This window comes from Muriicola sp. SD30 (genome assembly GCF_041205185.1).
Taxonomy (GTDB): domain Bacteria; phylum Bacteroidota; class Bacteroidia; order Flavobacteriales; family Flavobacteriaceae; genus Muriicola.
Map to the genome: position 1 here is coordinate 346,029 of NZ_JBGEWB010000002.1, position 115,343 is coordinate 461,371.

The 115,343-nt window shown below is 42.7% G+C and carries 113 protein-coding genes and 1 tRNA gene (2 of these 114 cut by a window edge); 51 read left to right on the forward strand and 63 right to left on the reverse strand.

The window, feature by feature from the left end:
* Both AB8P51_RS06600 and AB8P51_RS06605 read left to right on the forward strand, forming a co-directional pair.
* On the forward strand, positions 1-1,526 hold the 3' portion of the coding sequence (locus AB8P51_RS06600) for a sodium:solute symporter family protein (RefSeq protein WP_369747998.1). The gene continues 286 nt to the left of window position 1, outside the view; only the last 1,526 of its 1,812 coding nucleotides appear in the window; the start codon falls outside the window, past its left edge; the stop codon is at positions 1,524-1,526.
* A 5-nt stretch (positions 1,527-1,531) separates the two neighbouring features.
* Entirely contained in the window at positions 1,532-2,620 is a 1,089-nt protein-coding gene (locus tag AB8P51_RS06605; RefSeq protein WP_369747999.1) for an acyltransferase family protein, read from the forward strand.
* A 13-nt stretch (positions 2,621-2,633) separates the two neighbouring features.
* Here the strand turns inward: AB8P51_RS06605 and AB8P51_RS06610 are convergent, their stop codons facing one another.
* Positions 2,634-3,464: an alpha/beta hydrolase gene (locus tag AB8P51_RS06610; RefSeq protein ID WP_369748000.1), complete on the reverse strand. Its 831-nt coding sequence runs from the start codon at positions 3,462-3,464 to the stop codon at positions 2,634-2,636.
* 126 nt (positions 3,465-3,590) lie between these two features.
* On the opposite strand from AB8P51_RS06610, the gene AB8P51_RS06615 reads away from it, so the two are divergent.
* The 5 genes from AB8P51_RS06615 (at position 3,591) to AB8P51_RS06635 (ending at position 8,643) form a co-directional block, all read left to right on the forward strand.
* Positions 3,591-4,301: an alpha/beta hydrolase-fold protein gene (locus AB8P51_RS06615; protein WP_369748001.1), complete on the forward strand. Its 711-nt coding sequence runs from the start codon at positions 3,591-3,593 to the stop codon at positions 4,299-4,301.
* A gap of 18 nt (positions 4,302-4,319) precedes the next feature.
* Positions 4,320-5,432 (forward strand): RimK family alpha-L-glutamate ligase, encoded by a 1,113-nt coding sequence (locus AB8P51_RS06620; protein ID WP_369748002.1) that lies wholly within the window; start codon positions 4,320-4,322, stop codon positions 5,430-5,432.
* Positions 5,433-5,453: 21 nt separating this feature from the next.
* Complete coding sequence (locus AB8P51_RS06625) at positions 5,454-6,551, forward strand: carboxylate-amine ligase (RefSeq protein WP_369748003.1); 1,098 nt, start codon at positions 5,454-5,456, stop codon at positions 6,549-6,551.
* Between the two features lie 62 nt (positions 6,552-6,613).
* The gene (locus AB8P51_RS06630) at positions 6,614-7,450 is read left to right on the forward strand and encodes a type 1 glutamine amidotransferase (protein ID WP_369748004.1); all 837 of its coding nucleotides are present in this window, start codon (positions 6,614-6,616) and stop codon (positions 7,448-7,450) included.
* On the forward strand, positions 7,447-8,643 hold the full coding sequence (locus AB8P51_RS06635; RefSeq protein ID WP_369748005.1) for a hypothetical protein: 1,197 nt from the start codon (positions 7,447-7,449) through the stop codon (positions 8,641-8,643). Before AB8P51_RS06630 ends, AB8P51_RS06635 begins: the two co-directional genes overlap by 4 nt.
* A gap of 17 nt (positions 8,644-8,660) precedes the next feature.
* On the opposite strand, the gene AB8P51_RS06640 is transcribed toward AB8P51_RS06635, so the two are convergent.
* Positions 8,661-9,248: a riboflavin synthase gene (locus tag AB8P51_RS06640; protein ID WP_369748006.1), complete on the reverse strand. Its 588-nt coding sequence runs from the start codon at positions 9,246-9,248 to the stop codon at positions 8,661-8,663.
* 128 nt (positions 9,249-9,376) lie between these two features.
* Here AB8P51_RS06640 and pdxA point away from each other — a divergent pair, with 128 nt between their 5' ends.
* The 8 genes from pdxA (at position 9,377) to AB8P51_RS06680 (ending at position 16,959) form a co-directional block, all read left to right on the forward strand.
* A complete protein-coding gene (pdxA, locus tag AB8P51_RS06645; protein WP_369748007.1) occupies positions 9,377-10,429 on the forward strand; it encodes a 4-hydroxythreonine-4-phosphate dehydrogenase PdxA in 1,053 nt (350 codons plus the stop codon).
* Positions 10,430-10,542: 113 nt separating this feature from the next.
* Complete coding sequence (locus AB8P51_RS06650) at positions 10,543-11,076, forward strand: DUF177 domain-containing protein (RefSeq protein ID WP_369748008.1); 534 nt, start codon at positions 10,543-10,545, stop codon at positions 11,074-11,076.
* Positions 11,077-11,084: 8 nt separating this feature from the next.
* Complete coding sequence (rpmF, locus tag AB8P51_RS06655; RefSeq protein ID WP_369748009.1) at positions 11,085-11,279, forward strand: 50S ribosomal protein L32; 195 nt, start codon at positions 11,085-11,087, stop codon at positions 11,277-11,279.
* A gap of 169 nt (positions 11,280-11,448) precedes the next feature.
* Entirely contained in the window at positions 11,449-12,441 is a 993-nt protein-coding gene (locus tag AB8P51_RS06660; RefSeq protein ID WP_369748010.1) for a beta-ketoacyl-ACP synthase III, read from the forward strand.
* Between the two features lie 26 nt (positions 12,442-12,467).
* On the forward strand, positions 12,468-12,950 hold the full coding sequence (accB, locus tag AB8P51_RS06665) for an acetyl-CoA carboxylase biotin carboxyl carrier protein (protein WP_369748011.1): 483 nt from the start codon (positions 12,468-12,470) through the stop codon (positions 12,948-12,950).
* Positions 12,951-13,028: 78 nt separating this feature from the next.
* The gene (accC, locus tag AB8P51_RS06670; RefSeq protein WP_369748012.1) at positions 13,029-14,384 is read left to right on the forward strand and encodes an acetyl-CoA carboxylase biotin carboxylase subunit; all 1,356 of its coding nucleotides are present in this window, start codon (positions 13,029-13,031) and stop codon (positions 14,382-14,384) included.
* 35 nt (positions 14,385-14,419) lie between these two features.
* A complete protein-coding gene (locus AB8P51_RS06675) occupies positions 14,420-15,532 on the forward strand; it encodes an NAD(P)/FAD-dependent oxidoreductase (protein ID WP_369748013.1) in 1,113 nt (370 codons plus the stop codon).
* A gap of 92 nt (positions 15,533-15,624) precedes the next feature.
* Complete coding sequence (locus tag AB8P51_RS06680; RefSeq protein ID WP_369748014.1) at positions 15,625-16,959, forward strand: GntP family permease; 1,335 nt, start codon at positions 15,625-15,627, stop codon at positions 16,957-16,959.
* Here AB8P51_RS06680 and AB8P51_RS06685 read toward each other — a convergent pair.
* The 6 genes from AB8P51_RS06685 to AB8P51_RS06710 form a co-directional block, all read right to left on the reverse strand.
* A complete protein-coding gene (locus tag AB8P51_RS06685) occupies positions 16,956-17,936 on the reverse strand; it encodes a sulfate/molybdate ABC transporter ATP-binding protein (RefSeq protein WP_369748015.1) in 981 nt (326 codons plus the stop codon). The genes AB8P51_RS06680 and AB8P51_RS06685 overlap by 4 nt on opposite strands.
* Before the next feature lie 72 nt (positions 17,937-18,008).
* Positions 18,009-20,165: a prolyl oligopeptidase family protein gene (locus AB8P51_RS06690; protein WP_369748016.1), complete on the reverse strand. Its 2,157-nt coding sequence runs from the start codon at positions 20,163-20,165 to the stop codon at positions 18,009-18,011.
* A 92-nt stretch (positions 20,166-20,257) separates the two neighbouring features.
* Entirely contained in the window at positions 20,258-21,247 is a 990-nt protein-coding gene (locus tag AB8P51_RS06695) for an aspartate-semialdehyde dehydrogenase (protein ID WP_369748017.1), read from the reverse strand.
* Positions 21,248-21,448: 201 nt separating this feature from the next.
* On the reverse strand, positions 21,449-21,847 hold the full coding sequence (gene mscL / locus AB8P51_RS06700) for a large conductance mechanosensitive channel protein MscL (protein ID WP_369748018.1): 399 nt from the start codon (positions 21,845-21,847) through the stop codon (positions 21,449-21,451).
* A gap of 86 nt (positions 21,848-21,933) precedes the next feature.
* Positions 21,934-23,043, reverse strand: a complete 1,110-nt coding sequence (gene alr, locus AB8P51_RS06705; RefSeq protein WP_369748019.1) for an alanine racemase — start codon at positions 23,041-23,043, stop codon at positions 21,934-21,936.
* An 89-nt stretch (positions 23,044-23,132) separates the two neighbouring features.
* Positions 23,133-23,774, reverse strand: a complete 642-nt coding sequence (locus AB8P51_RS06710) for a thymidine kinase (RefSeq protein ID WP_369748020.1) — start codon at positions 23,772-23,774, stop codon at positions 23,133-23,135.
* 103 nt (positions 23,775-23,877) lie between these two features.
* On the opposite strand from AB8P51_RS06710, the gene AB8P51_RS06715 reads away from it, so the two are divergent.
* The 3 genes from AB8P51_RS06715 to AB8P51_RS06725 all read left to right on the forward strand — a co-directional run bounded on the left by AB8P51_RS06715 (position 23,878) and on the right by AB8P51_RS06725 (position 26,486).
* Complete coding sequence (locus AB8P51_RS06715; RefSeq protein WP_369748021.1) at positions 23,878-24,564, forward strand: hypothetical protein; 687 nt, start codon at positions 23,878-23,880, stop codon at positions 24,562-24,564.
* An 84-nt stretch (positions 24,565-24,648) separates the two neighbouring features.
* Complete coding sequence (rsmI, locus tag AB8P51_RS06720; RefSeq protein WP_369748022.1) at positions 24,649-25,320, forward strand: 16S rRNA (cytidine(1402)-2'-O)-methyltransferase; 672 nt, start codon at positions 24,649-24,651, stop codon at positions 25,318-25,320.
* A gap of 38 nt (positions 25,321-25,358) precedes the next feature.
* Complete coding sequence (locus AB8P51_RS06725; protein ID WP_369748023.1) at positions 25,359-26,486, forward strand: DUF819 family protein; 1,128 nt, start codon at positions 25,359-25,361, stop codon at positions 26,484-26,486.
* 12 nt (positions 26,487-26,498) lie between these two features.
* Here AB8P51_RS06725 and AB8P51_RS06730 read toward each other — a convergent pair whose 3' ends face one another.
* A complete protein-coding gene (locus AB8P51_RS06730) occupies positions 26,499-27,089 on the reverse strand; it encodes a carboxymuconolactone decarboxylase family protein (RefSeq protein ID WP_369748024.1) in 591 nt (196 codons plus the stop codon).
* 60 nt (positions 27,090-27,149) lie between these two features.
* On the opposite strand from AB8P51_RS06730, the gene AB8P51_RS06735 reads away from it, so the two are divergent.
* A complete protein-coding gene (locus tag AB8P51_RS06735) occupies positions 27,150-27,572 on the forward strand; it encodes an OsmC family protein (RefSeq protein WP_369748025.1) in 423 nt (140 codons plus the stop codon).
* A gap of 104 nt (positions 27,573-27,676) precedes the next feature.
* Positions 27,677-29,368: a single-stranded-DNA-specific exonuclease RecJ gene (recJ, locus tag AB8P51_RS06740; protein WP_369748483.1), complete on the forward strand. Its 1,692-nt coding sequence runs from the start codon at positions 27,677-27,679 to the stop codon at positions 29,366-29,368.
* Here the strand turns inward: recJ and AB8P51_RS06745 are convergent.
* The 7 genes from AB8P51_RS06745 to AB8P51_RS06775 form a co-directional block, all read right to left on the reverse strand.
* Positions 29,365-30,132: a UDP-2,3-diacylglucosamine diphosphatase gene (locus AB8P51_RS06745; protein WP_369748026.1), complete on the reverse strand. Its 768-nt coding sequence runs from the start codon at positions 30,130-30,132 to the stop codon at positions 29,365-29,367. The two genes, recJ and AB8P51_RS06745, sit on opposite strands and share 4 nt — an antisense overlap.
* Positions 30,133-30,165: 33 nt before the next feature.
* Positions 30,166-30,618 carry a 6-pyruvoyl tetrahydropterin synthase family protein gene (locus AB8P51_RS06750; RefSeq protein ID WP_369748027.1) on the reverse strand — a complete coding sequence of 151 codons (453 nt, stop codon included), beginning with the start codon at positions 30,616-30,618 and terminating at the stop codon, positions 30,166-30,168.
* A 35-nt stretch (positions 30,619-30,653) separates the two neighbouring features.
* Positions 30,654-31,829: an acyltransferase family protein gene (locus tag AB8P51_RS06755; RefSeq protein WP_369748028.1), complete on the reverse strand. Its 1,176-nt coding sequence runs from the start codon at positions 31,827-31,829 to the stop codon at positions 30,654-30,656.
* A 97-nt stretch (positions 31,830-31,926) separates the two neighbouring features.
* Entirely contained in the window at positions 31,927-32,796 is an 870-nt protein-coding gene (locus tag AB8P51_RS06760; protein ID WP_369748029.1) for a LytTR family transcriptional regulator DNA-binding domain-containing protein, read from the reverse strand.
* A 35-nt stretch (positions 32,797-32,831) separates the two neighbouring features.
* Entirely contained in the window at positions 32,832-33,599 is a 768-nt protein-coding gene (locus AB8P51_RS06765) for an enoyl-CoA hydratase/isomerase family protein (protein ID WP_369748030.1), read from the reverse strand.
* A 21-nt stretch (positions 33,600-33,620) separates the two neighbouring features.
* The gene (locus tag AB8P51_RS06770) at positions 33,621-34,955 is read right to left on the reverse strand and encodes an MATE family efflux transporter (protein WP_369748031.1); all 1,335 of its coding nucleotides are present in this window, start codon (positions 34,953-34,955) and stop codon (positions 33,621-33,623) included.
* Positions 34,956-34,977: 22 nt separating this feature from the next.
* Positions 34,978-35,478, reverse strand: coding sequence for a GNAT family N-acetyltransferase (locus AB8P51_RS06775; protein WP_369748032.1), 501 nt, complete (start codon positions 35,476-35,478; stop codon positions 34,978-34,980).
* A 50-nt stretch (positions 35,479-35,528) separates the two neighbouring features.
* On the opposite strand from AB8P51_RS06775, the gene AB8P51_RS06780 reads away from it, so the two are divergent.
* Positions 35,529-36,326, forward strand: a complete 798-nt coding sequence (locus tag AB8P51_RS06780; protein WP_369748033.1) for a universal stress protein — start codon at positions 35,529-35,531, stop codon at positions 36,324-36,326.
* Between the two features lie 331 nt (positions 36,327-36,657).
* Here the strand turns inward: AB8P51_RS06780 and AB8P51_RS06785 are convergent.
* A tRNA-Ala gene (locus AB8P51_RS06785) sits at positions 36,658-36,731 on the reverse strand.
* A gap of 131 nt (positions 36,732-36,862) precedes the next feature.
* On the opposite strand from AB8P51_RS06785, the gene AB8P51_RS06790 reads away from it, so the two are divergent.
* Positions 36,863-37,582, forward strand: coding sequence for an SDR family oxidoreductase (locus tag AB8P51_RS06790; protein WP_369748034.1), 720 nt, complete (start codon positions 36,863-36,865; stop codon positions 37,580-37,582).
* On the opposite strand, the gene AB8P51_RS06795 is transcribed toward AB8P51_RS06790, so the two are convergent.
* From AB8P51_RS06795 to AB8P51_RS06810, 4 genes are all read right to left on the reverse strand, one after another.
* A complete protein-coding gene (locus AB8P51_RS06795; RefSeq protein ID WP_369748035.1) occupies positions 37,579-40,332 on the reverse strand; it encodes a PD-(D/E)XK nuclease family protein in 2,754 nt (917 codons plus the stop codon). The genes AB8P51_RS06790 and AB8P51_RS06795 overlap by 4 nt on opposite strands.
* Positions 40,333-40,392: 60 nt before the next feature.
* Positions 40,393-41,751 carry an OmpA family protein gene (locus tag AB8P51_RS06800; protein WP_369748036.1) on the reverse strand — a complete coding sequence of 453 codons (1,359 nt, stop codon included), beginning with the start codon at positions 41,749-41,751 and terminating at the stop codon, positions 40,393-40,395.
* Positions 41,752-41,862: 111 nt separating this feature from the next.
* Positions 41,863-43,056, reverse strand: a complete 1,194-nt coding sequence (kbl, locus tag AB8P51_RS06805) for a glycine C-acetyltransferase (RefSeq protein WP_369748037.1) — start codon at positions 43,054-43,056, stop codon at positions 41,863-41,865.
* Between the two features lie 2 nt (positions 43,057-43,058).
* Entirely contained in the window at positions 43,059-46,193 is a 3,135-nt protein-coding gene (locus AB8P51_RS06810; protein ID WP_369748038.1) for a UvrD-helicase domain-containing protein, read from the reverse strand.
* 95 nt (positions 46,194-46,288) lie between these two features.
* Here AB8P51_RS06810 and AB8P51_RS06815 point away from each other — a divergent pair, with 95 nt between their 5' ends.
* Positions 46,289-46,897, forward strand: coding sequence for a superoxide dismutase (locus AB8P51_RS06815; protein ID WP_369748039.1), 609 nt, complete (start codon positions 46,289-46,291; stop codon positions 46,895-46,897).
* 692 nt (positions 46,898-47,589) lie between these two features.
* On the opposite strand, the gene AB8P51_RS06820 is transcribed toward AB8P51_RS06815, so the two are convergent.
* From AB8P51_RS06820 to AB8P51_RS06835, 4 genes are all read right to left on the reverse strand, one after another.
* On the reverse strand, positions 47,590-49,488 hold the full coding sequence (locus AB8P51_RS06820) for an amidophosphoribosyltransferase (RefSeq protein WP_369748040.1): 1,899 nt from the start codon (positions 49,486-49,488) through the stop codon (positions 47,590-47,592).
* Positions 49,489-49,526: 38 nt separating this feature from the next.
* On the reverse strand, positions 49,527-50,453 hold the full coding sequence (locus AB8P51_RS06825) for a PfkB family carbohydrate kinase (protein ID WP_369748041.1): 927 nt from the start codon (positions 50,451-50,453) through the stop codon (positions 49,527-49,529).
* 78 nt (positions 50,454-50,531) lie between these two features.
* Positions 50,532-51,167, reverse strand: a complete 636-nt coding sequence (locus AB8P51_RS06830; protein ID WP_369748042.1) for a viroplasmin family protein — start codon at positions 51,165-51,167, stop codon at positions 50,532-50,534.
* Positions 51,167-51,736, reverse strand: coding sequence for a phosphoribosylglycinamide formyltransferase (locus AB8P51_RS06835; RefSeq protein WP_369748043.1), 570 nt, complete (start codon positions 51,734-51,736; stop codon positions 51,167-51,169). Before AB8P51_RS06835 ends, AB8P51_RS06830 begins: the two co-directional genes overlap by 1 nt.
* Before the next feature lie 240 nt (positions 51,737-51,976).
* Between AB8P51_RS06835 and AB8P51_RS06840 the strand changes: the two genes are divergently transcribed.
* From AB8P51_RS06840 to pyk, 5 genes are all read left to right on the forward strand, one after another.
* Complete coding sequence (locus AB8P51_RS06840) at positions 51,977-52,210, forward strand: acyl carrier protein (RefSeq protein ID WP_009778413.1); 234 nt, start codon at positions 51,977-51,979, stop codon at positions 52,208-52,210.
* Between the two features lie 110 nt (positions 52,211-52,320).
* Positions 52,321-53,571, forward strand: a complete 1,251-nt coding sequence (gene fabF / locus AB8P51_RS06845) for a beta-ketoacyl-ACP synthase II (protein WP_369748044.1) — start codon at positions 52,321-52,323, stop codon at positions 53,569-53,571.
* A 7-nt stretch (positions 53,572-53,578) separates the two neighbouring features.
* Positions 53,579-54,319, forward strand: coding sequence for a ribonuclease III (rnc, locus tag AB8P51_RS06850; RefSeq protein WP_369748045.1), 741 nt, complete (start codon positions 53,579-53,581; stop codon positions 54,317-54,319).
* A gap of 110 nt (positions 54,320-54,429) precedes the next feature.
* A complete protein-coding gene (locus tag AB8P51_RS06855) occupies positions 54,430-54,876 on the forward strand; it encodes an IPExxxVDY family protein (protein ID WP_369748046.1) in 447 nt (148 codons plus the stop codon).
* A gap of 4 nt (positions 54,877-54,880) precedes the next feature.
* Positions 54,881-56,323 (forward strand): pyruvate kinase, encoded by a 1,443-nt coding sequence (gene pyk, locus AB8P51_RS06860; RefSeq protein WP_369748047.1) that lies wholly within the window; start codon positions 54,881-54,883, stop codon positions 56,321-56,323.
* On the opposite strand, the gene dinB is transcribed toward pyk, so the two are convergent.
* Complete coding sequence (dinB, locus tag AB8P51_RS06865) at positions 56,320-57,417, reverse strand: DNA polymerase IV (protein ID WP_369748048.1); 1,098 nt, start codon at positions 57,415-57,417, stop codon at positions 56,320-56,322. The two genes, pyk and dinB, sit on opposite strands and share 4 nt — an antisense overlap.
* Positions 57,418-57,445: 28 nt before the next feature.
* Between dinB and AB8P51_RS06870 the strand changes: the two genes are divergently transcribed.
* Genes AB8P51_RS06870 through AB8P51_RS06880 form a run of 3 tightly spaced genes read left to right on the forward strand, consistent with a single transcriptional unit; the run spans position 57,446 to position 59,074 of the window.
* Positions 57,446-58,114, forward strand: coding sequence for an NAD-dependent epimerase/dehydratase family protein (locus AB8P51_RS06870; RefSeq protein ID WP_369748049.1), 669 nt, complete (start codon positions 57,446-57,448; stop codon positions 58,112-58,114).
* Complete coding sequence (locus AB8P51_RS06875; RefSeq protein ID WP_369748050.1) at positions 58,107-58,583, forward strand: CYTH domain-containing protein; 477 nt, start codon at positions 58,107-58,109, stop codon at positions 58,581-58,583. The genes AB8P51_RS06870 and AB8P51_RS06875 overlap by 8 nt, the downstream gene beginning before the upstream one ends.
* Positions 58,568-59,074, forward strand: coding sequence for a YciI family protein (locus AB8P51_RS06880; RefSeq protein ID WP_369748051.1), 507 nt, complete (start codon positions 58,568-58,570; stop codon positions 59,072-59,074). Before AB8P51_RS06875 ends, AB8P51_RS06880 begins: the two co-directional genes overlap by 16 nt.
* A 3-nt stretch (positions 59,075-59,077) precedes the next feature.
* Here AB8P51_RS06880 and pheS read toward each other — a convergent pair whose 3' ends face one another.
* From pheS to AB8P51_RS06945, 13 genes are all read right to left on the reverse strand, one after another.
* Positions 59,078-60,097: a phenylalanine--tRNA ligase subunit alpha gene (gene pheS / locus AB8P51_RS06885; protein WP_369748052.1), complete on the reverse strand. Its 1,020-nt coding sequence runs from the start codon at positions 60,095-60,097 to the stop codon at positions 59,078-59,080.
* 107 nt (positions 60,098-60,204) lie between these two features.
* Positions 60,205-62,085, reverse strand: a complete 1,881-nt coding sequence (locus AB8P51_RS06890; protein ID WP_369748053.1) for a SulP family inorganic anion transporter — start codon at positions 62,083-62,085, stop codon at positions 60,205-60,207.
* 101 nt (positions 62,086-62,186) lie between these two features.
* The gene (locus tag AB8P51_RS06895; protein ID WP_369748054.1) at positions 62,187-62,813 is read right to left on the reverse strand and encodes a carbonic anhydrase; all 627 of its coding nucleotides are present in this window, start codon (positions 62,811-62,813) and stop codon (positions 62,187-62,189) included.
* Positions 62,814-62,834: 21 nt separating this feature from the next.
* Positions 62,835-64,415 (reverse strand): SulP family inorganic anion transporter, encoded by a 1,581-nt coding sequence (locus AB8P51_RS06900; RefSeq protein ID WP_369748055.1) that lies wholly within the window; start codon positions 64,413-64,415, stop codon positions 62,835-62,837.
* Between the two features lie 71 nt (positions 64,416-64,486).
* Entirely contained in the window at positions 64,487-64,798 is a 312-nt protein-coding gene (locus AB8P51_RS06905) for a hypothetical protein (protein ID WP_369748056.1), read from the reverse strand.
* Positions 64,799-64,846: 48 nt separating this feature from the next.
* Positions 64,847-65,605 carry a tetratricopeptide repeat protein gene (locus AB8P51_RS06910; RefSeq protein WP_369748057.1) on the reverse strand — a complete coding sequence of 253 codons (759 nt, stop codon included), beginning with the start codon at positions 65,603-65,605 and terminating at the stop codon, positions 64,847-64,849.
* Position 65,606: 1 nt separating this feature from the next.
* Entirely contained in the window at positions 65,607-67,391 is a 1,785-nt protein-coding gene (locus AB8P51_RS06915) for a BatD family protein (RefSeq protein ID WP_369748058.1), read from the reverse strand.
* Positions 67,391-68,212: a tetratricopeptide repeat protein gene (locus AB8P51_RS06920; protein WP_369748059.1), complete on the reverse strand. Its 822-nt coding sequence runs from the start codon at positions 68,210-68,212 to the stop codon at positions 67,391-67,393. The genes AB8P51_RS06915 and AB8P51_RS06920 overlap by 1 nt, the downstream gene beginning before the upstream one ends.
* Positions 68,193-69,239: a VWA domain-containing protein gene (locus AB8P51_RS06925; protein WP_369748060.1), complete on the reverse strand. Its 1,047-nt coding sequence runs from the start codon at positions 69,237-69,239 to the stop codon at positions 68,193-68,195. The genes AB8P51_RS06920 and AB8P51_RS06925 overlap by 20 nt, the downstream gene beginning before the upstream one ends.
* A gap of 3 nt (positions 69,240-69,242) precedes the next feature.
* Complete coding sequence (locus AB8P51_RS06930) at positions 69,243-70,241, reverse strand: VWA domain-containing protein (protein ID WP_369748061.1); 999 nt, start codon at positions 70,239-70,241, stop codon at positions 69,243-69,245.
* Between the two features lie 3 nt (positions 70,242-70,244).
* Entirely contained in the window at positions 70,245-71,900 is a 1,656-nt protein-coding gene (locus AB8P51_RS06935) for a hypothetical protein (protein ID WP_369748062.1), read from the reverse strand.
* A gap of 4 nt (positions 71,901-71,904) precedes the next feature.
* Positions 71,905-72,771, reverse strand: coding sequence for a DUF58 domain-containing protein (locus AB8P51_RS06940; protein ID WP_369748063.1), 867 nt, complete (start codon positions 72,769-72,771; stop codon positions 71,905-71,907).
* A 65-nt stretch (positions 72,772-72,836) separates the two neighbouring features.
* On the reverse strand, positions 72,837-73,838 hold the full coding sequence (locus AB8P51_RS06945) for an AAA family ATPase (RefSeq protein WP_369748064.1): 1,002 nt from the start codon (positions 73,836-73,838) through the stop codon (positions 72,837-72,839).
* A gap of 156 nt (positions 73,839-73,994) precedes the next feature.
* On the opposite strand from AB8P51_RS06945, the gene AB8P51_RS06950 reads away from it, so the two are divergent.
* The 3 genes from AB8P51_RS06950 to AB8P51_RS06960 are packed head-to-tail and all read left to right on the forward strand — an operon-like array spanning position 73,995 to position 76,780.
* Entirely contained in the window at positions 73,995-74,870 is an 876-nt protein-coding gene (locus tag AB8P51_RS06950) for an aldo/keto reductase family oxidoreductase (protein WP_369748065.1), read from the forward strand.
* A gap of 9 nt (positions 74,871-74,879) precedes the next feature.
* Positions 74,880-75,647: an SDR family NAD(P)-dependent oxidoreductase gene (locus tag AB8P51_RS06955; protein WP_369748066.1), complete on the forward strand. Its 768-nt coding sequence runs from the start codon at positions 74,880-74,882 to the stop codon at positions 75,645-75,647.
* Positions 75,644-76,780: an ATP-binding protein gene (locus tag AB8P51_RS06960; protein WP_369748067.1), complete on the forward strand. Its 1,137-nt coding sequence runs from the start codon at positions 75,644-75,646 to the stop codon at positions 76,778-76,780. The genes AB8P51_RS06955 and AB8P51_RS06960 overlap by 4 nt, the downstream gene beginning before the upstream one ends.
* Here the strand turns inward: AB8P51_RS06960 and AB8P51_RS06965 are convergent.
* Both AB8P51_RS06965 and AB8P51_RS06970 read right to left on the reverse strand, forming a co-directional pair.
* A complete protein-coding gene (locus AB8P51_RS06965; protein WP_369748068.1) occupies positions 76,777-78,717 on the reverse strand; it encodes an alpha-amylase family protein in 1,941 nt (646 codons plus the stop codon). The two genes, AB8P51_RS06960 and AB8P51_RS06965, sit on opposite strands and share 4 nt — an antisense overlap.
* Entirely contained in the window at positions 78,714-79,670 is a 957-nt protein-coding gene (locus AB8P51_RS06970; protein WP_369748069.1) for a carbohydrate kinase, read from the reverse strand. The genes AB8P51_RS06965 and AB8P51_RS06970 overlap by 4 nt, the downstream gene beginning before the upstream one ends.
* A gap of 157 nt (positions 79,671-79,827) precedes the next feature.
* Here AB8P51_RS06970 and AB8P51_RS06975 point away from each other — a divergent pair, with 157 nt between their 5' ends.
* Together AB8P51_RS06975 and AB8P51_RS06980 are read left to right on the forward strand one after the other, a co-directional pair.
* A complete protein-coding gene (locus tag AB8P51_RS06975) occupies positions 79,828-80,553 on the forward strand; it encodes a metallophosphoesterase family protein (RefSeq protein ID WP_369748070.1) in 726 nt (241 codons plus the stop codon).
* Positions 80,554-80,619: 66 nt separating this feature from the next.
* The gene (locus tag AB8P51_RS06980) at positions 80,620-81,609 is read left to right on the forward strand and encodes an acyl-ACP desaturase (RefSeq protein WP_369748071.1); all 990 of its coding nucleotides are present in this window, start codon (positions 80,620-80,622) and stop codon (positions 81,607-81,609) included.
* A 28-nt stretch (positions 81,610-81,637) separates the two neighbouring features.
* Here the strand turns inward: AB8P51_RS06980 and AB8P51_RS06985 are convergent, their stop codons facing one another.
* From AB8P51_RS06985 to AB8P51_RS07010, 6 genes are all read right to left on the reverse strand, one after another.
* Entirely contained in the window at positions 81,638-82,162 is a 525-nt protein-coding gene (locus AB8P51_RS06985; RefSeq protein WP_369748072.1) for a hypothetical protein, read from the reverse strand.
* A gap of 301 nt (positions 82,163-82,463) precedes the next feature.
* Complete coding sequence (locus tag AB8P51_RS06990) at positions 82,464-84,017, reverse strand: aldehyde dehydrogenase family protein (RefSeq protein ID WP_369748073.1); 1,554 nt, start codon at positions 84,015-84,017, stop codon at positions 82,464-82,466.
* Between the two features lie 100 nt (positions 84,018-84,117).
* A complete protein-coding gene (locus tag AB8P51_RS06995; RefSeq protein WP_369748074.1) occupies positions 84,118-84,480 on the reverse strand; it encodes a DUF1304 domain-containing protein in 363 nt (120 codons plus the stop codon).
* Between the two features lie 8 nt (positions 84,481-84,488).
* Positions 84,489-85,034, reverse strand: a complete 546-nt coding sequence (locus tag AB8P51_RS07000; RefSeq protein WP_369748075.1) for a 3-hydroxyanthranilate 3,4-dioxygenase — start codon at positions 85,032-85,034, stop codon at positions 84,489-84,491.
* A 70-nt stretch (positions 85,035-85,104) separates the two neighbouring features.
* Positions 85,105-85,581, reverse strand: coding sequence for a CAP domain-containing protein (locus AB8P51_RS07005; protein ID WP_369748076.1), 477 nt, complete (start codon positions 85,579-85,581; stop codon positions 85,105-85,107).
* Between the two features lie 189 nt (positions 85,582-85,770).
* The gene (locus AB8P51_RS07010) at positions 85,771-86,280 is read right to left on the reverse strand and encodes a CvpA family protein (RefSeq protein WP_369748077.1); all 510 of its coding nucleotides are present in this window, start codon (positions 86,278-86,280) and stop codon (positions 85,771-85,773) included.
* 92 nt (positions 86,281-86,372) lie between these two features.
* Between AB8P51_RS07010 and AB8P51_RS07015 the strand changes: the two genes are divergently transcribed.
* The 3 genes from AB8P51_RS07015 to AB8P51_RS07025 all read left to right on the forward strand — a co-directional run bounded on the left by AB8P51_RS07015 (position 86,373) and on the right by AB8P51_RS07025 (position 88,790).
* Positions 86,373-86,729: a hypothetical protein gene (locus AB8P51_RS07015; protein WP_369748078.1), complete on the forward strand. Its 357-nt coding sequence runs from the start codon at positions 86,373-86,375 to the stop codon at positions 86,727-86,729.
* The gene (locus AB8P51_RS07020; RefSeq protein ID WP_369748079.1) at positions 86,726-87,040 is read left to right on the forward strand and encodes an antibiotic biosynthesis monooxygenase; all 315 of its coding nucleotides are present in this window, start codon (positions 86,726-86,728) and stop codon (positions 87,038-87,040) included. Before AB8P51_RS07015 ends, AB8P51_RS07020 begins: the two co-directional genes overlap by 4 nt.
* Positions 87,041-87,122: 82 nt before the next feature.
* Positions 87,123-88,790: a glycerol-3-phosphate dehydrogenase/oxidase gene (locus AB8P51_RS07025; RefSeq protein WP_369748080.1), complete on the forward strand. Its 1,668-nt coding sequence runs from the start codon at positions 87,123-87,125 to the stop codon at positions 88,788-88,790.
* A gap of 9 nt (positions 88,791-88,799) precedes the next feature.
* Here the strand turns inward: AB8P51_RS07025 and AB8P51_RS07030 are convergent, their stop codons facing one another.
* Complete coding sequence (locus AB8P51_RS07030; RefSeq protein ID WP_369748081.1) at positions 88,800-89,801, reverse strand: NAD(P)H-dependent glycerol-3-phosphate dehydrogenase; 1,002 nt, start codon at positions 89,799-89,801, stop codon at positions 88,800-88,802.
* 125 nt (positions 89,802-89,926) lie between these two features.
* On the opposite strand from AB8P51_RS07030, the gene AB8P51_RS07035 reads away from it, so the two are divergent.
* The 3 genes from AB8P51_RS07035 (at position 89,927) to AB8P51_RS07045 (ending at position 93,587) form a co-directional block, all read left to right on the forward strand.
* Positions 89,927-90,850 (forward strand): nicotinic acid mononucleotide adenyltransferase, encoded by a 924-nt coding sequence (locus AB8P51_RS07035; RefSeq protein WP_369748082.1) that lies wholly within the window; start codon positions 89,927-89,929, stop codon positions 90,848-90,850.
* Positions 90,851-91,003: 153 nt separating this feature from the next.
* A complete protein-coding gene (locus AB8P51_RS07040; protein WP_369748083.1) occupies positions 91,004-91,975 on the forward strand; it encodes a phytanoyl-CoA dioxygenase family protein in 972 nt (323 codons plus the stop codon).
* An 82-nt stretch (positions 91,976-92,057) separates the two neighbouring features.
* Positions 92,058-93,587: a SulP family inorganic anion transporter gene (locus tag AB8P51_RS07045; RefSeq protein WP_369748084.1), complete on the forward strand. Its 1,530-nt coding sequence runs from the start codon at positions 92,058-92,060 to the stop codon at positions 93,585-93,587.
* 53 nt (positions 93,588-93,640) lie between these two features.
* On the opposite strand, the gene AB8P51_RS07050 is transcribed toward AB8P51_RS07045, so the two are convergent.
* The 5 genes from AB8P51_RS07050 to AB8P51_RS07070 all read right to left on the reverse strand — a co-directional run bounded on the left by AB8P51_RS07050 (position 93,641) and on the right by AB8P51_RS07070 (position 99,475).
* The gene (locus AB8P51_RS07050; RefSeq protein WP_369748085.1) at positions 93,641-95,161 is read right to left on the reverse strand and encodes a M20/M25/M40 family metallo-hydrolase; all 1,521 of its coding nucleotides are present in this window, start codon (positions 95,159-95,161) and stop codon (positions 93,641-93,643) included.
* Between the two features lie 25 nt (positions 95,162-95,186).
* On the reverse strand, positions 95,187-96,869 hold the full coding sequence (locus AB8P51_RS07055; RefSeq protein WP_369748086.1) for a hypothetical protein: 1,683 nt from the start codon (positions 96,867-96,869) through the stop codon (positions 95,187-95,189).
* Between the two features lie 48 nt (positions 96,870-96,917).
* A complete protein-coding gene (locus AB8P51_RS07060) occupies positions 96,918-97,271 on the reverse strand; it encodes a hypothetical protein (RefSeq protein WP_369748087.1) in 354 nt (117 codons plus the stop codon).
* Positions 97,272-97,343: 72 nt separating this feature from the next.
* Positions 97,344-98,162 carry a patatin-like phospholipase family protein gene (locus tag AB8P51_RS07065; protein ID WP_369748088.1) on the reverse strand — a complete coding sequence of 273 codons (819 nt, stop codon included), beginning with the start codon at positions 98,160-98,162 and terminating at the stop codon, positions 97,344-97,346.
* 41 nt (positions 98,163-98,203) lie between these two features.
* On the reverse strand, positions 98,204-99,475 hold the full coding sequence (locus AB8P51_RS07070; RefSeq protein ID WP_369748089.1) for a DEAD/DEAH box helicase: 1,272 nt from the start codon (positions 99,473-99,475) through the stop codon (positions 98,204-98,206).
* Between the two features lie 162 nt (positions 99,476-99,637).
* On the opposite strand from AB8P51_RS07070, the gene AB8P51_RS07075 reads away from it, so the two are divergent.
* Together AB8P51_RS07075 and AB8P51_RS07080 are read left to right on the forward strand one after the other, a co-directional pair.
* A complete protein-coding gene (locus tag AB8P51_RS07075; RefSeq protein WP_369748090.1) occupies positions 99,638-99,805 on the forward strand; it encodes a lmo0937 family membrane protein in 168 nt (55 codons plus the stop codon).
* A 10-nt stretch (positions 99,806-99,815) separates the two neighbouring features.
* Positions 99,816-100,034, forward strand: a complete 219-nt coding sequence (locus AB8P51_RS07080; RefSeq protein ID WP_129606244.1) for a hypothetical protein — start codon at positions 99,816-99,818, stop codon at positions 100,032-100,034.
* Positions 100,035-100,050: 16 nt separating this feature from the next.
* Here the strand turns inward: AB8P51_RS07080 and AB8P51_RS07085 are convergent, their stop codons facing one another.
* The 7 genes from AB8P51_RS07085 to AB8P51_RS07115 all read right to left on the reverse strand — a co-directional run bounded on the left by AB8P51_RS07085 (position 100,051) and on the right by AB8P51_RS07115 (position 105,731).
* Complete coding sequence (locus AB8P51_RS07085) at positions 100,051-100,353, reverse strand: hypothetical protein (RefSeq protein WP_369748091.1); 303 nt, start codon at positions 100,351-100,353, stop codon at positions 100,051-100,053.
* A 105-nt stretch (positions 100,354-100,458) separates the two neighbouring features.
* Entirely contained in the window at positions 100,459-101,799 is a 1,341-nt protein-coding gene (locus AB8P51_RS07090) for a serine hydrolase domain-containing protein (RefSeq protein ID WP_369748092.1), read from the reverse strand.
* A gap of 46 nt (positions 101,800-101,845) precedes the next feature.
* A complete protein-coding gene (locus tag AB8P51_RS07095) occupies positions 101,846-102,169 on the reverse strand; it encodes a hypothetical protein (RefSeq protein ID WP_369748093.1) in 324 nt (107 codons plus the stop codon).
* An 86-nt stretch (positions 102,170-102,255) separates the two neighbouring features.
* Entirely contained in the window at positions 102,256-102,735 is a 480-nt protein-coding gene (locus AB8P51_RS07100) for a c-type cytochrome (RefSeq protein ID WP_369748094.1), read from the reverse strand.
* Positions 102,736-102,756: 21 nt separating this feature from the next.
* The gene (locus AB8P51_RS07105; protein ID WP_369748095.1) at positions 102,757-103,740 is read right to left on the reverse strand and encodes a YheT family hydrolase; all 984 of its coding nucleotides are present in this window, start codon (positions 103,738-103,740) and stop codon (positions 102,757-102,759) included.
* The gene (locus tag AB8P51_RS07110) at positions 103,740-104,747 is read right to left on the reverse strand and encodes a bestrophin family protein (RefSeq protein ID WP_369748096.1); all 1,008 of its coding nucleotides are present in this window, start codon (positions 104,745-104,747) and stop codon (positions 103,740-103,742) included. The genes AB8P51_RS07105 and AB8P51_RS07110 overlap by 1 nt, the downstream gene beginning before the upstream one ends.
* 6 nt (positions 104,748-104,753) lie before the next feature.
* Complete coding sequence (locus tag AB8P51_RS07115) at positions 104,754-105,731, reverse strand: NAD(P)H-dependent flavin oxidoreductase (RefSeq protein WP_369748098.1); 978 nt, start codon at positions 105,729-105,731, stop codon at positions 104,754-104,756.
* 100 nt (positions 105,732-105,831) lie between these two features.
* Here AB8P51_RS07115 and AB8P51_RS07120 point away from each other — a divergent pair, with 100 nt between their 5' ends.
* Entirely contained in the window at positions 105,832-106,311 is a 480-nt protein-coding gene (locus AB8P51_RS07120; RefSeq protein WP_369748099.1) for an acyl-CoA thioesterase, read from the forward strand.
* Here AB8P51_RS07120 and AB8P51_RS07125 read toward each other — a convergent pair.
* Complete coding sequence (locus AB8P51_RS07125) at positions 106,283-107,188, reverse strand: DMT family transporter (protein ID WP_369748100.1); 906 nt, start codon at positions 107,186-107,188, stop codon at positions 106,283-106,285. The two genes, AB8P51_RS07120 and AB8P51_RS07125, sit on opposite strands and share 29 nt — an antisense overlap.
* Entirely contained in the window at positions 107,185-107,541 is a 357-nt protein-coding gene (locus AB8P51_RS07130) for an arsenate reductase family protein (protein ID WP_369748101.1), read from the reverse strand. The genes AB8P51_RS07125 and AB8P51_RS07130 overlap by 4 nt, the downstream gene beginning before the upstream one ends.
* 87 nt (positions 107,542-107,628) lie before the next feature.
* On the opposite strand from AB8P51_RS07130, the gene AB8P51_RS07135 reads away from it, so the two are divergent.
* Positions 107,629-108,096 (forward strand): DinB family protein, encoded by a 468-nt coding sequence (locus AB8P51_RS07135; RefSeq protein ID WP_369748102.1) that lies wholly within the window; start codon positions 107,629-107,631, stop codon positions 108,094-108,096.
* A gap of 1 nt (position 108,097) precedes the next feature.
* Here AB8P51_RS07135 and AB8P51_RS07140 read toward each other — a convergent pair whose 3' ends face one another.
* Positions 108,098-108,847, reverse strand: a complete 750-nt coding sequence (locus tag AB8P51_RS07140; RefSeq protein ID WP_369748103.1) for a DUF3298 and DUF4163 domain-containing protein — start codon at positions 108,845-108,847, stop codon at positions 108,098-108,100.
* Between the two features lie 137 nt (positions 108,848-108,984).
* Between AB8P51_RS07140 and AB8P51_RS07145 the strand changes: the two genes are divergently transcribed.
* From AB8P51_RS07145 to AB8P51_RS07165, 5 genes are all read left to right on the forward strand, one after another.
* Positions 108,985-110,139, forward strand: coding sequence for a cystathionine gamma-synthase (locus tag AB8P51_RS07145; RefSeq protein ID WP_369748104.1), 1,155 nt, complete (start codon positions 108,985-108,987; stop codon positions 110,137-110,139).
* Positions 110,140-110,243: 104 nt separating this feature from the next.
* On the forward strand, positions 110,244-111,587 hold the full coding sequence (gdhA, locus tag AB8P51_RS07150; protein WP_369748105.1) for an NADP-specific glutamate dehydrogenase: 1,344 nt from the start codon (positions 110,244-110,246) through the stop codon (positions 111,585-111,587).
* 79 nt (positions 111,588-111,666) lie between these two features.
* Positions 111,667-112,386 (forward strand): DNA repair protein RecO, encoded by a 720-nt coding sequence (gene recO / locus AB8P51_RS07155; RefSeq protein WP_369748106.1) that lies wholly within the window; start codon positions 111,667-111,669, stop codon positions 112,384-112,386.
* 2 nt (positions 112,387-112,388) lie between these two features.
* Positions 112,389-114,800 (forward strand): TonB-dependent receptor domain-containing protein, encoded by a 2,412-nt coding sequence (locus AB8P51_RS07160; protein WP_369748107.1) that lies wholly within the window; start codon positions 112,389-112,391, stop codon positions 114,798-114,800.
* A gap of 232 nt (positions 114,801-115,032) precedes the next feature.
* Positions 115,033-115,343 carry the start of a DUF4382 domain-containing protein gene (locus AB8P51_RS07165; RefSeq protein ID WP_369748108.1) on the forward strand. 637 nt of this gene lie beyond the right edge of the window, so the window shows 311 of its 948 coding nt (coding positions 1-311); its start codon is at positions 115,033-115,035; the stop codon falls past the right edge of the window.

Sequence of the window (115,343 nt, forward strand, 5' to 3'; positions counted from 1 at the left end):
AACTCTGGAGGAAGTCGAATGTAAATACCGACCTTGAATTCTACGAATTGAGATACGGTGGAGCGGCAGCCAGCTTTCTCAGAAAATTCAGGGCCATCTATCTGGGGGTGATTTTTAATGTAATTACAATGTCTGCCGTAACTCTGGCAGCAATTAAAATAGGAGGAATTATGCTGGGCCTGGAGCCATGGCAGACTGTGGTAAGTGCCGGACTCATCACGGTTATCTTCAGTGCTCTCGGTGGCTTTAAAGGGGTGGTTTATACCGATTTCCTCTTGTTTTTTGTCGCCATGTCTGGAGCCATAGGGGCGGCCTATTACTTGGTGAATATGCCCGAAGTAGGGGGAATAGCTGCTTTAATGGCCAATGAAAATGTCACCGACAAACTCTCCATCCTCCCTGATTTTAGTAATACCCAGGCGCTTATTACACTTTTTATTATTCCTTTGGCGGTACAGTGGTGGAGTTCCTGGTATCCCGGTGCCGAACCCGGAGGGGGAGGTTATATTGCCCAGCGGATGCTGGCAGCAAAAAATGAAAATCACGCCATTGGTGCCACCTTCTTTTTTAATATCATGCACTATGCCTTACGACCATGGCCGTGGATACTGGTAGCCCTGGCCTCCCTGGTGGTTTATCCGGACATAGCCAGTATTCAGGAAGCATTTCCCACTATTGCTGACGACAAATTGGGGCACGATCTGGCTTATTCCGCCATGCTGACAAAACTCCCGAGCGGATTGCTGGGCCTGGTACTCGCCTCCCTTATTGCCGCCTACATGTCGACGATCTCTACTCAGCTCAATTGGGGATCATCCTATATCGTATATGATTTTTACAAACAACAGATAAATCCCGATGCATCGGAAAAGCGACTTGTTGCCGTGGGCCGGATCTCCACAGTGGTGCTAATGGTCTTTAGCGCGGCACTTGCCCTGCTGTTGCAGAATGCGTTACAGTTGTTTGAGGTATTGCTGGTATTTGGGGCCGGTACCGGACTTATCTTTATCCTCCGATGGTTTTGGTGGCGGATCAATGCCTGGAGTGAAATCACGGCAATGTTTGCTTCCGGGATCATCTCCCTCGTTTTAAAACTTACTCCCTTCGGCGCCTTTTTATTCGCCCCGGAGTCAGGCGTTTTCCCCGACTGGTCTGAATACATCTTTGTGGTGGTAGTAACAACAGCAATTTGGATGGCGGCTACGTTTTTAACTCAACCAGAATCGAAGGAAGTACTCCGTTCCTTCTACATGAAAATACAACCCGGAGGCCCGGGCTGGGCAAAAGTGGTACGTGAGGCAGAGAATGATAAACAGCGAATTATCACTACCGATGAGAAATGGAGCGTCCCCGCGGGTATTACCGCTATGTTGTTGGGCTGTGTGCTGATTTATACCATTATGTTTGCTACCGGATACTGGATTTACGGAAAGGTTGTCCCTGCAGGCATACTAACAGTAACTGCGATTGTCGCCGGATTCCTGCTGACGAAGGTTTGGAATAAAATGAAAGGAACTATTTTATAATATTTATGAAAGATAGAATCATATCGGTAGATATTTTCAGGGGGCTGACCATCGCTCTGATGATATTGGTAAACACGCCCGGAACCTGGGAGTACGTATTTCCCCCTTTGCGACATGCTGAATGGCATGGGTATACACCAACAGACCTGGTCTTTCCCTTTTTCCTTTTTATCGTTGGCACATCCATAGTTTTTGCATATCGCAATAAAGAACCAAATACGGCCACATACAGGAAGATTTCAGTGCGTACGCTGAAACTGCTGGGCCTGGGATTATTTCTGGGGGCATTTACAATATCTTTCCCCTTTATCAAGGACTTTGCAGAAATCAGATTCCCGGGTGTGCTGCAGCGGATAGGAGTGGTGTTCTTTTTTGCCGCTGTACTCTTTCTCAATTTCAACTGGAAAGTAATTCTGGGGATCACAGTTACCATTCTTGTGGGTTATTGGATATGGCTGGGATTTATCCCTCTAAATGGGGAAGCGCCAACCTTTGATCGGGCACCGAATAACTGGGCAAATTTTGTAGACCTTCAGGTTTTTGGTACGCATATGTACAAGGAGGATTACGATCCTGAAGGCTTGCTATCCACTTTTCCTTCTATAGCTTCATCTCTGCTGGGTATTTTCACAGGCCTCATCCTGATCTCCCAACGAGCAAAAAAAGAACTTCTTCTGCTACTCCTGGGGATTTTGATGCTGCTTCTCGGTTATATCTGGGACGTTGCATTTCCCATCAATAAGGCATTATGGTCTAGTAGCTTTGTTTTGGTTACGGCAGGATGGGCCAATATTTTCCTGGCGCTGATCTATTTTCTCACCGACGTGAAGGGAATACAATTTGGGAGTATTTTCAAATATACTGGAGCCAATGCCATCACCGTATATTTCCTTTCGAGTTTTGTCACCAAGCTTTTCTATTCCATACAGGTGGAGGAGGGCCTTTCACTTCACGGCTGGATCTACAAAAATATTTATGTCCACTCCTTCCTCTCAGGAGAGGTGTCATCTTTGTTGTACGGACTTTCGGTAATGGGATTTTATTTACTTCTGGCCCTTTTTATGTACCGAAGGAAGATTTTTATAAAGGTTTAAGAGAGCAGAACTTCTACCCAGCACCTGGATTGATATTCTTCTTAAAAGCCCAGGAAAGAAAATCGGGAAAAACATTGGCCCAGGTGGGCAGGTCGTGTTTGCCGCCAGGGATTTCCACATAGGTGATTTTTCCGGGAAATGAATAGCCTTTTAACTGGAGTTCTTTGATCAGGTCGAGGGTATCGTCTATAGAATCGATGATACCATTGTGATTTCTATCTGCTTTCTCATCCTGAGTTCCACACTGGAACCAAAAGGAGAGATGTGGGGAATACTTCCCTTCTTTTACCAGATCGAGTACAATACGACTTCGGTCTTCGGGGTCCTTTCGTGTATAGGGTTTTTTACGCCACCAGAATGAGCCACTGAACACCCCCACTTTCCCAAATTTGTCTGGGTGTTGGTACGCGATGTCAAACGCAGAAAGTCCGCCCAGGGACATACCGCAAAACACCCAGTCTTCTGCCCGGGAACTGGCCCTGAATTCTTTCTTTAATAAAGGAATAAACTCTTCGGTGACGAAACGGGAATACAAATTGGCTTTTGCGCCCCGCCCTTTATAATCTGCTATCCCGGCGGTACCGTATTCCTGCATTCTGTTTTCGTCGGTTTCCAGGCCCACATATAGAAAAGGCAGAAGTTTCTTGTTCTGGTACGCTTCTGTGATGATTCGCTCCAAACCAAGGGCGGTATAATCCTGACCATCGTTCATAAGAAGTACAGGAAAATGGATATCTGAGTTTCGGAAAGAAGGTGGGGCCACCAATCTAAACCGCACTTTTCTTTTTAAGAAACGGGAAGAAAAGGATCCTTTTAAACTGATGTGATCAACATTAAAAATCATTCTGTCATTTTAAAGGGAGCAAGTATAAGGAATCCTCTGAATTTAAGCAGAGTATATCCAAAAATAAAATACCTTTGCGCACCAAAAATTTATTGGTATACTAAGAAATTTAGGTTAAATTATCTCATGGCATCCATTCAATATATTCAGTATTATTCAAATACTCTGGAACGGAACATAAATCTGGAAATAACCGGGCATTGGGGATATCCCATTCTTATGTTTCCTTCTTCTTACGGGAGTTTTACACAAAACAACGATTTTGGCCTCAATGGATCTGTGATGAATTTTGTTGAAGAAGGCCGGATCAAACTGTACAATGTGGAAACTATTGACGGGATGAGTTTCTATGCTGAAAACATGTCTTCTGAAACCAAGATTCACAATTATGAATTGTATATGCAATTTCTGAAGAACGAGCTTATCCCCTATATCCAAAAGGAGTGCAATACACATCGCATCGGAGTTGCCGGGGTGAGTTTCGGGGGATACCACGCAGGAAATACCGCCTTTAGGTTCCCCGATCTGGTTTCACACATGTTCACCATGTCAGGGGTATTTAACATCCGCAATTTTGTGCCCTTATCCGACGATATACGGATTTATTACAATTGCCCTGATGAATTTATGCAAAACGAAGAAAGCTGGAAGTTTCAACATATGAATCTGGTCCTCAGCACTTCAGACTGGGATAGTTGTAAGCCAAAAAATGTTCATATGGCAGGTATACTCGAGTCAAAAGGGATACCTTACTGGTACGATGAGAAAAAATGGATAGATCACGACTGGCCATTGTGGAAAATGGCATTTCCGGAATACATTGGCCGATATTTTTAATCTTAAACACTAAGAATCATGATAAAAAGAGTTGGAATATTATTTGGAATGGAAGACACCTTTCCCTGGGCTTTTATTGACAAGGTAAATGAGCTGGGAGAAGGGCAGGTAGTTGCAGAGCCCGTTATGATCGACAAGGTGCAGCAGGGAATTGATTACGGCTATCATGTGATTATCGATCGTATTTCACAGGAGGTACCCTTTTACAGGGCATATCTGAAAAATGCTTCTCTTATGGGAACCGCGGTGATCAACAATCCGTTTTGGTGGAGCGCAGATGAGAAGTTCTTTAATAATTGTCTGGCGATGCAAATAGGGGTTCCTGTACCTAAAACAATACTACTCCCTTCCAAATCTCGCCCGGATGACACCACCGAAAAGTCGTTTCGCAACCTCAAAGCTCCTTTAGATTGGGAATATATTTTTAATTATATAGGATTTCCGGCTTATATGAAACCTCATTCAGGGGGTGGATGGAAAAGCGTTTACAAGGTGAATGATCCGGATGATCTTTTTGCCAAGCATTCCGAGACAGACCAACTTGTGATGATGTTGCAGGAGGAAATCGTTTTTGATGATTACTATCGAGTGTATTGTCTGGGACAAAAATATGTGCATATCATGCCTTATGAACCCAGGAACGAGTTTCATTTAAGGTATGTAACAGAGCCAAAAACAACGGGTGCAGAACATCAGAAACTGATGAAGACCATCCACGATTATACTATCAAACTCAACAAGGCACTGGGGTATGATTTTAATACCGTGGAATTTGCCGTGAGAAATGGAATTCCTTACGCCATTGATTTTTGTAACCCGGCCCCGGATGCAGATATTCACTCTGTTGGGGAAGGGAATTTTAAATGGATCGTGGAACACTCGGCCAAGTTTGCTATTGAGAAGGCCCTTGCACACAAAGAAAATTCGAACAATAGTTCCTGGGGAACCTATGTGCAGCAATGTATTGCTCCTACGGTGCAAAAAGTACCCAAGCCGCCATTGAAATCGGCAGCACAGGTTAAAAGATCGGCGGTAAAGAAAACATCCATCACAAAAAGCAAGGCTAAAAGTTCAACTTCCAAGACTACATCAAAAAATACAGGGAAGAAGACGCCGCCAAAGAAAAAGTAAGCCCACCATTAATCCGCGATCATGAAAAAATTCACCTTAGGCATAGAAGAAGAATTCCAGATTTTAGATAGCGAAACGTATACGCTGAGGTCGCATATGTCTAAGATCCTTGAGGGGGGCAAAGTATTCCTTAAGGAACGCATAAAAGAGGAGATGCACCAATCGGTGATTGAAATGGGGACCAATGTCTGTGAGAATATCACACAGGCAAGGGAGGAGGTTTCATATCTCAGACAACAGGTGATTGAACTTGCCGACAAAGAGGGATTAAAAGTGGCAGCTGCTGGAACTCATCCTTTTTCGATGTGGAGTGAACAACACATTACGCCTAATCCGCGATACGATGAATTGATCGCAGAAATGAAAGACGTGGCCAGATCCAACCTTATTTTTGGTATGCATGTTCACGTTGGGATCCCTAACAGGGAGGAGGGACTGCAGATCATGAATGTGGCGCGATATTTCCTGCCACACCTTTATGCTCTTTCTACTAACTCCCCTTTCTGGGAAGGCAGGGATACCGGTTTTAAGTCGTTTCGTTCCAAGATTTTCGACAAGTTCCCGAGAACAGGCATTCCTCCCTACTTTGCCAGTGTGGCTGAATATGACAAATTTGTCGATGTGCTGGTTAAGACCAATTGTATAGACAACGGAAAAAAGATATGGTGGGATATCAGGTTACACCCCTTTTACCCTACTGTGGAGTTCAGGGTTTGTGATATGGTTATGACAGTGGATGAAGTAACCTGTATAGCTGCATTGATGCAATGTATCATTGCTAAATTGCATAAACTGCACCAAAAGAATCAGAGCTTCAGATCATACAGGCGCGTATTGATCAATGAGAATAAATGGCGTGCGGCCCGATGGGGCATAGAGGCCAAGCTTATCGATTTTGGAAAGGAAGAAGAGGTTCCTTTTAAGATTTTGATCACTGAGCTGCTCGATTTTGTAGAGGACGTTGTAGATGAACTGGGATGCAGGAATGAAGTAAACTATGTTTATCAGATGCTGGAACAAGGATCAGGGGCAGACCGGCAACTAAAAGTATTTAACGAAACCAACGACCTGAAAGAAGTAGTAAAATACATAGTGGGAGAAACGGCCAAAGGCCTATAAATGAAGAAGAGCACATTATCACTTATCGTTATTCATCCTACTGGGATAAAATTCAGAAATTTATGCATTCAACATATAAGATAGCCATCCTCGATATGAATGCGGGGCAACCCAACGAAGGGATGCGCTGTATTAAATTGCTGGTAGAACAGTTTTTAGATCGGGATGATATTCAGGGGGATTACCAGATCTTTGATGTTCGCGTACATCACGAACTTCCGGAAATTGAGGACTTCGACATCTTTATCGCCTCCGGAGGACCAGATTCTCCCAAGCCAAAAGGAGAGAAGTGGGAAAAGAAATTCTACCGGTTTCTCGATGCTATTTATGATCACAACCTGCTTGAGGAACGCAAGAAATATTTATTCCTGATCTGCCACTCTTTTCAGGTGGCAATTGGGCATTGGAAATTGGCAAAAGTGACCAAAAGAAAATCCACTGCATTTGGCATTATGCCCGTTCATAAAACAAAAAAAGGGAAGAAGGAATATTTACTCGATGGTCTGCAAAATCCATTCTACGCTGTGGATTCGAGAGATTACCAGGTTGTTAAACCTAAAAAGAAACGACTTAAAAGTCTGGGGTGCACTGTTCTGTGCAAGGAAAAGAAAAGACCGCATGTTCCCTTGGAACGGGCCATCATGGCGATACGTTTTTCAAAAGAGATCGTTGGGGTTCAATTCCATCCTGAGGCAGATTCGGAAGGAATGATGCGCTATTTTAAAAGGGCTGATAAGCGTACACATATAATCAAACACCACGGGAAAAAGAAATATCTGGATATGATGACCCACCTCGATGACGATGATAAAATCCTGAGGACAAACAGGACTATCATTCCCAAATTTCTGCAGCAGGCCGCAGATGCCATTGACCATCAAACCCCTGTCTCTGTATGATACCTAAAATTAGAGAGGCTTTTAACGCCGGGTTTCACGAGGCCCATTACGAAAAGCTTCAAAAGGAGGTTTTAGATACTTTTGGGGAGCCATGTCCTTTCCGTATTTCAGAAACTCCGGTCTTTATAGACCGGGAAATGAGAGAAAAAGTGCATGCCGCCTGCAATGCCATCCTGGAACAATTGGATGACCTGGAATTCGAAGCTGTCAGGCAACGCTTTATGCCTAAACAACTACATTCTCCTACCCCGGTGGGCAATCCGCATTTTCTGGGGATCGATTTTGGGATTTGCGAAGATGAACATGGAAATCTGAGTCCGCAACTTATAGAATTACAGGCATTCCCTTCCCTGTTTTGTTATCAGCCCTTTCTCGCCAAAGCGTATCAAAAGTGCTATCCCAACCTTCCTGAGAATGGCTTTCATTATTTTTTAGGAGGTCATACAGAAGAGACATATTTCAATACCCTCAGAGAAGTGATCCTGGGAGACGAGGATCCGGAAAATGTCATTCTGATGGAGATATACCCAGAAAAACAAAAAACCCGGATCGATTTCTCTGCAACCCAACAGGCCTTGGGAATTGATGTTGTATGCATGACAAGGGTGATCAAAGAAGGGAATAAGCTCTATTACGAAAAGGAGGGTCGGAAAATCAGGATACATCGCATATACAATCGTGTGATATTTGATGATTTGTATCAGTTTAAGGACCTGAAGACCAACTTCAACATGTTTGACGATCTCGATGTAACCTGGATTACCAACCCCGACTGGTTTTTTATGATCTCCAAATGTATCATGCCTATGCTCTCTCATGAAAGCGTCCCTGATTCATATTACCTCGATGAGATCCCAAAGGACATAGACCTGGCGCAATACGTTCTCAAACCCCTTTTCTCTTTTGCGGGAAAAGGTGTGAACCTCGAGCCAACTTGGGAATTACTCAATTCTATACAAGACCGGAAAAACTATATGTTGCAGAAAAAGGTCACCTATGCTCCGTTGATTAAAACCAAAACCGACAAAAGTGCAAAGGTAGAATTGCGCATCCTCTATATCTGGAATGAGGCGGAGGGAAAATTAAAGCCGGTGATCAACCTCACAAGGATGGGGAAAGGCCCAATGATCAATGTTTCTCACCTTACTAATGACACCTGGATAGGGTCTTCCATTAGTTTCTTTGAAAATTAGGGAGCGTCTAATTTAATTCATTGGTTTTTCAGGAGTCGGGCAACGTATTTCCCGATGACATCAAATTCAAGATTCACCCTGCTGCCGGTTTTGTATTGTTTAAACCGGGTATTCTCATAGGTATACGGAATAATGGCAACGCTAAAGCTGTCTTTTTCAGAATCAACCACGGTAAGACTAACTCCATCCACAGTGATGGAACCCTTTTCAATGGTCACTTGATCTGCCTTGGCCGGGTAGCTGAAGGTAAAGTACCAACTCCCATCTTTTTGTTCAATTTTCGTACATGTCCCGGTGGTATCTACATGGCCCTGGACGATGTGGCCATCGAGGCGGGTACCCAGAATCATTGCGCGCTCAAGGTTGACAAGGTCGCCGGTTTTGAGATCACCCAGATTTGATTTTAGCAGTGTTTCCTCGATAGCTGTTACCTGATATTCATCTTCTTCAATTCCTACTACCGTAAGGCAAACACCATTATGAGATACGCTCTGATCAATCTTGAGTTCTGTTGCCAGTTGGGAAGAGATCGTAAGGTGCAGATTGCTTCCTTCCTGTTTTAGTTTTGTGACCTTACCAAGGGTTTCTATAATTCCTGTAAACATCTCAGGGGATTTAAAAAAGAGGTTTTTTCGCTACCGGGAAGGTCTTTATACCTTATTTTTGAACTAAATAAATCGAAATGCCGGCAGCGGCAATTTCGAAAGTCAAAGGTAAGGCAAAGACCAGATATATGAAGAAGGAAAATGTAAATATTACAGTAGGGATCTCTGTGGGAGACCTCAATGGCATTGGCTGTGAAGTGATTCTGAAGACATTTGAGGACAGCAGAATGCTGGAGCTGTGCACTCCGGTTATTTTTGCTTCCAATAAAACAATTAGTCAGCAGAAAAACGACCTGGGAATTAATATTACTTTTCACGGTGTGGAGCGAGCGTCTCAGGCTATCGCAGGGAAGATCAATGTTGTAAATGTCTGGAAGGAAACTCCTTCCATTGAATACGGAAAGGCTACTGAAGAGGCAGGAAAATATGCGATCCGTTCCTTAAAAGCTGCTGTAAAAGCACTTCAGAATAATGAAATTGACATTTTGGTAACGGCTCCGATAAACAAAAAGAATATTCAGGCCGAAGACTTCAACTTTCCCGGTCATACCGACTATCTGGCCCGCGAACTCGGGGGGGAAAGTTTGATGTTCATGGTCACAGATTCCCTGAAAGTAGGGCTTCTCACTGATCATGTAGCGGTTAAGGATGTGGCACAGAATATTACTTCCAAGCTGATCAGAAATAAGATCGATATTATAGAGAAAAGCCTGAAAATGGATTTTGCGATAAGGAAACCAAAGATTGCCATGCTGGGGATCAATCCTCATAGCGGAGACGATGGGGTAATTGGGAAGGAAGATGATGAGGTTTTAAGACCCGTCATCAGAGAAATGGTCGACAACGGAAAATTGATTTTCGGTCCTTATGCTGCAGATAGTTTTTTTGGTTCTGATGTTTATAAGCAATTTGATGCTATCCTGGCGGCATACCACGACCAGGGACTAATTCCATTTAAGACCCTGTCCTTTGGACGGGGCGTGAACTTTACGGCGGGATTGAACCGGGTCAGGACTTCCCCGGATCACGGCACTGCATATGAAATAGCAGGCAAGGGCCAGGCAGATGCAGGTTCCTTCAAGGAAGCAGTATTCATGGGGATAAAGATTTACAGGAACCGAAGGGACTACGAAGAGATTTCAAAAAATCCATTGAGGAAGCAAAAAGCAAGAGCTTCTTAGAGATTACCCGATATTTGGCAACTTCTTCACGGGAATAGGCCTAAATAATTGACAAATTGATTTGCAATTGGCAAAAATAATTTATCTTTGCACGCCTTAAACGATTGTAGACAATGACGACGCATAAGGAATTTACAATTCCTTTTTCAGGATTAAAAGAAGGGGCACACTCGTTTGAGTATCAAATAAATAATTCGTTCTTTGAATCTTTTGAGTACTATGAGTTTAATGAAGCCGATATTTCGATAAAGGTTCATTTTAACAAAACGAGTACGGTAATGGAACTGGAAATGGAAGCTCAAGGTACTGTAAATGTTGCCTGCGACCTTACCAATGAACCCTTTGATCAGGAAGTTTCGGGATCTTTACCGCTTGTTGTAAAGTTCGGAGAAGTTTACAATGATGAGGATGATGAGATCCTGGTTATTCCTCATGGGGATCATCAGATTAACATTGCGCAGTATATTTACGAGATGCTTGTACTTGCTGTTCCACAAAAACGAATTCACCCAGGGGTGGAAGACGGAACGCTTAAGTCGGAAGCTTTAAAGAAGCTCGAAGAATTGCAGCCAAAAGAATCAAATAACAACGACAACAATACGGATCCCCGATGGGATGCTTTAAAAAATTTACTAACGGATAAATAAAAGTCACGATGGCACATCCTAAAAGGAAGATTTCCAGAACCAGAAGAGACAAAAGAAGAACACATTATAAGGCTGTAGCTCCAACCCTTGCAAAAGATCCAACTACCGGAGAAGTACATTTGTACCACAGGGCTCACTGGCACGAAGGCAAATTATACTATCGTGGACAGGTGCTTATTGACAAAGCGGAAGAATCGGCTTAAGTTTGTATATGATATCTAAGACTCCCATTAGCCACAATGGGAGTTTTTTTATGGACTTTTGCCATAGACTGAAAAAGTAGCACTTTAGTCAAAAAGTCATAAAAAATCACTATTTTTCAACACTTTTGGAGCATTTTTGAAGGTTTCCGTATAAAAAACTCTTGTTCGCATGACCAAAATTACAGCAGCGATTACAGCTGTGGGGGCCTTTGTGCCAGACTACAGGTTAACCAATAAGATCCTGGAAACCATGGTGGAAACCACAGATGAATGGATTACCACCCGTACAGGAATAAAAGAACGCAGGATTCTCAAGGATAAAGACAAAGGCACTTCCTATATGGCTATAAAAGCCGCTGAGAATCTGATAGCGAAATCCAATATCGATCCTGCTGAGATAGATCTGGTTCTGTTGGGGACGGCCACTCCCGATCTTCCTGTTGCATCCACAGCAGTATTTGTGGCTACTAAAATAGGGGCAGTAAATGCCTTTGCATACGATATACAGGCAGCCTGTTCTAATTTCCTTTTTGGAATGTCTACGGCAGCTCGCTATATAGAATCAGGGAAGTACAAAAAAGTACTTTTAATAGGGGCAGACAAAATGTCGTCCATCCTCGATTATACTGATAGGACAACCTGCATTATCTTTGGTGATGGAGCGGGCGCAGTTTTGTTTGAACCCAATACTGAAGGGCTGGGGTTACAGGATGAGTACCTGAGGTCTGATGGAAATGGAAGAGAGTTTCTGAAAATTGAAGCTGGGGGTTCTCTTCTGCCACCCTCAGAAGAAACAGTTAAGAACAAACAACATTACGTTTTCCAGGATGGGAAGTCTGTTTTTAAATTTGCTGTTTCCAATATGGCCGATGTAGCTGCCCTTATTATGGAAAGGAATGAACTTTCACACGATGACGTACAATGGTTGGTTCCTCATCAGGCGAATAAGCGAATTATAGATGCCACATCAAATCGGATGGGACTTGATCCTTCCAAGGTGATGATGAACATTCAGCGATATGGCAATACTACATCTGCTACCTTACCGCTCCTATTGAGCGATTATGAAAAGCAGTTGAAAAAAGGAGATAACCTGGTGTTTGCTGCTTTTGGGGGCGGTTTTACCTGGGGCTCCATTTATTTAAATTGGGCGTATAACTAAGCAAGAACTAATCAAATAAGAATTCCATGGATATTAAAGAGATTCAAAGCTTAATTAAGTTTGTGGCTAAGTCAGGTGCCAGTGAAGTAAAACTGGAAACGGACGAAATCAAGATCACTATAAAAACAGGGAGTGCAGATTCCGGAGGGGAAACCACCTATATTCAACAACTTCCTCCGGCAATGGCACAGGCGCCAGCTCCTGCAGCAGCAGCTGCACCAGCCCCGGCAGCCGAAACACCAGCGGCAAAAAATGAGGAAGACTCGAAGTACGTAACTATAAAGTCTCCAATCATCGGAACTTTCTACAGGAAACCTTCCCCCGATAAACCATCTTTTGTGGAAGTTGGAGATTCTATCGCTGTAGGCGACGTACTCTGTGTTATTGAGGCAATGAAATTGTTCAATGACATAGAATCTGAAGTATCAGGAAAAATTGTAAAAGTTCTTGTGGATGATTCCTCCCCTGTGGAATTTGATCAGCCACTTTTCCTGGTAGACCCATCCTAGTACATAATAACAGATCCGGGGCCGTATCATGCCTGAGAGAAAGAAAAGACTGTCCTGGTCATTCAAAATGAGGTAATTATGTTTAAGAAAATACTTATTGCGAACAGAGGTGAAATTGCCCTTAGAATTATTCGTACCTGTAAGGAAATGGGGATTAAAACCGTCGCTGTTTATTCTAAGGCCGACGAAGAAAGTCTTCACGTTCGCTTCGCCGACGAGGCAGTTTGTATAGGGCCCGCTCCCAGTAGCGAATCTTACCTGAAAATTCCAAATATTATAGCCGCGGCAGAAATTACCAATGCAGATGGAATCCATCCGGGATACGGCTTTTTGTCTGAAAACTCCAAGTTCTCAAGAATCTGCGCTGAACACGACATCAAATTTATAGGAGCTACAGGGGAACAGATCGACAGAATGGGAGACAAGGCCACTGCTAAGGAAACCATGAAAAAGGCTGGAGTGCCCTGCGTCCCTGGATCAGAGGGAATATTAAAAGATGTTCCAGATGCGATAAAGACAGCTAAGAAAGTAGGTTACCCGGTAATGATAAAAGCCACCGCCGGTGGTGGGGGAAAAGGTATGCGTGCTGTTTGGAAAGAAGAAGACATGGAAGCCGCTTTTAATAGTGCTGTAAAAGAAGCTACTGCAGCATTCGGAAATGGTGGAATGTACATGGAAAAACTTATCGAAGAACCCCGCCATATTGAGATTCAGGTTGTGGGAGATCAGTTTGGTAAGGCCTGCCACCTCTCGGAAAGAGACTGTTCTATTCAGCGACGACATCAGAAACTAACAGAGGAAACCCCATCTCCCTTTATGACCGACAAGCTCAGGGAAGACATGGGGAAAGCCGCCATCAAGGCAGCAGAGTATATAAAATACGAAGGAGCAGGAACCATAGAATTTCTGGTAGACAAACACCGTAAATTCTATTTCATGGAAATGAATACCCGAATTCAGGTAGAACACCCTATTACCGAACAGGTTGTAGATTATGACCTGATCAGGGAACAGATTCTGGTTGCAGGCGGTGTACCGATTTCAGGGAAAAATTATTATCCAAAATTACACGCGATTGAATGCAGGATCAATGCGGAAGATCCCTATAATGGATTCAGACCTTCTCCGGGAAAAATCACCACCTTACACACCCCGGGAGGACATGGAATACGCCTGGATACACATGTTTACAGCGGCTATACTATTCCGCCCAATTATGATTCAATGATTGCCAAGCTGATCACCACTGCACAGACAAGGGAAGAGGCGATTAATAAAATGAAAAGGGCTCTGGATGAATTTGTGATCGAAGGAATCAAAACCACTATCCCTTTCCACAGACAATTGATGGATCATCCTGATTATCTGGCTGGTAATTATACCACTAAATTCATGGAAGATTTCAAAATGAATCCAGAAGCAGAAAACAACTAAATCATACTCCGGCTATTGCCGGAGTTTTTGTTACCATGAACCTTAGCCATTGGGAATACAATACCTGGTTTAAAGATATCGATTATACCGTTGTCGGAAGTGGTCTTGTTGGCCTGTCCTGTGCTCTGGAATTGCGCGATAAGTATCCTTCAGCAAACATTATTATTTTGGAAAGAGGAGTCCTGCCTCAGGGGGCTAGCACCAAAAATGCAGGATTTGCATGTTTTGGGAGTATTTCGGAGATACTGGACGACCTCAACCATCACAGTCCCGAAGAAGTTCTCGCTCTGGTTCAAAAGCGCTACGAAGGAATAGAATTGTTGCGATCTACCCTCGGGGATAAAGTCCTCAAATATCAACAACTTGGCGGGCATGAACTTTTTTTGGACAAGGATGACGAACTTTTTGAACAATGCCGTGAAGAACTCGATAGGGTAAACAAACTCCTGTTCCCCGTTTTTAATAAGCAAGCTTTTGAATTATACCCAAATACTTTTGGTTTTCAGAAAGTGAAATCAAATTTTATTACCAACCCTTTAGAAGGACAGATCGATACAGGAAGTATGATGGCCGCCTTGCTGTCGAAAGTACAAGCCTCAGGGATTAAAATATTTAATGCCATGGAGGTATCCGGTTTTGAAGAGGATGATGGTGGAATAAGCGTAGTTACAGATAACTTTGAGTTCAGAACAGAGAAATTACTGATTGCAACCAACGGATTTGCCGGTAATTGGGTAGATGCTGACTTGGCTCCTGCCAGAGCGCAGGTCCTGATTACTAAACCTATACCCGGACTTCAAATTCGGGGGACATTTCATCTCGACAAAGGGTTTTATTATTTCAGGAATGTAGAAGACAGGATCCTTTTCGGCGGCGGGCGTAATCTTAATATTAAAGGGGAAGAAACACAGGAATTAGGTATTACAGATCAGATACAGACGGAACTTGAACGCCTTTTAAGCGATGTGATCCTCCCCGGCACTTCTTTTGAAATCGAACGGCGATGGAGCGGAATCATGGGGGTTGGTTCGCGGAAAATGCCCATTTTAAAAAGATTATCGGAACGCATTGCTTGCGGGGTCCGACTCGGAGGCATGGGAATAGCTATCGGATGTAGTGTAGGCCGGGATCTTGCCAGACTTGCATAGCCATCATAGCTCTGCCGGGGTTTCTTCAGATCAGTATCTGTGGAAATGTGTATTTTAGTTGAACCGGCTCTTTCAAAAATCCGGAAGTGAGTATGGAAATACTATATCTGATCGTAGCGGTACTTTTTATTGTTCTTTTAACTACCCGACTCAAAGTACATCCTTTTCTCGCGCTTCTGATCATTTCCATCGCCTATGGACTTTTCGCCGGGATGCCTTTATTGGAGATTACAATTGCCATTAATGAAGGTTTCGGAGGTACCCTGGGAAAAATCGGATTGATCATTGTTTTAGGGGTTATCATTGGGGCTTTTCTTGAAAATACAGGAGGAGCCCAGACCATTGCCATGAAGGTTCTTGCTCTGATCGGTAAAAAGCGTATCCCTTTAGCCATGGGAGCAATAGGATATATAGTCTCTATTCCTGTTTTTGCAGATAGCGGCTTTATGCTTTTGCATCCTCTTAACAAGGGACTAAGTAAAAAGGCGGGAATATCCCTGGCAGGAGCCGCGATCGCTCTCGGGCTTGGCCTGATGGCATCACACACCATGGTTCCCCCTACTCCGGGCCCTATAGCCGCCGCCGGGATATTAGAGGCTAATCTGGGACTGGTCATTGCCTTTGGTATTCCCGTTAGCCTGATAGCTCTGGCCGCTGGTATTTTATTTGCCTCAAAATACGCCTCTCGTACATATATAGACCCTGAGAAAGGCGATACTTCAGCTGCGGAGATGAAAATTGAGACTGCCGAGGCTCCGGGGATTATGAGATCTTCCCTCCCTATCCTGATCCCGATTTTTCTTATCGTGCTTAAGTCGGTTTTGGGAGTACAGGCAAAAGGTGAAATGTCTCGAATCTATGAAGTAATCAATTTTGTAGGGGAGCCGGTTATCGCGTTGTTGATAGGGGTGTTTTTATGTCTTCTGTTGCCAAAGAGACTCAATAAGGATATGCTCTCATCCACGGGCTGGGTAGGAAAGGCGATCAAAGATGCAGCATCAATCCTCCTGATCACAGGTGCCGGCGGGATATTTGGAACAGTACTGCAGATGTCGGGGATTGCTGATCTCCTTGGAAATGCACTTCAGGATCTTAATATCGGAATCTTCCTTCCCTTTATTCTCGCTGCGGCATTGAAAACTGCCCAGGGATCATCTACCGTAGCCCTGGTTACAACAGCGTCAATTATCGCCCCCATGATGCCCTCTCTTGGATACGATTCAGAAATTCAAAAAGCCCTGGTAGTTGTGGCAATAGGTTCGGGATCGGCCATGGTTTCACATGCAAATGACAGTTTTTTCTGGGTGGTCACCCAGATGAGTGGCATGAATGTAAAAACAGGATACCGATTATTTGGATTGGGGACTTCGGTACTTGGAATTACAGGGGCAATTGCGGTTTTTATTATCTCTCTCCTCTTTACTTAATATATTTCCCGGAGTCGTTTATTGATTGTTTCAATAGATACATTTAGAAAGACCTTTGCGCCTTCTTTCAGTATTTTCTCGGAGTTAAAAAACACCTTACCATCCTCCGATTCCCCTTCTACTAAAAAATATGCTCCCATGGGGTAAACCTTTTTTACACGGGTTGCGAGGCCGGACGACTTTGCAACTTTAAATTCGTGGGCATAGACTATAATATTTCTCTTGGTGTCGGCGTAAGATTTCAACACAGTGATGGGTAAAACGTTGGCTTCTCCGAACAGGCTGGCCACATAGAAATTCCTGGGAGATTCATATACCATGGTCGTCTTTCCGTCTACCACTAATTCCTTATCCTTTAGTACCAAAGTACGATCTGCAAAAGGTAATACATCGAGATGGTCATGAGTTGCGGTAAGGCAGCTGATGTTTTCTTCTTTGAGATACTGGAAGAGATTGCGTCTAAGACTACTTTTCCTGAAATTATCTATATGGCTGAACGGCTCATCGAGCAATAGAAGATCGGGCTTTTGAGCCAGAACCCTTGCCAAAGCAACTCTTTGCTGTTGTCCGCCACTGAGATTTTTTACCTTTACCTTGGCTTCGGATGTCATTTCTATCATCTCAAGAAGCTCTTCCGTTCTTTGCTTTAATTGTTCCGGGTAAAATACAGAGAGAAATTGACTGATATTTTCTGCCACGGAGGTAAATGGCATCAGATCGAACTCCTGAGAGAGGTATTTCATATAAGACTCCCCTGGAACCAACTTGTACAAGGGCCCTTTCACCTGCTCATCCCTCCATAGAATTTCTCCTTCACCCGGAGTAAGCAAGCCGTAGATTAATTTTAATAGGGTGCTTTTTCCACAACCGCTTTCTCCCATCACCGCCACGTGTTCCCCTTGTGCTATATTAAAGGAAAGACCTTCGAGCACATTGGTTTTGTTATAGGCGAATGAGAGATTTTTTACTTGCAGCATAAGTGTGATTTCCGGAACCCAATTAAAAAATCCGCCTCCAAAGAAACGGATTTAAGCGGACCCCCGGGAAGATTAGTCCTTAAATTCTTTCAGCACCTTTTGGTTGGGCAAGGTATCAAAGCCCATATTATAAAATGTAAAGGCAAAGATATCTGCATATTGTTCGATCGTCTTGCTGATAGGGGTACCTGCCCCATGGCCGGCATTGGTCTCAATACGAATGAGGGTTGGATTGTTCCCTGCCTGATTTTCCTGCAATGTGGCAGCAAATTTAAAACTATGTGCAGGAACAACCCTGTCATCATGGTCGCCCGTCGTGACAAGCGTTGCCGGATATTCAACTCCTTCTTTTACATTGTGAAGGGGGGAATACCCTTTGAGATATTCAAACATTTCAGGATTATCCTCTGAAGTTCCATAATCATAGGCCCATCCGGCTCCTGCCGTAAAGGTATGGTAGCGCAACATATCGAGAACACCGACTGCGGGGAGCGCAACCTGCATCAGATCCGGGCGCTGAGTCATAGTAGCACCCACAAGCAAACCGCCATTAGAACCACCTCGTATTGCCAGATATTCTTTGGAGGTGTATTTGTTGTCGATCAGAAATTCTGCCGCAGCGATAAAGTCATCAAAAACATTCTGTTTTTGCAGTTTCGTTCCTGCATTGTGCCATTTCTTTCCATACTCTCCACCACCTCTTAAATTAGGTACAGCATAAACCCCGCCCTGTTCCATCCAGATGGCATTCAATACACTGAAAGATGGGGTAAGACTCACATTAAACCCTCCATAACCATATAGGATAGTCGGGTTCTTTCCATTTAATTCCGTGCCTTTTTTATAAGTAATGATTATAGGGACCTTAGTCCCGTCTTTGGAGGTATAGAAATCCTGTTTCGATTCGTAGTCTGCCGGATTGAAGTCGATTTCAGGCTTCCAGTAAGTGGTGTATTCACCTGTATCAGGATCAAATTTATAAATAGAACGCGGAGTGTTGTAATTGGTAAAAGAAAAATAGAGCGTTTCCTCCTCTTTTTTTCCGCCGAATCCTCCGGCACTTCCTATTCCGGGTAAATTCACCTCCCTGATCAATTCGCCCTGGTAGTTGTATTGTAGGATTCTGGAAATGGCATCTACCATATATTCAGCGAAAATATATCCACTCCCCGTATTCGCACCGAGAACATTTTCAGTTTCAGGAATAAGGTCTTCCCAATTTTCAGGCGCGGGGTTTGAGGCATCTACCTTCACTACCTTGAGATTGGGAGCATCCCTGTTTGTCTGGATGAAAAGAGTTGTTCCCTCATTGCCTATAATGTAACTATCCGAATCGGTATCGTCTAAAACAGTTGTAAAGAGGGAGTTGGGATCTGTAAGATCTCTGATAAGTAACTTATTCCCAGAGGTGGTTGTCCTTGGATACACAATGAGATAGCGTTCATCTTCCGTTGTTGTTGCCGATACATATCTGTGTTTTTCAGGAAGTATTCCACCGTAGATCAATTTGTCCTCGGCCTGTTCAGTACCAAGTGTATGATAGTAAAGCTTGTGCTGATCGGTCTTGGCAGACAATTCGCTCCCTTCAGGTTTGTCATAGCTTGAGTAGTAGAATCCTTCATTACCCTTCCAGGCAAGACCACTGAATTTGATATCAGTAAGTGTATCCTCGATGATTTTCATTGACTCTGCTTCCATCACAATTGCTTTCCTCCAATCGCTTCCGCCTTCGGATATCAGATAGGCTGCCAGTGATCCATCCTTGCTGAAACTTAGTCCGGCCAGTGAGGTTGTGCCGTCTTCGGAGAAGGTGTTAGGATCGAGGAAGACTTCTTCTTCCCCATTATCTTTCTTACGATAAACAACACTTTGATTCTGAAGGCCATCATTTTTATAGTAATAAGTATAGTTGCCTTCCTTAAATGGGGCGCTCAACTTCTCATAGTTCCACAGTTTTTCCATCCTGTTTTTCAGGTCTTTTCTGAAAGGGATGCTTTCCAGGTAACTGAAGGTAACCTCATTTTGAGATTTCACCCATGCCTCGGTTTCCGCACTTCGGTCATCTTCAAGCCAGCGATATGGATCCGGGACTTCAGTATCGAAATAAGTATCTACTGTGTCCACTTTTTGGGTAATCGGGTACTTCACAAGTATACGTTCTGAGGGGGATTCATTTTTACAGGCCACAAAGGTAGTAAGAGCGACCAGGACTAAGGCAAATTTCTTCATAATACTTATTGATTTATAAGCCTTAAAAATACCTTAATTTCTACTGTTAGAGTAGTCGGAGCGGCCTTTTTAACAGAATTTAAACACCCTGATCATAGGAGTTTGTTCCCCACCAGGTATTCGGCTATCTGAACAGCATTGGTAGCAGCGCCCTTCCTTAAATTATCTGCAACAATCCACATATTGAGGGAATTGGACTGAGATTCATCCCTTCTGATTCGCCCGACGAAAACATCGTCTTTGTCATGGGCGTAAATGGGCATGGGATACGTATTGGTGTCCGGATTGTCCTGCAGAACTACCCCGGGAGTTTTACTTAGCAAACGCCTTAATTCCTGAAGGTCAAAATCCCGCTCAAAAGTTACGTTTACCGACTCGGAGTGGCCTCCTGAAGTAGGGATTCTCACCGCTGTGGCCGTGATGGCAAAACTATCATCTCCAAGTATTTTTCTCGGTTCCCGGGCAAGTTTCATTTCTTCCTTGGTATATCCGTTTTCCAGAAAAACATCACAGTGAGGCAGGGCATTTCTATGGATGGGATAGGGATAAGCCATTTCAGCCTGAATACCCGCTGCCTCATTCTCCATTTGTTGCACTGCTTTTACGCCGGTTCCACTAACCGACTGGTAGGTCGATACAACTACTCGTTTCATAGTATAGGCCTTGTGTAGCGGTGCCAGAACCAGGACCAGCTGAATAGTGGAACAGTTAGGGTTGGCAATGATCTTATCCTTTTTAGTAAGGATATGGGCATTGATCTCAGGGACCACCAGCTTAATGTTGGGGTCCATACGCCAGGCAGAGGAATTGTCTACAACTGTGGTGCCAACAGCAGCAAATTTAGGGGCCCAATTTAAAGAGGTTTCACCACCTGCGGAAAATATAGCGAGATCCGGTTTTTCAGCAAGGGCCTCTTCAAGTGTGATAACAGTATAAGGCTCACCTTTGTAGGTTAGCGTCTTACCCTTAGACCTTTCGGATGCAACAAGCAGTAATTTTGAGATAGGGAAGTTTCGTTCTGCTAGAACTTTTAGCATTACCTCTCCAACCATGCCAGTGGCTCCAACTATTGCTACTTTCATAAGACCAGTTTTTTTGGTGGGCCAAAGGTACTGGAAAGCGATTTACAGCACAAGGCAGCTTTTTCAGTTTTATAAAAATATCACAATTTGTTATATAGCCAACAAAAAAACCCTATGTCTGGATAGCGTTTACAGACATAGGGATTAAAATTGTGCTAGTAGTATAGCGGTTTCGCTGTAAAAGCTACAGCTTTGAATTCTTTACTGCTTTTTCAGAAGATCTCTGATTTCAGCCAATAAATCTTCCTGGCTAGGCCCTTTTGGAGCTGCAGGTGGTTTTTTGGTTTTGTTATAAGCCTTTATGATTATAAACAGCACAAAGCCTACAATAATTAGGTTGACAATGGTATTTATCCAGGCTCCGTAGCGAATTGCGTTTTCTGCAATAGCTCCCGGTTCACCAGCAATTCCTGATGCTTCGGTAAGGACGTACTTCAAATTCGCAAAGTCGACCCCCCCTGTAAATTCACCTACAACGGGCATAATGATGTCTTTTACAAAACCGTTGACTACCTGACTAACTGCCCCGGCTAGGATAACAGCTACGGCAAACTCAATGACATTGCCTGTCATAATAAAATTCTTGAATTCTTTAAGCATGGTTTGTGTTTTAATTAGTTAATATAACCTGAGTAACGCTGACTTTCTTTAAATATTATAGTCTTTGTACTAAATAATTTTAAAAATTAGTATTCAGTATACAAACGTGGTATTCTTGGGGCTAGTCCTGTAAGAAGTTCATAGGAAATGGTTCCGGCAAATGAGGCAAATTGCTCAGCGCTCTGGCCTTCCCCAAAAATGATCACTTCATCGCCCTCGGCACAATCGATATCGGTTACATCTATCATCAACATATCCATACACACGTTTCCGATGATAGGAGCCTGTTTTCCTTTGACAAGAACTGAAGCTTTTTCATTGCCGTACTGTCTTCCAATACCATCTGCATGACCTAAGGGGAGGGTGGCAGTTGTTCTGTACCCATCTGCTTTAAATGCCCTGTTATATCCCACAGTTTCACCGGGCTCAATTCGATGTAATTGTGAAATAATAGTTTTTAATGAGGCTACCGGGCGGAGTGAGCTGTCGTATTCAGGATCATTTCCATAACCATATATACCAATTCCACTGCGCACCATGTTCCATTGTGCCTTCGGGTAATTAAGGATCCCGGAGGTATTGAGTAAATGTTTTATCGGGATGGGCCCCAAGGCACTCTCTGCCTCTACTACGATCGCTTCAAATGTTTTTATCTGAGAAAGAGTAAATTCTTTTTCCAACAAGTCTTCAGAGGCACCTAAGTGTGAAAATATGCCTTTGATTTTCAATACACCCGAATCTTCTATTTCTTTCTTAATATGCTGTATATCATTTTCCCAGAATCCGAGGCGGTTAAGACCGGTATTGAATTTAAGATGAACAGGATACTTTTCCTGAAATGCTTCTCCGGCTATCTTGTGAAACGATTTCAGGATTTTATAACTGTACAGACTTGGTTCAAGGCAATAGCTAATAAGCTCTTTAAAATTGATCTCCTGCGGGTGAAGGACTAAAATTGGACATTCGATTCCTCCCTTCCTAAGGTGTACGCCTTCAGAGGTATAAGCCACTGCCAGTGCATCAACTTCCAGAGCTACCAGTTTCCTGGCAATAACAAGGGGATCACTCCCATAGCCGGATGCCTTCACAACCCCCATAAATTTTGTAGAAGGATCAATTTTAGATCTGAGAAAACGATAATTGTGTTCCAGTGCTCCTAAATTGATTTCCAGAACCGTTTGATGGGAATCAGGCATAAGGTGGTTGGTGTAAATATATCATGCAGATTATTGGTATCCTGTTGACAAAACCCTCAGGAGGGCGGTGAACTGCCAGGAATATAATTTTATGGTTTGTTTTTTTTAGTAAGTATCACTTCTTCTGCCTTTACTTCCATCAAATTAATCTTTTCCTTCAGCATAGCTTTAAAGAAAGCTGCCCTGCTCAGGGGTTCGTACTCTTCAATTTCTCCCAATAATACCAGGCTTTCATTATCCGATTTACGAAAGCTGTAATTAGCCAGATTACCGGTTCTGGTACAAACGGCATGAACCTTGGTTACATATTCTGCCGTGGCCATAAGGGCTGGCATGGGCCCAAAAGGATTACCTTTAAAATCCATATCGAGACCAGCCACAACTACTCTGATCCCCTTATTTGCCAGGTCATTGCAGACGGTGACAATCTCATCATCAAAAAACTGTGCCTCGTCTATCCCAACTACATCACAGTCCTCTGCCAGTGGTCTTATATGTGAAGCTGAGGGTACGGGGGTAGACCTTATCTCATTCTCATCATGAGAGACAACGCGTTCATCACTGTATCGAGTATCGATGATGGGTTTAAAGATCTCTACCTTTTGTTTGGCAAATTTGGCGCGTTTCAGCCTTCGGATAAGTTCTTCTGTTTTTCCCGAAAACATTGACCCGCTGATCACTTCTATCCACCCAAATTGTTCTTTATGATTAACAGTATTTTCGAGAAACATTTTGTAATTTTAGACGAAATAAGGGATTTCCTCCGTTAGAATTAAATATGTATAAAAGTATTAAAAAAGACAGACCTTTACAGGGAAGAAAATCAAAAAAGAAATGAAGCGTAAACTGAAAGAGGAATTGGTAAAACTCTCAACAGAGATTATTACTTCTCAGGATAAGGATGATATTCCCGGGCTATATGAAGCAGCCAGAAGTCTTTACGAGAAACTGGCGGTTCTGAAACTCATTGAAGAAAAACTGGGGGATATAGAAATAGATGTTTCTAAGAACGTAATTGCTGCTAAATTCGAGAAAATGGCCACTGCCGTTATGGAAGGCAATAAGACAGTTCCCGAAAATAACCCCCATGAAGAGGATATTATGACACCCGGAATAGATACTATAAAACACATGGTATCTGAAATGCCCAAAGACCTCAATATAGAGCAGTTGTTTGCCGAATTTGTAGCGAAGACAGAAGTCCTCAAAAATGATGCAAAAGATGTTACCCCGAACCAGGAAACTCTAGACAAATCAGAGAAAGTCAAGTCTCTAAACGACAAACTCACTAATAAGGAAATTGTAATTGGCCTCAATGACAGACTGGCCTTTGTAAAACACCTGTTCAATGATAGTACTGAAGAATTTAACCGGGTTCTTTCCCAGTTAAATACCATTGAAACTGCCGATCGCTCCATGGCTTTTATTGACAATATGGTTAAACCGGAATACAACAACTGGAAGGGGAAGGAAGAATACGCAATCAGGTTTATCGCCCACATTGAACGTCGATTTTCTTAAGACATTGATTTTTTATACATACAAATTGGCCGAAAGTTGAATTCATTACTTTCGGCTTCTTATTATTAACAAACAGCCATGTCCATGGGAACACTTTACCTCGTACCTACACCTATTGGGAATCTGGAAGACATTACCTTCAGGTCTATCCGAATTCTTAAGGAAGTGGATCTGATCCTTGCAGAGGATACCCGTAACAGCGGAAAACTTCTTCAGCATTACGAGATCAATCAACCTATGCATGCCTATCACATGCATAATGAACACAAGGTCGTAGATAAATTTGTACAAAGGTTAAAAAACGGAGAATCCATGGCCCTGATCTCTGATGCAGGTACGCCGGGCATATCCGATCCCGGATTTCTGCTTACCCGGGCCTGCCTCGAATCCGGTATCCGGGTAGAGTGTCTTCCAGGAGCAACGGCGATGATCCCAGCATTGGTGAATAGCGGACTGCCATCAGAGCGATTTGTTTTCGAAGGTTTCCTGCCGGTAAAAAAAGGAAGGCAAACCAGGTTGCTGGCCCTCAAGGAAGAAAGCAGAACCATGATTTTCTATGAATCGCCCCATAAACTGTTAAGGACTTTGGAGGACCTTATCACCTCTCTGGGGAATGACAGGCCTGCTTCTGTTTCCAGGGAACTCACCAAGATTTACGAAGAAACCGTGCGTGGGTCACTTTCTGAGATTCTAGAATACTATAAGGAAAATCCAGTGAAAGGAGAATTTGTTATCGTAGTTGGAGGGAAGAAATAGTAGCTTCTGCTGAAATTATTTGTCGTAATTTTTCCGGCATGTTAGCACCTTGGCTCATCACCTTATTCACCGTCCTTGCGGTATTCTTTTTAGATCGATGGGAAAACAGACATATCAAGTCCCTCTTCGATTGGGTACCGGCCATTTTATTGGCCTATATTATTCCTGCCATCATTTCATATCTCACCGGAGTAGACTATTCCCAGGATGAGATTCATTCCTTTAGCCGGGATTATTTTATTCCCCTTGCGATCATTGCAGTTATGAGTAGTTTATCCCTTGGACAGCTCAGGGCTATTGGCTGGAAACCCATATTTCTATTTGCCGGAGGATCGGTTTTTATTGCCCTTTTTCCGGTCTTATTAGCGTTCGCTTTCCTCGATACCAATTTTGTCACCAACACCCTTGTTAATGAGGAATACTGGAAAGGGATTCCGCCAATTGTCGGCAGCTGGATAGGGGGTAGTACGAGTCAGCTTGTCCTGAAGGAAATTGTAGCCTGTCCCGAGGATATTTTTCTCTCTGTCCTTGTGATGGATAATATCCTGGTAAATATCTGGACCATCCTGATGTTCCAGTTCATCAAAGGCAGTAATCTGATCAATCGAAAATTGAAAATCACAGATTTGGGTATTCCGGAGAACCTCCGCTCCGATCCGGTAAAATCAATACCCTCTTGGGGCGTTATTGTGATTCTCCTTGGAATTGTGATTCTGACAAATCTCTGGGTAGAGAGTTTTATAGCCAAAGTAATATTGCTCTCCCTGATCGGACTTGCGATCAGTAATATATGGCCACGATGGAATTTTAAGTTTGCCCTGCGTTCAGGAGCAATTCTTATCCTGATAGTAATGGCCGTACTGGGATTAAAATTGCAGTTTGCCACTTTGGGATTTAATCCTGTATTCCTCGTTTTTCTGATCGTCTGGTTGATAGGGCATTTTGTCTTTATGATGGTCATCGCCAAAATGCTGAATCTCAACATGGCCTGGGTACCTATCGCCAGTATGGCCAATGTAGGGGGTATAGCCACGGCCCCGGCAGTAACCGCTGCCTATGAAAAGAAATGGATGCCTCATGCCGTTGTACTTGCCATTTTAAGCATGGCTACCGGCACTTTTTGGGGGGTTCTTACAATATATCTACTGGAGAATATTTTGGTCTGAAAATAAAAGAGATCAACTATGTTTACCCTTTTCCCATCCGTGTTTGCCGAGGTATTGTACCGCACTTTCCACAGCACCTCCTTCAATGGAAGTTCCCATGGAGTCGTTCCAGCGGTTGAGATAACCAAATAATGAGATTACCCCAAGCATTTCCACTATTTCCCCTTCATTCCAATGGGCGTAAAGAGCATCCTTTATTTGTTGATCAACTGCATTTGGGACCTGGGAAGCTGCCAGGGAAAAGTCGAGAGCCACCCTTTCGGCCTCAGAAAAGGCAGGATGTGTTCTGTATTCCCATATATTGTCTAATTGCTCCTGTTCGGCACCATATCGTTCAGCTGCCCTAATGGCGTGGGCCTGGCAATATCTGCATCCTGTGGCATTACTGCTTACCCAGGCAATCATCCGTTTAAGCGCTGAGGTTACCCGCCCTTGGTTTTCCATCACGGCCTTGTTTAACCCAATAAAAGCCTTTGAAATGGAAGGGCGATGCTGCATGGTTAAGATAGAATTGGGGCAAAACCCCAACGTCTCATTAAAAAAGTCGGCGAGTTCTTTTGTTTCAGCATCGTGTTCAGGAGGAAGTGGGTTGACCAGCGGCATAAATTGAATTAAGGGTTATTGTTGTAATTTTGAAATTACAAGAAACAAAAAAAACAGAGCATGACAAATCATATCAGTACCAAATGGATCGGGAATATGGCCTTTGAGAGCAATAATCCTTCCGGACTTGATTTAAAAATTGATGCGGGACCAGAAGATGGGGGTGAAGGAAACGGATACAGGCCTAAAGCTCTAATGCTAACTTCTCTGGCTGGGTGCTCTGGCTTGGACGTAGTCTCCCTATTCGATAAAATGAAATTGAAGGTAGATAAATTCCATATTGAAATTTACGCGGAACTTACCGATGAGCATCCAAAGTACTACCATAAAGTACATCTGGAATATCATTTTTACGGTAAGGAATTGGATGAGAAAAAACTACAGCGGGCCGTAGACCTTTCCGTTGATAAATACTGTGGCGTAATGGAAATGTTTCGCAGGTTTGCTACTGTTTCTACCGAAAATATTTATCACCTGAATTGAATTTATCACCTGAAAGCTGATTATAATACCGATAAATAAACTCTTTTCTGCATAGGACATACACCCGCTGATTCTACTTTATGAGCCCTGATGAAATTTGTGAAATGCGATGGACCTTAAAAGCCAAACCCGAAGAGGAAGTTGTGAAGCATCTCAGCGAGGCCATTAAAGTGTCTCCTTTGGTCGCGACCTTATTAATACAACGGGGGATAAAGAACTACGAAGAGGCACTTAATTTTTTCAGACCACAGCTGGAGCATTTGCACGATCCATTTCTGATGAAGGATATGGACCTGGCCGTAAAGAGGATAACTGACGCCATCAAATCAGAGCAGAATATTCTCATCTATGGGGACTACGACGTGGATGGAACTACCGCAGTGGCACTCGTTTCATCCTATCTGTTATCACAATACCCCAATGTAGCCACTTATATTCCCGACCGTTATGCAGAGGGTTATGGGGTGTCATATATGGGAATTGATTTTGCTGCTGACAACGACATTAGCCTTATCATTGCCCTCGATTGCGGGATTAAAGCCCTTGATAAGGTAGCCTACGCAAATGAAAAAGGAATCGACTTTATCATATGTGATCACCATCGTCCGGGAAGTGAACTTCCGGATGCAGTTGCGGTTTTAGATCCTAAAAGACCCGATTGTAACTATCCCTATGACGAATTATGTGGATGTGGTATTGGCTTTAAGCTGATACAGGCCCTGGAACAACAAAAAGGACATACGGTTAAAGGAATTATACCCTATCTCGATTTGGTAGCCACTGCAATCGCAGCAGACATCGTTCCGATCACCGGGGAGAACAGAGTCTTGGCTTATTACGGTCTGGAGGTAATCAACCAACAGTCCCGTCCGGGCTTTAGAGCCATACTGAAGGCAGTAAACAAATCCAATCTGAGTGTAACTGATGTTGTTTTTATTATTGCACCCAGGATAAATGCGGCAGGTAGAATGGAGCACGGGCGTTATGCCGTTTCCCTGCTTACAGAGACCGATCCGGTGAAAGCCGGAAAGATGGCCGCAGAAATTGAAAAGTTTAACACCGATCGCAGGGGTCTTGATCAGGAGATTACCGAGGAAGCCCTGTTACAGATCAGAGAAAACAAAGAAGAAGAGCGATACACTTCCGTGGTCTACAAGGAGAGCTGGCATAAGGGAGTTATCGGGATAGTTGCATCGAGGCTTATAGAAACCTACTACAGGCCTACGCTTGTATTTACAAAAAGCGGGGACAAACTGGCCGCTTCTGCCCGGTCTGTGAGAGGGTTCGATTTGTACAACGCCCTGGAGGCGTGTAAAGGATCGCTGGAACAGTTTGGAGGGCATAAGTATGCAGCCGGACTTACCCTAAAAGAATCGCAGTACGAGGAATTCAAGGCCCGCTTTGAGGAGGTTGTATCAAAGACCATATCCCCTGAATTACTCAGTCCGGAAATTCGTATTGATGCAGAAATCACCCTTGCTGACATTACTCCAAAATTGATGAGGATCCTCAAGCAATTTGAACCCTTTGGGCCTGGAAATATGAAACCGGTATTCCTGACGCACCAGCTACGCGATTCAGGATATGCCAAGGGAGTAGGAGAGGAAGAAAAGCACCTTAAATTAGCTGTAAAACAAGGAAATTCCAATCCAATCCAGGGCATAGGTTTTAACCTGGGCGATAAACTGCCTTTAGTGAGGGATAGCAACTTCAGTCTGGTGTATTCCCTTGATGAGAATCACTGGAACGGGAGTATAAGTCTTCAGTTAAAGATAAAGGATATCAGGCAGGCCTAGATCTCAAACTTTTTGAGTTCAAAGGTGCTTCCATCGAGAACACCATAGGTAAAATGACCTATCCAATCTCCCAGGTTAAAGTAGGTCGATTTATCATTGAGTTTTATTTCCAGGGGCAGGTGCCTGTGTCCGAAGACAAAGTAGTCATAGTGGTCCTGAGAAAGCTTTCTTTTGGCGTATTGCACCAGCCACTCGTTCTCCTCTCCCAGAAATTCCTGATCTTCTTCTCCGGAGATAAGTTTGTTATTTATGGAGAAATACTGAGCTAATCTTACTCCCCAATCGGGGTGTAACCATCGGAAGAACCACCTGGCAACGGGATTGGTAAATACCTTTTTCATCCTTTTATACCCCTTATCGTGTGGGCCCAGGCCATCGCCATGCCCTATAAAGAATCGTTTCGAGTTAATTTCAAATTGCTGGGGTTTATGGAAAACCGGAATTCCAAGTTCTTCTTCAAAATAACCGTTCATCCACAGATCGTGGTTCCCCGCAAAAAAATAGACTGGTATACCACTGTCGGTTATTTGTGCGAGGGTGCCTAGGGTGCGGACAAAGCCTTTGGGAACAACTGTTTTGTACTCAAACCAAAAATCGAAAAGATCTCCAAGTAGAAAAATAGCCGCAGCATCTTTTTTCACCTCCTCCAACCAGGAAACAAAGTGCCGTTCTCTGACAGCACTTTTAGCCCTGTCTGGCGCACCCAGATGATTATCACTGGCAAAATAGACTTTCTTTCCTGTCGGTACCTTTAGTTGTTTCATCGGGTAGTAAAGATAGAAAAATCGGTGAGGGGATCAGGGATTGTCATCCATATGCCATTCGGCATAAGCCGTTTCTGTTTCCCTGAGCTTTAAAGAATGCAATTGAATATGATTCGGAAGTCTTTTTTTTATCCTCGCTGCAATGTCGATGACCATATTTTCACTGGTTGGCTGATAATCGGCCAGGATCACTTTATGACCTCGTGTTTCCAATTCTCTTGCAAGTTCGAGATGAGGGGTGTTTTTATTAAATATCGTCGCATGATCTAAGGGATCGACCACCTCTTCCCGTACAATCTTCTTGAGATCTCCAAAATCGATCACCATACCTAATTTAACAGCACCTTCTTCTGAAATAGGCGTTCCGATCACGGTAACAGCCAACTTATAGCTATGCCCGTGGACATTCTTGCATTTTCCGTCGTAGCCGTACAAAGCGTGCCCTGTTTCAAAACTGAATTCCTTGGTTACCCTTATCCTGCTCATTTAATATAATCTTAAAGGGCAAAGGTAGGAATTCTTTAAAAGGAAGGATCAACTTTGGCCGCAGAACCGTCTGTTTGTTTTGAAAGGGGAAAAATTGCCTTTTTTAATTTGAGTCCAAAAAGAGGGCGAATCCATTTCCACCTTCTGATGAAGAATTCATATATGATAAAGGATCCTCCAAAGGTTGCAATACTAAGGATAAGAAACTTTGGCAGGAGACCCCAAGACAGATTCATTATAAAGTAACCCGCCACTATAGTGATGGTTTGATGTAAGATATAGAAGGGGTAGACAGCTTCATTAGAATAGGCCAATGTAGCACTCTGTTTATTCAAATAGTGTGCTGCGTATCCAAATAAAGCAAGGATCCAGGACCATAAATTAAAGACTTTCAGGGAAGCTTCAGTAAAATGTACCCAAATAGAGTCTTCAAATATCAGGATTAAGCTAAGGAAAGAAGTAAATCCTATTAATCCGCAACGGAGATAAAATCTGCGATGCTGGGTAACCGTTTGCCAGAATTGCTCTTTTACAGAAATCAAAAGGAAGCCATATAAAAACAAGGTAGTGTAATTCGCAATCGCAAACCAGTCGCCTATTAAAGCATGTGTGACATTAAAAAAAGGTTCCAACAGGGATTCGTACAGATACAAAGGGATCAAAAACCAAAAAAGGCCGAATCTGTTTGAAACTATTTTCTTTAGCCTGGAAATGAATCTGTTTCCCGGATGTTTTCTGAGGTAGAGGAATACCGGGAGCAGAGCTAGAGAAAAAAGCAAGAGATAGGGTAAAAACCAGAGATGGTGCCAACTTAAATTACCTTCGGGATATACACCAATAAAGGCTTTTGAAGGCCAGAAGTCAAAATAAGAACCAATAAATTGATCGTAGGCAATTCTTTCGATGTAAACCTGCGGAGGGACTATCACGAGCATTCCTACAACCAGAGGTAGAAATAGTCTTTTTATTCGTTCCAAACCAAATTGCAGCCCTGTTCTTTTGTTTAAGGCGTAATACGTACCCATACCTGAGATGACAAACAAAATGGGAAGGCGCCATTGATTGAGAAACAACATAGGAAATTTCAGCCATTCATATTCCACATTGTTTTTAATGTGATATCCCCATGGGACGAAAAACATCCCAACATGATAGAAGATGAGTAAGCCAAAAACAAAAACCCGTAACCAATCCAGATCGTAACGCCTCATGACAGATACTTTTTGCTAAAGATATTTTTAATCTGATTGCGTTCGATTTCTTTGTTTTGAATGACAAGGTTTTGGGGCCAGTGACAAGGAAATAAACCTAGTTTTTTAAACTCGCTTCAAAAGCAGGGATCATATTCCGGGAAACGGGGATCACCGCATCGCATTCCTTTAAGCTTAGTTGGTATCCCTGTGCATTGCCTTTCACATGGCTGAGGTAGGAGAGATTTACAACAAATGAACGGTGGGTTCTGATGATTTCCTTAACAGATCGAAGCTGTTTTTCAAAATCTCTTATTGATATCCTTTTTAAAACCTTAATTATTGCATTTTCCTGGACTAAATGCAATACCAGGTAATTCCCATCGGCTTTGGCATATAGAAATCGTTCCACTTCCAGATTGAATCTGTCCATTTTTACCTGGGTCTCGATGGGGATTACTAAATTTTCCTTTTTGATACTTTTGGCCATTCTCTTATGTTCAAGGATTTGAGCCTCTTTGATATATCGCGCATTAAGAAGATTAAAATTGACAGAAATAATAATTCCTACAAGGAGGATTCCAACCAGGAAGGTATTGCTGATTTCTTCGCGGAAGTAGCCCCATGACCAGTTGTTGGGATTGTCGTAAATAAGGTCGCGAATCAGGAATTGTACAATTCCGATCAGGAGGAGGAATATGGAGAGAAAAAGGATGTCTTTTCCAATTGTCCACCTTTCCTCCAGGGAAGGTGAAAAATATATGAAAGGATACATCAGGATAAGAATCAGGACCGGAGTGGCAGAATGGATTACACTAATCCAGAAATAATCCATGCGGTGTTCTGCAGGATTGACATCAAAGGGAGCAAAAAAATAATTGAACAGAAAAGCAAGAAGAAAAATAATCAGGGCAAACTGCCATAGCGACTTACCGCGAAAATAAAATGGGTAGGGCGTGTTTAATATTTTTCCTAAAGAAAAGTTCATGGATATTCCTTGAATTTCAGGGGTTAAAATAGTCGCTATTTTTTAAAAGCAGCCATCGCTTTCTTTGTATGGTCAGACAATGCCAGGGCACCCGTTTGGGCAGCTCTGTTGGTGAGTAGAGTCCCCCAATCTTCTGTCCCTTCCCACAAGGCCTGTTTTAAAGCAGCAAGGGCCATGGGATTGTATTTTGCCAATTGGGAAGTAAAAAATTCGAGTTCCTTATCCATTTCTTTGACATTGCCATAGACTTTGGAAAAAAGCCCTTTTTCTTTTGCCCAATAGGCATTCTTCCATTCGGTAGGAGACAGGGAAAGTTCTGCCAAACCGTGTGCTCCAACCTTTCTTTTTACTGCGGGGGCTATAACCAAAGGAGCAATCCCTATGCTTAGTTCAGAGAGTTTCACGGAAGCATCCTCTGTTGCGAAAACATAATCGCAGGCAGAGATGAGTCCAACCCCACCACCTACTGCTTTTCCCTGAACCCTGCCTATAATGGGCTGGGAACAGTTTCTCATGGCATTGATGACATGGGCAAAACCGCTGAAAAACTCGGTTCCTTCCTTTTGGTTGGAAACCGCCATTAGTTCGTGAAAGGAAGCCCCGGCACAAAAAGCTCCGTCCCCTTCAGATTTTAGAACAATAAGCGATACGCTGTTATCAGAAGAGAGCTCTTGCAGTTGCTTTGTAAGGCGCTGCAGTAATTCAGAAACAAAAGAATTCCCGGCCGGATGGCCAAATTCTATGGTGGCGATACCTTGGTTGACGGAGGTATATAAACTGCCATTAGCTCTGTTGGTTCCCATATCAGTTAGATTTCCTCAAAATTACGTCTTTTGCAAAAGGGGGCGAAATTTTCTCCTGAACTTCCACACCAGGGCCCCACCTCTGATTGTCATCCAGACCGTGATCGCAATCCAGATCCCGTAAAGCCCCAGATTCAAATATTTTCCGAGGAAAAGAGATGGAATAAAGCCGATAAAGGTAGCGATCAGCAGGACATTTCTGAGGTATCGCATTTCCCCCAATCCTTTAAATAAGCCGTCGAAGACGAATGCTACTGTATTCAGTGGGAGAGCGAGGATTACAATAAAGAATATAGAATAAAAGGTTTGTAATACCCGTGCGTCATTAGAAAACAACTCGCCCAGCGGGCGATAAAGAACAAATCCGATAATCATCAACACCCCGCTTACCAGTATTCCATAGAGCATTATTTTCTTGGATAATTTCCAGAGATTCGTAAAATCCCTTGCCCCCAGTAACCGGCCACCCATGATGTTTCCAGCCGCCCCATAACCATCGATAAAGAATGCGGCGAAGAGCCAGAGGTTTATAGCAATTGTATGGGCTCCGATAAATCGGTCTCCCAGAGCTGTTGCCTCCCTTACGGCTAATATCAAAGTGATGTTCAGGGCAACAGCCCTTACAAACAAATTCAGGCTCATCCCTATTAACCTCCTCAACTCCGGGTGAATAGGCAGTTTCGGCCTGAGGGAGATATTGGTTTTGGTGATTAGAAGAATAAGAGACATAACTGCCATCACCCCTTGTGAAATTAAACTGGCCCATGCGGCACCTTCCAGATACATCGGAGTGATAAAACCTTCTATCCCGTAAACCAGGATAAAATCAAGGCCGATGTTCAGTACCGCACCTACGATGGCGATCATCATAGGCCAATAAGTATTTTGCAAGCCCCTGAATATCCCCATTACTGCAAAGGCAAAAAGTGTTAGCGGAAAACCCCAGACCCGGATAGAATAATATGAAATACAGAATTCAAGGATTTTGCCTTTTGCATTTAGAAGGAGGAAAATTTCTTCGACAACAAAAACAGTTCCCAAAAGGATCACTATACTCAAAAGGACATTCAGGGTTATGGCCTGTGCAGGAAGGGTGGAAACCTGGTCCAGTTTACCGGCCCCGAGATATTGGGATATAATTGCGGAAATGGCACTGCGGGTTTGCCCAAGGATCCAGATAAGCATGGATAAAAATGCACCTACGATTCCCACAGCAGCCAGGGATTCCAATCCATTTTCGGGAATGTTTCCCACGATTGCCGTATCGGTGATGGATAGAATGGGTTCGGCGATACCTGCTATGGTTGCCGGAATGGCCAGTTTGTTTATGGTTTTAAAGCTTACGCGAGTAGTCAAATCGGCTTGTCAGATAAAGGAGTTATAGAATAAGTTCGTAACAATAAAATGGATGGGGACTTTGTTTCGGAAAATAGATCGATTCAAGTTTTTTGTACCCTCTCGCTTCATAAAATCGCTGGTTTCTCTCATTTTTACTGAAGGTATCCAATCTAACCGAGGTATAGTTTCCCGCCCTAGCCATATTTTCGGCTTTATCCATAAGTTGCCGGGCATATCCTCTTCCCTGAAGATCGGGGTGAATTGCAAGTCGGTGTACGTACAGGTTAATTTCATTGGGAGTAAGCCATTTTACAGGAATATATTCCTCATCCATCACAGTTGTAATACAAATACAACCTACAATCTGCCCATCGCTTTCCTTGACATATAACTCTCCCCTTTCGATATCATTTTTAAATATTTCTTGCGATGGGTAATGATCGTTCCATTGCTCTATTCCCTGTGCACTCATATGATGTGCACAGGCCTTTGTAATAGACATGATCTGGTGAATTTCGCCTATCTTTGCGGGTCGGATCATTTTTTAAAGTCAATTATTGCGTAAATTTAGAGTATAAATCCCTAACCACTATGAAGAACATATTAGTACCAATCGGAACCTCGCCCAATGCCCATGAAACACTTCAATTTGCGGTAGATTTTGCTGCTCAGTTCTCATCCAGTGTATATGTTATGGAAGTCTTTAACGTAACCAGCGGTGCGGGAAAATTAGCCAATATTTCTGCTAAAGTGGAAATGAGCGGGAAAGAAAGGCTGAAAGAAATCATAGGAATGGTAAATGCCAGGGATGTCGATATAAAAATTGCCACCTACAACGGAGATCTTATCGACGGATTAAAAGAAATTGATGAGGAGATAGGGATTGATCTTTTGGTGATCGCTCCAAGGAGCAATGATATAAAGGAAGAGCTTTATTTAGGGCATACTTCGGGGCGAATGATTAAGAGAACGGATATCCCTACACTGATCGTACCGAAAGGGACAAAGTTCAGTCCTTTTAAAGTAGTACTTACAGGGTTTAAGTCGGGCGTATTAAAAAGGAATAGAATCCTTGATCCCCTTATCCAGATTAAAAATAAGTTTGAGTCTGATATCCATTTACTTCTTGTAAAAACTCCCGGATATACTGACAAGGACCTGCAGGTAAATACAGCCTTGATGGATATAAGTTCTCAACTGACACTAGCGGAGCACGCGACTACTTACCTTGGTATTTTAGAGCACATTCAACTTCATCAACCCGATCTTCTCTGCGTGTTCAGGAGGAAGAGAGGGGTATTTACCAACTTATGGGAAAAGAATACAATCCATAAAGCCGAGTTCTCAGCCAAGATCCCTGTTTTGGTTCTCAGTGTTAAGAAGGATTAAATAAATCATTACAAAAAGCAGAGGTTGAATCGGCGGGATTACCAGAGTAACTTCGTTGATCCAGATGAACTCCCGTCCTGCAAATGCAATTTTCATTACTTATGCAATACCTGCGGTATTGACGCTTCAGAAAACAAAAAACTGCTCGAGTAAACTCGGCAGTTTTTCTATAATAGGGTAACCGGAGTAACTACGTTGCTCCGCTAAACCAAGTTCTGCAAATGCAATTGGCCATGTCCTTGCGGCCCCGGGCATTAAAAACACAAAAGCCGCTCAAATAAATTTGGCGACTTTCTTTTGTTTTAAACGCAATACCAATTGCGCTTGATCGTGGAGAATACCGGAGTCGAACCGGTGACCTCTTGCCTGCCAGGCAAGCGCTCTAGCCAGCTGAGCTAATCCCCCATTAGGCAAGGGCAAAGGAACTAATTTTTAAGTAAGTTTCAAAATGCAGCCTTCTTTTATTTTAAGAAAACAATAACGCCTGATGTTTTAGATCTTCTTGTCTTCACCCTATTTTAGAAAAAAAGTAAAAAATGGAAAATTTAGAAGGGAAAGTGGCCTATATCACAGGAGGGACAAAAGGGATAGGTTATGGAATAGCAGAAACCCTCCTCAATGCAGGGATGAAAGTTGCCATAAGTGGCAGGGATGCTCAAAAAGCGAAAGAAGCGGCTAAACAATTGGGAACCGAAGAGAGAGTTCTGGGTCTGGGCTCCGATGTAACCGAGCCAGAGGATGAAGAAAAAGCTGTTAACGCAGTCCTTAAAAAATGGGGGCAGCTCGATGTGGTGATTGCCAATGCCGGAGTGGGCATCTTTAAGCCCGTAGGCGAGCTCAGTACAGAGGAATGGCGTAAGATGATAGATACCAATCTCAACGGCCCGTTTTTCACGCTTAAGGCTTCCGTGGATGCCTTGAGAAGGTCTGAAGGTTACTATATTACAATTGCCAGCCTGGCGGGAACTAATTTTTTCGCTTCAGGAACAGGGTATAACGCTTCTAAATTCGGATTGGTAGGATTTACCCAGGCAGCTATGCTCGATCTGAGGACATCTGACATTAAGGTTTCCACCATCATGCCGGGTTCTGTCGCCACTCATTTTAACAATAATATACCCGATGATAAGGATTCCTGGAAAATTCAGCCAGAAGACATCGGATTGCTGGTGGAGGACCTGTTGCGGATGAATCCGCGTACATTACCGAGCAAGATCGAAGTAAGGCCTACCAGGCCGGATAAGAAGAATACCTAGTTTTGTGGTGCCTCAAAAGCAACCTCCTGATCGAATATTTTTCGCATTAGAAGCTGAAACTGTTCACGAAATTCCAAAAGTGTAGCAGGGGTAATAGTATAGTCCTTTTTGGCATACCTGCCCCCTGTGGCTTCTTTTATGCAAAACCTCAAAAAACCATTTTCGAGATTGCGAAAAGGAATAATGGCGGCTTCAAAATTTTCCGTAGGGTATTTTTCATTGTACATCAGGGAGTAGGCCATCATTTGAAAAGCCTTGCCTTTATCTGACACTGTTGTAATAGCATCCCATTCGGTGATTTCAACTTCAGAATTCTTTGTGTTCCCCGTTTTATAATCCAGAATTCGAAGAACGCCGTCTTTTTTGTCAATCCGGTCTATAGTCCCCTTTAGACATATGGGAAATTCCAAGCCCTCAACGACGATAGTAGTGCTTAATTCTTCCTCTACAGCAAGCAATTCGATTTTGTGATTCCTGCTGCTAACTATTTCCATTTCCAGAAACTTTTGCAAATAACGCTGTATCACGTGGTAGGCAATAAGATTTTTTCCTTCCGTTAGCGAGACATTAGGATAGTAATCCGCAAAGGCATTCCTGACAACTTCAGGAATCAAAGAAATACGTTCCCTGATGGCTTCAGGGGAGAGTACAGATCCCACAAACGGTTGATATAAAATCTCAATACTGGCGTGTATAATGGTCCCGAAAGTATTGGCAGCAATATTTTCTTCAACCTCTTCAGATTCTCTTATCCCCAATACGTATTTTTTATAAAAATCGATAGGGTCTTTGATATAGCTGGAGAGAGATGAAGGAGAAAATCCCTTTCTGGCGCGTTCCCGGAGGAGAGATAATACGGAAACATCCTTGTCAATAGATTTCTTTATCGGGACAGTTAAACTCATAGACGGGCTGGCGATGATCTGACGAATACTGCCCTTAACCCGGTTTTCTGAAAGTAGCTGAGAAATAAACCTGCTTTTTTCTCCCCCTTCAAGGACGTCCGGTTCTGTGTTGTACAGCAAATAAATATTCTTAGCTCGTTGAAGCAAGCGGTAGAAATGGTAGGTGTATACGGCGTCCTTTTCCTTATAGGTTGGCATTTTAAATTCTTGCTTAAGGTCGAAAGGAATAAAAGAACCACTTGTTTTTCCTGAAGGTAAAATACTTTCATTAAGGGATGTAATAATGACGGTTTCAAAATCTAAATTCCTGCTTTCAAGCATCCCCATCAGTTGAATGCCCTCCAGTGGCTTTCCGTAGAAATCGAGCGTCTCTTTATTTGTCAACTCTCTGAATAGACTTTGAAACGACTTTATATCATTAATAAAATTGTATTTATTCAGGTAAATTTTGATTTCATTGATCACCGTTATTGTTTTCGCCAGGTATTCCAAGGAAATAGAATCACCAAACGACTCAAAACGATCTTTTAGCTCTTGAGCTACTTCTATGGAGGCATCCAGAAGTTTCCCGGGAGAAGTATAATTCCTGGAAAATAATAACTGGAGAATACTGCGATCTTCCTCACTCAGAATGTGAAGTTGCTCGGGCTGGATATAAACCCAATTTTTCTCTCGGATCTCTTTATATAGCCGCGTGAGAGTTTCTTCGGGTTGTTTAAAAAGTCTTTTTATATAAGGGTGTGAAACCAGAGAGATTATATCATTGTAATACCAGCCTTTAGAATTCCAATTCAGATAAAGGGCTATAAATTCACTGTAAAGACTTGCGGCAGGAGTTTTTGATAATGGCAACCCCATCGTAATATTAATACTGGAAACAACATCCGGGATGGAATTCAGTAAAGGATTCAGGAGGTTTTCGTCACCTAGGATTACTGCAGTACGTTGCGGAGAATGTTTACTATCCGCAGTGAACTGTTTTAAAAGAGAACCAACATACTTTACCTGAGAGACATTTCTGGGGACACCTATAATATTGATATTTTTTTCCTTGAGATAATTCGGTGCAGGGCCTTTTAAAGTATTCTTTTCAAAATAAGACCAGTTTTTTAAATAGGACCGAACAAAATAACCGGCATCATGGACAGCATCTTCAATAAAGAAGGGGTCAATGTCCCAATAGATTTCAGCTTTCTTTTGATCCAACAGACTTTGAATGATGGTGGATTCTGAAGTATTCAGCGCATTAAAACCTATAAAATAATGGGATCCTTCATTTATATCAATTGCGTACTCCTTAATATTTTCACTCGCTTTTCGATATACCAGTCCCTGGTATCCGATATTCTGATTGAGCAAATGTTTTGAAAACTTATGATATATGGGCTCCAGGGAATTCCAGAACTCTATATACGCCTCTATCATCGGAGTTTTCTCTGGCTTTACATACCAGTGATTTGTTTCCTGAATGGCACTGAGGTAGGCAAATAACTTATTTTGAGGAATGAGGTAGCGATCGATCTCGTTAAAGTCCTGCAAGAGGGTGTTACCCCAATTGGAAAAGTCATGAAAATTATCAGCCTTTTCCCCGTGAATTGTTTTGTACACCTGATACAACTCGAAGATCAGTTGGGTATTAGAAGCATAGGTTAGACCGGAAACAAGACCTATAAACTCTTCAATAGTATAAATAGTTGGGGCAAAACCTGCTTTACTTGTAGATTGAGCGAATTTCTGGAGAAGAAAGAGACTGGCTCTTTTACTGGGAACAACCAGGACTAAATCGTCATCGACTACTTTTTCCGAAATAATATCGGAGACCACTTCTTCCAGAAATGTTTTCATAGCCAAAAATAAAAAAAGCTCCGCATTTGCGGAGCTTTTATATGAAGTTATAAACGTTGCTTATTTAACCAAGTTGATCTCAACTCTTCTGTTCTGAGCTCTTCCTGCTCTTGTGTTGTTAGAAGCGATAGGCTTAGCTTCACCGTATCCGATGGCAGTTAACCTGTCTGCTCCAATTCCTTCTTGAATAAGGAAATCACGAACTGAGTTAGCTCTTTTTTCAGAAAGAGACTGGTTTAGTTTATCGCTACCAACACTATCAGTGTGTCCTTCAACAGTAAACTTAGCATTTGGATATTCGTTGAGGATCTTGATAATATCTACGAATACAGAAACAGATTCTGTTTTCAAAGAAGCCCTACCAGTATCGAATAAGATAGTTCTTGCGTAGTCGTTCAATTGCTTCTGAACTTCTTCAGTAACTTCAGGACAACCCTGGTTAGCTACAGTTCCGGCAACTTCTGGACACTGATCGTCTTTGTCTAATACACCGTCACCGTCAGTATCAGGCCATGGGCATCCTTTGTTTTCAGCAGGACCAGCTTCGCTAGGACATGCATCATCTTTATCAGCTACTCCGTCTCCGTCAGCATCAGGGCAACCCGCAAGGGCAGCAGTACCAGCTTCGTTCGGACATGCATCATCTTTATCAGCGATACCATCACCGTCAGCATCAGGACATCCGTTTAATTCTTTAGAACCAGCTTCATTAGGACAGCTGTCCTTTCCATCTTCGATGCCGTCTCCGTCAGAGTCAGGACATCCGTTGAAAGCTGCTAAACCAGCAACTTCAGGACATGCATCATCTTTGTCGTAGATTCCGTCACCATCAGTATCAGTTCCACCGAATTTAATGGAAACACCAGCTGTGTGCTGGAAATGCTTAACACCATAATCTTCAAAAGCATGCTTGTAGCCTGTCTGAAGAGTAAAGCCGATGTTATCGTTAAACCAGTAACTAGCACCAATACCAGCGTTGGCTGTTCCGAATCCGATTTCATCAACCCAGGTATATCCACCACCTATTTCAACAAAAGGGATAATTTTCTTGTCCTTAAGGACATTATATTTAATGGTACCATCCACAGCGTAATGAGAAAGGTCGTCAGCTGAAGCGTCACCCAATTTAGAGATACGGTTCAAACTACCCCTGGCTCCTACAGAGAAACCGTCCCCTACATACTTGGATACAGATACATAAGAAATAGAAGGCAAAATGTTCCAGTGATCGTTAACATTAAAGTACTCACTGAATAAAGTACCTGTTGGGTAAGCGGCGTCTTGGTCATTAGTAGGATAAACATCTATCGCGTTTACACCAAAGCTAACTTGCCACGGATTATTCTCATCCTGCGCTTGAACGTTGTTAAACCCTATTAAAAGTAGGCCAACAACCAATAATCTGCTAAGCTGTTTCATGTTCAAATTTTTAAGTTTAAGTGTTTATTAGCTGCAAATGTAAGTTGTTAAGAATTATTAACAAAATCAATTTCTTTTTTTTTTACTGTATTCCCCTGAAAACAGTACGTTTTAGAGTATTTTGAGATCATTTGCCACCTTGATAAAGGCCTTAATCGCTGTGTCTAAATGGGCTCTGGTATGCGCTGCGGACAGCTGAACTCTGATCCGGGCTTTTCCTTTGGGAACTACTGGATAAAAGAAGCCAATCACATAAATACCCTCTTCTAATAGCATATCGGCCATTTGTTGAGATAGCTTGGCATCATAAAGCATCACAGGAACAATAGCGGAATCTCCGTCAATGATGTCGAATCCCGCATCTTTCATCCCTTTTTTAAAATATCTGGTATTGCTTTCCAGTTTATCCCTTAATTCTGTATTCTTTTCCAGGATATCGAATACCTTAATACTGGCTCCTACAATTGATGGAGCAAGGGAATTGCTAAAGAGGTAAGGTCTTGACCGCTGTCTGAGCATATCTATAATTTCTTTCTTTCCGGTAGTATACCCGCCCATTGCTCCGCCCAGAGCTTTTCCAAGCGTTCCGGTGATGATATCAATACGATCCAAAACTCCCTTCTCCTCCAGGGTACCCTTTCCCGTTTTACCAATAAAGCCGGTAGCATGGCATTCGTCAATCATTACCATAGCATCATAGGTATCTGCCAGATCACATATCTTATCAAGTGGGGCCAGTAAACCATCCATTGAAAAAACTCCGTCCGTAACAATTAATTTAAAACGCGCATTATCTGCATTGGCCTGTTTTAACTGTGTTTCCAGATCCGCCATGTCACTATTCGCATAGCGATAGCGTTTCGCTTTACACAAACGCACTCCATCTATAATGGAGGCGTGATTCAATGAATCTGAGATAATAGCATCTTCTGCAGATAGCAATGGCTCAAAAATTCCTCCGTTGGCATCAAAGCACGCGGCATAGAGAATAGTATCTTCAGTACCGTAAAAGTTAGCTATTCTGGCTTCCAGTTCCTTATGGATATCCTGGGTGCCACAAATAAATCGCACCGATGACATTCCAAATCCATGAGAATCCAGAGTGTCTTTAGCTGCCTTGATCACTTCGGGATGGGAAGAAAGTCCCAGGTAATTGTTTGAACAAAAATTGATCACCTCCTGCCCGGTTGAGATTTTTATCATTGCACCCTGAGGTGTAGTAATAATTCGTTCTTTTTTGTAGAGGCCGGCCTCTTCTATGGCTTCGAGTTCTTCTTTGAGATATTTCTGTATGCTGCTATACATATTTATATGAATATAGGTTTAATTTGATCTTGTACGTAAATCAGGACTTTGTGCTCAACTGTATACCCCATTGCAACCAGTACTTCACCGTAAGAATTAAGTTGGGTTAGATCAGAGGATTTCTGATGTCCGGTCTTATAATCCAGAATGGAGACTTTCTTCTCCTCAAAGACCATCCTGTCTGGCCGCAAAATTACCCCATTTTGTGAAATTATGGTTTTTTCATTTTTAATTTTGTTTCCCGGCCTGAAAAAACGGCTAAGGAGGGGATGATGTACAATACCACTGAAGAGTTCGTGGTAGGTTTTGCCATCACTTTCCTGTATAACTCCACTACTTACTAAATCTGTTACTGCAGCATCAATATCTTCAGCCGTCTCTATGGTGCTCATCCCGAAATGCAAGACATTGCCTTGTGAGAGAGCCAATTCTCTGGACGATCCCCATAATTCCCCTGCACGGGTACTTATTTCCAGTTGACCTCCGAATTTAGTGGTAGCCGTATACGGAACGGATTCCTGTTCAAATTCTTGGGCAGCCTCCATCTTACTATATTGCAATTCCCCGAAAGAGTACTGATACTTGTCTCGTTCCCAAATTCCAAGTTGCTGCAGGTAGTTGATAAACAGGCCGGAATAATAGGAAGGCTTACTTTCTCCTTTGGCATTAAGGTCCATTTCCGTAATGATAAATACCCCCTGAATACCTCTAGTTAAAGCCACATATAATAGATTAAAGGAGTCGAGTTCCATTTTGTGCTGCTCTTCTTCATATAGTACTCCAGATTCCTTATTGTAAATGGCCATATCTTTCTTTTTACTGACAAGGATATGGTTAAACCCTTCAAGAGCCTCATCATGGGCAGGGATCCAAAGTTTTGTACCCCTGTCATCGTAGATACCGGAATTGGCAAATGGAAAGATCACAAATGGAAATTCCAACCCTTTGGCCTTGTGGATAGTCATCAGTTGCACGGCATCCATATTTTCAGGCGCAGGGATGCTCCACTTACTTTTATTCTTCTCCCAGATGTTAATAAAGGAATTAAATCCCGAATCGTGTTTTAATTCAACATCAAGGACTTCGTCGAGTAAGTTGCTGATATACGCCTGAGACTCCCCGAGGAGACCGAACCGCTCAATGGCGTATTCCAATGCATCGAACACAGACCTCTGGTTGAATGCTGCCAGGTCAAACTGGTACTCAGCTTTTAAAAATGGCGTAAGCTTTCCAAGATGCTCGGAAATAAACTGGTGTCTGTTTTCTTCCGGACTCAGGTAAATAAGGAGATCGAACTGGATATTGAGATCAGCAGACTGACTGGAATACTTCAGTAGATTGATTAGAAATCGCACCACGGGATCACTCTCGAGGAGCAAGGCATCTGAGGAAATGATTGGTATCTGGTTATTTATAAGGTATTCGGCCAGGGTAATACCTTGTTTGTTGGATCTGAACAGCACACAAACGGCTCCGAATGGAATTCCTTTTGAACGTAATTGAGTTATGCGCTTAAGTACCTCTTCACAATAGGCCTGCTCCTTGTCTTCTACGTCGGTTCTGAGAAAGTTTATAGATACTATCCCTCCTTTTTTAGAGGTGTGTTGTTGTTTGTTGCCTTTCAGAAATAAATCCTGGTAGAGTTTATTGTTTAAATAAGGAACGGCTGAGGAAAAGAAACCGTTGTTGAAAGTAACGATCTCCTGAAAGCTTCTGAAATTAGTTTCAAGGGATTTTGTCTTAGGTGAGATGCCAAAGAGGGTATCATCCCTATGAATGAGATTCAGGAATAACTCTGATCTACCACCCCTCCAGCGGTAAATTGCCTGTTTGGCATCTCCAACCAGGAATAGGCTGCCCCTGTTCCCCTGCAGGTCTTCACTCTGTATTGCATGAGAAATAAGAGGAACCAGGTTATACCATTGATTCAGAGATGTATCCTGGAATTCATCTATAAAATAGTGGCGATATTTCTCCCCCAGGCGTTCGTAAATAAATGGGGTAGGCTGATCTCTTATCTGTTCCGAAATAAGGGTATTAAATGCCGAGATGGGTAGTTGTTCCCGTTCTTCCAGAAGTTGGTCAATCTCCTTTTGCAAGGCATTGAGCAATGTGAGAGGGACTAAATTCTGATAAACGTTTTTTAAAAAGCTCAATCGGCCGTAACTTTCTTTAATCTCCAGCCACAACCTGATAAATTCAGGCAATAACCGATCTATAGCCTGCTTCTTATGTTCAGCGGTTTTTTTTGGATACAATGGTTTGCTGCCAAATTCTTTTTTCCAGCCTGTGGAAAAATCAAGAGCAGTGGGATCCTGCTGTATTTTTTTGATAAATTTTGGAAAATAGCCGGAAGAGAAATCGGCTTGCTCTAAATCGGCTTCATCCATCAGGGAGAGTACACTGTCCGCTAATGCTTTTAATTTTTCTGTGTATGTTTTTAAAAGCCGTCGCAATTCCTTTTGAAGATTCAGAAAAGAAGTGAGGTCTTTGCTTTTGAGTTCCTCCAGATAAACAAGGTGATTTTCATCAAAAAGCATTTTCCCTACCCGACTGAGGTCATAACTGAGATCCCAACTTTTATTGTCTTCAATTTTTTGCAGTGCAAAAGCGATAAACAGGTCTGTAAGTTGATCATCAGCCCTGGCATTGCCCAGCATTCTGTCTATCCCTTCTGCAAGTAAAAGGTCTGTATCAAGAACAACTTCAAAATTCTGTGGAATCTTCAAATCTCTTGCAAAGGTTTTTAGCAGACGGTGGTTGAATTTATCTATGGTTGATATATCGAAGAAGGCATAATTATGCAGTATTTCTCTGAGGACCTTTTTAGCCCTTATCCTTAGCGTATCAGCATCGATTTGGAGTTCTTCCACCAGCTTCTGAAACAGATCATTTTCGTCGTTGTCGGCATCCGAAGAAAAAAGAAACAGGCTGCTAAGGATACGCTGTTTCATTTCATTCACAGCCTTATTTGTAAAGGTAATGGCAAGGATCTTTCTAAAATTCTGAGATCCCTCATGGATGAGGATTAATTTCAGGTATTCCTTGACCAGGGTAAAGGTTTTACCCGATCCGGCTGAAGCGTCGTAAATCTGATAAGCGTACAGTTGTTTAGATTTTCCTTGCAAATTAAGCAAACCCCGAGAGTTCTTAACATATAATTAGGGGAATATAATTGTTAAAATCCCTACTTTTGAGAATCACTGAATATTAACTTTTAACTTTAATAAAAATGGCATTTGAACTACCAAAACTACCCTATGCATATGACGCTCTCGAGCCATATATCGATGCAAGGACAATGGAGATACATCACACAAAACACCATAACGGCTACACTACGAAACTCAATGCGGCCATAGAAGGAACCCCCCTTGAAGGAAAAGGGATAAAGGAGATTCTTTCGGGACTCGATATGAACAATAAAGCCGTAAGAAACAATGGAGGAGGGTTTTTTAATCACACGCTCTTCTGGGAAATTATGGGGCCGGACGCCGGTGGAAATCCTTCCGGGGATTTAGCTGATGCGATTAATTCAGCATTCGGATCATTTGATGGTTTTAAAGATAAATTCAGTTCCGCAGCCGGGAGCCAATTTGGTTCAGGCTGGGCATGGCTTTGCGTACATCCAGGTGGAAAAGTAGAGATTTGTGCTACCCCCAACCAGGATAATCCCCTGATGCCCAACACCGGTTGTGGCGGGAATCCTATCTTGGGATTAGATGTATGGGAACATGCCTACTATCTGCATTATCAGAACCGACGACCAGATTACATCAATGCATTTTTTAATGTGATCAATTGGGATAAGGTCGCTGAGAATTACAAGGCACATAAATAGAAACTAATAAATACAATTTGGGAAACCGCAGCTTCTGAAGTTGCGGTTTTTTTTATGATCAAAGAGCAAAAAAAAAACATAGAAAAGGGCGGAGAAGCCTCCACCCTTTTCGTCCCAAATCTTACCATAAACTTAACCTACTTATGCTATGGCACCACTAAATTACTGGTATTGTGAGAAATAACAAAGAAAATCGAAGAAATTTTGGACAAGATCATTAGGTAAAATGTGTGGCTGGAAAGCCCAAAAAGGAATAAAAGAAGCTAAGACTTTGATTATCAGAAATAAAAAAGGCAGGAATGAACCTGCCTTTTTTCCCCAAATCTTACCATGAACTTAACCTACTTATGCTATGGTTCTCCAAATGTAAATGAAGAGGTCGCTGAAGAAAAAGGTTTTGGACGAACGTCTCTTTAATTGGTTGAAATACCGTTAATGGATAAAAGGAAGGAATGTATTAAGGAAAGGGACTACAAATTCTAACCGGGTTGACTTAACTGCGGAATTGTGTAAAATAAAAAAGGTGGAGAAGTCTCCACCTTTTTTGCCCCAAATCTTACCATGAACTTAACCTACTTATGCTATGGCAAGTCTAATGTAACTTCGTTTGATGCTGAAAGACGATAAAGGCGATTAAATGCATATATTATCGATGAAATGCACTACGTGGTGTATTTCGTCTGTTTTATTGGCTAATAAGCCCTCTCATTTTTGCCTTCATAAAAATTGATAAAGGCCTTATTGACTACTTTATTTCCACCTGCAGTTGGGTAATCACCGGTAAAATACCAGTCCCCTAAATTGTCCGGACAGGCCATATGAAGATTTCCAATAGTCTGATAGATAATCTTAACCTCAGCTTTTATGCCTTCAGGGGACAAGAGTTCTCCTATCTTGTCTGATATCTGATCGGCACTGAAAGGGGCATAAAACTCCTTTACATAGTTGATGATCTCCTTATCTTTTTTGTGAAATTGCTCTTTACATTTTTTATAGATATCATCAACAAGTGAAAGAGAATTGTGTTCTTTATGAAGGGCCAGGGCTGCCTTAAAGGCGATAAAATCTTCTAATTTAGCCATATCTATCCCGTAACAATCAGGATAGCGGATTTGTGGAGCCGAAGAAACAACGATAATTTTTTTTGGCCCCAATCTATCGAGAATCCCAAGGATACTGTTTTTTAAAGTAGTACCTCTAACGATACTGTCATCAATAATGACGAGGTTGTCATTTTCGTTGACCGATCCATAGGTAATATCATAGACGTGGGCTACAAGGTCATCTCTGCTACTATCCTGGGTGATAAAGGTTCTTAGCTTCGCATCCTTGATAGCAACTTTTTCAATTCGGGGTCTGATCTCCAGGATCTGATGCAATTCTTCGCTTGTAATTCCTGAGCCTATTTCAAGGATTTGTTCTTCCTTTTTCTTGTTTAAATAATTCTGGGCCTCTTTTACCATACCCAGAAATGAGGTTTCGGCGGTATTGGGAATATAAGAGAAAACCGTATTCCTGATATCGTTATCGATAGCAGTTAGAATTTTTGGAAAGATGAGTTTACCGAGTTCCTTTCGCTCCTGGTAGATCTCTTTATCACTGCCCCTGGAGAAATAAATACGTTCAAATGAGCAAGCCTTTCTCTCAAGTGGCTCCATGATCTTTTTAATATTAACCGTCCCTTTCTTTTTAATGATGATGGCGTGGGCAGGTTTCAATTCCTGAACTTCTTCATATTTAACATTAAAAACCGTTTGAATAGCTGCGCGTTCAGAGGCTACCACAACCACCTCTTCATCTTTGTAGAAATAAGTTGGGCGTATTCCCGAAGGATCTCTGAGGACAAAGGCATCTCCATGACCCAGCAGTCCGGCCATCGCATATCCTCCATCCCAGTTCTTAGCTGCCTTTTTAAGAATTTTCGCCAGATTGAGTCGTTCTGCAATCAGGGGTGAAGCTTCCATTTTGTTATAGCCTTCTTTCTTGATCTCTTTGTAAAGCTTGGCTACCGCATCATCTAAGAAATGCCCGATCTTTTCCATCACTGTTACCGTGTCAGCCATCTCTTTGGGATGCTGACCCAAATGCACCAGGTTGTCGAATAGCTCGGTCACATTGGTCATGTTGAAATTTCCGGCCACAATCAGGTTACGATGCATCCAATTATTCTGACGGAGAAAAGGATGTACATTTTCTATACTGTTCTTTCCAAAAGTACCGTAACGAACATGTCCCAGTAGTACTTCTCCAATGTATGGGATGTAATTCTTCTGTGCCTCAGCGTCATTTATTAACTCCGGATTTTCCTCAAAGGCCCTATTGATACGATCGGTGATCTGGGCAAAAATATCCTGAATGGGTTGTGACTGAACCGACCTTACCCTACTCATATATCGCTGGCCCGGTTTAACATCGAGCTTAATACTGGCAAAGCCAGCACCGTCTTGTCCCCGGTTGTGCTGCTTTTCCATCATGAGGTACATTTTATTTACCCCGTAGACGGCAGACCCGTACTTTTTCTTGTAATAATCGAGGGGCTTTAAAAGTCTGATCAGGGAAATACCACACTCGTGTTTAATGGCGTCACTCATAGCTCATTGCATAAAAAAAGCCCCGGAAAGGCAGGGCGTTATTTTAACTCAATATCAAATTGTGTTAGTTGTTTAAATTGATTTAACCTCCGGTCTACTTCATCCTTGGAAAGGTTTTGCATCCTTTCTGTTCCAAACTTCTCTACACAAAACGAAGCCAGATTTGCCCCGTGAATCACCGCATTCCTCAAATTGTTAAATGAGACATTCTCAGACTCGGTCAGATAACCCACAAATCCTCCGGCAAAGGTGTCTCCGGCACCCGTAGGATCAAACACCTCTTCCAGGGGTAATGCCGGGGCAAAAAATACCTCGCCATTGTGGAAAAGTAATGCACCATTTTCTCCTTTCTTAATCACCACGTATTTCGGGCCCATTTCATGAATTTTCTGTGCTGCCTTTACCAGGGAATATTCATTGGTCAACTGTCTTGCTTCCTCGTCATTGATTGTGATGACATCCGTTTTTTTGATAACTTCTATCAATTCAGGAAGAGTATTGTTCATCCAGAAATTCATAGTATCCAAAACAATCAATTTTGGCTCGGCCTGCATTTGCTCTATTGCACTCAGCTGTACCGCCGGATGTAGGTTTCCCAGCATAAGGACGTCCGCATCCCTGAAATGAGCAGGGATTACCGGTTTAAAATCTGCTAAGACATTAAGTTCGGTTACCAGGGTATCCCGACTGTTGAGGTCATTGTCATATTTCCCGCTCCAGAAGAAGGTCTTGCCGTTCTCAACCACTTCAATGCCTGATATATCGACTCCCTTTTTTTTGAGTAATTCCAGATACGTCTTGGGAAAGTCGTCACCCACAATTGAAACAATTGCAGATTCAACTTTAAACTGAGAAGCCGCAAGGCCAATAAAGGTAGCTGCACCACCCAGTATTTTATCGGTTTTACCAAAAGGCGTTTCGATTGCATCAAAGGCCACGGTTCCCAATATTAAAAGCTTGCCCATATAAAAGGTTCAAATTCGTTGCAAATATACGCTTTTGTTATTGCTGTGGAACCTGAGGGAATTGAAATTCAGGAAGGATTATTTTCGACCGAAATCAGCGGGTATTTCACCCCATGCTGAGGTTTCCCATTTAACCACGGGAGTTTTGTACGAATTTTTCTTTAGCCAGATTTCGGCTCTTTCAACCAGCTCAAATAATCCCTTATTCTTCGCATTTGGCTGCAACTTGGTATTGCATTTCTTTTTCCTCACCCAACTCATGGCAGTGCGTGAATCTGTATAAAGTACACGATCTGATTTTCTTTCTTTAAGAAAGGCCAGGCCATGCACAATAGCCAGAAATTCTCCTATGTTATTGGTGCCCTCGGGGAATGGCCCCTGTCTGAACAACTGTTTTTTTGTCCTGGTATCTACACCACGGTATTCCATTTTGCCTGGATTTCCACTCGAGGCAGCATCAACCGCAATAGAGTGCATATTGGGTTCTCCTATCTTTAATAATTCAGTTGCTGACAATCTAGGCTCTTTCTTTTTGCTGCCTTTGTAGGCGGCGTAAGAACTGTTATACGCTTTTTCGGCCTGCTCACGGGTAGGAAAAGACATATACTGCGCTCCTTTCGTACCCGATATCTGTTTTTTACAAGCATCCCAGCTCTCATATATCCCGGGGACTTTTCCCTTCCAAACTACGTAAAATTTGCTTTTTTTAGCCATTAATTTTCTGATAAAACGGCTTCTATGATCTGTGGAAAATGAAGATGTTCAAGTTGCTGAACCTTTCTGCCAATGTCATCTGCTGAATCAGAAGATGATATTCCAACGCGGACTTGTTTAATGATGGCCCCTTCATCATATCGGTCATTAACGTAGTGTACGGTAATTCCTGATTCAGTATCTTTATCGGCCTTTACTGCCTTATGCACATGTTTTCCATACATGCCTTTACCTCCGTACTTTGGGAGTAAAGCAGGATGGATATTTATAATTTTTTCCGGGAAGGTCGCAACCATTTCAGCGGGGATTTTCCGCAGAAATCCGGCCAGGACGATCAGATCAGGTTGAAGGCAACTGAGAAATTGCAGTAAAAGGGACTTATCTTTAAAAGCATGGCCATTAAAGAAGAAAGCCGGGATACCCAGCGCATTACAACGATCGAGAACATAAGCATCCCTTTTATTGGTAAAAACACAGGAAACGCTGATTGTTTGATGGCCCTCAAAGTACCTGACAATGTTTTCGACGTTGGTGCCGGAGCCGGAAGCAAATAAGACGATATGTTTCATTTTTTAATCTGCGATGGAACGAGCGCGCTTTCCCTGCCAAAGTTTATGAAAATGATAAAAGGTTTGGCATTTCCTTCCTTCATATGGAGAGCAATAAAAAAGGCTCCCAATTTTCTGACGCTAAAGTAATATACTTGCCATTAAATTTCTTAAATTACCCGACAAATTGGCGAGGTATGGTGTATTTCTACCAAAGTTTTTTATTTTTGCCAACAATTAAAAATTAAAACCAAATAAATTATGTCAGACATTGCATCAAGAGTTAAGGCAATTATCGTTGATAAGTTAGGCGTTGATGAAAACGAAGTAGTTGCAGAAGCTAGCTTCACTAACGATCTGGGGGCAGATTCATTGGACACCGTTGAGTTGATAATGGAATTTGAGAAAGAATTTGATATTCAGATTCCGGATGATCAGGCAGAAAATATTGCAACCGTCGGCCAGGCTATTAGCTATATTGAAGAGGCCAAATAAGTAATGATATCAGGAACATGATGTAAATTATCCATGTGGTCACCACGCTGCATGGATATTTTTTTTAATTTTCACACGGTATAGGTACATCTGAAACAAAAAATGATTCCATGGAGTTAAAAAGAGTAGTTGTTACCGGACTAGGGGCATTGACACCCATTGGCAATACCCTGGATCAATATTGGGAAGGACTTAAATCAGGAAAAAGTGGTTCAGCCCCTATAACGTATTACGATACCGAGAAATTTAAGACCAAGTTCGCTTGTGAGATCAAGAATTTCGATCCTCAGAACTACTTCGATCGGAAAGAAGCAAGGAAATTAGATCGTTTTGCTCAATATGCACTGGTATCCTCAGATGAGGCTATTATAGATTCCGGTTTGGATCTGAATTCTATTGATAAATTCAGGGTAGGTGTCATCTGGGGAGCAGGAATTGGCGGTCTGGAAACCTTTCAAAACGAAGTGATGGACTTTGCCAAGGGAGATGGAACCCCAAGGTTTAATCCTTTCTTTATCCCAAAAATGATTGCAGATATAGCCCCCGGGAATATTTCTATAAAACACGGTTTTATGGGACCGAACTATACTACAGTATCGGCATGTGCCTCCTCTGCCAATGCAATGATTGATGCCTTAAATTATATCAGGCTCGGATATTGTGATGTGGTTGTCACAGGAGGAAGTGAAGCCGCAGTCACCATGGCAGGAATGGGTGGATTTAACGCTATGCATGCGCTTTCTACCAGAAATGAAAGTCCGGAAACTGCTTCAAGACCATTTGATGCCACCAGAGATGGATTTGTCCTGGGAGAAGGAGCGGGTGCACTGATTCTTGAAGAATACGAACACGCCAAAGCAAGAGGAGCAAAAATTTATGCCGAAGTTGCCGGAGGTGGAATGTCTAGTGATGCTTATCATATGACCGCCCCTCATCCGGACGGTATAGGGGTTGTAAAAGTGATGGAGAATTGCCTGCGCGATGCCGGAATGAAACCGGAAGATGTGGATGCGATCAATACACATGGAACATCTACCCCTCTGGGTGACGTAGCCGAATTAAAAGCAATTTCTCAGGTATTTGGGGAACATGCACCCAAGATAAATATTAATTCAACAAAATCGATGACGGGGCATTTGCTGGGTGCCGCCGGGGCTATTGAGGCCATTGCCTCCATTCTGGCAATGAAGCACAGCCTGGTACCTCCAACGATTAATCATTCAACAGTTGACGAGAATATTGATCCTAAATTAAATCTGACCCTAAACAAGGCCCAGCCCAGGGATGTATCAGTGGCCATGAGTAACACCTTCGGATTTGGCGGTCATAATGCCTGTGTAATCTTTAAAATAATAAGCTAAAGACCGGATGAATTTTCCTTCAAATATTTTCAATTCCCATTCCAATAAGGATGGGGATTTTTTTTTAGGAATATCAAGAATCCTGGGATTTAAACCTAAAGACGTCAGTATATATAAGAAGGCTTTTTTGCATCGTTCGGCGAATCAAAAAGATATAAAAGGGAACCCGATGAATTACGAGCGTCTCGAATTTCTCGGAGATGCCATGCTGGGAACCATTATCTCAAAACATTTGTACAACGAGGTGCCCGGAGGCGATGAAGGATACCTTACCAAAATGAGATCGAAAATTGTCAGTAGAAAGCATCTCAATGAACTGGGGAAAGATCTGAACCTTATTTTTTATGTGGAAAGCAAAATTCCCAAATCACACTTTGGTGATAACATTCACGGAAACGTATTTGAAGCTCTTGTAGGTGCTATTTACCTGGACAGGGGATACAACTACTGCGAAAAATTTATTCAGGAGCGGGTCATTGAACCCTATGTGGATATTGAACAGCTCGAAGGAAAGGTGATCAGTTATAAAAGTTTGCTCATCGAATGGTGCCAAAAACAAAAAAAAGAATTTAAATACAACGTATACGAAGATGATGGCAATGATCCCCTCAAACATTTTGCCGTAAAATTCAGTATCAATGGGAAACTAGTGGCCAAAGCACGGGCCACTTCTAAAAAAAAGGCAGAGGAAAAAGCCTCAAAAAGAGCTTTTTTTGCCCTGCAACATAAAATTGAGAACTCTCAATAGTAGTACGCAAAGGTTTGCGTTGACATTTATCCCCGAATGAAGGCCACTAACTAGGCAAGTAACGTTATAAATTATATATTTACAGCTTAGGCTTTTTAATATGGGCAGGCATGCGGATATTGGAAGAATCTTATGAGGTTGAGTTTGCACTGGTCGGAATTTATACTAATCTGGAAGATTACGCCCTGGCATATGCATTGAATGAGACTCTGAAATTGCATTTAAAAAGGGCAGATACCGACTTATTATTTTCATCTGATATTATTTATCCTTATTTTGAGTGGAAGGATAAAATGTACGACCGCGAATGGTCTTTGTTGACCAATTCCTGTATCACATCCCATCAAAGCACTTCGAGTGATCTGTTTCCGGAAGAACCGAGTTTTTCAAACCATCATCTGGTACCCGAACACAAAGAAGTAAATTTCCTGCTAAAAGTAGAACAAGAGGCAATGGATTCCGAACTGCTTCTGAAGATAAAAGGCATCCCGAAAGTGATTGCCGCTTATGTAATTGAGACCAATAATTTAAAATCGAAGCACAATTTAATATATTAATTGAATGCTGAGTAAGAAGAAGACAAAGATAGTAGCTACCCTTGGGCCTGCGAGCAGTGACAAGGAAACGCTTAAAAGCATGATTATTGCCGGGGTAGATGTATTCCGCATAAATTTCTCACATGCCGATTATGAGGATGTGAAGAAGCGAATTAAAACAATTCGCCAGCTGAATGAGGAATTGGGAATTTACACCGCTATACTGGCCGACCTGCAGGGACCAAAACTCCGAGTAGGGGTGATGGCCGGAGAAGTAGTTGTTGCTCCAGGAGACGAAATCACATTTATGACAGGGAAAGCTTTTGAGGGTAATGCCGAGAAAGTCTATATGAATTATGCAGAGTTTCCCAGAGATGTAAATCCGGGAGAAAGAATTCTGCTCGATGATGGAAAACTGATGTTCGAAGTACTGTCGACGAACAAAAAGGATGAGGTAAAAGCTAAAGTAATTCAGGGAGGACCCCTTAAGTCGAAAAAAGGCGTCAATCTTCCAAACACAAATATCTCTCTCCCTGCCTTAACAAAAAAGGATGTCAAAGATGCCATATTTGCCATTTCACAGGATGTAGACTGGATTGCGCTGAGCTTTGTTCGATATAGTCAGGATCTGATCGATTTACAAAATATAATAGCAGAACATTCGGAGCATAAAATCCCGATCATTGCAAAAATTGAAAAACCGGAGGCAGTAGAAAACATAGACAAGATCGTATCGTATTGCGATGGTTTAATGGTGGCGAGGGGCGATCTTGGGGTTGAAGTTCCGGCTCAGGAAGTACCTCTTATTCAGAAAACCCTTGTGCTGCGTGCAAAAAGAGCCAGGATCCCTGTGATTATTGCTACCCAGATGATGGAAACCATGATCACAAGCCTTACACCTACCCGCGCTGAGGTTAATGATGTAGCAAACTCTGTGATGGATGGGGCAGATGCAGTAATGTTATCAGGGGAGACCTCTGTTGGGAATTATCCCGTGCAGGTAATAGAAAAAATGTCGAGTATACTGCAAAGCGTTGAGAGCTCTGAGCTGATCAAAGTACCACAGGAACCACCGCACATCAGAACGAAACGATATATCACCAAAGCTGTGTGTTTTCACGCCGCCACTATGGCAAACGAAATCAAGGCAAAAGCGATTTCAACCCTTACCAATAGTGGATACACAGCCTTCCAGATATCTGCCTGGAGACCCAGCGCTCATATTCTGGTGTTTACATCCAACAAACGAATCCTGACACAGCTCAACCTGCTTTGGGGGGTAAAGGCTTTTTATTATGACAAATTTGTTTCCACAGACGAGACCATTGAAGACGTGAATAAGATTGCTTGTCAGAAAGGGTTCCTGGAAGAAGGAGACATGTTAATCAGCCTGGCAGCTATGCCCATAAAAGCCAAGGGAATGGTTAATACACTTCGAGTTACCGAAATCGACACCTGTAATTTTTAAAGCTCAAATTTTAGCTGAACAGAAACGGAATTATCTTGTTTTTGACTTGTTTCAGCACCCTTTAAATTAGAAAGGGATATTCCCAAAAGGCGAACCGAATTATCAAGTGGTTGTTGATATAACAGCTCCATGGAGGTATCTAAAATGAGTTCCCTGTCAGAGACAAAATAAGGAAGCGTTTTACTCCTCGTTTGCAAGGTAAAATCACTGTACTTGATTTTTAAGGTGATCGTTTTACCGGCCGTATCTGATTTGGTAATCCTTTTTGAAAGCTCGGCAGCAATGTGAGATAGTCGCTCTTTCATAAATATCTCACTACTTAGATTTTCGCTAAAAGTACGTTCAGCCCCTAAGGATTTAGGGATGCGGTGCGACTTTACTTCACTCTCGTGTATCCCACGGACTACCTGGTAGTAAAACATCCCGCTCTTTCCGAAATGTTCTTCCAGGAATTCAAGACTTTTACCTTTGAGATCAAGTCCGGTAAAAATTCCAAACTGATACATTTTCTCTGCAGTCACCTTCCCGACACCATAAAATTTGCGGATATCGAGCTTTTCAAGAAAGGGGATCACTTCCTCGGGGTTTACCGTTTTTTGCCCATCCGGCTTGTTGATATCACTGGCAACCTTCGCAATAAATTTATTGATGGATATACCTGCAGAGGCCTTTAAACCAAGTTCTGCGTAGATGCGATCTCGGATCTCTTTGGCAATCAATGTAGCTGAGGGATTCCCAACTTTGTTTTGGGTTACATCGAGATAGGCTTCATCCAGAGATAAAGGTTCAACGAGCTCCGTATATTCAAAAAATATTGAACGTATTTTTAGAGAGATTTCCTTGTATCGCTCAAAGCGCGGTTTTACAAATTCTAATTCCGGGCACATTTTTTTAGCAAGTGCGCCACTCATAGCACTACGTACACCAAATTTTCTAGCCTCATAACTGGCCGCAGCGACTACCCCTCTTTTTGCTCCGCCACCAACTGCCAAAGGCTTTCCACGAAGCTCAGGATGATCAAGTTGTTCCACCGATGCGTAAAAAGCATCCATATCGATATGGATTATCTTGCGGATGGGAAAATCGTAGGGCATAAACAAATTTAAGTCATATCTTAGATTTATGGACAAGCCTGTAAAAACGGCAATTATTCTGGGCGTGACAGGCCTCACAGGAAGTTTGCTACTCAATAAATTACTGGATGATCAGAGATATTCCAGAATAAAGGCTTTTTCCCGTTCTTCTACCGGAATAGTACATCCTAAATACGAGGAGCATTTAGGAGACCTGTTATACCTTTCACAATTCTCTTCAATATTTACCGCTGATGAAGTATACTGTTGCATTGGAACCACAAAATCCAAAACCCCTAACAAGGACAAATACAGGAAGATAGACCTCGGTATCCCAGTAGAGGCAGCCCGACTATGTGTTAAGAACAAGATCGACACTTTTGTGGTAATGTCTTCCCTGGGAGCAGATCCCAACAGTTCTGTCACTTATAGCAAGATCAAAGGTGAAATGGAAGAGGACGTTTTGGAACTTGGAATACCTCAAACATATATCCTTCAGCCTTCACTGATCTCGGGGAAAAGAGGAGAAAAAAGGAGGGGGGAAAAAATTGCCAAAATGATATTTACTGTCTTGAATGTGTTTTTGATAGGCCCTTTGAGAAAATACCGCTCTATTCCGGCTGAAGATATTGCAAAGTCCATGCTCTGGTTGGCCAATAATGATTTCAATGAGAATAGGATCACTTCAGACAAAATAAGTCAACTCGCCAATGCTTGAGATAGAACGCAAATTTTTGGTAAACTCCGATGCCTACCGGACCGAGGCATATGATGAGATTGAAATTATCCAGGGGTTTCTCAACACAGATCCAGACAGGACTGTAAGGGTTCGTCTTACGGGCACTAAGGGATTTATTACTGTAAAAGGCAGAACGGATACCGACGGCACAACGCGCTTCGAGTGGGAGCGTGAAATTGCGCCAGAAGAGGCAAAAAACCTTCTGAGTATTTGTGAAAAGGGGGTTATACGAAAAATCCGCTATCTTGTAAGGAGTGGAAATCACCTTGTTGAGGTAGACGAATTTTACGATGAAAATGAAGGATTGGTGATTGCTGAAATAGAGCTGCAAAAAGTAGATGAGTTCTATCTTAAACCTGAATGGTTGGGAATTGAGGTAACCGGCGACCCAAAATACTATAATTCACAACTCAGTAAATACCCATATGCAAGATGGAAAAAGCACTAAATCGCCTCATTTTTTTCTCAGTACTCACCCTTGCTTTAGGATGTGAGCAGGCAGGGAAAAAGGATCAGCCGTCTATGGATGAAAAGGGCATAGAGCCGGAACTTTCCGTAGCCGAGATGAAGGAAGATCTACTCGAAAAAGGATATGAAATCTTTGATTATGTTGATCCGCAAACGGCAGACACTGTTATAATGCAGCAGTACTTTATTGCCTTTTTAAAAAAAGGACCGAACAGATCACAAAATAAAAAGGAAACTGATAGTCTACAGACCTTACATCTGGAGCATCTTGGGAAGATGTACGAACTCGGATTTGCCGATATTTCAGGCCCTTTCGGAGACGATGGAGATATTAGGGGGATTACTATTTACAATACCCCGACACTAGAAATGGCCGATAGTCTGGCCAATCTGGATCCCATGGTAAAATCAGGTCGACTCGTCATTGAGATGCATCCGTGGTGGGCGGCGAAAGGTTTTCCTCTTAGATGAATGCTAAAAGGCGCTTTTAAATTGCTCCAGGAATCGCAAATCGTTCTCACTCAGAAGGCGGATATCTGAAATCTGATGTAGCAATAGTGCAATTCTGTCGATACCCATTCCAAATGCAAAGCCCGAATATTCCTTAGAATCTATTCCACAATTTTCAAGAACATTTGGGTCGACCATTCCGCAACCCATGATCTCGAGCCAGCCTGTTCCTTTGGTCATACGGTAATCTGTTTCTGTCTCCAGGCCCCAGTAAACATCAACCTCTGCACTTGGTTCTGTAAATGGGAAATAGGAAGGCCTGAGTCGGATTTTCGATTTGCCAAAAAGTTCCGTGGTGAAGAACTGAAGTGTTTGTTTTAAATCTGCGAAGGAGACGTCTTTGTCAATATACAAACCTTCCACCTGATGGAAAAAACAATGGGAACGAGCCGAAATGGCTTCATTTCTATAGACTCTTCCAGGAGAAATAGTCCTAATGGGCGGCTTGTGTGTTTCCATGTAACGAACCTGTACCGAAGAGGTGTGTGTACGGAGCAGCATATCCGGATTGGTCTGAATAAAAAAGGTATCCTGCATATCTCTGGCCGGGTGGTGCTCCGGCAGATTCAGTGCAGTAAAATTATGCCAGTCGTCTTCTATTTCAGGACCTTCAGACACATTGAATCCTATCCTGCTAAAAATATCAATGATCTGATTCTTTACAATGGATATGGGATGTCTGGAGCCTAATTCAAGGGGTTCGCCAGGACGGGTAAGATCACCGTAGGTGGATTTTTCAGCAACTTTTTCTTCTAAGGATTCCTTAAGTAAGGTAACTTTCTCAGAAGCCAGTACTTTGAGTTCATTAATGGTCTTCCCAAATTCTTTCTTCTGTTCATTAGGAACCTGTTTGAATTCACTGAAAAACTTATTCAGCAGGCCTTTCTTACCGAGGTACCTGATCCTGAATTCTTCTACAGCCTCCGGGCTTTCAGTGGTAAATTCCTTTACCTCTTTGATATGTTCTTTAAGTTGGTCAATCATATGAAGTACGCTATTCCTACCAGGGGTCAAAAATACTGGTTTTTTAGATTTTAACAGCTTCTGGCCATGGATTTGTTAAGGGGTTGCTGTATTCAAAGAATTTCCCTTTAAGAATTTAAATGGGGTTCCAGTTCTTCAGGATGTTTCAATACAAATTTTACGCATTCATCAAAGCTTCCAAAAATATGTTCCGGGGGAACCAGATCAGGGATAATATCAATTCGCTCCATCATATATCTTGGCTGATCTAAAACCCTGACAAAAAAGACGTTGATCTTTTTTCTGCTCAGGTCTTGCAAAACATCTTCCATAGCGTACAGTCCTGTTTGATCCATGTACTGCATCCTTCCTAATCTGATAATAACGGCCGAGGCAGTAATAGGGATCTGATCAGCTAACATTTGGAATTCGCTGGTAGTCCCAAAGAACAAAGGGCCCTTTATGTGTTTTATGTATACTTTCTCTCGCAGAGATTCAGGGAATCCTTTTTCATCAGCCCATGATTTTTCCCTCCCGGCAGTCCTTATTTCAGATCGTTTTGCGGTAAGATCACCAATTTTTTTCATAAACATAAGGGAGGCAATCACTAGTCCGATCCCAACGGCATAAACGAGGTTCCAAAAAGTAGACAGCAATAATACCACCAGCATCACCATCACTTCGGAGCTTAATTTTAAAGGTCCGATTTTCATATCTTTTGGAAGGCTTGGAATTGCTCTCAATCCTTTGTAATCCATTACATTGACCCCAACGGTAATCAGGATTCCCGCCAGGACGGCTGCCGGAATTTGTGAAGCTACAGGACCCAGGGCAAGTAGGATGATTAGTAGGAGCAAACCGGCGATCATACCTGAGAGTCGGGTTTTACCCCCTGAATTAATATTAACCACTGTTCTTATGGTAGCACCGGCTCCTGGGATTCCCCCAAAAACTGCAGCAATACTATTTCCAATTCCCTGACCTACTAACTCCTTATTCGGATTGTGTTTGGTTTTAGTCATATTATCGGCAACGACGGATGTCAGAAGCGAATCGATGGAGCCCAGAAGAGCAAGGGTTAAAGCGGTGAATACATACGGGGTTATGGCACCCAGCCGAAATTCGGTAATAATTTCGAGATTGGGCAGGGGAAAACCTTCCGGGATGGTCTCAATTGGCCTGTAATCCAGACCGAAACCGTAGGCTACTCCGGAGACCAGAATGAGAGCAACAAGGGTGCTTGGCACCTTAGTTGTGACTCTTTTAAATCCATAAATGATCACTATAGTAATGAGGGAAAGGATGAGTTCCATTAGGTTGATGTTTTTCAACGCTCTGGGCAAGACCGTTAATGCCCCCAGTACTCCGGAAGCCTCTTTGGCGGCAAGGACCTGTGCTTCTTTCTGGATAACATCTTCGGTGATCTCATTAGCCCTGTCTATGGTTTCCCTGAAATCTTCCAGGACGAGAATACCTTCTCCGGCTTCTTCTCTTAAAATATTTTCCAGGATTAATTCTTCTGCCTGAGGTTTGAAAGGTTGAACCCAACCACTATCTTCTTTGGGATAATACCCAAGAGCGGGAAGTATTTGTGTAATGATGATTATCAGACCTATGGCCGTCATAAATCCCGATACCACCGGATAGGGAATATACCTTATATAACTTCCTATTCCTATTAGCCCAAGACCAATTTGCATAAGACCACCGAGAAGGAATACAGTCAGTATTGCAGGCAGGGCTTTTTCAACATCTCCATCGTACACCGCAATTATCCCCGCGATAACAATCATACTCACTGCCGTCATGGGAGCCGTAGGACCGGATATTTGTGTCGGTGTCCCACCAAACATCGCTGCGAAAAAACTAATGAAAATAGCACCGTATAATCCGGCACTTGGCCCGAGGCCTGAACTGACTCCGAAGGCAAGGGCCAAAGGAAGGGCTACAATTCCTGCGGTGATTCCTCCAAGCATATCACCCCGGAAATGTTTAAATAATGATTTCATTAATTTAGATTAGGTTGTTTCTCCTAAGATAGTTTAATTCTGCCAATAAAAAAGCCAGTAAAACTTACTGGCTTTCAGAATTTTATAAAATCACCTTGCTTTTAATCCAAATGATAAATTTCCATGATGTGATGAAGGATGCTTTCAAAATCAATATTCAAATCGACTAACTTCCCGCTGTGGATGTCGAAAACCCAGCCGTAAACTTTAAGGTTACGATCCCTATACGCTTTCTGCACCGCAGCTGTTTTAATAAGATTTACGCATTGTTCCTGAACATTGAGTTCAACAAGGCGTTCGTACTTTTTATCTTCATCTGCTATCGAATCTAACTCATCTTTATGCAATCGGTAAACATCTCTGATATTTCTAAGCCATGGATTGAGAAGGCCCAGATCTGCTGATTGCATCGCTGCTTTTACACCCCCACAACCATAATGGCCACAAACGACTACATGATTAACTTTTAAATGTTCAATGGCGTATTCAACTACAGACATGGCGTTTAAATCTGTACTGATAACCATATTGGCAATGTTTCTGTGTACAAAGACTTCTCCGGGACCCAGGCCCATCACTTCTTCAGCGGTTACCCTACTATCAGAACACCCGATATAGAGCATTTCGGGACTTTGCCCTTTCCCCATCTCCGTAAAGAAATTGGAATCGATACTTAGTTTGTCCTTGATCCAGGCTGCATTGTTTTTAAATACTTCTTCTATTTTCATTTTTTGTCAATTTAAGGTTTGTTATGCCGATTTTGGCCTTAGGTTAAAGAACTTAATAAAACTTTCGGGATTTTCCACGATACCTTTTTCTGAAATCAATTTGATTTCAATATTCCGCTCTTTTGCTTTAAATGAGAAATCCTCCAGGATCTCAATAATATCATTATCGAGGTATCGGGTGTTTCTTACGTCGAGTTCAAGATAAGTATCTTTTGGGATACCTTCTAATTCTTTGAGGATTGCCCCTTTATTAAAAAAGGTAACTTCCTCAGCAAGAGTCATTTTTATCTTATGAGCTCCATTGCTTTTGTCCTGAATGTGCAGGAAATGAGAGTTCTGGTAACTCTTAATAAGGATTACAACAATACCAACGCCCAATCCCATGCCGATACCAATGAGCAGGTCAGTGAAGATAATCCCAAGTACCGTCACAGTAAAAGGGATAAATTGCTTCCATCCCAGTTGATACATTTCTTTAAAAAGAGCCGGTTTTGCCAGCTTGTATCCTACGATAAATAATATAGCAGCTAGTACAGACAAGGGTATCATGTTGAGTAATCTCGGGATAAGAATAACCGAGATCAATAAGAAAAAGCCATGAATAATAGCAGAAAGCTTAGATTTCGCACCAGATTGAATATTGGCCGAACTACGGACAATTACCTGTGTAATGGGCAGACCGCCGATCAACCCGGAAACCATATTTCCTGCTCCCTGTGCCAGTAATTCTCTGTTAGTAGGGGTGACGCGTTTTTCAGGATCAAGTTTATCTGTTGCCTCCACACATAATAAGGTCTCAAGACTGGCTACCAGGGCTATGGTAAAGGCTGTTACCCAGATTTCTGGTCTTGTTATTACACCAAAATTTGGAAAACTAAATTGTGCCAGAAAAGATGAGGCGTCTTCCGGAATTGGCACTTTAACCAATTGTTCGGTGGAAATAGCCCATATTTCATTGCCTTTCGTAATTACAAAAAAGAGAATACCAACAACTACAGCAACAAGTGGCCCCTGTATCAATTGAAATATTTTAGCTTTTTTGGTGAGTACCTTATCCCAGAGAATTAAGATCACCAATCCTAGAACAGCGACTGCCGTTGCTCCCGGACTAATTAAATTAATGGAGTTGATGATTTCTGAAAACGTATTTTCTCCGTCGACCTGAATAAAGGCAAAATCTCCCTCCGGATCTGCATCATAACCAAAGAAATGAGGGATTTGTTTCAGGATAATAATGATCCCGATTCCTGTAAGCATCCCTTTGATTACAGATGAAGGAAAATAATAGCCAATAATTCCTGCTTTCAGGACGCCAAAAAGAAGCTGAATGGCTCCCCCAAGGACAACGGCAACTAAAAAGTTCTGGTATCCACCAAGGGCGCCAATAGCGGTTAATACAATGGCTGCTAATCCGGCGGCTGGGCCACTAACACCAATATGTGAGCCACTTAAGGAGCCTACAATTATTCCTCCTACAATACCGGCAATAAGGCCGGAAAACAAAGGAGCGCCACTAGCGAGTGCAATACCCAGACAGAGAGGCAGGGCTACAAAGAATACGACAATACTCGCCGGTAAATCGTTCTTGATGTGTTTAAACATAATTATAAAGTAATTTTGACCCGAATTGGAAGTATCGGGCAGGTTAATTAATTAAAGGATATGAGATAAGCTTATAACAGCCCTTCGGGCGGAGGTAGTTGTATTTCCCCATAATAAGAATTGGAAAATGAACTGGCAGAATCGCCAGCTGAATCTGAATAGCTGAAAAGTAAGAAGTCGTTTACACTCATTGGATTCCCGAGGATGAATTCTTCTCCTATGTCCTTCTTTCCCTGTTCCTGAGGTTCTTCCTCATTCATATTTAAGGAAATGAGCACTGCGTTGTCATCTATCAATTGCAATACAGGCGGGGCTATAATCCCGGTTATCCAAATGGTACTGAGAAAGACAACGACAAATGATTTAAAGAAAGTTCGGCTCATAAAGTCCAAAAATAATAGGATTACTATTATCTAAATGTTAAGAATGCGCTAAAAGTCCTTTATTTCCTGTAGGTCTGAAGCTGGTATCCATCCGTTTTTCCCGTCGGCAAGCTTTACCTTATGCCATTCCTGAAGCGTTTCCAGAACATACACCTTACTCCCCTCATGTAAATTGAACAGGGTTATGCTGCGGTTGTTGGGTTCCTCTTTTACGGAAGTTTCGGATGCAAAGATGATTGCCGGATCGGTCTTATTGTATTCCTGATACTGCAGTACGGCCATTACCACACTTAAAGCTGCAAAAAATAAACAGATCATACTTCCTATAAAGGCAAGTCGCTTTTTATCGGCGTATCGATAAAAATAAAATGCCAGATAAAGGGAAACAAACAAGAACATAAAACCTATGGATGTATAGGCCCACTGATCAAAGGTCAGAATATTCATCACACGAGACACCATCCTTGAGATAGCTGTTTGAGGCAGGGGCTCTATATCATCAATTGTCATTTGCTGTGCATAGGCGAGATTATTCCTGATCTCATTATCATTGGGATCTAATAAAAGGGCCTTTTCGTAATAATAAATACTGGGGCCTATTTCATTGAGTTTGTAATAGGCATTTCCGAGATTAAAGTATATACTGGCAGAATGAACCCCGCTTTCCAGAACATGCTTGTAATTATCAATGGCCAGCTCGTAATCCCCTTCATTGTAAGCTTTTGCTGCTTCATCAAACAGGACATCATTTTGCGCCTGGCAAAAAGGGGATAGAAAAATAATTATTATAAATATCCAGCTCTTCATCTTATAGTTGTTTATCCAATGCTGAAATAACTTCAATGGCCTTGTCGTAATCTGCTTGCATCTGAACCTGGGAAAAAGGACTGTATCTGGCCATTTCACAGTTTTTCAGCAAGCCTATAAATCCGTCGTTGGTTTCGGAGTCAACCTCTTTTTTAAGTAAGAGGGTTGCTATTTTTTCCTTACTGAATTCTGTGGTTTCAATTTTAAGCTTCGCTTTCAGGTAGTTGTGGAGAGCTTTTTCCAGGGCAATGTAGAATTCGTCTTTCTCTCCCATGGCCTTTCTGGCTTTAAAAAGGAATTTCCTTGCCAGCTTGTTCGCTCTTTTAATTTTATTCCCGGCCACATCACTGGCAATCGCTTCTCTCCTTTTACCAAATATTATTGCAAGGGGGATGAGTAATAGCGGACTTAAAAAGAAAAGATAGAATTGCAATGAGCCAAAGAAAGGGGTCTCCTGTATAGGTCTGAAGTTCGGTGTTAGCTTGATAAAGTGGAACTGACTGCCGGTTGCCTGAATAGGACGTTTATTACTGGAGGTAATAGAAACATTTCCCCCTGAGGATTCAAGAGGGCCGCTGGTTACATCGATATTGATTTCATCAGAAGTAAGTGTTTTATAGGCGCCATCCTGAGGATCAAAGTAGCTGAAATTTATGGAGGGGATGGGATATTTCCCTTTAAAGGAAGGTACTACCGTATAGTTATTACTCACTTTCCCCTGCATCCCCGAGAGGGTTGTCCTCACACTTTCATTATACTCGGGTTCATAAACCTCCAGAGATCCGGGCATTTCCAGGGCAGGTAATTGGAAGAGTTTAAGATTTCCCTTGCCCTCAACTTCAACAACGGCCTGAAGGGATTCAGTGGCCTTAAGGGTTTTTTTACTGGTAGAGACATTAAACCTGAAGCTGCCTACAGCCCCACTAAAATCGCTGGGTTGTCCCTGAGTAGGTAGCGGCTTTACCTGGATAGTCCTTTTCCCCGCAGAAACTGTTTTATGGGTTTGTGTATAGATTGGCTGTCCGAAGAAATCCCTCCTGTTGGTTGGCACTTCCAGGGTGACGTCAAGGGAAAGGGGCTCAATTTCCAGTGCCCCGCTTTTTTGCGGATACAGCACCACACGCTTGAGAATAACGTATCGGTATGATTTACCTTGATAGGTTCCATTCTTCACATTATAAGAGGTAACAGGGATATCCTGGCTCCAGAAATTGTTATAGGTAGGATTATCAAGAGGACGGAAATTGGAAACATTGATGGACGGACTCACATAAAGCTTGTAGACCACACTCATCCCCTCATTTAAATAGGGTTGCGTCTTTGATACCTCAGCTACAAGATGCAGATTTTCATCCGCGATATCCTCGGCTGTCATCTGATCACTGGGCTTGTCAACCGCAGCTGTTACCTCTACTTTTGCAGGTGTAGTTTTGTAGGTCTTTCCATCAATGACAATCGTAGCCTGTTTTATGGTAAAGGTACCCCGTTCAGTTGGCGCGAGGGTATATGAATATGTCTTGGAATAACTTCTCACCCCATTGATCCAGGACGAACTGATGGATTGTGAAGGACCCATAAGTACGCGAAACCCTTCAAAATCAGGAGGGGTAAAGTTATCGCCGTCTTTATTCATTGTGAATTCTACCCTGAGTCTTTCATTAATCCCGAGCTTGTTCTTGCTGAGATTTGTTTTAAACTCAATGGTTTCCTCTTCCTGAGCGAATCCCAAAGAGGATCCAATCAGGAAGAAAAGAAGAAGAACACTATGGATTGTATTTTTAATCATCACCAATCTTTGGCATTTTTACTCTTAGGTCCTTTGACCTTCTTTTCGTTCATCTTTTCCTGCACTTTATTTTCTTCATTCTGCATGGCTTCCAACAGATTTTTTATTTGTTGAGGAGAAAGTTGACTACTGCGTGGCTGTTTTTGCTCGTCGGGTTTTTCGCCCTCCTTAGGCTGGTCCTTTTTCTCATTTCCATCCCCGTCCTTGTTTTCATCTTCTTCCTGTTCCCCTCCGTCTTTTTCCTTATTGTCTTGTTGCTGGTCTTCCTGTTCTTTTTTGCCTTTATTTTCAGAATCTTCATCTTCCTTTGATTCTTCGTCCTTGTCCCCGTCTTTGTCCTGGTTTTTCTGCTGCTCTGCCAGGGCTTTGGCCAGTGCCAGATTATATCGGGTTTCCTCGTCTTCGGGATTATTCCTCAATGCTTCTTTGTAAGCCTCAACCGCCTTGGCGTATTCCTCGTTCTTCATAAATACATTGCCCATATTGTGAAAGGCCTTGTGTTTTTCAGGCTTAGCCTCGGCCAGTTCCCCTGCCTGCTTAAACCTGCCAAATGCTTCTTCCAGGCTTTCTTTTTTGTAATAGGCCGTTCCCAGGTTATAAGGCGCAATAACATTTTCACCGCTTTTGGAGATCGCCCTTCGGTAATCTGCTTCAGCCTTGACGAATTCGTTTTCAGACAATTCCTGATTCGCCTCCCAGGTTAGGTCGAGGGAAGACTTCAGATCCTTTTCAGTGTTTTTCTTTTTGTCATCTTGTGCTATGCCTACGGCAAAGAAACACACGAAAAAAAACAAGCATATCTTATTCATGGTCTTCTTCATTAAATAGATTTAACTTTTGTAGCCATTTTGTTTTTCTGTCGAGTAAAAAGATATCTAAAAATAGGAAGAATAAGGCTGCACCCAAAAACCATTGAAATTGGTCCTTATAATCCGCAAACTGCTTGGCTTCAAATTCGGTTTTATCAATTTGATTTAAAGCCTCCTTGATTTTTTCAACAGCTTCTTCCGTATTTGAGCCATCTATATATTCTCCATTTCCTTTTTCGGCAATTTCTTCCAATATTTCTGCATTCAGCCGGGTAATAATTACCTCGCCTTCTCCATCTTTTTTCAATTCCTGTGTAATTCCGTTCCTTTTTATCGGAATTGGGGCTCCTTTTTCTTTTCCGACTCCAATGGTGAACACTCTTATTCCTTCTTCTACCGCAAGATCCACGGCATCTATAGCCCGTCCGTCTGTGTGATCCTCTCCATCTGAAACAATGAACAGAACCCTGTTCGTCTGATCCTGATCGTCATAGAAGGTCGTTGCTAGTTTAATGGCCTCATCAATCGCCGTACCCAGGGATGACAAAAGGTCGGTGTTTAGATATTGTAAGAACATTTTTGCCACTCCGTAGTCGGTGGTGATAGGCAATTGAGGAGCAGCCTGCCCGGCATAGGCAATAATTCCGATTCTGTCACTTGCCAGTTGATTGATGATCTCGGAAACCAGTCGTTTAGACTTCTCCAACCTGTTTGGTGCGATGTCCTCGGCCAGCATACTTTTGGATACGTCAATCGCAAACACAATATCAACCCCCTCTCGCTTTACGGTTTCCAGTTTGGTTCCAATTTTTGGATTGGCCAGCCCGAGGATAAGTCCTGTAAGGCCTAAGAGAAGGAGAATTAACTTTAACCCACTCTTAAAGTTGGAACGGGTGGGAACCAATCTTCTGAGCAAATCGGGATCGGCAAATTTCCTCTGAGTTCTTTTTTTCCAGAATACCAAACCGAAATACAGCAGCACAATGCCCGGGAAGAGCAGGAAGAAATAGAAATATGTCGCTTCGTCTATCTGTATCATGGCCTAAACAAAACTTTTAAATAAGATTGTCCTCAATATCCATTCTGAAATCAGAAGGATTCCGGCAAGAAGGGCCCAGGGCCTGAATTTCTCTTCGTTGTTATAATATTTAAATTCTTCTACTTCTGTTTTTTCCAGTTTGTTGATCTCTTCATAGATTGCTTCCAGTTTCTGGTTGTTGGTCGCCCTGAAATATTGCCCTCCTGTTAGTTCAGCAATCTGCTTTAAGAGATCCTCGTCGATTTCAACCTGTCGCATTCCATATCGGAATGATCCATCAGCATTGTACGCAATTGGCGAAAGTGCATTGCCGTTGGTTCCTAGTCCGATAGTATACGTTTTTATACCAAATTCAACAGCCAGGTTGGCGGCCGTTTCAGGTTCGATAAATCCTGAATTGTTAACACCGTCGGTAAGGAGAATGATCACTTTGCTTATGGCCTTACTGTCTTTTAAGCGATTAACGGAAGTAGCCAGGCCCATACCAATAGCTGTGCCATCTGCCAATTGGCCATAGGTTATTTCTTTAAGCGCGTTCAGTACAATCCCCTTGTCGCTGGTAATAGGGGTTTTAGTATAACTTTCCCCCGCGTAGGCGACAAGCCCAATACGGTCATTGGGGCGTTGTTGTATAAAATTAGAAGCCACCTCCTTGAGAGCTGCAAGTCGGTTCGGACGAAGGTCCCTGGCCAGCATACTGGAAGAAACATCTATAGCCATCACTATATCAATCCCCTTTGTTGTTTTTGTACGGGTTGAGACCTCTCTGATCTGTGGCCTGGCCATTGCCGTGATAATGCATGCCAGGGCAAGAAGCCTGAAGGCAAATAATACAGGACGCAGTTTAGAAAGGATGTCATTTTTTGGAAACCCCTTTATGCTTGGGATTTTTAGTGTAGCTGTCTGATCTTTTCGTTTGAAGAAATACCACAGGATGGCCAGAGGTAACCCCAGGAGCAACCAAAAGAATTGTGGATTCGCAAACTGAATATTTTCAAACATTTCTTAAACCTGTGTTTTAACGTCTATAGAATTAATTATTCTCTCAATGATCTGTTCGGCATAAGGGTCCCCCTCTTCCCATGAGAGAATCACCTGTTGTTGGAATCCTTTTCCACCAAAAAGGATGATCGCATATTTGCTTTTAATTCTCTCATTCTCACTATCACCCGGGAAGGTAGCACTGCCATAGACTTTTACCCCGGGGACTCCGGAAACAGAGCTGAATTCTTCTTGTTTGGTGATAATGTTTCGGGCACCTTTATCTGCGAATTCCTTAAGGGCTTTATCGATACTCTTTTGATAATCGGGTTCGGTAGGTTCTGCCAGTATTACGGAAGATGTTCCTACGCCAAAGAGATTTTCTGGATTGTAAAAGGAAAATACTTGTTTGTTTCGTACTACATTCATTTCTTCAGCTGAAAGTTCCACCTCCTGTCTTAGCAAAACGTCCGGAGCTGATATGTCTATGGGGGGATAGCCATAGGAGCTGGATACCCATTCTCCCTCGAGTAGTTTTTTAGAAGGCTGGTAGATTAACGAATTCCTGACATTGTCAATCCCGTAATAGTATACAGTGGCAACCAGACTAAGCAGCACTATTGCTGCGGTGGCCACTCCTGCCTGTACCCATCTTTTTTTAAGGGCTTTTTTACGCAGGACTTCCTTGTATGCAGCCTGCTCCATCAATTCCTCCTCAGTGGGTTCAGGGATGGCTTCCTTGGTCTTTATAACTATATGCTCTATAGACTTCCTGTCTTCTTCTGCCTTCGACATTTCTGGTTTTGAGCGCGCAAATTTCACCAGGTCTGCAGTGTAAAGGATTTGTTTAAACTGCTGTATGGTTTCGTCTTCAATTTTTAATTCCCCTGCATCTTTCATCAGCTCCAGCTTGGTGATAAGCTGATCTGTGGTACTTTCAAGAGCAGAGATATGGACATCCTCTTCCAGATATGACCTAACAATATCAGTTAGTTCAGAATAGTATTTTTTATATTCCTCCTGTATGAGATATTTGGAGTTTTCGAGCTTTTTTAATTCCTGTAGTGCCCGGTCATAGGGGGGGAGCATAGCTTGCTGTTCCTCTTCGCTCAAAGGTTTACGCCTGAAAAAGTACCAGAGAACAATTCCGATCATAAGAAGGCTTCCCAATATGACCCAGACATAGAATGGGATATTTGCCATATTTTTCTCGACAGGAATCAGAGGCTTTATATCATAGATTTCCTTAGTTACAGTATCTACTTCAACGGTCGCTACCTCTACCCTGAGGGAGTCTGTAAAATATCCCTTCCCATCAATCTCTATCCTTTGAACAGGAAGGATATAGGAACCCGAATCGAATTGGGTTAAGGCGTAGATTTTTTGAAGGATCATCCGATCTGCCTTTCGGGTCGTATCCGTTTTGAAGGCTTCAACTGTTTCCAGGGGGGAGAAGGTCTGACCCTCAGGAAAAATTACCTGAGCAGTAGTATCTGTTTCCACCGATACTTTAAACTTTATCTGCTCTCCTATTTTTATTGAGGTGGTGTCTACGGAAGTATTTACTACAGGAGCTTGCTGAGCCGCGCCTAATACAGCATAGAAGAGAAAGGGCAATATTGCCCATGCCCAATTTTTAGGAACAGCGTACGGCGTGTATGTGTAATTTCTCTTCAGCATCAATCTAGGCTCTTTGCTTAAAATACCCCAATAATTTTTTTACATAACTTTCATCCACCCGGCACTGTAATATTCCTGCACCCGACTTTGTAAAGGCATTTTTAAAATACGCTACTTTTTCCCTGTAAAACTGCTGGTAGGCATTCCTCACTTTTTTTGAAGAGGTATTTACAAAATGTACTTCTCCCGTTTCGGCATCCTCCATTTGTACTAATCCAAGGTTCATAATTTCCTCCTCCCTGGGGTCATACACTCTGATTCCGGTAACATCGTGTTTATTCCCCACAATTTTCAGAGTGTTTTCATACTCATCCATCATAAAATCAGAGAGTACAAAGATGATCGTCCTTTTTTTCATGACATTGGAGAGGTACTTAAGCGCCTCTACCAGATCGGTTTTCTTGCTTTTTGGCTTGAATTCCAGTAATTCCCTGATGATTCTCAAAATATGACTCTTCCCTTTTTTCGGGGGGATAAAGAGTTCAACTTCATCTGAGAACATGATCATCCCTACCTTATCGTTGTTTTGCAGGGCAGAAAAGGCCAGGGTAGCCGATATTTCTGTAATAACATCTTTTTTAAACTGGTTTACCGTACCAAAATGCTCAGAACCACTTATATCAACCAGGAGCATCAGGGTAAGTTCCCGCTCTTCTTCGAACACTTTTACATAAGGCTCGTTGTATCGGGCGGTAACATTCCAGTCGATAGAGCGTACATCGTCCCCAAACTGATATTGCCGAACTTCACTGAAGGTCATTCCCCGTCCTTTAAAGGTGGAGTGATACTCCCCACCAAAAATATGGTCGGACAACCGACGGGTCTTGATTTCAATCTTGCGAACCTTTTTAAGTAATTCTTTTGTATCCATGGGTTCAGGATTAGGCAACTGGGTTCAAAAAGGAAGATTTGAACAGGATTAATTCCTTGAACTTTCTAGGGTACTTCAATCTCGTTTACGATGCGATTGATAATTTCTTCAGAAGTAATACTTTCAGCTTCAGCTTCGTAAGTGATTCCAACCCTGTGTCTTAGAACGTCGTGAATTACTGCCCGTACATCTTCTGGAACTACATAACCTCTTCGCTTGATAAAAGCGTAACATTTGGCAGCAATGGCCATGTTGATACTTCCTCTTGGTGAGGCCCCAAAACTGATCAAAGGTTTGAGACTTTCCAGGTTGTATTTTTCAGGATATCTGGTAGCAAAGACAAGATCAAGAATATATTTTTCAATCTTTTCATCCATGTAGACCTCTCTGACTGCCTTTTGAGCACTAAGGATTTGTTTTAGGCTCACTACTGGTTTGACAGCCTCGAATGCTCCGTTCAGATTCTGTCTGATAATCAGCTGTTCTTCGGTCATTTTCGGGTAATCGATTATGGTTTTAAGCATAAATCGGTCTACCTGAGCTTCGGGAAGAGGATATGTTCCTTCCTGTTCTATAGGGTTCTGAGTGGCCATAACCAGGAATGGAGCATCGAGAGGGAAAGTTTCATCCCCTATGGTCACCTGTCGCTCCTGCATGGCTTCAAGCAAAGCAGATTGTACTTTCGCAGGTGCCCGGTTGATCTCATCTGCTAAAACAAAATTGGCGAAAATAGGCCCTTTTTTTATAGAAAAATCGCTTTCCTTCATATTGTAAATAAGGGTTCCTACCACATCGGCAGGAAGCAGGTCGGGGGTAAACTGTATCCTGCTGAAACTCCCCTTTACAGCCTTTGCCAGGGTGTTTATCGCCAGGGTCTTTGCCAGGCCCGGCACCCCTTCCAGCAATATATGGCCTTGTCCCAAAAGGCCGATCAATAGGCGTTCCGTCATATGCTTTTGCCCGACGATAACCTTGTTCATCTCCATCATTAACAGGTCAATAAACGCGCTTTCCTGAGCAATTTTCTCATTTACCGCACTTATATCTACCGTGCTTTTATCATCCATAAAATATCTTTTAGTAGTTGTCTATCAATCTCTTAGTTTAAAGGATATGCAAATTGAAAATTTATTCATTCACTGCCTGTTAACGATTGGTTAAAAATTCCCGGGAACCCTAAGTTTTATGATGTATTTAAGGGATTTTTAGTAATTTCATCACTTATGAAATCACCGAAAAAATTCTCCCGAATCATCGCCGGAACCATGACATGGGGATCATGGGGTAAGCAACTTTCAAAAAGTGAGATGGTCTCTCTGATGAATCACTGCCTGGAAGCAGGGATTACGACCTTTGACCACGCTGATATTTACGGCGGGTATGGCAATGAAGAGGAATTTGGAAATGCCTTTGCTGAAAGTGGAATTGCCCGTAAGGACATCCAGCTCATTAGTAAATGTGGAATTCAGTATATGTGTGATGCCAGAGATAATAAGGTAAAGCATTATAATTACGCTACAGATTATATCATCTGGTCTGCCGAGCGCTCCCTTGAAAAACTGACGACGGAATACCTCGATCTATTCCTGCTACACCGCCCAAGTCCATTACTGGATCCCGAGCCAGTAGCCAAAGCTATTGAACAGCTGCTCAGCAGCGGGAAGATCAAGTCTTTTGGGGTGTCTAATTTTACACCCTCCCAAATTGCCATGCTTGAAACGGCCATCCCGGTGCAGGCCAATCAGGTTGAATGTTCACTCACGGCTGATGGAGTAATGTATGACGGAACGCTTGATGATTGTATCAGCAGGAAAAGAATGGCCATGGCATGGTCTCCCCTCGGCTCATATTTTCGGGAGGATAATGAGAAAACAAAGAGGATAAGGGAGGTATTATTACCATTGAAAAAGAAGTATAACGCAAGTGAAGATCAGCTTATCCTGGCCTGGCTGATGAAGCATCCTGCTCACATTCATCCGGTAGTTGGAACTTCCAATGCTAACCGACTGGAAGATTCTATGAAGGCCGTTAATGTAGAGATGGAACTGGAAGATTGGTTTCTCCTGCTTGAGGCGTCACAAGGCCATAAGGTTCCCTGAAGAAATATTATGATGCAAGAAAAACAAAAAATAGCCTTTATCACTGGAGCAACCAGTGGCATTGGGAAGGCCACGGCAGAGCTTTTCGCAAAAAACAATATCAAATTGATCCTTTGTGGAAGGAGGCAGGAAAAACTTGATGCCCTAAAAAAAACACTGCAAAATAAAACCGCGGTGCATACCCTCAACTTTGATGTTCGTAAAAAAGAAGATGTTCGAGCTGCCATACAATCCCTTCCTGAAGAGTTTGCTTCAATCGATATCCTCGTCAACAATGCGGGTAACGCTCATGGCTTAGACCCCATTCAAAGCGGAGCTTTGGAAGATTGGGATGCGATGATCGACATAAATGTAAAGGGATTGCTATACGTTTCCAGGGCTATTCTTCCAGGGATGATCCAGCGGAAAAACGGGCATATTATCAACATAGGCTCCACTGCCGGGAAGGAAGTATACCCCGGGGGCAATGTGTATTGTGCCAGCAAACACGCGGTTGATGCCATCAACCAGGGGATGAGAATAGACCTTAACGAAAACGGAATACGCGTAGGAGCGGTAAATCCCGGACTTGTAGAAACAGAATTCAGTGAAGTTCGGTTTAAAGGGGATGAAGAAAGGGCAAAAAAGGTATATCAGGGCTATCAGCCTCTGAAACCCGAAGATATTGCAGACATCATTTATTTTGTAACCACCAGGCCTTACCATGTAAATATTGCCGACCTGGTAGTGATGCCTACTGCCCAGGCGAGTAGTACCATAGTGAAGAAAAAGGAATGATTAACAAACGCCTTCTGGTCAAAAATCTCCTGGCCCATAATGACGAAAATAGTTTTTATGATAAAAAGCGTTTTATCGATATCGGCCAGAAGGAAGGAAAGGCTAAATTCCTGAAACATGTTTGTGCCCTGGCCAACAGCAATCCAAAAAACAATTCTTTTATCGTCATTGGGGTTGAGGATGAAGACAATAAGATTGTTGGAGTCGATTTCTTTGACGACAGCAAGATCCAAAATTTGGTTAACGCATACCTGGACAACCCCCCGTTGATTTCATATGAAAATATTCCCTTTCCGCACTTACCTGAAGGAAAGGTGGTAGGCCTGGTGACCATCAAATCGAATGGCCGGATCTGTGCTCTCCGAAAAAATATCTGGAAATATTACGGAGGGGCCGTGTTTTTCAGAGAAGGAAGCATCAGCATGCCGAAGGCTTTTGATATTGAACTTAAAGATCTCAATTCGGAAATGGTCGCTACCATTGAGCAACACGCCAGAAATAATATTGAACTCACACTCGACGGGGTAATCGACTTTATCAATCACAGGCATAAAGACCTAAGCAGCAGTTATAAGGTTTTTAAGGAACAATTTGTCATTTGCTGGGCGGGGAATAGAAAAAAGGTAAAACAAAAAACATACTACTCCAGGGTAGATATTGAATTGATCAATGAACAGGTAAAGCTCTTTTACTCTGCTTTGGATGAGATATCCATAGATATCACTGAAGATACCTTTGCTATCACAGAATATGTACAATTAGGCCTTGGAAGGGAACAGCGATATTATCCCCTGGAGGAGGTAGGCATCACTTTTAATGACAACGGTACTTACCAGATCGTAAGTGAGCTGATCTTTCAACCTCCCCAATACGATCGGAAAACGCTTTTCCATATCTACAATACCAATAATGCCCTGCTGCAAAAACTCCAGAAAAACAGGAAGCTTACGAAGGCGGAACGTGCAGATCTCAAATTGGCCCCGGCCACATATTTGCTTTGTTATCTGAATGGATTTGAGGAGGCAAAGGATCAAATGGAAATATTAAAAAACTCAACTAAGTCGGTAGATGAAAAAGTGTATAACAATCTGAAGGAATCATTGAGAATTCTCAGAAAAGTGCGCTACAGCTAGTCCTTTACCAGCCATAAAATCTGAAACGGATCGATCTGTACCAGACTACTCGTCAGTTTCCATTTGCCGTCAGAAAGTAAATCACGTAATGAACCGTCATTAACATAGCCCAAATTGGAAAGTATCCCAGCATCAAGAATTTGTGGTGATTCGTCAAAATTAGCTACAACCAGTACTCCCTCCAGCTTGGCTCCTGTCCTTTCGTAAAGGAATAAATGTTGATTGCGAGGGTCATGGACGACGAGATTGTTACGGTCTGTAAAAACCCCGGTCTTACTTCGCAGGGAGATCATATGCCGGATTCCGATGAAAATTTGCGAAGACGGTTTATCAGGTTCACTGAGTTGTGCGACAGCTTCCCAGTTATGGCTGGGTCTGTTTACCCACCTACTGTCTTGCTTTTTATGTTCATCATCAAGGTAAGAGTAATCATTTAGGGTACCAAGTTCGTCTCCTGCATAGATCATCGGAATTCCTCCAAAGGAAAGAATGATTCCATGTAGCATCAGAATCTTCTTTACTGAAATCATCACCATTTCGGAATCCAGAGTACGCATGGCTTTTTCCAGACCCAGTAAAGAGGCACAACTCCCGGTAATTCGGCTGTCTCCTGTAGCCGGGTTCTCCATAAATTTATATCCAACGGCCGGACTCCAATCCAGGCCCTGGCAATAGTAATCAATCAGAAACTTCCTGTGCAGCCAGGGGTCCCAACCCAACTGGGCAATATAACCATCGTCCAGACCCAGCCCGATATCATCATGGCAACGGAGGTAATTTATCCAGGTAGAAGATGGCGGTTTTTGGGGAACATTATGTAAGGACTTCTGCAGCAGAAGCGTTTTTTTTGTTGCTATAGAATTCCATAAAAGGGACATTAGGGAGGCATTGTAGGCTACATCGCATTCGTTTCCTTCCCGTCTCCCTTCCCCGAAATACTTTACAATATCGTGGGGGGAAACGATGGCTTCTGCCAGAAAAATAACTCCCGGGGCAACCACCTGCAGACACATTCGGAAGAGGGAAATAAGTTGATGCGCTTCTGGCAGATTCTGGGAGATCGTTCCAATTTTTTTCCAGAGAAAGGCCAGGGCATCAAAACGAACAACATCAACCCCACTATTGGTCATCTCCACCAGATTCCTGAGCATTTCCAGAAAGACTTTAGGGTTTGTATAATTCAGATCCCACTGATAAGAATTGAAGACGGTCATTACCCACTGGGAAATCTCAGGTCTGTAGGTGAAATTTCCTGGTGAAGTTGAGGGAAAGACCTCAGGCAAATTAGCTTCAAATGCATCGGGGATAGTCCTATCCGGATACATATAATAATAATCCTGGTAGGTCTTGTCCCCTTCAAGCGCCTTTTTGGCCCAGGGATATTCATCTGAGGTGTGATTTACTACAAAGTCGAGCATAAGGTAAATTCCATTCTTGCGCAGCTTTGAGGTGAGCTCGAGCAGCGATTTTCTGTTACCGTATTTACTGTCAACTTCAGTATAACTGTTAACGGCATACCCGCCATCATTCTCACCAGCCGGCCTTGTGGTAATGGGCATAAGGTGCAGGAAATTAACCCCCAGTTCTTTAAAATAAGGGATCTTCTCCTCAATTCCCTTTAGATTTTTGTTGAAGAGATCAACGTACAACTGCATGCCTGTGATTTTATTCGACTGGTACCAATTGCCCTGCTTTAATAACCGGAGATCCTGATATTTTAGATCCTCAGGTCTTTTTTTAAATAGTTCCGGGAGTAACTTTTTAAGCTTTTTAAAGTAGGTCCTGTGTTCAGGACTGGTATAGAGAGAAAAAAATAAATCCTCTATCAAAGGCAGATTAGTTTCGAGGCGTTGTTCGAAAAGATTTTCGGGTTTGGCAGACTGAAGATCCTGTAAATCTTCCATGGCCAGTTTCCTGTGGAGTGCCAATTGATTCATTCGGAACTGTTCAATTGATTTATATCCGGCAGTGAATCGATCGCCCCGTAACCGGTGGTGGTTATTGCGCCTGCTCTATTGGCAACCTCTACCATTTCCATCAATGTAGACTCGCTTTCTGATAACATTTCATGTGATGGTAACTGACTGATTTGTTGTAGTAGGCAACCAATAAAAGCATCTCCTGCTCCGGTAGTATCCACCGGGGTGACGGCAATACTTGGAATGGTCTGACGGGAGTTTTTTGTACTCACCCAGGTGCCCTCAGAACCCAGGGTAATGGTAATAATTTCTGCCCCAATCTGGTGTAAAGCTTCACTTGCTTCCGGGAGGGAGTTCTTCTTTGATAACATCTGGGCTTCTTCCAGACTGAATTTACACAAATGGGATTTTTCGATATAAGGCATACACTTTTTGACAAAGGTTTTCTCGTTTCCTTTCCACAGGTCTGCTCTGTAATTGGGATCAAAACTGATAAAGGCATTTTCAGTAATGGCATCAAATAGATAGTGGCTGTAGGCTTTCTCCAGGGGTCCTCCCAGAAGAGCTGTTGCCGCCCCCAGATGGACCATCTGGTCACGAAAAGAGCTTTTTATGGAGGAATCGTATTGAAGTTCCCGATCTGCCCCCCTGGAAAACACAAAATCCCTTTCCCCGTTTTCCGCCAGGGATACAAAAGCAAGTGTTGTAAAGGTAGATGACCGCTGTACAAGTGAAAGATCTACATCAAAGGCATCTATTCTGTTCATTAAAAAGGATCCGAATGGATCTTCCCCCACGCATCCGATAAACGCACTGTTCCCTCCCAGTTTTGAAATTGCACAGGCTACATTTGCAGGAGCTCCCCCAGCCTTTTTGGTAAAAACAGTAGCCTTTGAAAGATCAGCTCCCTGATTTTCTGCAACAAAATCGATCAGTAACTCACCGATACAGAATATTTTTTTAGACAACATTACACGGCCTTAAAGAGGATTAGAGAGTTCAAGTATAGGAAAATATCTGCGTAATATAAACCCGGCGGGGGATTATTCATAAGGGGTTGAAATTAAGCAGGCAAAATTTTTACCAAAGCTGTAAGGTGTTCCATAGAGAATTTACGATTTTTGCGCCATGAGAACATTGGTCATTGGGGATATACATGCCGGCGCACAGGCCCTGCCCCAGGTTTTGGAAAGAGCAGGCGTTAAGCGGGATGACCTGCTTATTTTTTTAGGCGACTATGTCGATGGATGGAGCGAGGCTGTAGAGACTGTAGAATACCTGTTGAAATTACAGCAAGACTATCAATGCATATTTTTGCGTGGGAATCACGATGATCTCTGTTACCACTGGCTTGAAACAGGAGAACACAATCCACTTTGGTTGATGAATGGGGGAGAGGCTACCATTGAGTCGTACGAAAAAGCAGGTGAAGAAGTTAAAAAGAGTCATATTTCCTTTTATAAATCTTTGCGCAATTATTACCTGGATAATAAAAAACGACTTTTTCTTCATGCCGGATTTACCAATTTAAAAGGAGTAGATTTTGAATACTTCTCAAAGACTTTTTATTGGGATCGAACACTCTGGGAACTGGCTTTAGCCTTGGATCCGGGAATTGCAAAAGACAGTATATATTACCCTAAACGATTACTGCATTACTCGGAGATCTATATAGGCCACACCCCCCTGAGTAAGATTGGTAAGTCTGTCCCTCACAGGGCGGCCAATGTTTGGAATATAGATACCGCAGCGGCTTACAAAGGGCCCTTGACCATTATCGATGCAGACACCAAGGAATTTTGGCAAAGCGATGCGGTATATTCTTTTTACCCCGGGGAAAACGGCCGAAACTAATTTTTGGTAATCCTTTAATAGAGTTTCCATATTTATTTGTCGTACTTTGTTTAAAAGACGCAAAAAATGAAGAATATTCGGTTAGAAGTGATGGATGCGATCGAGCCACAAGTATCAGGCTTTATGGATTCTTTTCTCATACCTCCGGATGAAATTTGGCAGCCTTCAGACTTCCTGCCGGATTCCCAGTCGGATGGGTTCTTCGATGCTGTAGAGCAAATCCGTGAAGAAGCAAAAGAACTCGGATATGATTTCTGGGTAACTCTGGTAGCAGATACAATTACGGAAGAGGCTCTGCCCACTTATGAATCCTGGCTGATGGATGTGGAAGGCATTAATCAGCATGCTAAAGAAAACAACGGCTGGTCGAGATGGGTCAGGGCATGGACTGCAGAGGAAAACAGGCACGGAGATGTACTGAATAAGTACTTATACCTTTCAGGAAGGGTAAACATGCGGCAGGTTGAAATCTCTACCCAATATTTGATCACGGATGGATTCGACATAGGTACAGACCGGGATCCTTACAAGAATTTTATTTATACTACTTTTCAGGAATTAGCAACCAATATCTCTCATAAGCGAGTAGGTCAGATGGCCAAGAAAAAGGGAAATTTACTGTTGGGTAAAATGTGTTCTATTATAGCAGGGGATGAAATGAGACATCACCTTGCATATCGCGAGTTTGTAAAGACCATTCTGGGACATGATCCCAACGGCATGATCCTCGCTTTTGCAGATATGATGAAGCACAAGATCGTAATGCCTGCCCATTTTCTGCGGGAATCCGGGGGTGCTATTGGCGCTGCCTTCGAGAATTTTTCAAATTGTGCACAAAGACTGGGGGTTTATACGGCACAGGATTATATTGAGATCCTGAAAAAGTTAAATACTTACTGGGAATTGGGGACCCTGAGAGGCCTGAATGAGGAGGCTGAAAAAGCAAGGGATTATTTAATGAAACTTCCTGATCGCCTGCATCGAATTTCCGAACGAATGAAGTTTCCTGAAGACCAGTATCGATTTAGTTGGGTTCAGGCCAATGGCGTTATCTGAAAATGGGCGAGGGGTAATTTTAATTCACTTATAACTTTCCGTGTTTGTGTTCCTCCTGCCATCTTGCAAGTTCTTTCCATTTTCCTTCTGAAGCCATTTTTGCCTGCATAGGCCAGGAGGCAGGATCGTGAACTTTGTAGCGATCTCCTCCCGAATCGAGTACTTCCTGGCACTTAGCAACTGAAGTTTCAGCCAGAGCCTTCCAGGTTTTAATATCATAATTGTGAAACAGGCTTCGAATCTTAGGCCCGATCCCTTCTACTAGTGTAAGATCATCAAGTTTAACTGATTTTCCAATATATTTTTTTGCTTCAGCAGAGTCAAAGACGGTGTAATCCCCATTATTTAAGGAGGACCCCGCAGCTAGTTTCTGCTCACATTTGGCGAGATCGTTCTTAGCTTTTTCATTTTCCCGACTCAACTCTTTTATCTGAGACTCATAATCAACCTTTGGGTTTGATCCCCGACCGATTAGGTAGCCAAAAAAACCGCAGATAAGCCCCACACTAAGGGGAATAAGCCAGCACCAGATATCCATATATTCTAACTCCATAGTGAAAGATTTAGTTTGCTTTTAGATCATTTTGATTTAACGCTCCCAGAACAAAGAGTCCAGGTTGTGTTCTTGTCCTTTGCTGATTCACTATCAGGAACACTGACTACAATACATCACAAAGAAATAGATACCGGCCAATAGGGTGATGATAAACCCTATAATATTCGTGGTTTTTTTAGACATGAATGTAATGGTTAGGTAAATCTCTTTACAAGATATTAAAAAAACGCTAATCCCAGGGCTCTCTGATCAATCCTGTAAGGAGGCCCTATTTCAATACAAGAAATGAGTAATCTGTTTACAGATCGAATTTAATTCCCTGCGCCAGGGGAAGCTCTTTTGTATAGTTGATGGTATTTGTCTGCCTTCTCATATAGATCTTCCACGCATCAGAGCCTGATTCTCGTCCTCCACCGGTTTCCTTCTCCCCGCCAAACGCTCCTCCTATTTCAGCTCCTGAAGTACCGATATTCACATTGGCAATACCGCAATCACTTCCCGAAGCTGACAGAAATTTTTCAGCCTCCCTGAGATCACTGGTCATAATGGCTGAAGACAGCCCCTGTACCACTCCGTTTTGCAGGGCGATAGCATTTTCTGCTTCTCCGGAATACGGGATGAGGTAGAGAATGGGAGCAAAGGTCTCGTGCTGGACAATATCAAAGGAGTTTTTTGCTTCAGCAATGGCAGGTTTAACATAACAGCCGCTCTCATATCCTTCTCCCTGTAACACACCACCTTCTACCAGTAATTTTCCTCCCTGCGCCACAACCTGCTCCAGGGCATGCTGATAATTTTTTACCGCATCTGTGTCGATTAACGGGCCTACGTGATTAGATTCGTCTAAAGGATTCCCGATCCGCAACTGGCTGTATGCGGCCGTAAGGGCATCTTTTACCTTGTCGTAAACCGATTCGTGAACTATTAGTCGTCTGGTAGAAGTACACCGCTGACCGGCAGTCCCAACCGCACCGAAGACAGCACCTATAACCGTCATTTTAATGTCTGCATTGGGCGTTACAATTATGGCGTTGTTCCCTCCAAGTTCCAAAAGGGATTTTCCGAGTCTGGCAGCAACAGCCTGGGCTACTATTTTTCCCATTCGTATAGACCCGGTAGCAGAAATCAGGGGAATACGCTTGTCCTGGGTCATGTATTCGCCTACCCTGTAGTCTCCGTTTATCAGGCAGGAGATTCCTTCAGGCAGGTTATTTTCTTTTAATACTTCAGCTATAATATTCTGGCAGGCGATACCACATAATGGCGTTTTTTCTGAAGGTTTCCACACGCATACATCACCACATACCCATGCCAGGGCAGTATTCCAGGCCCATACAGCTACTGGAAAATTAAAAGCAGAGATAATCCCCACTACCCCCATTGGGTGGTACTGTTCGTACATACGATGTCCGGGTCTTTCCGAGTGCATGGTTAGTCCGTGCAACTGTCTTGAAAGGCCCACTGCAAAATCGCAGATATCGATCATTTCCTGGACCTCACCCAGGCCTTCCTGGTAAGACTTGCCCATTTCATAGGATACAAGTTTTCCCAGTGGTTCTTTCAGTTCACGAAGCCGCTGTCCGAACTGACGAACAATCTCGCCCCGTTGCGGAGCCGGTTTTAGTCGCCAGTCTAAAAAAGCACTCCCTGCCTTACTCATAACCTCTTCATAATCTTCTTTTGTGGTTGTGCGGACCCTGGCGATAAGGGATCCGTCTACGGGCGAATATGATTCGATAATTTCACCTGAGGAAAAGAATTTCGAACCGGTTGAAGTACCGTCGTTAAGCTCTTTTATTTTTAATGCTTTTAAGGAGTCCTGTATGCCGGAGTCAACTAATGCCGTTGCCATAATATTCTGTTTAGTATTGTGAAGTTCGTTTGGCTGCAAAGCTACAAATAATTAAGATCTTGCAGTGCTACCCGATATACACTTAGCAGGAAAAAAAGGATTACCACAGATGAATGAGGACCAGTGCGATTAAAGCCGGGAGGGCCTGAACGAAAAAGATTTTTTTTGACACCGTCATCGCCCCGAAAATACCGGCAATCAGTACACAACTTAGGAAAAAAATGGAGATGTATAGCTTCCATGGATATTCCCCGATAAAAAAGGTCCATATTAGTCCGGCTGCAAGAAAACCGTTGTACAACCCCTGGTTAGCTGCCATGGTCTTCGTCGGCTCGAACAGCTCTTTTGGAAAACCTTTAAATACCCTGGGAGCCCTGCTTGTCCAGGCAAACATCTCGAGCCATAGAAAATACAAGTGGAGTAGCGCAATAAAACCAATAAGCAGATCGACAGCCAGATTCATATTATTTTTTAATCCTGATTATTAGCGATAAATCTTGGGTCAACATCCATAACTGTACCACAATTGGAACAGCTGCGAAGTGTTTCTGAACCGTAAAAATGTTCAAAGTGTTTTAAGAAGTCCTTTTCAATATCCTCGAGTGTAAAATAGACATCGTATAATTTGTTGTTGCAGTTGTCACAATACCAGAGTAAGCCATCCTTAGCGCCGAGATCTGCTCGTTTTCTTTCAATAACAAGGCCTATAGAACCTGAATGTCTTTCAGGAGAGTGCGGAACTTTTGCAGGGTGGAGATACATGTCTCCGGGGCCCAGTTTCATCGTCTTTTTCACTCCATCTTCCTGAATGTGAACTTCAATAATTCCTTCTATCTGATAAAATAGTTCTTCTGTTTCGTTGTAGTGATAATCCTTTCGGGCATTTGGCCCGGCTACGATCATTACAATATAATCATCGGCATCCTTATATAGGTTTTTGTTCCCCACAGGAGGTTTAAGAGAATCACGATTTTCTTCTATCCATTGGTGGAGGTTGAAAGGAGGTAATACGGCCATATTAAAAACTAAGGTGTGAACAGAAAACTGATGTTTTCATTCAAAAATACGAAAAGTAAGGGACTGAATTTTACTTAAAGAAGATCTGTGTATAAAAGAGGGTTCCGTCAGTACTTTTTTTAACACTGATGGCTGTATTTGTGTAATCAGCTTCCATGGTGCCTTTGTGGTTCGGACTTGCTAACCAACCCTGAAAGGCTTCCGCTGCATCCGGGTAATCCATAGCAACATTCTCCGCTATTTCCTTCGCATTGGTTTCCGCTGCAATTTTAGAGGCTCTGGAACTGAAGTTATCATGACTGATGGTTCCTTTGGTAATCATATAGTCATTATGGAGATTGGCATAATCATATGCCAGGGCATTGAATTGGAGAGGTTCTGAGCCAAGAGAGATCCTGTGTTCATTGACAATTTGTAGGAGCTCCTGTTCTACTTCCACTGCATTTAACGCAACCGGAATCACCGCATCATCTGTAGTTTCCTTGGTACAGGAAACAGCAACAAACAGGCAAATTGCCCAAAGGATGGCATGCAGACTTCTTCTCATTATAGTGTTCCTCGAAAGCAGGTAGGGAAGAAGTGGGGAGTTCTCGTATTAAAAATTGAGGTTGGTAATGATAGTAAAAAGGATTGAAAAACAGCTTTAAATGTTGAAAATATTCGATGAAATGCACGTTTTGTACCCTCTGATCAATTTTACATCCCGGGAATTAAGGAGCTTAATGACATAGCCTATCTACTCTGCGTTTTCAACATCAGCACCGTCGTTTTTAATAACCGCACTGAATACAAGTTCGCCTAAGTTCCTGATAGGTTCGTAGAGTACGGATTCTGCCTTAGTATCTTCGTTGACGAGCTTAAGATTTTTGTTTACACTTTCCAGAAAGATTAACAAAGCCCCCAGGATTATGGCTACTTTAAGTGTACCAAATAGTCCTCCTGCAATTTTATTCAACAAGCCCAGCATTGCAAATTCAGCTATTTTAGTAAGCAGTTTGGCAGCAGTAATTACCGCTATCACTATAATAAAAAAGGTGATAATAAATGAGGCCAGGCTCATCGTTCGTTCGTTCCAATCCCAATGAGAAGCGAGATAATTCCCTACGATATATGAAAAGTGTATGGCTCCGTATAGGCCTGCGACTAAGGCCAGGATGGAGGCTATTTCTATCACCAGACCATTTTTTACGCCTTTAAACAACCCGTAAAGAAGTAAAAGTCCCAGTACTATGTCGATAAAACTCACGGACAACCGATTTGTACAAATATAGAACTTTGATTTGTACCTTTGGTTTTTTAGAAAGAAGGGGGATTTAATCTTTAGAAATTTGCAAAAAGATGGCAAGAGATCAGGTATTAAAAGAACAATGGGATCTGTTAGTGGCAAAGCTCTCTTCTCAGTTTTCAGATAACGACCCCCTAGAACTCGATGCAATTATCTATCTGGTGGGAGTGCAGGAATTAGGGCAATACCACCGGTCGTTTAAAAAAGACGAAAAGGTTAACCTGATGCATATCGCTATTTGCAGATTGCTTGAGCCCTATGGATATTACGAATTTGAATATTTCGACGAAGAAGGATGGCCGCATTATAAGGTGAAGGAAGAATTGCCTCCACTGAAGGCCGGAGAGCAGGCCATTTTAATGAAAGAAGCCATTGTCGGATACTTTCTTGAGAAAGAATACATGCCATGAACAATTTCTGTCCATATTATGCTGTCATCTTTACTACCCAACGTACTGAAGGTGACCATGGGTATAAAGAAATGGCAAGTAGGATGGAAAACCTGGCTGCGGCACAACCGGGATTTCTGGGTTTTGAAACCGCAAGGAGTGATATAGGTATTAGTGTGAGTTACTGGGAAAGTCTGGAAGCGATAACCCAATGGAAAAATAATGCCGACCATCTGGAGGCACAAAGACTCGGCCGTGAAAAATGGTATCAATGGTACCACCTTCGCATATGCAGAATAGAACGAGAATACAACTTTCAACGTCCTGATTGAGGGATAGCATAAGTATTATCAGAGTTATTTTACACTATCGGGGCAAAATAATATATCAGACAAACCATCAAAACGATTTTTTATGAAAGAACCAATTCCTTTCTCCAACCTTAAAAGACAGTCGGTCACCCGGGAAATAGTCGAAACTAATTTTGATCTGGTCGTAATTGGAGGGGGAATTACAGGAGGTGGAATAGCATTAGATGCAGCCTCCAGAGGCCTAAAGGTGCTCCTTCTGGAAAAAGGTGATTTTGCTTCAGGCACGAGTAGTAAATCGACAAAACTAATTCACGGCGGACTTCGATATCTGAAACAATTTGATTTCTGGTTGGTGAAGGAAGTGGGTTCAGAACGAGCTATAGTCCATAAACTTGCGCCCCACCTGGTCTTGCCCGAAAAGATGTTGTTACCCCTTATAGAAGGTGGTTCCTATGGGAAATGGCTTACTTCTGTAGGCTTGAAGGTATATGATATCCTGGCACAGGTAAGTGGGGATGACAAAAGAAAGATGTTGGAGAAAAAAGAAGCGATGGCCCTTGAACCCCTCCTGCCTAAGAAAATAGTAAAAGGTGCGGGATACTATGCAGAATACAGGACTGATGATGCCCGACTCACCCTGGAAAATATTAAAAGCAGCCTGCAATACGGTGCCAAAGCACTTAACTATGCTGAGGTCACCGATTTCATATACAAGGATGAAAAGGTGGAGGGAGTTAAATTTAAAGACCTTCTGAGTGGGGATACTCATCATATAAAAGCGGATCACATCATCAATGCTGCCGGTCCCTGGGTGGATGAGCTGAGGAGTATTAACCACTCAAAGAAAGGGAAACGACTACATCTTACCAAAGGGGTTCATCTGGTGTTTCCGCATGAAAAGCTCCCCGTGAAGCAGTCGGTTTATTTTGACGTTCCCGATGGGCGAATGATCTTTGCCATCCCCAGGGGGAAAGTAACCTATGTGGGAACCACAGATACCAACCACAATTCGGATAAGGACAAAGTGGAGACTGATTTGGCTGATGCCATCTACCTGATCGCTGCGGTGAATAATATGTTTCCGGATATCGAATTGGGAATGGAGGATATTGAATCTTCCTGGGCAGGTTTACGCCCCCTGATCCACGAAGAAGGGAAATCGGCATCGGAGCTTTCCCGAAAGGATGAAATATTTACTTCAGATACCGGACTCATCAGTATCGCCGGAGGGAAACTTACGGGATATCGGAAAATGGCTGAACGTGTTGTAAATCGAATTGTTAAAAGAATAGAGGAAAATAACGGGACAAAATTAAAGGAGTGTACTACGGATTCCATTGCCTTGTGCGGGAGTGACTTTAAAAAGTTCAAACACGTAAAAAAATATATTGAGGAAGTTTATTCAAGGTTAAAACCTGATGGTTTTAGCAAGTACGATGCTTGGTATCTAGTAACCAACTACGGCGTTCAAGCTGAGATGATCCTGGATTTCTACAAAAAGCGAAAAGAGGAGGAGAATGCCGAGCGTCTCATTCTTTCTGAGCTTCAGTTTGGGGTGAAGTATGAAATGGTACAATCGCCACTCGATTTTTTTATCAGGAGAACAGGGAGGCTGTATTTCGACATTCACAGTGTAAGGAAGTACATGGAAGCAGTGTCGGGGGAATTACAAATACTTCTCAAAGCAGATGAGAAAACAGTAGTTGCATGGAGGGATTCACTCAATAATGAATTGAAAAAACATAGTGATTTCTCCCTGGACAGGGACTAAGAAAGAGAGTTAGTCTAAGCGATCTGCCAGTTTCTTAAAACTATTTCTTGCATTTTCCTTCAAGTAAAGGATGCCGTAAACCGTATCGATTATTGGAGTACGCACTTTGCGTTTGAAGGAATTTTTTTGCTCATAGGCACTTTTGGCGGCATAGTATCCCTCGGCCACCATATTCATCTCCATCATAGCACTTTTTACCGTATACCCTTTTCCGATCATATTGCCAAACATACGGTTTCGGCTGAAAGTGGAATACCCTGTTACCAGCAGATCACCCAAATAGGCAGAATTGTTGATATTCCGCTTCATTTTGTGAACCCGCTTGATATAGCGTTTCATCTCACGGATGGCATTGCTCATCAACACACTCTGGAAATTATCGCCATAACCCAGTCCATGGGCAATTCCAGCGGCAAGGGCATAGATATTTTTTAACATCGCAGCGTACTCTGTTCCTATGATATCATCAGATATTTTAGTTTTTATATGCTCGCTGCTGAGCTGTTTTGCTATGAGTTCAGCCTTGTCCTTATCAGCACTGGCTATAGTGAGGTAGGACAGTCTTTCCAGCGCTACTTCTTCAGCATGACAGGGGCCGGTGATGACCCCTATATTTTCGAATGGAATATCGTAGTTATCATGGAAATGTTCTCCGACTATTTTACCGCTCTCGGGCACAATCCCTTTGATAGCGCTAAAGATGATCTTGTTCGTCAGGGGCACACTCAATTTTTGCAACTCCGATTCCAAAAAGGCCGATGGAATAGCAAAAACGAGAATATCTGCCTGGGTAACAGCCTGGTCTATACTGTCTGTAAGAGTTAACTGCGAAAGGTTAAACTCTACAGAGGTGAGATAGTTGGGATTGTGTTTTTCCTTTTTAATAAAGGCAATTGCTTCGGAATTCCTCATATACCATATTACATTGGGAAGATTTTTAGTAAACATTTTTACAATGGCTGTGGCCCAGCTTCCTCCACCTAATACCGCAATTTTCACTTCTTTATTCATCTAATCTCTTTAATAGAGCAAATGTAAATAAAAACCATCAGCTTATAAGTAATTGAAAATCAATATAATACAACAAATGGCACGATGCTTGTTTTACAAGAAGTAGAATATTAAAACTGAACGCCATGAAAAAATTTACCTTCCTTAGTTCCGTGATATTGATGATGCTCTTTCTGAGTAGTTGTTATACTGAGGTGATCCTCGAAGACGTATTTATTGAGGATACTCCTTTGCAAACACGACAGGTATTAGAGGCGTATGACCTTTGGTATGTCGATATCCATTCGACTCAGGGAAACGGAGAAGTTCCTTTTCTACAAAGGGCATTTACTCTATCCTTTGTCAATGGTTTGTTCTATGCTAATAATAACATATCAGGAATCGGGAAGACGGGGAATGGTCTGGGAATCAGGGTAGGATATTACGATGCAGTAGCAGGAGTCCTGGAAATCGACCACGATGTGGATGGGATATGGACCCTCGAAGTGATTGGAGTAAACAACAGGACTATCGAGTTGTATGACAGGCGTTCAAATACGTCTTACTATCTGGATGGTTATCAAAGATCCAATTTCGATTATGACAGATTGTTTTACGAGAACATAGAGCTTTTGTTACAGGAGTACGATGTATGGGAAAAGACCTATGTTAGTGATACCGGTTTTGCCAATGAATTTGACGAGGAGAACTTTCTGCAGTTTTTTGAAGGGAATTCAGGAACCCGATTCAGGTCTTCTGTAGACGCAATAGGGACTCCTTTGTCGAATATCGTATGGGATTACGAAGGTTTTTATGAGATATACAATGTAGAAAACGATGAAACGCTTAAAACTTTAACGTTAGATTACGCCTTTATGGGCAATGATTATTTCGAACTGTACGTTATTGATGACAGAACGATTGAACTATATCATCCCGACAGCCAGACGGTATATGAATTCCAGGGCAAGGGATATATCCAGTATCTGAAATCGGATAGTACAACAAAAAGCAGAAAACGCGTTAAGAGCAATCATCCGACAATGAAGGTAAAAAGGCAACGTAAATAGGAGAACGCTCCTGACATTTAAAATTTAGATAATAATTTTTTTGGTTGGTTATTTGGTTAAAAGCCGTCCTGTACATCTAAGACAGGGCGGTTTTTTGTTGGGATTCCTGCATTTTGCGTATCTTAATAGGGTTAATCTCTCAACGAAATTAAGATGGACTCCAGGTACAAAGTTGAATTGGGGAATGCCGGACATAAGGAGATTCCGGGTAACCCTTCCACGGCAACCAGTAGCACAAAAAAGTTAAATGACAGGTCGAATGGCAAACCTCTGAAGGTTCTCAGTGAGGAAGACTGGGAATTCTGGATTCACAATGGGTATATAGTTATTAAGAATGCTATTTCCAGATCTCAGGCTGAAGAAACGGCTGGTTTCCTATGGGAATTTGATGAAAAAGATCCTAATGACCCCAAAACCTGGTATGCTCCACCCAGGGCTGAAATCCAGATGAAAGAACTCACCGGGACCGGGATGGTGGAAGTATACAACCATCAGCAGTTGTGGAACAACAGGCAGGAACAACGGGTTTATGATGCGTTTACGGATATCTGGGGGACCGATAAACTATGGGTGACCATAGACCGGGCAAATCTTAATTTTCCGCAACGCCCCGGACACGAACAAAAAGGGTTTATCCATTGGGACTACGATCCTGAAACCAAACCTCAAAACGTGCAGGGCGTACTGGCCCTGGCAGATCAGACCGACGAGAATATGGGTGGCTTTCAATGTATTCCGTGGTTGTACAGAAATTATGAAACCTGGAAGAAGGATCAACCTTCAGACCGTGATCGATTTCAACCTGATATAAGCGGATTGGAAGATAAGATCGTAAAGGTAAAATTGGAAGCTGGTGACCTCCTGATCTTTAATAGTACCCAACCTCACGGGATAAGGCCAAATCGCTCCGGAAACAAGGTGCGTATTGCTCAATATATTTCAATGATGCCGGCAGAGCCTGAGAATGAAACGCTGCTGAACTGGAGGATACATTCCTGGAAAAACAGAGTAGCTCCCGAAGGTTACGCCTTTCCTGGTGACCCTCGAAAATGGGAACAGCAAAAGTATGAAACCGCAAAATTATCCCCCCTGGGAGAACGATTGCTGGGAATTACCCCCTGGTAATTGTCATATCCCTAATTCTCCCTGGTCAAAGAGGTTACCTTCTAAATTAATGCTATTTTTGCGCCCTTAAAGACAAAAGGGTTTGAAGAAGTACCTCAATCTATTCGATTTTTCACAGGAAGTTAATTACCGTACTGAGATCCTTTCCGGACTCACCGTAGCTCTGGCTTTGGTACCCGAAGCGATTGCATTTGCACTGATTGCCGGCTTATCTCCCTTAACTGGATTATACGCAGCATTCGTCATGGGCCTGGTGACCTCCATTCTTGGGGGTAGACCAGGGATGATCTCGGGGGCAACAGGAGCTGTGGCTGTTGTAATTGTTAGTCTTGCCCAACAACATGGGGTTGAATATGTTTTCGCTGCTGTTGTGCTGGCCGGACTGCTACAGGTGTTGGCCGGAGTGTTGAGACTCGGAAAACTAATGCGCCTGGTACCACATCCTGTGATCTTTGGTTTTGTAAACGGACTGGCGATTATCATATTTATGTCGCAGCTCGATCAGTTTAAAAATGCTGACGGCAGCTGGTTAAACGGCAACACTTTGTGGCTTTTCTCAGGCCTCGTATTACTTACAATGCTCGTGATATGGGGATTGCCTAAGATCAGTAAAGCAGTACCTGCATCCCTTGTGGCCATCCTTCTGGTATTTGGTTTGGTACTTGTATTTGGGATTGATACACGGACTATTGGAGATATCGCCTCAATAAAAGGCGGCTTTCCTCCTTTTCACCTTCCGGATGTACCGGTAAATATGGAGACTCTTCAGATCATTTTCCCATATGCGGCTATTGTAGCAGGAGTTGGACTGATAGAAAGCTTACTTACCCTGAATATTGTGGATGAGATCACCGAAACCCGTGGCCGCGGCAACAAGGAAGCTGTTGCCCAGGGAACCGCAAATATCTTGTCCGGAGTTTTCTCTGGTATGGGTGGCTGCGCGATGATCGGTCAAAGTCTTATTAACACTTCCAACGGGGCAAGGGCAAGGCTATCGGGAATCGTAGCTGCCCTGATGTTACTCGCTTTTATCATGTTCGGTGCCGATCTGATTGAAAAAGTACCGATGGCGGCTTTAACCGGCCTGATGATCATGGTGGCCCTGGGAACTTTTGAATGGGCAAGTCTGCGAACCTTCAGGCGGATGCCAAAAAGTGATGTGCTGGTGATGGTACTGGTAACGCTGGTAACGGTATTCCTCCACAACCTCGCTCTTGCCGTACTAGTAGGGGTGATTATCGCTGCCCTGGTCTTTGCCTGGGACAATGCCAAAAGAATTCGTGCCCGAAAACACGTCGATGAAGACGGAGTGAAGCACTATGAGATCTATGGCCCCCTCTTTTTCGGATCCGTAACTTTATTTAATGAAAAGTTTGATGTTCTGAATGACCCAGATGAAGTTATAATCGACTTCAGGGAAAGCAGGGTGGTAGACATGTCGGCTATTGAAGCCCTTAACAAGATTACCGAGCGTTATCTCAAGGTAGGGAAAAAGGTTCACCTGAAACACCTGAGCGGTGACTGTAAACGTCTGCTGAAGAATGCAGACGATATCATTGAAGTGAATGTCCTGGAAGATCCTACCTACAAGGTTGTGGTAGATAAGATCTGATCAGATCTGAAGAAATCTAAAGACCAGATTTTGTTTAATTTGATTTGTATAATCTAGTTCAATTTCTCTCCTAAGATAGCCAACATAGTCTTTATCCCTTCTCGATAATTCCCGAGCCGGAGGTTTTCATTGGGACTATGCTGATTGTTATCCCTGTTTACGGTTGGGACTGTGACCGCCGGAATGTCTAAAGTGGTTACAAAAGGAGAAATGGGAATAGAACCACCGCTCATACGGATCATTATGGGGGATTCACCAAAGGCCTTGGTAAGAGCACTGCGGAGCCAGATTCCTACCGGGGAATCAAAAGACGTCCTGAAAGACTGATAGGAGATCTCATGTGTGAAGGTGGCGATCTTGTCATGAGTAAGCCGTTCTTCTTTGGTGGGCTCCCGATCCAATACCAAATACCCTTCTGAGGCCACATGCTCCTTAACAAGATTTATGAGTCGGTTTGGATCGGTTTCCAATACCAGTCTTACATCCAGCTCAGCCCTGGCCCATCCTGGAATGATAGTCCGTACTTTTTCATCGATCCATCCTGATTGCATCCCGCGGATGTTCAGGGAGGGATATTGAATGGCTTCCTGATAGTAACGTCCAACTGAATCAGCCGTTTTGATCTGCAAGCGATCTTTTATCTGCGCTTCATCATCCGGGACTGCTTTCAGAATAGATTCTGTTGAAGGATCGATCGAAACCCCATCATAAAACCCAGGGATGATGACACGGCCCACATAATCCTTCATAGATGCCAGTAATTTGGAAAGGCGCAGTGCCGGGTTAGGAGCATAATTTCCAAAATGTCCACTGTGCTGAGGTACCACAGGACCATATGTGGTGAGGGTAATTGTGGCAATGCCTCTGGCTCCAAAGGTAAGGGTGGGCTTGTTGGTAATATGCCGGGGTCCGTCAAAAATAATGAGCATATCGGCTTTTAAGAGATCAGAATGCTCTTTTACAGCTCTAGGCAATTGGGGCGATCCCAATTCCTCTTCAAAGTCCATGATCACTTTCAGGTTGTAGTTCGGGACAGTATCTGAATTGGCAGCGGCATCCAATGCGGTCAGGAACATTGCAATAGGCCCCTTTGCATCGCTTGCAGAACGGGCAAACACCCGCCAGTTGTCTTCATAATTTGCGATATCGTCCCAGGGGAGAGCTTCCCAACTCCCGTCAGGAAGTGGTTTCTTAAGTACAGGGATATAGGGGCTTTCCTGAAACCAGCTGGTACTGTCTACCGGTTGCCCATCTACTTGCAGATAGACAAGCACTGTTTGTTGTGCACCCGGGTGTTTTCTTTCGGCCAGCAGTAAAGGAGCCGTACTTGTTGAAATCCTGGTGTTGCTAAACCCTCTTTTTTGAAAGGCCTTTTCACACCATTGTACATTATCTTCAATGGCCGTGGGATAAAAGGCATCGTTGGGGATGCTAAGCAATTCCCGTAACATGGGAAAGGAAGTTTTGGCATAGGCCGAGGATAGTTCATCCAGAGATTCTCGAGTCTGACCGTGACCCATTAAATGACCCAAAAGAAGGAAAATACCTGTGCATTTAATGATGTAATTTCTCATGGCTTTTTACCAATTTACAAAGAGATTATTTCAAAATATTTTTCAATTGTTCAGCCTGCCCGGTCATTTCCCAATGGCCAAGAGAGATAGGAATGTTTCCAATGCTGTTCAGCCTGTCCATAAACTCCCTGATCTGAAAAGGTTTTCCTTCATCTTCCTTCATTTTGGCATAGTCGGCAAGGGCACTTTCCAGCAGGTATTTCCCGGTTATATAACTGGTTCCATATCCGGGTTGCCTCATATAGAGGTGCTGTTCAAAGAGCAATAGTTCTTTTTCTGTTTTCATCCAGCCCCGGGGTGTATATTCAGAATGGATACCCCCTGCTTCTTCCATACTCATCTCATTGGCGTGGGCGTAGAGTGAACCTAATCCCCTGGCTGCCCTTTGGGCGATCATGATGTACACGATTTCCTTGCCTCTGGGAGAATCGTCGTACAGCCCGGCTTGCAGGAAGAGTTCTTCCACAGCGGTTGCTGTTCCCTCATTGCGGGAGTCAAAAATATTGTAGAGTAAGGGACCACGTCTGATCGGGCTGGCATGGGGTTCCAGGTCCATTCGGGCCAGTTCAAACCAGTGGTAAAAATGAGAGTAAAGAGGCCTGGGGTCATAGTGCTCCCCGATCAGGAAAAAATTCCGTTTGGCTTCCGGAACAAAACTCCCGAGATGTTCCCTTAAGGCAGGTTCAAAATACTCTTTTACGGTCACGATCTCCTGCTCTTCCAAAAATCTAAGCAGGCTCTTTGCTGCTTTGTCGGCCATCAGATTATAGGCTTCAGGACTATCGGCTGCTACCAGGGGCGGGAGTTCTCTGTTCCTGTGTTCTTCGAGTTTCAGGGATGCCCAGGCCCTGGCCAGTTCCCTTTTCAGCAGCATTACCTCATCTTCCCAGTTCAAGGGCACAAGATGTACGTTCTGAAGATACCAGCTATAGTTTTCTTTTCCGATTCCGGAAGGTCCGGTTTTCGAAGGTGCTTGCTGCACCAGCCAGGCGGTAAAGGAATCGGTTGATCTGATCGCCTCTTCTACAGCTCTACTGATCTCTGCATCAACGGAGATACCTTGCTTGTTTAGGATTTTATTGAGAGATTTTGACTGGTTGGCAATGACCCTAATCCCGGCCTGCCATAGTTCTTTGGCGTTCCCGATCAGGTTTTGCTGTGCCTGCTCGTTAAGGGGAGGGATCACACGAAGATCTGTTAAGAGCCTTGCACGCTCTTCCTTATCCAGAGGAAAGGAATAGGTCCATAATTCTAAAGTTTTATGGTGGGTGGGGCCTTCATGAGCCGGAACATCCGAGCGGTATTCCCAAACCGATTTGTAATAAGCGGGGTCCCGATCCCATGGTTTCAGGATACGATAGTTAAAATCGTACCCATTCATCTCAGCCCAGACAAGCATCCAATCAACTCTTTGAGGAATTGTCCAGTTCGCGGTATCAATTTCGATTAATTTACGTCTCAGGTCTTTAAATAGAGGCCATCGCTTTGTAAAAGTGTCTTTCGTATAGTCAGGAGCACCGTTCTTTAAAGGCGGACTTTCAAATGAACGCCATACATTGAACAGGGTAATCAGATCTTCATATGAAGATTTTTTACTTACTGTGTTCTCCATCAATGTTTCGCTTTGAGCTGTGGCGCTCATATTGGCCTGACCAACTAAGGAAATTACAAAGAGGAGGGAGATATTCAGCAGAAGGGTCTGTTTCATGATATAGAGGTTGAAGGCAGGTAATAATGATAATGGGATGCAGAAAATTTAATCAGTATCGGAGAGGGATAAAATAATTTTCTGCGTTTTGGAGATTATGGATTCCACTTCCTCGGTTTTGCCCTTAATGGTAAACTCAAAGGAATCCATGGTATATGTTTCTCTTTTGACTTGTCTTTTTAGCAAAAAGCCTAACTCAATGGGTTCTTCCGGGGTATTATCTCTAAATAAGTCCCTTATCTCAACCCAGTCTATTTCCTGTAATTCTTCAACGGAGTCCACTGAAAAATGAAGGGCGTTTACCGAAATATCAGTCTGTCCGGAAAATGGCATATCCCGCTGAGCACTGACTTGAGAAATAATTAAGAAAAGGAGAAAAAGGAGGAGGAGTTTGATTTTCATTTGGAATAGAGTTTCCCTAAAAATAGACATTTCTGGAAAACCTGAGTATTTTATAAATTACCAAATAAGACCTTAGGGATTCTTATTAAAAAATTCGAGTAATTTATTCCAATTCTCTTCAAACCAGCTTGTGCTAAGTTTCAGTTCATTTTTGGACAAGCAGTCTCTGGTGTCTTCATAGCCTTTCTGAATAAGGCCTTCAATCTGACTGGTATCTGCTCTTCCAAATGCCGATAGATTCGGTTTGATAAGGAGATCGGCATGTTCGGTTTGTAACGCAGCCGCCTGCTGCATAATAAAATGAAAGCTGTTTAAGAGTACATCGAGGATATTTGCTGGATCCTCGTAGGCATGCTTGGCATTGAGGTCTACTCCAATCACATAATCGGCCCCGATATTACGAAGCGTTTTAATAGGTACGTTTTCCACGATCCCGCCATCGAGAAGCATCCTCCCATCGAGTTGAACAGGCTTGAACAGCCCGGGAATACAAGTACTTGCCATCACGGCCTCAGCAACAGAGCCTTTTCTCAGTACCACTTTTTCTCCACTTCCCGCATCGGTAGTTATTATAGCCAGGGGGATCTGCGCATCTTCTATATTCTTGTTCCCTATATTTTCTGTAATCAGAGCTCCAAACTTATCATTAGACAGTAGACTGTACCTCGATAAGGAGATGCTGCTTATGTCCATCCATTTTAATTCTGAAGCAATATCCCTGATTTCATCCCAGGATTTTCCAAAAGCGTACAGGGCAGCCACAAAGGCCCCAATACTAGTTCCGGTTACAAAGCTAATCTCAAGGTTATTTTCCTTGAGCGCCTTCAAAACCCCAATATGCGCCGCACCTAGTACGGCACCTCCTCCGAGTGCCAGGCCTATTTTCTTCATTTTTCCGGGAGTTTTATATATTTCATTAGCAAGATAGAAATTTACCTTTTCTTTTTTCGAAATCCTTGCTGATGTCCCCCGCCTCTTTTCTTATTCCGGTTGGCAAAGAACTCTTGTTTCCTTCGCTGTTTTTCTTTTTCCGCTTCTTTTTTTTCGGCGGCATTCATGGGGCGATCTGTCTGAGGGAAGGGATGATCCGAGACTAATTCGATCTTTTGCCTGGTGAGTTTTTCAATATCGGAGATATAGGCATTTTCTTCCGGTTCGCATATGGAAATGGAAATTCCTTCTTCCCCTGCCCGACCACATCGTCCTATACGGTGAACATAGGTCTCGGGTTCATTGGGAATATCATAATTGATTACATGACGGAGTTTGTCGATGTCGATTCCCCTTGCAGCTATATCTGTGGCAACCAACACTCTTTTCCTCCCTTCCTTAAATTCCTTTAAGGCTTTTTGGCGTTGATTCTGCGACTTGTTCCCGTGGATAGCCGTAGCCTCAATCCGATTTTTGTGAAGGTTTCGTACGATCTTATCCGCCCCGTGTTTGGTGCGTGAAAATAAGAGCACTTGTTCCAGTTCCGGATCTTTGAGAATGTGGAACAAAAGATCTTTTTTATCTGCCTTGTTGGTAGTGTATAAATATTGCTGGATGGTCTCTGCCGTTGAAGAAACCGGACTTACAGCTACTTTCTTTGGGTTTCTTAGGATTTCGTGTGACAGTTTAACAATGCTCTTAGGCATGGTAGCCGAAAAGAAGAGTGACTGCCTTTCCTTTGGGAGTTTGGCTATAATTTTTTTAATGTCATGGATAAAGCCCATATCGAGCATTCTGTCAGCCTCATCGAGAACAAAGTATTTTATATGGTCCAGGGTGATAAAACCCTGATTCATCAGGTCTAATAAACGACCCGGAGTGGCTACCAAAATATCGATGCCGTTGCGCAATGCGTTGGTTTGAGACCCTTGGGAGACCCCTCCAAATATGACTGTATTTCTCAAAGGAGTGTACTTTCCGTATTCGGTAAAGCTTTCTGCAATCTGAATGGCGAGTTCACGTGTAGGGGTCACAACCAGGGCCTGCACTTTTCTTTTTCCTTTGCGGTTTTGAGGTTGGTTGGCTAAATGCTGGAGGATAGGTATAGCAAATGCAGCGGTTTTCCCGGTTCCGGTCTGCGCACTTCCGATAACATCTTCCTTGTTCAGAACAAGGGGTATGGCTTTGGCCTGTATATCTGTAGGCACAATGTAATCAATATCCCTGAGGGCTTTTTTGATAGGGGGGATCAATTTGAGGTCTTCGAAGGTCATATATTTTATTTCAGGCCGCAAAAGTACCACTAATTGGGCCGGCAGCGAAGGGAAAGCCAGAAGAACTATGTCTGCTTAGATCAAAAAGCAGCACTGAAGAATATGATTCTGCAAGATTAGTCTCATTATTTTATTCTTATATTGAAGCAAAATAATATCCATATGAGAAATCTTCTTTGGCTTGTTGCTGTGATTTGTATAGTCGTTTGGTTGCTGGGATTGTTGGGCATCGTGGAGGGTCTTGCTACCGGGAACCTAATCCATATATTATTGGTAATTGCGATCATTACCATTTTATACAACCTAATTTCAGGGCGTAAGCCGATGTAAAATAGATCCTATGAAAAGAATTATTGGCATCCTTCTTTTACTCCTGGCAGTATATCTGGGGTATACGGGTATTACTTCCTTCTCCGAAAGCACCTCTTCTGTTGATGTACTGGGAGTGGAATTAAAGGCTGAAGACAAGCAACAAAAGAACACATCTTATCTTTATCTCGGCTTTGCCGTTATAGCTGCAATAGGAGGCATTGTACTTGCCAAGTCGGACAGCAAATAGGAAATAAGCAGTTTTCTCAGAGCAGGATAATAAGCAAGAGAATAATGATCAGGGCTCCGGCAGAAATATAAATTCCATTGCCGGTAGTGCGCAACTGTGTTTTGATTGCTCTAACTTCTTTGCGCAATGCCTTTTTCTCAGCCCGTTTTAAATCTGATTTATCCATTGCCTTAATTTCTTCAAGTCGGTCAAGCATTACTCTAACTTCGGCAGGAATTTCGGTAGGTTCCGGAGCTGGTTCTTTTTTGGCCGCCAATACCGGGGTACTTACACTAAGGGACAAAAACAAGAGCAGAGTAATAAAAATGGCTTTCTTCATGATTTAAACTTTATGGGTTATACGTTTAATATACTTAATCTATCTAAGGAAATTTAATAATAGCTATTTTTTATTAAATACAAGGGAGTATCAAAATAACATCTTCTAATTTTCCTTTATTCCTTCAAACGTATTCCCGTCGTTGTTGATCCAGAGCATTTTATCAACGGAACCTGTTTCGTCTTTTTTAAAATCGATATAGGCATAGAGTGTCCGATTGAAGAAACGGCCGTCCTCAAGCGGTACCAGTTCAGAATATCCACCTTCATTGGCTCTGGCCTGCATACTTCCATCTATAAATTCCACATAGACTTTAAAATTAGGACCGAAGGCGTAGGTTCCCAGGTAAGGTATTGGAATAATTTTCCTACCAGTTTTAGGAAGTGCGGTTTTAGCCCTGCTTTTGTATTCCTTACCAAAAACAATAGCTGCTATATCACTCCTGAAAAAGTCGGCCACCCCCGTTTGTATATTCCCCAGAATAACGATAGAAACATCAGAATCCCTGTAGTGCAGATAATCAGCGATATATCCATTGACCCTGCCATCGTGACCAAAAACCTGTTGCTCATATGAGGTGTAAACCGATATTCCCAAACCGTAATTATTGCCATAATCCTTCAGGAATTTATTATAGGAAGACACTTCAAGTAAGGACTTTTCATTGATAGAATTGATCCAGAGTTGTATATCTTCTACTGTGCTGTAAAGGGAACCCCCTCCTTTTAGGATTTCGGGTGCCAGATATGGAGTTATTTTCAGATCGCTATAGCCCAGGGCATCATATCCTACAGCGAGATTCGGAACAACAGCATTGCCCTTGGCATGACCCGTATTCTTCATTTCAAGTGGGTCGAAGAGATGCTTTTTCAAAAATTCCTGATAGGACATTTCACTTGTGCGCTCGATGATCTCAGCCAGCACAGCATAGCCTCCGTTGGAATACTGGTAACGAGTACCAGGTTCAAATTCGAGTTCAGCACTTAATACCATACCGGCAATATCAGAGATTGTTGTATTCCTGGAGGAAAGCGCATTAAAATCCGGGATATTATAGATGTCAGTTATCCCTGATTGATGGGTCAGGAGGTGTTCCAGACTAATCTTTTCTGCCTTGGGGATCTCGGGGAAAAATCGGGACAGCATATCAGAGGTCTTTAATTTCCCTTGTTGTTCCAGGATCAAAATCGCTGCAGCAGTAAATTGTTTGGATACGGAGCCAATTCTGAATTTGGTCTGAAGCTTATTGGGAACATCAAATGAAAGATTGGACTTGCCAAAGCATCCGCTGTAAAGCGTAGTACCTTCTTTGGCGATAAGGATACAGCCACTGAAATCACCTGTTTTAACAGAAGACTGGGCGTAGCGTTCAATTTGCAGATTTATGTCCTGGCCTTTGAGTATTCCGGTCAGTAGAATTGCAATTATAGTCAGCTTGATTTTCATTTATTTTTGATTTGATTGATGAATAGTCTAAAAGGGTTTTAGTTTATCATTTCGGAGGAAGGCTCATCACGTAATCAAAACTTTCATTAAGCAGATTAACCAGATGGTCAGGATCTTTCAGCATATCTGCGGTTATCAGAATGTAGCCGTGCATTATAGAATTGTATGATTTAAACAGGCTGGTGTTGTACTTTTCCAGGTATTTCTTCTGTACCTCTTTGGAGAATCGTATCCCTAGTTCCCCGGCCTTGTTAAAAAGCGAGAACATATGACCATTGGCTGAGGTGTAAGGCATGGTCTTCCCTTTTCGCTGAAAACGAGGACACTTAGCTACTAGTTCGTCATATATCTTTAATTGCTCTTCCCACATCCTTGAAAATTTGTATTAAAATACAAAAAAAGTACCCTTATCTTCTGGGATAGAAGCATAAGGGTACAACTATATTTTATGTAGGATTAAAGCGTACGCAGGTATTCAGCAAGATCCCGGGCTTCTTCCTGGGTAAGGTTTTGGTTGAGCATGATGGCATTGTTATACTCTTTCAGAAGGGCCATGGCAATGGGGTCCTCTCGCAGCATGCCATCGGGGTTTAACATCATATTCATCACCCATTCCGGGCTGCGCCTTTCGTAAACTCCGGCCAGGGCAGGACCGATCATTCTTTGTTCAGCCAAATGACAGGCCGTACAAATGGCATTGTATTTAGCTTCTCCCCGTGCTGCCATCTCCTGATCGATCTCATCCGGGAATGTAAGTTCGGTTATCGGACCAATCCCTTTATTGTCCATATCCACCGGGACACCTTCAGACTTGGTTTCCACGCTGGTGGTCGACTTTGTCCTATTCATTTCAAAGCCTTCTTTTTTCTCTTCTTTTTTCTCGCCGCAACTCAGTGCAAAAAAGCCCAGTACAGTTGCCAGTAGTATTTTTTTCATCGGTTTTATTTTTTTACTTCACTAAGATAAGAAATTAGGCTCTACATAGATTTGCTCGAAGAACTTTAGTGCTCTTTTTTCTGTATAGGCAATATTTTGAGCATCGTAAAAGCCCACGTGTCCACCGTAATCTGGCACTTCCAGATAAATATTTTCATTGGCCTCAGCCTGTTTATAAGGATAGCATTCCGGCCCGAGAAATGAATCATTCCGGGCGTTGATTATTAGTGTCTTTATCTTGATATTATGCAGGAATTGTAAAGAACTGCAGCGCGCATAATAATCCAGAGCATCTGTAAAACCGTGGGCCCTGCTTGTATAGATATCATCAAAGTCTTTAAGGGTCTTTATCTTTTGGATTTCGTGGTCTGGCAAGAGCTCAGGGAATTGAGGTTGCTTCGCTTTGAGTTTTGCCACCAGGTGTTTCCTGAACCTCCGGGCATAGGGAATGTTCTTCCATCCCATCAACGCCTTAAGAGAACTGTAGAGATCAACGGGCGCTGAAACCGCCATGATAGCTTTCAGGGAGGGAGGAAGCTCTCTGCCTTCCCCTGCGTATTTCAATACCATATTCCCGCCCAAACTAATGCCTTTGATGTAAAGTTCTGAATACGCTTTGCTTCCCAAAATATGTTTAACAACCGCATCAAGATCTTCTGTCGCCCCTGAATGGTATGAACGATAAAGTCGATTTGACTCCCCACTACAGCCACGAAAATTTACGGCACAACAGTCGTACCCGGCCTGATTAAGGTGTTTGGCACTCCCTGTGATATAAGGTCTTTGGCCATGGCCTTCCAAACCGTGAAGCAGGATCACTACTTTCCCGGAAGTCTTATCAGCGTAGCTCCAGTCGAGATCCATAAAATCCCCATCTGCAAGTTCCAGGCGTTCTCGTTCCTGATCAAAGTCGTCAATTTTTCGAAAAAGGCCATAATATACTGTTGAAACATGGCCGTTCCTGAAGAGCAGGGGAGGGGAGTAGTCTGAGGGAATAACTGCCATTAATATAAAATATGATCCTTTGGAAGAATTGGGTCTGGCAAGTCTTTTTCATCCAACATATCCCGCAAATCAATTTCAATTGTCCGGCAGAGTGCCGTCATTGGGACATCATTGATACGGCCATCAAAAGGATCTTCACTATTATCCCCAATACTTTCCATACTAACAAATATCCATGAGATTAGAACGGAAAAAGGAATCATCAGAAATTGATACCATTCTCTGGAGCCGGCCATGCTATCATCACCAAAAATATTTGGCAGACCGAAGGGTAGAAGAAGTACAAAAATCCAGGTAAATATTTTTGAAAAATATCCGTACTGTCTGGGAAAAGGCGTGTTCTTAATCCTTTCACATTTACCTTGCAGATTATAAAATTCTTCAAGCACCGATTGTAGCTGGTCTTCCTGAAATCCGTCAATTACCCCCTTTTTTTTGAGTTGAATTAATTGTTTCGCCTGGTTTTTTACCAGATGAGTCGCAGGATTCACTCTGTTGCCTAGATCTTCAAACTCGTTTTTGCTTACATAACCGCTGGCTTCGTTGCAGGAGGGATTTCGTTCTCCATGTTTGTCATGTAATCTTTCTACAGAGGAATTTGCCTTTATCGACCATGCTTTGGGTTGTCTTAGTTGAACCCTCAATGCGTTAATCCAGGCAATATGCCTGTATATCATTTCACGCTGTATTTTTTGGTTGTATTGTAAATCTTCAGACTGAATAAAACTAATTACCTGTAGTGCCCATGTTCTGCTGTAGTTAACAATACCTCCCCATATCTTTCGACCCTCCCAGAAACGATCATAACTCTGGCTGTTTTTGAATCCAATATAAAAAGCCACTGCTATGCCGATGACTGACAAAGGCTGGAAAGGAATATCAATAAAATCGAACCAAAGAAAATGATAGGCATAAAAAATGACTGCAGCGTAAAGGGTAAAAAAGATGAGATTTTTCCACGCAAAACGAAGAATTAATCCCCATCCTATGTTTCTTTTTACATACATCTATATTTACGCTTTAGGGTAAGTATTTAAAAGTTCAGCCTGATCTTGAACAGCGTCTTTAAATTCATTTTTGAGATGTTCTACCAATTCAGCAACAGGCAGAACATCTTCAACTGTAGTTACTCCCTGCCCTGCAGACCAGATCGTCTTCCATGCTTTGGCTTCTGTGTCGAGTTCTTTCCCAAAATCGATCTTCCGGTCTTTTTTAAGGTCCTCCTCTGAAATCCCTGCAGCTTTAAGGCTTGCCCCCAGGAAATTGGCATGCACTCCCGAGATGGCTGCCGTATAAACCACATCACTGGCCCCAGCCTCAATGATCATTTTCCGGTATTCCTCCGGAGCCTTACTCTCAGTAGTATTGATAAAACGGGTACCCATATAGGCAAGGTCTGCCCCCATCTGCATAGCCGACGCGATGTCGCGACCTGTAGAAATGCATCCTGAAAGGATGATGGTTTTGTCAAAGAATTTTTTAATCTCGGCAACCAGCGACATTGGGTTGATGGTACCGGCGTGTCCGCCTGCTCCGGCTGCTACAAGTATTAGTCCGTCTACCCCGGCTTCAGCTGCCTTTTCGGCATGACGCTTTTTAATGATATCGTGGAAAACAAGTCCGCCGTAACTGTGTACTGCGTCTACGACTTGTGACACAGCTCCCAGCGAAGTGATAATAATTGGCACCTTATGTTTGATACAGAGTTTTAAGTCGGCCTCCAGTCTTGGATTTGTAGGATGTACAATGAGGTTTACCCCAAATGGAGCCGCTTTTTTGCCACTCTGCTTTTCATACTCGGCCAAAGCCCCTTTAATTTCTATGAGCCATTCTTCAAAGCCTTCACTGCTCCTTTGATTAAGGGCAGGAAAGGTGCCTATGATCCCACTTTTACAACACTCTATGACGAGTTTAGGCCCTGAAATCAAGAACATGGGAGCGGCAATGGCAGGGAGGGATAGCGATTTTATAAAGTCGGGTTTTGAGCTCATTTTTTAAGTTTAAGGGCTAAAAATAGGGATTAATTTTTTTGTATAGCATCCTGTAGAAAGAGAAAACAATGGTATTTTTGGCGCTTTAATAAATAGAAAGATGACCTATTTTAAGGAATTTGAAGTGCGATGGAGCGACCTTGATGCCAATCGCCATATGGCCAATAGTGCGTATACCAATTTTATGAGTCATACCCGGATGGCGTTCCTTATGGAGATGGGATTTGATCATAAAACCCTGATCGAGCATCAGATAGGTCCGGTTGTGTTTTACGAGCATATGTATTACTTCAGGGAGGTTTTTCCCGGTAAACCGATAAAAGTATCCCTTGAGGTTGCCGGGATGAGCAAAGACGGAATGTTCTTTGAATTCCATCATAATTTCTATACTGCAGATGGGAAAAACGTTGCTCATTGTGAAATGATGGGAGCCTGGATAAGCCTGGAAACGCGAAAACTAATCGGACTTAATGGTGAACTCCTCAATAAATTCCTCGAATTTGAAAGGGCCGATAATTTCAGGATACTTACCAAAGAAGACACTCGAAAATTTAAGAAGACACCGAAGGATCTGGTTTAGGTTTTTTACTGACCAGATAAACGCCAAGGCATACCAGGAGCGCCGCAATGATCTTTACAGGACTCAGTTCATCTTTACCACTAAAAACGGCAAAAACAATTCCAACCAGGGGTTGAACATATATAAAGGCGCTCACGGTTGAGGCTTTGAGCTGGGTTAGAGCATAGGCGTTAAAGAGATAGGTGCAAAAGGTAGTACCTAATACCACAAAAGCGATTTTCCAAAGTGCCTCGCCCGGAAGTGTACTCCATGAAATTTCGAGGAATTCAGGCAGCGCTATGGGGAGGTTAAGGAAGATACCAATCAGAAAGAGCCATTTCATCAGCGTAAACGGATGGTATTTTGTGATAAGTTTCTTAGCCAGGATCAGGTAAAGGGCAAAAAAGAGCGCATTGACTAAAAACAAACTGTTTCCAAGGGGAATATTGGGAGCGTCCTGTCTAACTTCCTGTCCGTAGATGATGAGTCCTATTGCCCCTACCAGGCCAATTATGATGCCTATTCCCTTGAGTAACCTGATTCGTTCCTGAATCAGAAAGGCAGACAGTACAACAACAATTATTGGAGTGGTTGTTACCAGGACTGAACTGTTGATCGGAGTAGACAGATCAAGGCCCTTAAAAAATGCCAGCATATTGATGGCCATACCAAACATAGCGCACAGTATGAGTCGGCCCCAATCTCTTTTCTCAATCTTTTCCTTAGGACCTAAAAAAGAAATAGCCCAAAAGAGGGCTGTCGCACCCAGAACCCGTATCATGATAAACCCAAAGGGCTTTACATAGTCGGGCATGACTCCTTTGGCGATGGTATGGTTCAGGCCGTAAATTGTAGTTGCACCCAGTGCTGCCAGTATGGCCAGGGTTCTTTTGGTCAAGGGTGGAGGGTTTCTCTGGCCGCAGCCACGGTTTTTTTTGCATTACCGATAAAGATCTTCTCTCCGACAAGCAAAACGGGTCGCTTCAGGAACGTATAATGTTCTAATAGAAGATCCCGATACTCTTTTTCGGACAGATTTCTGTTATTAAGACCTCTTTCCTTGTACATTCTTGCGCGCTTGCTAAAGAGGGCTTCGTAACTGCCGGCAAGGGTCTTTAGTTCTTTAAGTTGGCTCTCACTAATTGGATTTGACTTGATATCCTGCAGGGTAATTTCCTGAGGTAACTCGAGTTCCCTGATGATTCTTTTGCAGGTGTCACAGGTGCTGAGGTAATATAGAACTCCTTTCATCTTCAATATCTTTTAGTGCTTGGAGAATATCCTGCTGCAAAGAAACCTATTTATGGTCAAAATCTATACTTTTATCAAAACGAAGTCATGGAAAAACTATTCGATATAACAGAAAAACTTCATGAGATATATCACAAGGTGCTTTTGAATACTCCGGAAGATCAACTTTTTGCGATTCCTTCATCACATAATAATAACTTGTTCTGGAATATCGCGCACGTAGTGGTAACCGAGCAGTTACTCATTTATAAGTTGAGTGGATTGACGCCCAGATTGGACGGGGATTTGATAAAAAAATATAGCAAGGGTACCTTCCCTGAAAAAAGCGTGACAAAAGGAGAAATAGAAAAGGTTGCAGACGGTTTATTGAATGCCCCGGGGTGGATCAGGGACGACTATAAAAAAGGAATCTTTAAAGAGTTTAATCCCTATACAACAAGTGCGCAGGTCACTCTCAATAAGGTGGAGGACGCCATTAGCTTTAACCTGGTACATTTGGGTATCCATTACGGTACTATCCGAAGTATTCAGAAACTGATATCTTCTCCAGCTTAGCTTACAGTTTCATTGCCGGGGTCACAAATTTCTTCGCCTCTTTAAATGGGATAAGTAATTGTATCTGTCCGTCGGCATAGGAAGCCACTTCGTACTGGTTGTACAGGAGTAAAATACCTTTTGGGGTCAGGCCGATATTTTCGGGAAGGTAGAAAGTGTCGAGTTCGAACATAAATCCGGTACTGTTGATAGGGGCTTCTGTGGGAATTTTTTCCTGTTCCCGAAATTTGTCTTCCGCATAAGCGCGAAAGGCAAGAAGGTCGCTGAAAAGTTCTCTGGTATCAATTTTCTCTCCTTTTTCAATATCGAAATTCAGAAAGTTGGTGGCTGAGTACCCATGGGCACCTCCTGTAAAAAGATAGGAGTCCATACGTATAGAGAGGACACGCCTGTTCTCAAAAGAGACTTCTGCATTTATCCTTGCTTCCCAGGGTACTGTTTCATCGGGATACACTTCTTTTAGTTCCGAATACCCAAGATTAAATGAATTTACAGCCTCATTCAGGTTGGTCACTTCAAGGCTATCTGCGAAAGTGAGTAGTTCGATGATCTCTTCCTGTATCCCTGTGTTTACAGTTCTGCCCAGCTTCGTATCTTCCAGGATACGCGGGTACTGTATTGTAATCTCCGGACAATTGTCACAGGGGGCATTGGTATATACCACCGGTTCCATTACCAGGGTTGATTCTTCCTCACATGAAATAAAAATCGGAAATAAGAATAAGATAAAGAGGGCTTTAAAAAACTTCATTAGGTTATGTTCTTTTGGTGTTACAAATCTACATTTTAATCCATTCAGTGCCATTTGTTCATAGTGTGTATTTCATAAAAAAAAGGATTCGTTAAATACGGGGCAGAACAATACCTTTGTAGCTTGATTCCATTATTATGAGCAAGAAAACCTTGAAATTCAATAGTAAGACTATACACGGAGGACAGCAACCCGATGAGGCATATGGTGCGGTTATGCCCCCTATTTATCAAACTTCAACCTACGCACAGACCACTCCGGGAGGGCACAGGGGATACGAATATTCACGAAGTGCAAACCCTACGAGAACAGCTCTGGAACAATCCCTGGCCAGCATTGAGAATGGCAGCTACGGTCTGGCTTTTGCGAGCGGTCTGTCGGCCATAGATGCAGTAATCAAATTACTTTCCCCGGGAGATGAAGTGATATCTACCAATGATCTCTACGGAGGAAGCTATCGTTTGTTTAAACAGGTCTTCGAGAAATATGGGATCACTTTTCATTTTGTTGGCATGACCGATCTGGGCAAGGTGGCCGAAAAGATCAATTCCAATACAAAATTGCTATGGGTAGAAACTCCAACCAACCCCATGATGAATATCATCGATATTAAGGGCGCCGTGGAGTTGGCCAAAGCACACGATCTTTTACTTGCAGTAGACAATACCTTTGCCACGCCTTATTTGCAAAGACCCCTGGAACTAGGAGCAGACATCGTAATGCATTCTGCTACCAAATACTTGGGGGGCCACAGTGATGTAGTTGTAGGAGCATTGGTTGTCAGAGATAAAGAGTTGGCTGATAAGCTCTATTTTATTCAAAATGCCAGCGGTGCTGTATGTGGGCCTATGGATAGTTTTTTAGTCTTAAGAGGGATTAAGACTCTTCATGTAAGAATGCAAAGGCACTGTGAAAATGGAAAAGCAATCGCTCACTATCTCAGCAAGCATCCGAAAATTGAGAAGGTATACTGGCCGGGGTTCGAAGAGCATCCCAACCACAATATCGCCAGAGAGCAAATGCACGACTACGGGGGGATGATCTCCTTTATTCCCAAAGGCAGTTCCTTTAAAGATGCAGTTAAGATTGTAGAAAAATTTCAGGTATTTACCCTGGCCGAATCCCTCGGTGGAGTAGAGAGTCTTGCTGGACATCCGGCCAGTATGACGCATGCGAGTATCCCCAAGCAGGAAAGGGAAAAAAGTGGTGTAGTTGATGCCCTTATACGATTGAGTGTGGGTATTGAGGATGCCGATGACCTTATCGCAGATCTTGAACAGGCAATTGGCTGATGCATTTATCAAATAGTTAAAAAAAAGACCTTATAATTATTCAAATAATATAATTTTGCCGCTATATTGTCAATCTATTAATAGCCAATAAATAGCAAAAACCTATGGATGCAAAAATCAAAGCCTTTATGGATGAGGTTAAAGGGAGAAATGGTCATGAACCCGAATTTATCCAGGCAGTACAGGAAGTAGCAGAAACAGTAATCCCATACATTGCCGAACACGAAATTTACAGCGGAAAGAATATTCTTTTGCGCATGGTTGAGCCAGAGCGTTTACTTTCTTTCCGGGTTGCATGGGTTGATGATGATGGCGAAATACACGTAAACCGCGGATACCGGATTCAGATGAATTCTGCCATCGGACCTTATAAAGGCGGATTGCGGTTTCACCCTACGGTAAATGCCAGCATCCTGAAGTTCCTTGCATTTGAACAGGTTTTTAAAAACAGTTTAACTACCCTGCCCATGGGGGGTGGAAAAGGGGGGTCCGACTTTGACCCTAAAGGTAAGTCGGATGACGAAGTGATGCGGTTCTGCCACTCCTTTATGACCGAGCTTTGCAGGCATATAGGACCCAATACCGATGTTCCTGCCGGAGATATAGGGGTAGGTGCAAGGGAGATTGGATTCCTGTTTGGGATGTACAAAAAAATTAAGAACGAATTTACGGGAGTACTGACAGGAAAAGGACTTTCCTGGGGAGGCTCCAAGATCAGGCCTGAAGCTACTGGTTATGGAACGGTTTACTTTGCCCAAAGTATGTTAAAGACCAGAGGTGAGGGGATTGAAGGAAAGAATGTGGTTATCTCCGGATCGGGTAATGTTGCTCAGTTTGCAGCTGAAAAAGTATTACAATTAGGTGGAAAAGTTATTACCCTTTCCGATTCAGGTGGGTATATTTATGACAAGGATGGTATTACGGAAGAAAAGCTAGAATGGGTAATGGACCTGAAAAATAACAAAAGAGGTCGTATTTCTGAATATGTCGATAAATTCAAATCGGCTACCTATCACAAGGGAGAAACCCCATGGGGAGTGCCCTGTGATATTGCCCTGCCATGTGCCACCCAGAATGAACTGGATGGTGAAGGTGCCAAAACACTCATCAAGAATGGATGTATTTGTGTAGCCGAAGGCGCCAATATGCCTTCGATGCCCGACGCTATTCATGCTTTCCATGAAAATAAGATCCTTTTCGCACCCGGGAAGGCCTCAAATGCAGGGGGAGTGGCTACATCTGGCCTCGAAATGTCGCAGAATTCCCTGAGAATCAGCTGGACAAGGGAAGAAGTTGATGAGCGACTAAAAGGGATTATGGAGGACATTCACGACTCCTGTATTGAATACGGGAAAGAAGAAGATGGATACTGCAACTATGTTAAAGGTGCAAACATCGCTGGCTTTGTGAAAGTAGCTGATGCCATGTTGGCCCAGGGTGTGATTTAATACTCCCATAACAAAATGAAACAGCCCCCCGGGATTCTCTCAGGGGGCTTTTTTGTACTTTAGACGTAAGCTTTTTTCCATGCGAGTAACAACCAGGGCCATTGTGCTCTCAACAATAAAATACGGTGATTCCAGCCTGATCGTAAAGATGTTTACAGAATCGGACGGTTTAAAGACATATCTGCTTAAAGGGGTATTGGGGTCGAAAAAGGGGAAATTGAAATCGGCCTATTTCCTGCCTCTTACGCAATTGGAAATTGTAGCTGTTCACAGGAACAAGGGGAGTATGGAAAGGCTACAGGAAGTCAAAATTATCTACCCCTACCAGTCATTACACTCTGATGTTGTTAAAAATGCTCTTGCCTTTTTCCTGGCAGAAATGATGGGGAACAGTATTTATGAGGAAGAAAAGAATGAGGGCCTATTTCAATTCCTTGAAGCCGCTTTCCAATGGGCAGACCACCATGAGCAGATCGGCAATTTTCACCTGTACTTTCTTTTGGAGGTAAGTAAGTATCTGGGTTTCTATCCTGATATTTCAGATCCGGGATCAGACTATTTCGACCTGCAGGACGGTCGGTTCGTTTTACAGCCCTCCCTGAACCCTCTTCTCACAGGGCGCGAATTATCTCTCTTTCAGGCATTCTTAGGCACAAATTTTGATGCTATCCATACGATCAGGATCAAGAAGGAAGAGAGGCAGGCTTTATTGCAAAAAATAGTCCTCTATTTTGAATTACATTTGCACGGTTTTAGAAAACCCAAATCACTAGAGGTTTTAAACGAAGTTTTTAAGTAAGCATGCGCCTAATACTAAGTATTGGTTTTTTCTTTATGCTATTCTGCGCACAGGCGCAGAAGATAACTGTGGTAGACGGGGAGACGAAAAATCCACTGGTAAATGCCCTTTTATACAATGCCGATAAGAGTAAAACATTGATAACCGATATTGACGGAATCTGTGACCTATCCGCTTTTAAGGGATCTGAAAGATTTACCATAAGTCATATCGGCTATGAAATCAGGACGGCAACAAAAAATCAGATTCTTCGAAGGGGGAATGAGATAGCATTGATACCCAAGACAGAACAGTTAGACGCTGTGGTAATGTCGATTTCCAAATGGGAGCAACAGAAGAAGGATATCCCTCAAAAAATCGCATCCATAAGCGCCAGAGATATCGCATTTACCAATCCGCAAACCTCGGCAGATCTATTGCAAAACAGCGGACAGGTATTTGTGCAGAAGAGTCAGCTTGGTGGAGGGAGCCCAATGATCAGGGGATTTGCTACCAACCGCTTAGTCCTTTCTGTTGATGGTGTTCGGATGAATAATGCTATTTTCAGGGGAGGAAATATTCAGAATGTTATCTCGATAGACCCCTTTACCATCAAGAACACTGAAGTCGTTTTTGGTCCGGGGTCCGTTATCTACGGAAGTGATGCCATCGGAGGCGTGATGAACTTTTATACCCTGCAACCTCATCTGCCCCGACTCGATACTCTTGTGGTTACCAGAAACGTCGATCTGCGATACGCAACTGCCAACAATGAGAATACGCTGCACGGAGACGTTAATGTAGCCTCAAAAAAATGGGCTTCCCTCAGCAGTATAACCTATAACCGTTTTGACGATCTTAGGATGGGATCTCATGGTCCTGAAAGATACCTGAGAGATCGTTTTGTACAACGTCAAAACGGAACAGATGTTCTGGTAGATAATACTAAGCCGAAGAGACAACTTCCAACAGGCTATGATCAAATAAACTTGTTGCAAAAAATTGCATTCAGGCCAGATTCGGACTGGCAGTACGATCTGGGACTGTACTATTCAGAAACATCGGATTATTCACGTTATGACCGCCTTATCAGGCCCGATACTGAGGGTTCCGGACTTCGTTCTGCAGAGTGGTATTACGGGCCTCAAAAGTGGTTTATGGGGAATTTGCAGCTGTACAAAAAAGGGAATAGTAAGTTTTATGACGGACTTAAGTTAACTACAGCTTATCAGTTCTTTGAGGAGAGTCGGAATGATCGTGATTTTCAGGATCCCATTTTAAACCGAACCAGGGAAAAGGTAGATGCAATTTCTTTCAACCTCGATTTTGAAAACAAGAGGATAGGTGATCTGAGGTTGTATTACGGGGGTGAATACATTTACAACAGGGTAGGTTCAACGGGAAGCCAGTTAAATATTGAAACACAGCAGGAGGAGGAAGCTCCTTCCCGATATCCCGACGGATCGAGCTGGCAAACCCTGGCAGGATATGTCAATGCCGAATATAAGGCCCAGCCCAATCTCACACTATTATCCGGACTGAGATACAGCCATGTCTGGATCAATGCCGAATTTGACACTACTTTCTACCCTTTTCCCTTTACAACTGCTAAGCTAGACAATGGCGCATTAACGGGAAGTCTTGGTTTGAGCTGGTTTCCAAATCAGTCGCTCCAAATTACCCTAAACGGCTCTACCGGCTTCAGGGCCCCGAACATTGATGATATCGGGAAAGTCTTTGATTCAGAGCCGGGCTCGGTGGTTGTTCCCAATCCAGAACTGGAACCAGAATACGCCTACAATGTAGATTTTGGGATCAAAAAGAACTTTAAAAACAAAGCCGTCTTGCGAGCCGCTACTTTTTATACGTATCTGGTCGATGCTCTGGTACGCCGCGATTATACCTTTAATGGGCAGCGTGAAATACTTTACAATGGGGAACTGAGTAATGTACAAGCCATACAGAATGCAGCAAAAGCCTATGTCTACGGTTTTGAGTTCGGAGGCGAAGTCTACCTGAATAATGAAATGCAGCTTACCTCTAACCTTACCATTACCAAGGGAACAGAAGAGGACGATAGCGGAGAGGACTCGGCAGCCAGGCATGCAGCTCCCACTTTCGGGGACTTCCATTTTATCTGGACAAAAACAAGACTCAAGACCGATCTCTTCCTTAACTTTAATGGGGAAATACGCTATGAGGATTTGGCGCTGACTGAGCGCAGTAAAGACTACATTTACGATCTGGATGACAACGGAAATCCGTATTCTCCTTCATGGTATACCCTAAACGTAAGGTCGCAGTATCAGATCAGCGATGCTTTAAATGCCTCTTTGTCCCTTGAAAATCTAACCGATCAGAGATACAGAACCTATTCTTCAGGAATATCGGCCCCTGGTATAAATCTGATCCTGGCATTGGGCTATACATTTTAACATATTTCTTCCCCTCCAAGATTAACATTTAGTTGCCTCAGCAAGTGATCTCTCTCAGCCTCTGGCAATCAGGCAGATAGAGTAAAAAACCTTTCGAAACCCCCATGTTTATTACAGTTTTAAAGTTTGACCTTAAACGAACTTTAACAAATATTAACAATTTTTTAAGGGGGTAAAGTGCGTAGATATTGTTGTATGGATGAACAACAAACCCAAATTAAATTTAAGTATTATGAGACATTTATTTAAATCGTCAATTTTATTACTAGCAACAATTTTTTTAACTCAATCCTGCAGCAAGGATGACAACGAAGGGGATATGTCAGGAGAAACCTACAATACCACCTTTAAGGTTACCGATGCACCTATAGACAATGCCAACATAGAGGGCGTATTTGTTACGATTACTGATGTAAGAGTAGATGGGAATTCCCTCGAAGGCTTTAACGCTACAACGGTAAACCTCGCTGCTCTGGTTAATGGCCAGACAGCCACTTTGGGGAATCTCGACCTTGCAGCCAGATCCTATTCAAATCTTGAACT

Excerpts from the sequence above, each read along its gene's own strand:
- AB8P51_RS06605 (WP_369747999.1), top strand. The coding sequence starts at position 1,532 with ATGAAAGATAGAATCATATCGGTAGATATTTTCAGGGGGCTGACCATC.
- AB8P51_RS06610 (WP_369748000.1), bottom strand. The coding sequence starts at position 3,464 with ATGATTTTTAATGTTGATCACATCAGTTTAAAAGGATCCTTTTCTTCC.
- AB8P51_RS06615 (WP_369748001.1), top strand. The coding sequence starts at position 3,591 with ATGGCATCCATTCAATATATTCAGTATTATTCAAATACTCTGGAACGG.
- AB8P51_RS06620 (WP_369748002.1), top strand. The coding sequence starts at position 4,320 with ATGATAAAAAGAGTTGGAATATTATTTGGAATGGAAGACACCTTTCCC.
- AB8P51_RS06625 (WP_369748003.1), top strand. The coding sequence starts at position 5,454 with ATGAAAAAATTCACCTTAGGCATAGAAGAAGAATTCCAGATTTTAGAT.
- AB8P51_RS06630 (WP_369748004.1), top strand. The coding sequence starts at position 6,614 with ATGCATTCAACATATAAGATAGCCATCCTCGATATGAATGCGGGGCAA.
- AB8P51_RS06635 (WP_369748005.1), top strand. The coding sequence starts at position 7,447 with ATGATACCTAAAATTAGAGAGGCTTTTAACGCCGGGTTTCACGAGGCC.
- AB8P51_RS06640 (WP_369748006.1), bottom strand. The coding sequence starts at position 9,248 with ATGTTTACAGGAATTATAGAAACCCTTGGTAAGGTCACAAAACTAAAA.
- pdxA (WP_369748007.1), top strand. The coding sequence starts at position 9,377 with ATGAAGAAGGAAAATGTAAATATTACAGTAGGGATCTCTGTGGGAGAC.
- AB8P51_RS06650 (WP_369748008.1), top strand. The coding sequence starts at position 10,543 with ATGACGACGCATAAGGAATTTACAATTCCTTTTTCAGGATTAAAAGAA.
- rpmF (WP_369748009.1), top strand. The coding sequence starts at position 11,085 with ATGGCACATCCTAAAAGGAAGATTTCCAGAACCAGAAGAGACAAAAGA.
- AB8P51_RS06660 (WP_369748010.1), top strand. The coding sequence starts at position 11,449 with ATGACCAAAATTACAGCAGCGATTACAGCTGTGGGGGCCTTTGTGCCA.
- accB (WP_369748011.1), top strand. The coding sequence starts at position 12,468 with ATGGATATTAAAGAGATTCAAAGCTTAATTAAGTTTGTGGCTAAGTCA.
- accC (WP_369748012.1), top strand. The coding sequence starts at position 13,029 with ATGTTTAAGAAAATACTTATTGCGAACAGAGGTGAAATTGCCCTTAGA.
- AB8P51_RS06675 (WP_369748013.1), top strand. The coding sequence starts at position 14,420 with ATGAACCTTAGCCATTGGGAATACAATACCTGGTTTAAAGATATCGAT.
- AB8P51_RS06680 (WP_369748014.1), top strand. The coding sequence starts at position 15,625 with ATGGAAATACTATATCTGATCGTAGCGGTACTTTTTATTGTTCTTTTA.
- AB8P51_RS06685 (WP_369748015.1), bottom strand. The coding sequence starts at position 17,936 with ATGCTGCAAGTAAAAAATCTCTCATTCGCCTATAACAAAACCAATGTG.
- AB8P51_RS06690 (WP_369748016.1), bottom strand. The coding sequence starts at position 20,165 with ATGAAGAAATTTGCCTTAGTCCTGGTCGCTCTTACTACCTTTGTGGCC.
- AB8P51_RS06695 (WP_369748017.1), bottom strand. The coding sequence starts at position 21,247 with ATGAAAGTAGCAATAGTTGGAGCCACTGGCATGGTTGGAGAGGTAATG.
- mscL (WP_369748018.1), bottom strand. The coding sequence starts at position 21,847 with ATGCTTAAAGAATTCAAGAATTTTATTATGACAGGCAATGTCATTGAG.
- alr (WP_369748019.1), bottom strand. The coding sequence starts at position 23,043 with ATGCCTGATTCCCATCAAACGGTTCTGGAAATCAATTTAGGAGCACTG.
- AB8P51_RS06710 (WP_369748020.1), bottom strand. The coding sequence starts at position 23,774 with ATGTTTCTCGAAAATACTGTTAATCATAAAGAACAATTTGGGTGGATA.
- AB8P51_RS06715 (WP_369748021.1), top strand. The coding sequence starts at position 23,878 with ATGAAGCGTAAACTGAAAGAGGAATTGGTAAAACTCTCAACAGAGATT.
- rsmI (WP_369748022.1), top strand. The coding sequence starts at position 24,649 with ATGGGAACACTTTACCTCGTACCTACACCTATTGGGAATCTGGAAGAC.
- AB8P51_RS06725 (WP_369748023.1), top strand. The coding sequence starts at position 25,359 with ATGTTAGCACCTTGGCTCATCACCTTATTCACCGTCCTTGCGGTATTC.
- AB8P51_RS06730 (WP_369748024.1), bottom strand. The coding sequence starts at position 27,089 with ATGCCGCTGGTCAACCCACTTCCTCCTGAACACGATGCTGAAACAAAA.
- AB8P51_RS06735 (WP_369748025.1), top strand. The coding sequence starts at position 27,150 with ATGACAAATCATATCAGTACCAAATGGATCGGGAATATGGCCTTTGAG.
- recJ (WP_369748483.1), top strand. The coding sequence starts at position 27,677 with ATGCGATGGACCTTAAAAGCCAAACCCGAAGAGGAAGTTGTGAAGCAT.
- AB8P51_RS06745 (WP_369748026.1), bottom strand. The coding sequence starts at position 30,132 with ATGAAACAACTAAAGGTACCGACAGGAAAGAAAGTCTATTTTGCCAGT.
- AB8P51_RS06750 (WP_369748027.1), bottom strand. The coding sequence starts at position 30,618 with ATGAGCAGGATAAGGGTAACCAAGGAATTCAGTTTTGAAACAGGGCAC.
- AB8P51_RS06755 (WP_369748028.1), bottom strand. The coding sequence starts at position 31,829 with ATGAGGCGTTACGATCTGGATTGGTTACGGGTTTTTGTTTTTGGCTTA.
- AB8P51_RS06760 (WP_369748029.1), bottom strand. The coding sequence starts at position 32,796 with ATGAACTTTTCTTTAGGAAAAATATTAAACACGCCCTACCCATTTTAT.
- AB8P51_RS06765 (WP_369748030.1), bottom strand. The coding sequence starts at position 33,599 with ATGGGAACCAACAGAGCTAATGGCAGTTTATATACCTCCGTCAACCAA.
- AB8P51_RS06775 (WP_369748032.1), bottom strand. The coding sequence starts at position 35,478 with ATGATCCGACCCGCAAAGATAGGCGAAATTCACCAGATCATGTCTATT.
- AB8P51_RS06780 (WP_369748033.1), top strand. The coding sequence starts at position 35,529 with ATGAAGAACATATTAGTACCAATCGGAACCTCGCCCAATGCCCATGAA.
- AB8P51_RS06790 (WP_369748034.1), top strand. The coding sequence starts at position 36,863 with ATGGAAAATTTAGAAGGGAAAGTGGCCTATATCACAGGAGGGACAAAA.
- AB8P51_RS06795 (WP_369748035.1), bottom strand. The coding sequence starts at position 40,332 with ATGAAAACATTTCTGGAAGAAGTGGTCTCCGATATTATTTCGGAAAAA.
- AB8P51_RS06800 (WP_369748036.1), bottom strand. The coding sequence starts at position 41,751 with ATGAAACAGCTTAGCAGATTATTGGTTGTTGGCCTACTTTTAATAGGG.
- kbl (WP_369748037.1), bottom strand. The coding sequence starts at position 43,056 with ATGTATAGCAGCATACAGAAATATCTCAAAGAAGAACTCGAAGCCATA.
- AB8P51_RS06815 (WP_369748039.1), top strand. The coding sequence starts at position 46,289 with ATGGCATTTGAACTACCAAAACTACCCTATGCATATGACGCTCTCGAG.
- AB8P51_RS06820 (WP_369748040.1), bottom strand. The coding sequence starts at position 49,488 with ATGAGTGACGCCATTAAACACGAGTGTGGTATTTCCCTGATCAGACTT.
- AB8P51_RS06825 (WP_369748041.1), bottom strand. The coding sequence starts at position 50,453 with ATGGGCAAGCTTTTAATATTGGGAACCGTGGCCTTTGATGCAATCGAA.
- AB8P51_RS06830 (WP_369748042.1), bottom strand. The coding sequence starts at position 51,167 with ATGGCTAAAAAAAGCAAATTTTACGTAGTTTGGAAGGGAAAAGTCCCC.
- AB8P51_RS06835 (WP_369748043.1), bottom strand. The coding sequence starts at position 51,736 with ATGAAACATATCGTCTTATTTGCTTCCGGCTCCGGCACCAACGTCGAA.
- AB8P51_RS06840 (WP_009778413.1), top strand. The coding sequence starts at position 51,977 with ATGTCAGACATTGCATCAAGAGTTAAGGCAATTATCGTTGATAAGTTA.
- fabF (WP_369748044.1), top strand. The coding sequence starts at position 52,321 with ATGGAGTTAAAAAGAGTAGTTGTTACCGGACTAGGGGCATTGACACCC.
- rnc (WP_369748045.1), top strand. The coding sequence starts at position 53,579 with ATGAATTTTCCTTCAAATATTTTCAATTCCCATTCCAATAAGGATGGG.
- AB8P51_RS06855 (WP_369748046.1), top strand. The coding sequence starts at position 54,430 with ATGCGGATATTGGAAGAATCTTATGAGGTTGAGTTTGCACTGGTCGGA.
- pyk (WP_369748047.1), top strand. The coding sequence starts at position 54,881 with ATGCTGAGTAAGAAGAAGACAAAGATAGTAGCTACCCTTGGGCCTGCG.
- dinB (WP_369748048.1), bottom strand. The coding sequence starts at position 57,417 with ATGCCCTACGATTTTCCCATCCGCAAGATAATCCATATCGATATGGAT.
- AB8P51_RS06870 (WP_369748049.1), top strand. The coding sequence starts at position 57,446 with ATGGACAAGCCTGTAAAAACGGCAATTATTCTGGGCGTGACAGGCCTC.
- AB8P51_RS06875 (WP_369748050.1), top strand. The coding sequence starts at position 58,107 with ATGCTTGAGATAGAACGCAAATTTTTGGTAAACTCCGATGCCTACCGG.
- AB8P51_RS06880 (WP_369748051.1), top strand. The coding sequence starts at position 58,568 with ATGGAAAAAGCACTAAATCGCCTCATTTTTTTCTCAGTACTCACCCTT.
- pheS (WP_369748052.1), bottom strand. The coding sequence starts at position 60,097 with ATGATTGACCAACTTAAAGAACATATCAAAGAGGTAAAGGAATTTACC.
- AB8P51_RS06890 (WP_369748053.1), bottom strand. The coding sequence starts at position 62,085 with ATGAAATCATTATTTAAACATTTCCGGGGTGATATGCTTGGAGGAATC.
- AB8P51_RS06895 (WP_369748054.1), bottom strand. The coding sequence starts at position 62,813 with ATGAAAATAGAAGAAGTATTTAAAAACAATGCAGCCTGGATCAAGGAC.
- AB8P51_RS06900 (WP_369748055.1), bottom strand. The coding sequence starts at position 64,415 with ATGTTTAAACACATCAAGAACGATTTACCGGCGAGTATTGTCGTATTC.
- AB8P51_RS06905 (WP_369748056.1), bottom strand. The coding sequence starts at position 64,798 with ATGAGCCGAACTTTCTTTAAATCATTTGTCGTTGTCTTTCTCAGTACC.
- AB8P51_RS06910 (WP_369748057.1), bottom strand. The coding sequence starts at position 65,605 with ATGAAGAGCTGGATATTTATAATAATTATTTTTCTATCCCCTTTTTGC.
- AB8P51_RS06915 (WP_369748058.1), bottom strand. The coding sequence starts at position 67,391 with ATGATTAAAAATACAATCCATAGTGTTCTTCTTCTTTTCTTCCTGATT.
- AB8P51_RS06920 (WP_369748059.1), bottom strand. The coding sequence starts at position 68,212 with ATGAAGAAGACCATGAATAAGATATGCTTGTTTTTTTTCGTGTGTTTC.
- AB8P51_RS06925 (WP_369748060.1), bottom strand. The coding sequence starts at position 69,239 with ATGATACAGATAGACGAAGCGACATATTTCTATTTCTTCCTGCTCTTC.
- AB8P51_RS06930 (WP_369748061.1), bottom strand. The coding sequence starts at position 70,241 with ATGTTTGAAAATATTCAGTTTGCGAATCCACAATTCTTTTGGTTGCTC.
- AB8P51_RS06935 (WP_369748062.1), bottom strand. The coding sequence starts at position 71,900 with ATGCTGAAGAGAAATTACACATACACGCCGTACGCTGTTCCTAAAAAT.
- AB8P51_RS06940 (WP_369748063.1), bottom strand. The coding sequence starts at position 72,771 with ATGGATACAAAAGAATTACTTAAAAAGGTTCGCAAGATTGAAATCAAG.
- AB8P51_RS06945 (WP_369748064.1), bottom strand. The coding sequence starts at position 73,838 with ATGGATGATAAAAGCACGGTAGATATAAGTGCGGTAAATGAGAAAATT.
- AB8P51_RS06950 (WP_369748065.1), top strand. The coding sequence starts at position 73,995 with ATGAAATCACCGAAAAAATTCTCCCGAATCATCGCCGGAACCATGACA.
- AB8P51_RS06955 (WP_369748066.1), top strand. The coding sequence starts at position 74,880 with ATGATGCAAGAAAAACAAAAAATAGCCTTTATCACTGGAGCAACCAGT.
- AB8P51_RS06960 (WP_369748067.1), top strand. The coding sequence starts at position 75,644 with ATGATTAACAAACGCCTTCTGGTCAAAAATCTCCTGGCCCATAATGAC.
- AB8P51_RS06965 (WP_369748068.1), bottom strand. The coding sequence starts at position 78,717 with ATGAATCAATTGGCACTCCACAGGAAACTGGCCATGGAAGATTTACAG.
- AB8P51_RS06970 (WP_369748069.1), bottom strand. The coding sequence starts at position 79,670 with ATGTTGTCTAAAAAAATATTCTGTATCGGTGAGTTACTGATCGATTTT.
- AB8P51_RS06975 (WP_369748070.1), top strand. The coding sequence starts at position 79,828 with ATGAGAACATTGGTCATTGGGGATATACATGCCGGCGCACAGGCCCTG.
- AB8P51_RS06980 (WP_369748071.1), top strand. The coding sequence starts at position 80,620 with ATGAAGAATATTCGGTTAGAAGTGATGGATGCGATCGAGCCACAAGTA.
- AB8P51_RS06985 (WP_369748072.1), bottom strand. The coding sequence starts at position 82,162 with ATGGAGTTAGAATATATGGATATCTGGTGCTGGCTTATTCCCCTTAGT.
- AB8P51_RS06990 (WP_369748073.1), bottom strand. The coding sequence starts at position 84,017 with ATGGCAACGGCATTAGTTGACTCCGGCATACAGGACTCCTTAAAAGCA.
- AB8P51_RS06995 (WP_369748074.1), bottom strand. The coding sequence starts at position 84,480 with ATGAATCTGGCTGTCGATCTGCTTATTGGTTTTATTGCGCTACTCCAC.
- AB8P51_RS07000 (WP_369748075.1), bottom strand. The coding sequence starts at position 85,034 with ATGGCCGTATTACCTCCTTTCAACCTCCACCAATGGATAGAAGAAAAT.
- AB8P51_RS07005 (WP_369748076.1), bottom strand. The coding sequence starts at position 85,581 with ATGAGAAGAAGTCTGCATGCCATCCTTTGGGCAATTTGCCTGTTTGTT.
- AB8P51_RS07015 (WP_369748078.1), top strand. The coding sequence starts at position 86,373 with ATGGCAAGAGATCAGGTATTAAAAGAACAATGGGATCTGTTAGTGGCA.
- AB8P51_RS07020 (WP_369748079.1), top strand. The coding sequence starts at position 86,726 with ATGAACAATTTCTGTCCATATTATGCTGTCATCTTTACTACCCAACGT.
- AB8P51_RS07025 (WP_369748080.1), top strand. The coding sequence starts at position 87,123 with ATGAAAGAACCAATTCCTTTCTCCAACCTTAAAAGACAGTCGGTCACC.
- AB8P51_RS07030 (WP_369748081.1), bottom strand. The coding sequence starts at position 89,801 with ATGAATAAAGAAGTGAAAATTGCGGTATTAGGTGGAGGAAGCTGGGCC.
- AB8P51_RS07035 (WP_369748082.1), top strand. The coding sequence starts at position 89,927 with ATGAAAAAATTTACCTTCCTTAGTTCCGTGATATTGATGATGCTCTTT.
- AB8P51_RS07040 (WP_369748083.1), top strand. The coding sequence starts at position 91,004 with ATGGACTCCAGGTACAAAGTTGAATTGGGGAATGCCGGACATAAGGAG.
- AB8P51_RS07050 (WP_369748085.1), bottom strand. The coding sequence starts at position 95,161 with ATGAGAAATTACATCATTAAATGCACAGGTATTTTCCTTCTTTTGGGT.
- AB8P51_RS07055 (WP_369748086.1), bottom strand. The coding sequence starts at position 96,869 with ATGAAACAGACCCTTCTGCTGAATATCTCCCTCCTCTTTGTAATTTCC.
- AB8P51_RS07060 (WP_369748087.1), bottom strand. The coding sequence starts at position 97,271 with ATGAAAATCAAACTCCTCCTCCTTTTTCTCCTTTTCTTAATTATTTCT.
- AB8P51_RS07065 (WP_369748088.1), bottom strand. The coding sequence starts at position 98,162 with ATGAAGAAAATAGGCCTGGCACTCGGAGGAGGTGCCGTACTAGGTGCG.
- AB8P51_RS07070 (WP_369748089.1), bottom strand. The coding sequence starts at position 99,475 with ATGACCTTCGAAGACCTCAAATTGATCCCCCCTATCAAAAAAGCCCTC.
- AB8P51_RS07075 (WP_369748090.1), top strand. The coding sequence starts at position 99,638 with ATGAGAAATCTTCTTTGGCTTGTTGCTGTGATTTGTATAGTCGTTTGG.
- AB8P51_RS07080 (WP_129606244.1), top strand. The coding sequence starts at position 99,816 with ATGAAAAGAATTATTGGCATCCTTCTTTTACTCCTGGCAGTATATCTG.
- AB8P51_RS07085 (WP_369748091.1), bottom strand. The coding sequence starts at position 100,353 with ATGAAGAAAGCCATTTTTATTACTCTGCTCTTGTTTTTGTCCCTTAGT.
- AB8P51_RS07090 (WP_369748092.1), bottom strand. The coding sequence starts at position 101,799 with ATGAAAATCAAGCTGACTATAATTGCAATTCTACTGACCGGAATACTC.
- AB8P51_RS07095 (WP_369748093.1), bottom strand. The coding sequence starts at position 102,169 with ATGTGGGAAGAGCAATTAAAGATATATGACGAACTAGTAGCTAAGTGT.
- AB8P51_RS07100 (WP_369748094.1), bottom strand. The coding sequence starts at position 102,735 with ATGAAAAAAATACTACTGGCAACTGTACTGGGCTTTTTTGCACTGAGT.
- AB8P51_RS07105 (WP_369748095.1), bottom strand. The coding sequence starts at position 103,740 with ATGGCAGTTATTCCCTCAGACTACTCCCCTCCCCTGCTCTTCAGGAAC.
- AB8P51_RS07110 (WP_369748096.1), bottom strand. The coding sequence starts at position 104,747 with ATGTATGTAAAAAGAAACATAGGATGGGGATTAATTCTTCGTTTTGCG.
- AB8P51_RS07115 (WP_369748098.1), bottom strand. The coding sequence starts at position 105,731 with ATGAGCTCAAAACCCGACTTTATAAAATCGCTATCCCTCCCTGCCATT.
- AB8P51_RS07120 (WP_369748099.1), top strand. The coding sequence starts at position 105,832 with ATGACCTATTTTAAGGAATTTGAAGTGCGATGGAGCGACCTTGATGCC.
- AB8P51_RS07130 (WP_369748101.1), bottom strand. The coding sequence starts at position 107,541 with ATGAAAGGAGTTCTATATTACCTCAGCACCTGTGACACCTGCAAAAGA.
- AB8P51_RS07135 (WP_369748102.1), top strand. The coding sequence starts at position 107,629 with ATGGAAAAACTATTCGATATAACAGAAAAACTTCATGAGATATATCAC.
- AB8P51_RS07140 (WP_369748103.1), bottom strand. The coding sequence starts at position 108,847 with ATGAAGTTTTTTAAAGCCCTCTTTATCTTATTCTTATTTCCGATTTTT.
- AB8P51_RS07145 (WP_369748104.1), top strand. The coding sequence starts at position 108,985 with ATGAGCAAGAAAACCTTGAAATTCAATAGTAAGACTATACACGGAGGA.
- gdhA (WP_369748105.1), top strand. The coding sequence starts at position 110,244 with ATGGATGCAAAAATCAAAGCCTTTATGGATGAGGTTAAAGGGAGAAAT.
- recO (WP_369748106.1), top strand. The coding sequence starts at position 111,667 with ATGCGAGTAACAACCAGGGCCATTGTGCTCTCAACAATAAAATACGGT.
- AB8P51_RS07160 (WP_369748107.1), top strand. The coding sequence starts at position 112,389 with ATGCGCCTAATACTAAGTATTGGTTTTTTCTTTATGCTATTCTGCGCA.